The organism is Exilibacterium tricleocarpae (assembly GCF_007004655.1).
Lineage (GTDB): Bacteria > Pseudomonadota > Gammaproteobacteria > Pseudomonadales > Cellvibrionaceae > Exilibacterium > Exilibacterium tricleocarpae.
On sequence record NZ_ML660111.1, the window covers coordinates 1 to 92,442 of the forward strand.

72 protein-coding genes, 5 tRNA genes and 2 rRNA genes are annotated in these 92,442 nt (G+C 55.4%); 68 read left to right on the forward strand and 11 right to left on the reverse strand.

Features of this window, described 5'->3' with window-relative positions:
• From FKG94_RS25450 to FKG94_RS25470, 5 genes are all read left to right on the forward strand, one after another.
• Positions 1-236: ribosomal RNA gene (locus FKG94_RS25450) — 23S ribosomal RNA — on the forward strand; the annotation flags it as partial.
• A gap of 216 nt (positions 237-452) precedes the next feature.
• A 5S ribosomal RNA gene (gene rrf, locus FKG94_RS25455) occupies positions 453-568 on the forward strand.
• A gap of 310 nt (positions 569-878) precedes the next feature.
• Positions 879-2,402, forward strand: coding sequence for a cryptochrome/photolyase family protein (locus FKG94_RS25460; RefSeq protein ID WP_142929777.1), 1,524 nt, complete (start codon positions 879-881; stop codon positions 2,400-2,402).
• Between the two features lie 810 nt (positions 2,403-3,212).
• On the forward strand, positions 3,213-4,505 hold the full coding sequence (locus FKG94_RS25465; RefSeq protein WP_179957816.1) for a polysaccharide lyase family 7 protein: 1,293 nt from the start codon (positions 3,213-3,215) through the stop codon (positions 4,503-4,505).
• An 80-nt stretch (positions 4,506-4,585) separates the two neighbouring features.
• Positions 4,586-5,332: a polysaccharide lyase family 7 protein gene (locus FKG94_RS25470; RefSeq protein ID WP_142929779.1), complete on the forward strand. Its 747-nt coding sequence runs from the start codon at positions 4,586-4,588 to the stop codon at positions 5,330-5,332.
• A 5-nt stretch (positions 5,333-5,337) separates the two neighbouring features.
• Here FKG94_RS25470 and FKG94_RS25475 read toward each other — a convergent pair whose 3' ends face one another.
• From FKG94_RS25475 to FKG94_RS25505, 7 genes are all read right to left on the reverse strand, one after another.
• Positions 5,338-6,057, reverse strand: coding sequence for a FadR/GntR family transcriptional regulator (locus FKG94_RS25475; protein WP_142929780.1), 720 nt, complete (start codon positions 6,055-6,057; stop codon positions 5,338-5,340).
• 94 nt (positions 6,058-6,151) lie between these two features.
• On the reverse strand, positions 6,152-6,928 hold the full coding sequence (locus FKG94_RS25480; RefSeq protein WP_142929781.1) for an SDR family NAD(P)-dependent oxidoreductase: 777 nt from the start codon (positions 6,926-6,928) through the stop codon (positions 6,152-6,154).
• 139 nt (positions 6,929-7,067) lie between these two features.
• A complete protein-coding gene (gene kdgK, locus FKG94_RS25485; protein WP_142929782.1) occupies positions 7,068-8,039 on the reverse strand; it encodes a 2-dehydro-3-deoxygluconokinase in 972 nt (323 codons plus the stop codon).
• Between the two features lie 98 nt (positions 8,040-8,137).
• On the reverse strand, positions 8,138-9,877 hold the full coding sequence (locus FKG94_RS25490; protein WP_142929783.1) for a sodium:solute symporter family transporter: 1,740 nt from the start codon (positions 9,875-9,877) through the stop codon (positions 8,138-8,140).
• A gap of 44 nt (positions 9,878-9,921) precedes the next feature.
• A complete protein-coding gene (locus FKG94_RS25495) occupies positions 9,922-12,177 on the reverse strand; it encodes a heparinase II/III domain-containing protein (protein ID WP_179957817.1) in 2,256 nt (751 codons plus the stop codon).
• Positions 12,178-12,548: 371 nt separating this feature from the next.
• Positions 12,549-14,747, reverse strand: a complete 2,199-nt coding sequence (locus FKG94_RS25500) for a heparinase II/III domain-containing protein (RefSeq protein WP_142929785.1) — start codon at positions 14,745-14,747, stop codon at positions 12,549-12,551.
• Positions 14,748-14,778: 31 nt separating this feature from the next.
• Positions 14,779-16,923 carry a heparinase II/III domain-containing protein gene (locus FKG94_RS25505; protein WP_179957818.1) on the reverse strand — a complete coding sequence of 715 codons (2,145 nt, stop codon included), beginning with the start codon at positions 16,921-16,923 and terminating at the stop codon, positions 14,779-14,781.
• A gap of 270 nt (positions 16,924-17,193) precedes the next feature.
• Here FKG94_RS25505 and FKG94_RS25510 point away from each other — a divergent pair, with 270 nt between their 5' ends.
• From FKG94_RS25510 to FKG94_RS25520, 3 genes are all read left to right on the forward strand, one after another.
• The gene (locus FKG94_RS25510) at positions 17,194-17,526 is read left to right on the forward strand and encodes a cupin domain-containing protein (RefSeq protein WP_142929787.1); all 333 of its coding nucleotides are present in this window, start codon (positions 17,194-17,196) and stop codon (positions 17,524-17,526) included.
• Positions 17,527-17,794: 268 nt separating this feature from the next.
• Entirely contained in the window at positions 17,795-19,102 is a 1,308-nt protein-coding gene (locus tag FKG94_RS25515; RefSeq protein WP_179957819.1) for a polysaccharide lyase 6 family protein, read from the forward strand.
• Positions 19,103-19,346: 244 nt separating this feature from the next.
• Complete coding sequence (locus FKG94_RS25520; RefSeq protein ID WP_142929789.1) at positions 19,347-21,131, forward strand: sodium:solute symporter family transporter; 1,785 nt, start codon at positions 19,347-19,349, stop codon at positions 21,129-21,131.
• Positions 21,132-21,247: 116 nt separating this feature from the next.
• Here FKG94_RS25520 and FKG94_RS25525 read toward each other — a convergent pair whose 3' ends face one another.
• Genes FKG94_RS25525 through imuA form a run of 3 tightly spaced genes read right to left on the reverse strand, consistent with a single transcriptional unit; the run spans position 21,248 to position 26,484 of the window.
• Positions 21,248-24,361, reverse strand: coding sequence for an error-prone DNA polymerase (locus tag FKG94_RS25525; protein ID WP_142929790.1), 3,114 nt, complete (start codon positions 24,359-24,361; stop codon positions 21,248-21,250).
• Positions 24,345-25,751 (reverse strand): Y-family DNA polymerase, encoded by a 1,407-nt coding sequence (locus FKG94_RS25530; RefSeq protein WP_142929791.1) that lies wholly within the window; start codon positions 25,749-25,751, stop codon positions 24,345-24,347. Before FKG94_RS25530 ends, FKG94_RS25525 begins: the two co-directional genes overlap by 17 nt.
• Before the next feature lie 7 nt (positions 25,752-25,758).
• A complete protein-coding gene (gene imuA / locus FKG94_RS25535) occupies positions 25,759-26,484 on the reverse strand; it encodes a translesion DNA synthesis-associated protein ImuA (protein ID WP_142929792.1) in 726 nt (241 codons plus the stop codon).
• Positions 26,485-26,915: 431 nt separating this feature from the next.
• Between imuA and alr the strand changes: the two genes are divergently transcribed.
• The 58 genes from alr to FKG94_RS25825 all read left to right on the forward strand — a co-directional run bounded on the left by alr (position 26,916) and on the right by FKG94_RS25825 (position 83,262).
• The gene (alr, locus tag FKG94_RS25540; RefSeq protein ID WP_246125401.1) at positions 26,916-28,082 is read left to right on the forward strand and encodes an alanine racemase; all 1,167 of its coding nucleotides are present in this window, start codon (positions 26,916-26,918) and stop codon (positions 28,080-28,082) included.
• A gap of 90 nt (positions 28,083-28,172) precedes the next feature.
• Entirely contained in the window at positions 28,173-29,171 is a 999-nt protein-coding gene (gene birA / locus FKG94_RS25545) for a bifunctional biotin--[acetyl-CoA-carboxylase] ligase/biotin operon repressor BirA (RefSeq protein WP_142929793.1), read from the forward strand.
• Positions 29,168-29,908: a type III pantothenate kinase gene (locus FKG94_RS25550; protein WP_142929794.1), complete on the forward strand. Its 741-nt coding sequence runs from the start codon at positions 29,168-29,170 to the stop codon at positions 29,906-29,908. The genes birA and FKG94_RS25550 overlap by 4 nt, the downstream gene beginning before the upstream one ends.
• Before the next feature lie 41 nt (positions 29,909-29,949).
• Entirely contained in the window at positions 29,950-30,675 is a 726-nt protein-coding gene (locus tag FKG94_RS25555) for an SPOR domain-containing protein (RefSeq protein ID WP_142929795.1), read from the forward strand.
• Between the two features lie 305 nt (positions 30,676-30,980).
• Positions 30,981-31,056 (forward strand) — tRNA-Thr (locus FKG94_RS25560).
• Positions 31,057-31,148: 92 nt separating this feature from the next.
• Positions 31,149-31,232: transfer RNA gene (locus FKG94_RS25565), tRNA-Tyr, on the forward strand.
• Between the two features lie 262 nt (positions 31,233-31,494).
• Positions 31,495-31,568 (forward strand) — tRNA-Gly (locus FKG94_RS25570).
• 130 nt (positions 31,569-31,698) lie between these two features.
• Positions 31,699-31,774: transfer RNA gene (locus tag FKG94_RS25575), tRNA-Thr, on the forward strand.
• Between the two features lie 166 nt (positions 31,775-31,940).
• Positions 31,941-33,134, forward strand: coding sequence for an elongation factor Tu (tuf, locus tag FKG94_RS25580; protein WP_142929796.1), 1,194 nt, complete (start codon positions 31,941-31,943; stop codon positions 33,132-33,134).
• A gap of 46 nt (positions 33,135-33,180) precedes the next feature.
• Positions 33,181-33,256: transfer RNA gene (locus FKG94_RS25585), tRNA-Trp, on the forward strand.
• A gap of 23 nt (positions 33,257-33,279) precedes the next feature.
• On the forward strand, positions 33,280-33,648 hold the full coding sequence (secE, locus tag FKG94_RS25590) for a preprotein translocase subunit SecE (protein WP_142929797.1): 369 nt from the start codon (positions 33,280-33,282) through the stop codon (positions 33,646-33,648).
• Positions 33,649-33,657: 9 nt separating this feature from the next.
• Positions 33,658-34,191: a transcription termination/antitermination protein NusG gene (gene nusG, locus FKG94_RS25595; RefSeq protein ID WP_142929798.1), complete on the forward strand. Its 534-nt coding sequence runs from the start codon at positions 33,658-33,660 to the stop codon at positions 34,189-34,191.
• Positions 34,192-34,365: 174 nt separating this feature from the next.
• Positions 34,366-34,797 carry a 50S ribosomal protein L11 gene (rplK, locus tag FKG94_RS25600; RefSeq protein ID WP_142929799.1) on the forward strand — a complete coding sequence of 144 codons (432 nt, stop codon included), beginning with the start codon at positions 34,366-34,368 and terminating at the stop codon, positions 34,795-34,797.
• Position 34,798: 1 nt separating this feature from the next.
• Complete coding sequence (gene rplA / locus FKG94_RS25605; RefSeq protein ID WP_142929800.1) at positions 34,799-35,494, forward strand: 50S ribosomal protein L1; 696 nt, start codon at positions 34,799-34,801, stop codon at positions 35,492-35,494.
• A 294-nt stretch (positions 35,495-35,788) separates the two neighbouring features.
• The gene (rplJ, locus tag FKG94_RS25610; protein ID WP_142929801.1) at positions 35,789-36,319 is read left to right on the forward strand and encodes a 50S ribosomal protein L10; all 531 of its coding nucleotides are present in this window, start codon (positions 35,789-35,791) and stop codon (positions 36,317-36,319) included.
• A gap of 73 nt (positions 36,320-36,392) precedes the next feature.
• Complete coding sequence (gene rplL, locus FKG94_RS25615) at positions 36,393-36,770, forward strand: 50S ribosomal protein L7/L12 (protein ID WP_142929802.1); 378 nt, start codon at positions 36,393-36,395, stop codon at positions 36,768-36,770.
• A gap of 447 nt (positions 36,771-37,217) precedes the next feature.
• A complete protein-coding gene (rpoB, locus tag FKG94_RS25620; protein WP_142929803.1) occupies positions 37,218-41,303 on the forward strand; it encodes a DNA-directed RNA polymerase subunit beta in 4,086 nt (1,361 codons plus the stop codon).
• Positions 41,304-41,396: 93 nt separating this feature from the next.
• Positions 41,397-45,620, forward strand: a complete 4,224-nt coding sequence (rpoC, locus tag FKG94_RS25625) for a DNA-directed RNA polymerase subunit beta' (RefSeq protein WP_142929804.1) — start codon at positions 41,397-41,399, stop codon at positions 45,618-45,620.
• 132 nt (positions 45,621-45,752) lie between these two features.
• Positions 45,753-46,124, forward strand: coding sequence for a 30S ribosomal protein S12 (rpsL, locus tag FKG94_RS25630; RefSeq protein ID WP_142929805.1), 372 nt, complete (start codon positions 45,753-45,755; stop codon positions 46,122-46,124).
• A gap of 163 nt (positions 46,125-46,287) precedes the next feature.
• The gene (gene rpsG / locus FKG94_RS25635; RefSeq protein WP_142929806.1) at positions 46,288-46,758 is read left to right on the forward strand and encodes a 30S ribosomal protein S7; all 471 of its coding nucleotides are present in this window, start codon (positions 46,288-46,290) and stop codon (positions 46,756-46,758) included.
• Between the two features lie 220 nt (positions 46,759-46,978).
• Positions 46,979-49,090 (forward strand): elongation factor G, encoded by a 2,112-nt coding sequence (fusA, locus tag FKG94_RS25640; RefSeq protein ID WP_142929807.1) that lies wholly within the window; start codon positions 46,979-46,981, stop codon positions 49,088-49,090.
• 101 nt (positions 49,091-49,191) lie between these two features.
• The gene (gene tuf / locus FKG94_RS25645; RefSeq protein ID WP_142929796.1) at positions 49,192-50,385 is read left to right on the forward strand and encodes an elongation factor Tu; all 1,194 of its coding nucleotides are present in this window, start codon (positions 49,192-49,194) and stop codon (positions 50,383-50,385) included.
• Between the two features lie 262 nt (positions 50,386-50,647).
• Positions 50,648-50,959, forward strand: coding sequence for a 30S ribosomal protein S10 (gene rpsJ / locus FKG94_RS25650; RefSeq protein WP_142929808.1), 312 nt, complete (start codon positions 50,648-50,650; stop codon positions 50,957-50,959).
• A gap of 200 nt (positions 50,960-51,159) precedes the next feature.
• The gene (gene rplC / locus FKG94_RS25655; protein ID WP_142929809.1) at positions 51,160-51,798 is read left to right on the forward strand and encodes a 50S ribosomal protein L3; all 639 of its coding nucleotides are present in this window, start codon (positions 51,160-51,162) and stop codon (positions 51,796-51,798) included.
• Between the two features lie 58 nt (positions 51,799-51,856).
• A complete protein-coding gene (rplD, locus tag FKG94_RS25660; protein ID WP_142929810.1) occupies positions 51,857-52,471 on the forward strand; it encodes a 50S ribosomal protein L4 in 615 nt (204 codons plus the stop codon).
• A complete protein-coding gene (gene rplW / locus FKG94_RS25665) occupies positions 52,468-52,764 on the forward strand; it encodes a 50S ribosomal protein L23 (RefSeq protein ID WP_142929811.1) in 297 nt (98 codons plus the stop codon). The genes rplD and rplW overlap by 4 nt, the downstream gene beginning before the upstream one ends.
• A 36-nt stretch (positions 52,765-52,800) precedes the next feature.
• The gene (gene rplB / locus FKG94_RS25670; RefSeq protein ID WP_142929812.1) at positions 52,801-53,628 is read left to right on the forward strand and encodes a 50S ribosomal protein L2; all 828 of its coding nucleotides are present in this window, start codon (positions 52,801-52,803) and stop codon (positions 53,626-53,628) included.
• 73 nt (positions 53,629-53,701) lie between these two features.
• Positions 53,702-53,980: a 30S ribosomal protein S19 gene (gene rpsS / locus FKG94_RS25675; RefSeq protein WP_142929813.1), complete on the forward strand. Its 279-nt coding sequence runs from the start codon at positions 53,702-53,704 to the stop codon at positions 53,978-53,980.
• A 31-nt stretch (positions 53,981-54,011) separates the two neighbouring features.
• Positions 54,012-54,344, forward strand: a complete 333-nt coding sequence (rplV, locus tag FKG94_RS25680) for a 50S ribosomal protein L22 (RefSeq protein WP_142929814.1) — start codon at positions 54,012-54,014, stop codon at positions 54,342-54,344.
• Positions 54,345-54,357: 13 nt separating this feature from the next.
• The gene (rpsC, locus tag FKG94_RS25685) at positions 54,358-55,077 is read left to right on the forward strand and encodes a 30S ribosomal protein S3 (protein ID WP_142929815.1); all 720 of its coding nucleotides are present in this window, start codon (positions 54,358-54,360) and stop codon (positions 55,075-55,077) included.
• A 12-nt stretch (positions 55,078-55,089) separates the two neighbouring features.
• Positions 55,090-55,503, forward strand: coding sequence for a 50S ribosomal protein L16 (rplP, locus tag FKG94_RS25690; protein WP_142929816.1), 414 nt, complete (start codon positions 55,090-55,092; stop codon positions 55,501-55,503).
• Entirely contained in the window at positions 55,503-55,736 is a 234-nt protein-coding gene (rpmC, locus tag FKG94_RS25695) for a 50S ribosomal protein L29 (protein ID WP_142929817.1), read from the forward strand. Before rplP ends, rpmC begins: the two co-directional genes overlap by 1 nt.
• Before the next feature lie 2 nt (positions 55,737-55,738).
• Complete coding sequence (gene rpsQ / locus FKG94_RS25700; protein ID WP_142929818.1) at positions 55,739-56,005, forward strand: 30S ribosomal protein S17; 267 nt, start codon at positions 55,739-55,741, stop codon at positions 56,003-56,005.
• Positions 56,006-56,054: 49 nt separating this feature from the next.
• Positions 56,055-56,423, forward strand: coding sequence for a 50S ribosomal protein L14 (rplN, locus tag FKG94_RS25705; protein ID WP_142929819.1), 369 nt, complete (start codon positions 56,055-56,057; stop codon positions 56,421-56,423).
• A gap of 59 nt (positions 56,424-56,482) precedes the next feature.
• A complete protein-coding gene (gene rplX, locus FKG94_RS25710) occupies positions 56,483-56,800 on the forward strand; it encodes a 50S ribosomal protein L24 (RefSeq protein ID WP_142929844.1) in 318 nt (105 codons plus the stop codon).
• Between the two features lie 37 nt (positions 56,801-56,837).
• A complete protein-coding gene (gene rplE / locus FKG94_RS25715) occupies positions 56,838-57,377 on the forward strand; it encodes a 50S ribosomal protein L5 (protein ID WP_142929820.1) in 540 nt (179 codons plus the stop codon).
• Between the two features lie 29 nt (positions 57,378-57,406).
• Positions 57,407-57,712 carry a 30S ribosomal protein S14 gene (gene rpsN, locus FKG94_RS25720; protein WP_142929821.1) on the forward strand — a complete coding sequence of 102 codons (306 nt, stop codon included), beginning with the start codon at positions 57,407-57,409 and terminating at the stop codon, positions 57,710-57,712.
• A gap of 14 nt (positions 57,713-57,726) precedes the next feature.
• Positions 57,727-58,119 carry a 30S ribosomal protein S8 gene (rpsH, locus tag FKG94_RS25725; RefSeq protein ID WP_142929822.1) on the forward strand — a complete coding sequence of 131 codons (393 nt, stop codon included), beginning with the start codon at positions 57,727-57,729 and terminating at the stop codon, positions 58,117-58,119.
• Positions 58,120-58,228: 109 nt separating this feature from the next.
• Positions 58,229-58,762 carry a 50S ribosomal protein L6 gene (gene rplF, locus FKG94_RS25730; protein ID WP_142929823.1) on the forward strand — a complete coding sequence of 178 codons (534 nt, stop codon included), beginning with the start codon at positions 58,229-58,231 and terminating at the stop codon, positions 58,760-58,762.
• Positions 58,763-58,772: 10 nt separating this feature from the next.
• Entirely contained in the window at positions 58,773-59,123 is a 351-nt protein-coding gene (rplR, locus tag FKG94_RS25735) for a 50S ribosomal protein L18 (RefSeq protein ID WP_142929824.1), read from the forward strand.
• A gap of 10 nt (positions 59,124-59,133) precedes the next feature.
• Positions 59,134-59,643: a 30S ribosomal protein S5 gene (gene rpsE, locus FKG94_RS25740; RefSeq protein ID WP_142929825.1), complete on the forward strand. Its 510-nt coding sequence runs from the start codon at positions 59,134-59,136 to the stop codon at positions 59,641-59,643.
• Between the two features lie 23 nt (positions 59,644-59,666).
• A complete protein-coding gene (rpmD, locus tag FKG94_RS25745) occupies positions 59,667-59,852 on the forward strand; it encodes a 50S ribosomal protein L30 (protein WP_142929826.1) in 186 nt (61 codons plus the stop codon).
• Between the two features lie 14 nt (positions 59,853-59,866).
• Positions 59,867-60,301 (forward strand): 50S ribosomal protein L15, encoded by a 435-nt coding sequence (gene rplO, locus FKG94_RS25750; RefSeq protein ID WP_142929845.1) that lies wholly within the window; start codon positions 59,867-59,869, stop codon positions 60,299-60,301.
• 40 nt (positions 60,302-60,341) lie between these two features.
• Positions 60,342-61,685, forward strand: coding sequence for a preprotein translocase subunit SecY (gene secY / locus FKG94_RS25755; protein ID WP_142929827.1), 1,344 nt, complete (start codon positions 60,342-60,344; stop codon positions 61,683-61,685).
• 24 nt (positions 61,686-61,709) lie between these two features.
• Positions 61,710-61,826, forward strand: coding sequence for a 50S ribosomal protein L36 (gene rpmJ, locus FKG94_RS25760; RefSeq protein WP_142929828.1), 117 nt, complete (start codon positions 61,710-61,712; stop codon positions 61,824-61,826).
• A 457-nt stretch (positions 61,827-62,283) separates the two neighbouring features.
• Positions 62,284-62,640: a 30S ribosomal protein S13 gene (gene rpsM / locus FKG94_RS25765; protein WP_142929829.1), complete on the forward strand. Its 357-nt coding sequence runs from the start codon at positions 62,284-62,286 to the stop codon at positions 62,638-62,640.
• A 51-nt stretch (positions 62,641-62,691) separates the two neighbouring features.
• Positions 62,692-63,084, forward strand: coding sequence for a 30S ribosomal protein S11 (rpsK, locus tag FKG94_RS25770; RefSeq protein WP_142929830.1), 393 nt, complete (start codon positions 62,692-62,694; stop codon positions 63,082-63,084).
• 15 nt (positions 63,085-63,099) lie between these two features.
• Positions 63,100-63,720, forward strand: coding sequence for a 30S ribosomal protein S4 (gene rpsD / locus FKG94_RS25775; protein WP_142929831.1), 621 nt, complete (start codon positions 63,100-63,102; stop codon positions 63,718-63,720).
• Between the two features lie 69 nt (positions 63,721-63,789).
• On the forward strand, positions 63,790-64,791 hold the full coding sequence (locus FKG94_RS25780; protein ID WP_142929832.1) for a DNA-directed RNA polymerase subunit alpha: 1,002 nt from the start codon (positions 63,790-63,792) through the stop codon (positions 64,789-64,791).
• Between the two features lie 124 nt (positions 64,792-64,915).
• Positions 64,916-65,305: a 50S ribosomal protein L17 gene (gene rplQ / locus FKG94_RS25785; protein ID WP_142929833.1), complete on the forward strand. Its 390-nt coding sequence runs from the start codon at positions 64,916-64,918 to the stop codon at positions 65,303-65,305.
• Positions 65,306-65,545: 240 nt separating this feature from the next.
• Positions 65,546-66,520: a glycerophosphodiester phosphodiesterase family protein gene (locus tag FKG94_RS25790; RefSeq protein WP_142929834.1), complete on the forward strand. Its 975-nt coding sequence runs from the start codon at positions 65,546-65,548 to the stop codon at positions 66,518-66,520.
• Positions 66,521-66,543: 23 nt separating this feature from the next.
• Entirely contained in the window at positions 66,544-67,026 is a 483-nt protein-coding gene (locus tag FKG94_RS25795; RefSeq protein ID WP_142929835.1) for a hypothetical protein, read from the forward strand.
• Positions 67,027-68,069: 1,043 nt separating this feature from the next.
• On the forward strand, positions 68,070-70,994 hold the full coding sequence (locus FKG94_RS25800; protein WP_246125404.1) for a TonB-dependent receptor: 2,925 nt from the start codon (positions 68,070-68,072) through the stop codon (positions 70,992-70,994).
• A gap of 133 nt (positions 70,995-71,127) precedes the next feature.
• The gene (locus FKG94_RS25805) at positions 71,128-72,624 is read left to right on the forward strand and encodes a tryptophan halogenase family protein (protein ID WP_142929836.1); all 1,497 of its coding nucleotides are present in this window, start codon (positions 71,128-71,130) and stop codon (positions 72,622-72,624) included.
• 320 nt (positions 72,625-72,944) lie between these two features.
• Positions 72,945-74,981, forward strand: coding sequence for a glycoside hydrolase family 97 protein (locus FKG94_RS25810; RefSeq protein WP_142929837.1), 2,037 nt, complete (start codon positions 72,945-72,947; stop codon positions 74,979-74,981).
• 541 nt (positions 74,982-75,522) lie between these two features.
• Positions 75,523-77,955: a glycoside hydrolase family 31 protein gene (locus tag FKG94_RS25815; protein WP_246125405.1), complete on the forward strand. Its 2,433-nt coding sequence runs from the start codon at positions 75,523-75,525 to the stop codon at positions 77,953-77,955.
• Between the two features lie 444 nt (positions 77,956-78,399).
• Positions 78,400-81,276, forward strand: a complete 2,877-nt coding sequence (locus tag FKG94_RS25820) for a TonB-dependent receptor (RefSeq protein ID WP_142929838.1) — start codon at positions 78,400-78,402, stop codon at positions 81,274-81,276.
• 366 nt (positions 81,277-81,642) lie between these two features.
• Positions 81,643-83,262: a CRTAC1 family protein gene (locus tag FKG94_RS25825; RefSeq protein ID WP_142929839.1), complete on the forward strand. Its 1,620-nt coding sequence runs from the start codon at positions 81,643-81,645 to the stop codon at positions 83,260-83,262.
• A gap of 154 nt (positions 83,263-83,416) precedes the next feature.
• Here the strand turns inward: FKG94_RS25825 and uvrA are convergent, their stop codons facing one another.
• Entirely contained in the window at positions 83,417-86,296 is a 2,880-nt protein-coding gene (gene uvrA / locus FKG94_RS25830; protein WP_142929840.1) for an excinuclease ABC subunit UvrA, read from the reverse strand.
• Between the two features lie 1,862 nt (positions 86,297-88,158).
• On the opposite strand from uvrA, the gene FKG94_RS25835 reads away from it, so the two are divergent.
• Positions 88,159-89,811, forward strand: coding sequence for a hypothetical protein (locus tag FKG94_RS25835; protein ID WP_142929841.1), 1,653 nt, complete (start codon positions 88,159-88,161; stop codon positions 89,809-89,811).
• 193 nt (positions 89,812-90,004) lie between these two features.
• Entirely contained in the window at positions 90,005-90,382 is a 378-nt protein-coding gene (locus tag FKG94_RS25840) for a hypothetical protein (protein WP_142929842.1), read from the forward strand.
• The last annotated feature ends 2,060 nt before the right edge of the window (positions 90,383-92,442 follow it).

Genomic DNA, 92,442 nt, shown 5'->3' on the forward strand with positions numbered 1-92,442 from the left:
GAGTGAACGAACCGCTGGTGTTCGGGTTGTGATGCCAATCGCATTGCCCGGTAGCTATGTTCGGACGGGATAACCGCTGAAAGCATCTAAGCGGGAAGCCTCCTTCAAGATAAGATCTCCCTCACCCTTTGAGGGTGCTAAAGGGCCGTGGAAGACCACCACGTTGATAGGCTGGGTGTGGAAGCGTTGTGAGGCGTTGAGCTAACCAGTACTAATGGCCCGTGAGGCTTGACCATATAACTGGAGCGACTGGTTGTGGTGACCGTCGTGACGGGTAGACAGTCGGCACGCGATAGCGAGCAGACTGTGTCAGAGACACAGAGAAGACACTGTGCCGTAGTGAACGGCAGGAAAGCAACTTTACCGACCACCGCCCTTTTTGACGACGGCAATGCACTCCCGCTTGAGACCGCAGGAGGGAGATAAGACTCAAGCCCAGTCAAACCGATTTGCCTGACGACCATAGCGAGTTGGAACCACCTGATCCCATGCCGAACTCAGTAGTGAAATGACTCAGCGCCGATGGTAGTGTGGGGTTTCCCCATGTGAGAGTAGGTCATCGTCAGGCTCTTAAACGCCAAACCCCTGCAGGGAATCCTGCAGGGGTTTTTCGTGTGCACGACCGCCCAGACCGACGCTCACGGGAGCGTACCGGTGGTCCGACACATCGGTGCGCCGGTCGGGTCGTCGTCAGGTTCTGAATCCAAAGCCCCTGCAGGGTCACTTGCCGGGGCTTTTTCGTGGGGGGGGAGCGCCTTCGCTGCGTGCCCGGCTCTCCTGGCCACATAAGGATAACTCCAGGCATGTTTGTCGATCCACCCGGGATACCTAGGCGTATATAAGAGAGCTATTTACACCACAAGTACAAGGGAGACGGTATGGGCGCCCTACGTCTTATTCTGGGAGATCAACTCAGCCACACGATCTCCTGTCTTTCCGACTGTGATAAACAGGCCGATACCATCCTGATATGTGAAGTCTGGGAAGAGGCCACTTATGTCAAACATCACAAGAAAAAGATCGCGTTTATTTTTTCCACAATGCGGCATTTCGCCCAAGAGCTAACCGAAGCCGGCTACCAGGTCGACTATATAAAACTCGACGACCCGGGCAATACCGGATCCTTTACCGGCGAAGTTGAAAGGGCGATCCATCGACACCGACCAGAGCAGGTTGTGGCCACCTTCCCGGGCGAATATCGCGTGTTGGAGGGTATGCATTCATGGCCCGAGCTTTTTCAAATTGACCTTGTGATTCGTGAAGACGAGCGGTTCTTATGCTCGCGGGAAGATTTTGAAAGCTGGGCAGCAGGGCGCAAACAACCGCGCATGGAGTACTTTTACCGGGAAATGCGCAAGCGATACAGTATCTTGATGGATGGCGATTCACCGGCAGGCGACCGCTGGAATTTCGACGCCGAAAACCGTTTGTCTCCCAGCCGCAAACTCGCCGTGCCCACACCCTATCACTGTGAGCCCGATGCTGTTACCCGCGAGGTTATGGCGTTGGTAGAGGACCGTTTTGCCGACCACTTTGGTGATTTATCGCCCTTTGGTTTTGCCGTTACCCGGACCCAGGCTTTCGAATCTTTTGCGCTGTTTGTAAAAGAACGCCTACCGTTTTTTGGCGATTACCAGGATGCAATGCTGCAAGCTGAGCCCTGGATGTATCACGCGCATTGCAGCTTTTACCTGAACTGCGGTTTGCTCGACCCGCTGGAGTGTGTGCGAATTGTAGAGCAGGCCTATCGTGATGGCCAAGCATCCTTAAATGCCGCTGAAGGATTTATCCGGCAGATTATCGGCTGGCGCGAGTATGTGCGGGGAATCTATTGGCTGAAGATGCCGGACTACGCCGAAGAAAACTTTTTCGAAACGCGCCGATCGCTGCCGGCTTTTTTCTGGGACGGCGACACATCCATGAATTGTATGCGCCAGTGTATCGAGGAAACAAAACATAACGCTTATGCCCATCATATCCAGCGGTTGATGGTGATTGGGAATTTTTCATTGCTATGCGGCCTCGATCCCGATGCGGTCAACGAGTGGTATCTCATTGTCTATGCCGACGCCTATGAGTGGGTAGAGCTGCCAAATGTGTCGGGTATGATTTTGTATGCCGACGGTGGGTACCTTGCCAGCAAACCCTATGCCGCCAGTGGCGCTTACATTAATAAGATGTCCAACTACTGTCAAAGCTGCCACTATAACGTAAAGGAAAAAACCGGGCCCCAGGCTTGTCCATTCAACTATCTGTATTGGGACTTTCTGCATCGCAACAGAGAAAAACTTCACCGCAACCCTCGACTTGCCATGATCTATAAAACCCTCGATCGAATGCAGGAGCAAAAGGTAAAAACCCTTCAGCGCGACGCCGATGTATTTCTACGAAGCCTCGGGTGAAAAGCGCTACCGGAAATTCGGGCCGCTGAACTGTATCAACTGGTTCAGTCACGACTCTTACCTATTAAGTCATATGGCGAGTAGCGACACCCACTTGAGCTTTGAATGGAAAAAGTGTCAATTGTCCCGATTTATGACCACTGCTCACGATTTCGAAACCTTTCTCTTTTTGATATTGCTATTAACACTTAGCCTGCTGTATATAATAATAATTTAATATTGTAATACAAGATGACTTATGTAAGAATCGGGCAAATAAAAATTAAGGTCCGGTTGGCTCCTTGTTATACCGGCGTGGCGATGTCATCTGTTGAATGCTCTCCAACTCAACGATGTGATGCTTATCCAATTTGAACGCTAACTTACAGTAGCAGTAGTTCTTCTCACGATGAATTTCATTCTGTCGTGTTCTATACGAGCAGGGTGTCGGCAAAGCGAGACGGAAGATTTTGATGATTCGTTTCAAGCCGACAGGGGCAGTTATCGAGAACAGCCGAACCCGAGTTCGGCGGGTTTTGGGTGAGCACAAGCATCTTAGACTTTCGGTTTTTGCTGCGGATACCCGATGGGGAGGTCTGTTTGCGGAGTCAATAAACTACAAATATTTCTCACGCACTTCAGCTTTACGCCGGTGCAAAAGAGGGTGGCTAAGAGTGCTCGCTTTAGCTGCTCTTCAGGCGCAAGTTAAATGTTTTGCACTGTCGATCGGCACCGGATTTAGCAAATAACTAGTAAGGAGGTGACGGTAAGTTATTGAATAGGGTGTTTTACCTTGATGAAAATAAACGAATAGAAAGGTAAGGAATGGCGATGAAAAATTACAGTAGAGATACAAGCCTCGGCTTCAAACCATTATTGATGTCGATTGCACTGGCTCTGAGCAGTCTGATACTCAGCGTTGCCGCGACCGCGCTAACGGTGACAGCCAGCTCAGACGACGGACACGGTCCCGAGAATACCATTGATGGTGACTTATCACCCGAGTCGAGATGGTCGGCTCAGGGCAACGGTCAGTGGATTCAGTATGACCTCGGTTCCACCAAAGTGCTCGACGACGTAGAGATAGCTTTCTACAAAGGCAACCAGAGAGTCAGTTACTTCGATATTCAAGTCGCACAGACCAGCGGTAACTGGTCAACTGTGTTGTCCGGCGGGGCGAGCAGCGGCGCCACAACGGCATTGCAGCGGTTTGAAGTGGCTGATCAAAGTGTGCGCTATGTCCGTATCGTCGGCTACGGCAACAGTTCCAACAACTGGAACAGTCTCACAGAGGTCGTCCTAAATCTGATCGGAGGAAATCCACCGCCACCGCCTCCACCACCCCCGCCGCCCCCGGGAGGTGGCCTTGATCCGAATCAACCTCCTTCCGGCAACTTTAACCTGAACAAATGGAAACTGACTTTGCCGGTCTCAAAGAGTTACTACTTCGGCTCGGGCGGTTCTTCCGCTGCAGAAATATTGCCCGATGGTGAAGGGTCTTCTGACACCCCAATTAACGACGGTTATACCGACCAGGCGTATTTCTATACCGGTAGTGACGGTGCTATGGTATTCCGAACGCCTTTGTCCGGTGGCGCAACCACCACCAATTCCTCTTATGTGAGATCGGAACTGCGGGAGCTGTATAACTGGCAGGCCGGACAATCCACGTCCACGGCGAACTGGCAGAACGAAGGTACCCATATCCTCGAGGGAACCTGCCGTGTTGCCGAGTACTACTCGGGTGATCCGCAAACCATCGTCGGTCAGATTCACGCGAAGAACTCCAGTAAAGCGCTGGTGAAGTTGCAGTGGGACGGACCCAACAAAAGAGTGCGGGCCATTATCAATGAGGACCCCGACAGCGGCAATCCGTTTAGTCTCAATTTTGAGGAGGTGGGTACTAACCAGTTCAGCTACAAATTGATGGTCGAAGATAACAAAGTCACCATCACCGTGGGAAATACCACACGCTCAGTCACTTTTGGCCAGGGCCGTATGAGTTCGAAGTGGGACAACCATGTGTACTATTTCAAAGCGGGCAGCTACCCGCAGGCCGATAAGGACTCGGGCGGCGTATTTGAAGTGCATTTTTATGATTTAAAAGTGAGCCACTCAAACTGATCGTCAATCGAAGACTCGCCTCAGGGATGAGGCTTTAAGTAATCAATGCAATAGACTTCACTCTTGCAGCGGGTTTCATCATGAGCATTTTCAGATATGAAGACAAGAATTCATTGAGCGCCTGCGTTTTTACGGCACTGCTGGCTATTACCAGCACCGTCGGTTTTGCCGACTCCGCTCCTTATCTTTACGGCACCAAGTACCGGGCAGTACTGGATGATTCAAAGTTGCAGGCGCCTACCAGCGCCACGTTGATCAGACGGGGTGATTTTAACGATCCGGATGCCCATAACAGTTATTTTTATATTCCGGATAGCGGCAATAGGTATATGACTTTTACAGTATCCGGGGCCTCAAAGCGGTCAGAGTTGAGACAGATGGAAGAGTGGTATACGTCCGACCCATCCTGGAACAAATTGATTGGTACCTTGCTGGCTGTCGATCCGTTATCGAGCCAGGTGGACCAATTGACCTTTATGCAGATACATGACTCCGAGAGCTTAAACAAGCCGTTGGTGAGGCTGACATGGCGGCGCTCGCGCAGTGGCAAAAACGACCACAATTGGGCTGTTATCAGAGATTCAGCGGGGTCGAGCAGTGACTATACTTATGTTGATATGGGCCCGCGGTCAGACGCGCCGACAAAGTTTGAGATTAAGGTAAGAAACAACCTGTTGACGATTAAAGTGGACGGTATCACTTTTGTCGATAAACGCGATGTTTCTTATTGGCAGCACTTGAGCAGCTACTTCAAGGCCGGGGTCTATTTGCAGGACAGCGGTACCGGCACGGTACAATTCAAGTCATTGAAATACTATTACCAGTAGCACGGTCAGGCGACGTGTACTTTACCGAGCCTGTGCTTATGACTTTTCATCAGTGACAGGCTCGCCTGGTAAGCGCGCTCCGGATCACCTGCCATAATGGCTTCGTAGATGGCGCGGTGTTCATTGAGACAAACGCCGCCGTCTTTTGAGGAAAACTGGAAAAACCATTTGAAAACGGTCGCCAGTACATTGCCGAACGGTGTATAGAAACTGTTATCGGTTGCAATAAAGATCAAGCGGTGAAATTTTGTGTCGACATCCACCCAGGCATTTTGCTCGAAGTCCTCGGCGATGACACACATCTGCTGGAATATCTCGGTCAGTTCAATGCGCTGTTCCTTAGTTGCATTGGTGGCGGTCAGTGCCGAGGCGTGGGGCTCTATTGCCCGCCGCAGTTCCAGGAACTGTACGTAGATATCCTCGGTCGTTTCCGTACCCTCCATCCAACCGAGCAGTTGCGGATCGAGAAAGTTCCAGTTCGATTTGTTGCAGATACGGGTCCCGACCTTGGGTTTGGACTCCACCATACCTTTGGAACTCAACAGTTTTATGGCCTCGCGCAAAGCGGTCCTGCTGACGCCAAACTGCTCACATAACACCAGCTCCCCGGGGATGATGGACTCCTCCTGCAACTCACCGGAGAGGATTTTGATGGCGATTTCCCTGGCAACCTGAACATTTAGGCTACGGGTCGCGCCGCCAATGGTGTTAAATGTTGTGGACATGTGCAGTTCAGCCATAAATCATACAATATACGCAATTATACCGGTGACGGGTAGATAAAGGGAGGCCCACCTCCCCACCGGGCAAAAATGGGACTCAGGGGGACATCTGGCCACCATTCACGTCCAATATCTGCCCGGTGATATAGCCGCTCAGGGCATGGCAGCCAAAAAACAAAAAGGCCGGCGCCACCTCCTCTATGCGGCCAAATCGCTTCATGGCGATGGTATCGGCAATCTTGGCCTTTAATGCGTCGTCTTTGGCGGCGTGGAAGGCGGTATCTATGGTGCCGGGCGCCACGATATTGAAGCGAATACCGTCGGCGGTGAACTCCTTGACCCAGTTGCGGTGGATATCGTGGAGCCAGGCCTTTGAGGCGGCATAAATCCCCGCACCCACACCGCCGCCCTCACGTGCCGCAATGGAGCCGGTACTGATCACCGAAGTCGTCTCGCCGCTTTCCCGGGCGGCGGCGCGCAGATGGGGGATCGCGTATTTGGTGGTCATCAATACTGACCTGGCGTTCAAATCCATGACCCGATCATAAAATTCGTCATCAATATCTTCGAGGTTGGAGCGTCCGCCCAGACCGCCGGCGTTGTTGATCAGAATATCTATACCGCCGAAGGTAGCGACGAAGTCATCGACAAGCTTCTTGCATTCGCTACTTTTTGTCAGGTCTGCGGGGAAGAAGGCAATCTCTGCGCCCGTCGCTGCCAGCGCCACCAGGGTGTCATCTATCAGAGGGCCGCCACTGCGACCGTTAATGCCGACCCTGGCACCCTGTTCGGCAAATACCCTGGCCGCCGCCAGGCCTATACCGGTGGTTGAACCGGTGATCAAGACGCGTTTTCCTTTCAAGCTGTCAAACATATTCGCTTTCCGCTGGGCTGTGAAGTTAGGAGTTAGTGCTTACTTAATATGTCATACAATAATATATATAAATGGTGATAGCAACGAGAACCTATGACAGGTTGGCCATGGCCAAGCGCCCGAAATTAGCCGGTCTTTGCTAGCAATAATTTGAACCTTCGGAAGGGGCGGTCATTTCCGGCATCGCTGCCAGTGGAATAATGGCGCCGCGGTGCTGGATAACAGCGGCCGCAATCTGGTGACCCAAAACCGCACTGGCCTGCGGATTATGCCCGCCCAGGCGCCCCGCCAGATAGCCGGCGCTGAAGGAATCCCCGGCGGCGTTGGTATCGATGATCAGGTCGCGGGCAATGGGACGCGGCGTGACGCTGTAGCGCTCGCCCCGCCTCTCGATCAGGCAGGGGCCCGCCCCCTGTTTTATCACTGTCTCCTCGATCCCGAGTGCTTGACAGCGTTCGAACGTTTCGGCGCTGGCGCTGTCTCCCCAAAGTTCACGCTCGTCGTCAAATGTCAGGCAGGCGATGCTGGTCGCCGCCAGAATATCCCGGTACCACTGTTGTGCGACAGACTTTTGCTGCCACAGTTTGGGGCGGTAGTTATTGTCGAAGACAACTTTGGCCCCGTTGTTCTTCGCTGCCTGCAGTAAAGCGAGTAGTTTTTTTCTGCCTTCGGGTGGTAAGATGGCCGCCGAAATGCCCGACAGGTAGAGATAATCGAATGTGGTTAATGCGGTGAGAGAGTCGGTACCGCTAAATAACCCGCGCGCCGCTGATTGGTCTCGCCAGTAGTGGAAAGAGCGTTCTCCCGCGACATCCACGTCGACAAAATAAAGTCCGGGGAGTTTGTCCTTCACGCGGCGCACATAGTTGCAGCGGATGCCTTCCTGTTGCCACTGTTCCAGCATGGTCGTCGAAAAGCGATCTTGGCCCAGGGCGGTAACATAGTACACCTGATGGTGGTGCACTGACTTGAGGCGGGCCATATAAAGCGCTGAGTTGAGGGTGTCGCCGGCAAAGCTTCGGTGTAATTTGCCGTCGGGATGCTCTTGCAGTTCCACCATGCACTCGCCGATAAAAGCGATACGCCCACCGTTGTCGGGTTGTCGGGTCATATTGGTATATCGTTGCAGTCCAGCTGTTGTTCAATTTTGTAGTATTGTATTACAAAGAGATCGAGGTGTGAATCCGCATATCTCCGGGCGGGCCGGGGCTAATCTTCCGCCGCTACCGCTGACCAGCGCAGCAAGCCCATGCCGGCCAGTATCATCGCAATTCCCATCAGCAGAAATAACGCGTTTCCGGGGGCGCTCCAGCTAAACGCGCACAGTAAGCCGGTCGCCACGCCCAGCAATGTCAGGAGCTTGCCGAGAAACAGGCCTTGTCGGGGATCGGCCGCTCTTTGCTCGAGTGCGGACAGCGGGCGACGCAGGTTCATGGAAAACCGGGCCAGCTCACTCCCCCGCTGGTTTCGTGCGCGGGCAAACCACAGCCGGGTGAGACAAAAGTACCCGCCGGTAATCAGCGCCTGGGCCGCGATGGTGGTCGCGATTTTCAGATCGATGGATTCACGCGCAGTCAGTGGTTGTTCGCTTAATACTGTTCCCAGCCATTGCACCGAAAAACCAAACTGCATAAACAATGATACTGTCAGGCCGACGAGAACCGTGCTCCAGCCCGCCCAGTCGGGGGTTCGGCGCACGACCACCGCCAGCAATGCAGGAATTGCCAAAGGCATCTGCAGCAGGGCGCCAAACAGCATCATCAGATCGAAAAACCCGATGCCCTCCAAGGTGCTGAAAATGAGCGCCATCAGTGTTGCCAGCAGCCCATTTATCAATGTGGTTGTTTTACCTATGCGCAGCAGCCTGGCCTCGGACGGCTCAGCGTGGCCGTACAGCGGGTAAACATTGCGCACGAATATGCCGGCATTGCGATTTAACGCCGTCGTCATCGGCGCAATGGTGGCCGCTATCATGGCCGCCATAATCAGTCCTAATGTGCCGATGGGCATATAGTGCTCAACGAAATACAGGTAAGCGGCATTGCCGGCATTTGCCCCGAGGTTGGGATAGGCCTGTTGCAGCTGGATATTGTCGGCGGCTACAACCCAGGGCGGGATAAACCACAGCACCGGCCCCACCAAAAACAGGAAGCCGGCCAGGCTGGCAGCTCTTTGCGCCTCGGCTTCATTGCGGGTGACCAAAAACCGATAGCAGGTGATCGCGTTGTTGGTGGACAACGACTGTTTAACCAGCATCATCATTGACCAGAACAGAAAAATTGTGGTGATGTTCAAGTCGCTGCCGGCAATGAAGTCAACCGGAAAACGATTGATCAGCTCGGTTGGCCCGCCGGCCTGATAGAGCGCGAAACCGCCGGTCACCATAGTGACCGCCATCAGCATAACGAGCTGTACGACATTGGTTGCCGATACCGTCCACGAGCCGCCGCTGATGGCGATAAACGTCACAATCAGTCCGGTGAAGACAATGGTACCGGTAAGTGATATATCGAACACCGCGGCGGTGAACAGCGCCAGCCCATTGAGCCAGAAAGCGGCGGCTATGGTCGACAGGGGAAATTGCAGCCAGGTAAAGAGTTGCTCTGTCGGCCGGCCGAAGCGCTGGCGTATCACCTGCATGGGTGTTTCGACGCGCAGCTTTCGATAGCGGGCGGCGAAATAACGGGCGGCGATAAAAAAACCTGCGGCATTGCCCCAAAACAATACCAGCACCGCGATGCCGTCCTCAAACGCCTTGCTCGCTGCGCCGGTAAAGGTCCAGGCGGAAAACTGCGTCATAAACGCTGTGCTTCCCGCCATCCACCACACCATGGCTCCCCCGGCGTTGACAAACTGACTGCTGTCAGTGGCGAACTTTCTAAAGCCGAAAGTTGCCGCCAGAATAAAGGTGATATAAGCCGCTAACACGACTCCGTCGATGGTGGACACACGCTATACCTGTTTAAAACTTGGCGCCAATGAGCTGAGCTGCATCAGCGTATGACCAGGTTACCGCTTTCCTCCAGCGAGTAAACTATGGCGCCTTTCTCCACGGAAAAAGCAATTGCGTTGCCGTTTAGTGTAATCGATGTAATGGGCCGCTGTGGCCACTGCAGTTTAAAGCGGGTTTTGCGTTCCACTTCGACGGCGCCGGTATAGCCGGTTTCGCCGTATTCGATCGCCAGGGATACCGGTTCGGTGGTGCGCAGGTAATTCTTGCCCGCATAGTCGATATAAGTGCCTTGCTGTATGGCGAACTGCTGTGTCCCTGCGACGGTCTTGCGTTGCCAGGCGAACGTGGCATCGCTTTCCAAAGCCTCAACTTTTAATTTTTCCCGGCCCGCTTTTTTGAAGAAAATGTCATTGCCATTTGGGCTTTTCACGGTTGCTGCGAGATAGGTCGAAGTCGACAAATCTGATATTTCGGGCGGCGTTTCTCCCTCGCCGAGAGGGTATAGTATTTGAGCGAGCAACGCCTCGCTGGCCTGCTTTTCTATCTTTAGCATCGGCGTTTGCACATAGTCGCTTTTTATATAAGTAGTTTCGCCCTTTTTTATCTCAATCGTGGCATTCGAGTGGAATTGTTGTGTGAGAAGCTGTGCTTCAGGACCATATTCATCGGCGTCATATTGCCAGAAAAATTGTTTCCCTGCGCGCCTCAGCTTTGCCCGCCCGCCGTGAAAGTAGGCGGCAAACCGGCCTTTTTTGCCATCCAGTGTTTTTGCCTCATCGATAACCAGGAAATACTCGTCCTGTATGAAAGCAACGGCGCGTTTTGCATGACCGATCGGCTCGTCCAGATAAAGCCGAAAGGGCGCCGCTTTTTGTTCAAAGTCAAAAAAGGCGGTATTGAGCCTGCTGTCGGACGCCGGTGGCTGGTTTTCCACACTGTCCCCCAGCGGTATATCATTCAGCGTCAGGGTGTTGTGAGCCGGAGCCAACCGGTACCACTGGTAGCGAATATCTTCGCCATAGCTTTTTCTGCTGTAGCCGCTGTCACTGGCCATCATCTGTCCTTTGGCGTAGATGATAAAACTCAGGTGGTCGTGATGGTCGTGATTGTCCGCGTGAGGGACACCGTGAAACAGCAGGAACATTTGCTCCTTATCGTCATCCAGCCATTGATTGCGGAAAATACTCTGGCCGCCGGCCATAAAAATGGTGGGATCGATCGAGGGCGGGCTGCTGCGGACATCCGGGTTGTAAGTGATCAGTTCATACAGTTCTTTCGGGTAGTCCCAGGACGCACCGGTGTAGTTGAAGCCGGTCTTTTTTTCCACCTGATTGAAAGGTTCGAAGTCGGTATTTTCGAACCCCCACTGCAGGATCTCACCGAAAGGTACATCCGGGTTCAGGCGCGACCGGTAAGCCAGATAAGGAGTGGTTACCATTTGCGTCGGTACCGGGCGGATATAGGAATCTTCAATATTCATCATCCAGCCGCGACCGTTGCGGGCAATGAGCCCCCACTCCATCGACGGTAAAAATGTTTCGAACAGATTTACATCGGAGACGTTTTTGTAGTGGTATAGGTAGGGGACGTAGTTGATCCACGAAAATATATAGTACTGCGCGCCCTCACGGTAGATACCATCGGCGCTGAAGTGATAAGCGGTATTGCGGTTGGCTGCTCTATGGGCCTTGGTGAGCCAGTTTTTTGCGTCGGGATGATCAGAGAGCACCAACGCCAGGCTCGCCAGCCCCCAAGCCGGTTTCGAGAGATGGTTGTGGGGACGCTTTGCCCAGGTATCAAGGTCTTTATAAGTGTAGGCAGCTTCTTTGACTAAGCGCCGTCGAATCTCCCGGTCTTCATCGGCGCTGAGAAAAGGCTGAATAAAGTCATAAGCTGCCGCCAGGGTCTGACTCCATACACCGCGATATATCTCATCCACACTTTTATCGATGCCGCTTTTTCTCGGGTCCAGTTGGTAGATAGGGCCGTCGTAGGCCCGCAGTAATGCTTGTTTGGCCCTGTCGAGGTAGTACTGCTTTTGTTTTTTATTCTCTTCAAACAAGAACATAAAGGCATTATAGGCCGCCAGCTGAGTCATATCGCCATAGTACCGGTGGACGGCCTGGTTGCCTTCCTCAAGTTTAACCGGGGGCGGGATAGGTATGGTCAGGTAACGGTGCTCTTTCACCGCCTTCCAGTAGCTGCGCGCGGTTTGGTCTTTTGTAAAGCGGGTCTTTAGTGTATCTATATCGCTTTCTTTAAACCACAGCGATGGGTGTACTTCCCGCTCCGGCAAAATGGCTGTTTCATCAACCTTGAAGCCTGAGTAAGTGGTGTAGTCTGCGCCTGCATAGTCCTTTCCGGCAAAGGACGTGCCACAAGCGAGCAAGCCTGTAAGAATTATTAAACAAGCATAAAGGTTTCCGGTTATCCTGTTGGTGGTTGGGCTTATATATTTCATCTTCGGCATCTTCACCTTCGTCAATTACAAGTTTGTTGTGTGTCGGGCTGCTGCTGTCTGGAGTGAATGACACTTAAGCGAGCAAGTGCCAATTGACCGATCCGCCTCTGGATAGAACTTTCAGAAACACGTTGTAAACTCTTCCCTGGGAACTCGCCTAGGGCGCCTACTGTCGCTTAAGGCGCCTGAAGCGAGCGCCATTGTTATCAGTGGGTTTTTTCTACTGAAAACATATTTTGCCAAGTGTAAGTCTTTCCTGAAAATGTCACGGTGTGCTGCGCCGATGTGTCGGGTTGCGGCTGATTGCTAATCATGACGGTGTAGCAGTTGCTTGCTGTGGTGTGTAGGCGAACAACGGAAGCCGTCTGATCATGCCCGATAACCTCGACGCGACTGATACTGCCGCGGGCATCGGTAGAGGACTCTGTCGCCTCATCGAAGTAGCCGTGAGTTTCATAAGCGGTCGCAAATAACTGGTTCGCCCCCTTTGTTCTGACAATAACGGCAGGTTCGCTGCGTAGATTAAAATCCGGATCGTTGGCACCTGTGCGCGTCATAATAATTTCGCCGCCGCGGGGCACGGCGATTGTAACCGAGTAGTAGCTCTGTCCCATCAGCCAGGAGAGAGAGGCCGAGCCTGGCGTTGCTGCGGTATCGCTGCGGGCCACTTCCCACAGGTGCTGGTAGCCGTTTGCCTGTCCCAGCGGCGCAAGATGTTTGTGGGTCTGATAGGAAAAGTCTGTTTGAATTATTTGTCCATGATAATGAATCGGGTAGTCGTACCGGTGCTCATCGGCGCTCGTTAATCGAAACAGGTCCAGCAACACCGGGCATTCACATTCCTGCAAAGACAGCAGCAAAACGGTGCGCTGCATGTCTACACCGTCATAGTAACCCCCTGCATAGGCGCTCATGCCCTGGCCCGCAGCGTTGTCGGTAATGAAAAAGTGTGGTGTTCCCCAGTTTCTTTCCGCGGCGGCGGTGCTGCCGTCATGCTGGCTTTTTTCATCGACGACAACAGTATTGTGTGCAATCGTCTGCTTACAATAGCTGCTGTTTTCCCGGATATAACGGCCGCCGAATTTAGGCTCGATATTTACCCAGCGCCCGAAACCATAGTCATACAGCACTTCCTGTCCGCGATTAAACCAGCTGAGGTGCAGGCCGTCAAAGTGGCCGTGATCGAGGGCGCTGTGAAGCGTATGATCGCTGCCGTGCTGACCGAACCACAACAGAGCCATATGAGTGTCTCGATGGCGGTCGCTCTGGCGCAGTATGCCAATACCGCCACGGTCACCGGCCGGGCCGTCCCTGAGTAGCACGCTGTCCCAGGTTGTGGCGTGCGAAGGCTGCGCGCTTGCCGCTTTAGCCAGTTCCAGGCCCGCAGCGCTGATCCAAACCGCGTTCTGTTGATTAGCCATCTCTATCAGCTTGGGGTCCTGCGAGTAGCGGCTGTAACAGATGCTGGTCGCTATGAGAACCCCTTCATCCCTGATATTCATAGACCTCGACGCATCATTCAGCGCGGGCAGGGTGCCGTTGGGAAAAGCCGTCGCCATCAGCGCAAAGCTGGTGCGTCTGATAATTTGCTCGTTATAGTTGTAGATATTCAGCTGTGGTTGCCGCCGGGCGATAGCTTCGGCAAATAAAAGCAGTGGCCTGATGGCAAAGCGATGGTAGTAGGGGCCCTCCATATAATAGCCGTCAGCGGAAAACAATTGCGACAATTGTGCTAAGAAGCCGCCACTGGTGCTGTCGCCTTTGAGCCCGTAGATGGCTTTGTCGACAATGGACTGGTCATTGACGGCATAGCCACATAAGCCGACCGCCGCGACAAACCACAGGCCGTGGTTGTGCACGATATCGAAATCGTGTTGATAGGTTTCCGTAAACAGTGAGGCCATTTCCCGCAGCAGGCTATTTTCAATCAGTTGTTTCTGTTCCTCAGTCAATGTCTGTTGGATACAGCTGTACGCGTCCGCCGCATAGAGCAGCCACATACTTTCATTCAGGGTCTGGTGAAACAGGCGCCCGGGCGGGTTGCTGTCGCGACTGGTGTTCAGCGTCAGCGACGGGTATACCTTTGCGTACTGTGTCAGCATTTCGGCGGCATAGTCGCGGTACTGCGGCTTACCCGTAATAAGGAACAGCAGGCCGGCCGAATGCAGGAAAATATAATTCTGCTTGTGGCGATGATGTTCATAGCCGCCGGCTTCACCGTGGCCCGGCACTTCAATGGGGTTGGCCATATATTCAGTCAGCGCTTTGGTCCTTGCCGTAATTGAACGGACCAGTAGAGAGTGCTGTTGTTCGTTTTCACGCTGATCTGAAAGATAGGCCTTAACAGTCGCAGCTTCATCATGGCTCATCAACAGGGGTTGATAGCTGTCTGGATCATAGTTCATCGTCAATTCCGAGGGTTAATTAAGGCCGGTGTTATACACCGGCCACATTATTATCTGTTATGGCAAAGAAGCCTTGCCAGTGGTAAGTGTCGTTTTCCACCTCGACAATATTTTGTGTCTTCGGCGTTACGCCAGGAGCATTGCTGACCATAATGGTCATGTGGATGTCTTTGCCGGTCAATCTGACCACGGAGCCCTGGGCTGTGTGGCCCAGCACCTCAATGCGCTCCAGGGCACCGGTGGCACCCGCGCAGTACTCCGATGCTTCGTCGAAATGCCCGTGGGTTTCAAAAGCGGATGCAAACAGCGTGTCGCCGGCATTTTTTCGAAGTAGCAGGCAGTTTTCCGTGCGCAGGTTGAACTCGGGGTCGTTGGCACCGGTTTGCGCAAAAATCAACTCCGCTGCGGTGCTCGCGGACAGCCAGGTATAGAAGCTTTTGTTCTGCAGCCAGGTGAGCTTTAAGCCGTTTGTAACATCACCTTTAGCCACCTGAAATAAATGTTGGTAGCCATTGTTTGACCCCAGCAGGCTGCGCTGCTCTTTGTCGTAGCTGTAGTCTATATTGGTTTGCATGATCTGGCCGGCGTAATGCAGCACATAGTCGTAGAGATGGGCCTGCCGGCTCGACAGCCTGTAGAGATCGATCAATACGGGAAAATCGAGCTCGGGTAACGATATCAGTAACGCTGTCCTTTGCATGCCAATGTCGCGAAAGTGATGGTTGGCGAACGCGCTCATGGCCTGGGCGTTGCCCTGGCCAATAAAAAAATGGGGCTGGCCGTGCACCTGATCGGCCCGATCGGCTTCGGCATTGTTTTGGCACAGCTGGTCCACCACTACGCAATTGTGTGCAACCGTCTGCCTGGCCCAGGAATGATTCTGGGGCAGATAGCGCCCGCCGAATTTACTTTCCACATTGACCCAGCGGCCAAAGCCATACTCGCGAAGCACTTCCTGGTCGCGGTTGAACAGAGTGATACCGAGCGTATCGAAATGCCCGTGGTCCATGCCGTGCTGGCCATAGTTCATTGTGACCTGGCTGAGGTCGCCCCGCGCGTTTTGCAGGCGCAAGTAGCCTTGGGCACCCCTATTGCCGTCGGGGCCTTCATTCAGTTCGATACTGGGCCAGTGTATGGGCTGCTGCTCTTTTAGAGTGTCGACTTGTTGTGCCAGCGTCTGGGCGCAGGGATGTAACCAGATTCTCCCCTGTCGCTGCGCGACGGCAGTCAGGGTATCACTGTGGCCATAGTGCGAGTAGCCCAGCGCCACGGCGGTCACCACACCCTCGTCCTGTATGTTCATTGTTCTGGAGGCATCATTGAGTGCCGGGAAGTCGCCGTTGGGGTAGGCGGTTGCCAGCAGCGCCTGGATAGTCTTGTGAATCACTCGGTCTTTATAGTTATAAATATCCAGCTCAGGTCTGTGCAGGTGCAGGGCTTCGGCGAATAAGCACAGGGGATGGATCGCGAACCTGTGGTAGTAGGGACCCTCGACGTAGTACCCCGAGGGCGAGAAAAGCCGGCTGATCTGGGCCAGAAAACCACCGCTCTCGCGGTCGCCCGCCTGACCGTCAACGGCCAGGTCAACATACTTTTCTTCTCCCACTGTCAGCGCGCTAATGCCGACGGCTGCGACAGCCCACAAACCGTGGTTGTGTATGCGATCGAAGTCGTGGCGGTAGGTTTCGGTAAAGAGGTGCAGCATCGGGTAGAAAAGCCCCTGCTCTATGGTCTCGCGCTGCTCGCCGGGCAGTGTTTCTTTTATATAGCCATAGCCGAGAGAAGCGAACAGCAACCATATCTGCTCGTTTAAAATCTGGTGAAACAGGCGTCCCGGAGGGTTGGTATTCTTTTGCGGATGGAAGTCCATGTGCAGGTACTGCTTGGCATAGCCGAGTAGCCACTGCCCGGCGAACTCGGCATAGACGGGGTTTTGGGTCAACTGATAGAGCAGGCCGGTGCCTTCTATCAATCTGGCATTTTCTTTGTGCCTATTATGCGCGTAACTTCCCGCCTCACCCTGGCCGGGTATTTGAACGGTTTGCTGCAGATGAGGTTCTAATCGGTTGGACAGCAGCTTTATGCTTCTCGCAATCACTCCCTCACCACGCCCGGCCTGACCGAGATTGTTGAGTCGTTTGGCGGTGGTCAGCGGGAACAGGGTATCATGAGACATCGTCGACATAACCAAATTAGTCAGATTTGTAATATTATAAGGCTAATAAAAGAGCATCCTTACTAAAGTAACACTACCGAGAGATATTTAAAAAAATAAAAAAACATTATTTATCAACTAGATAGCTTTTTTCTCACGGCGCGGTTTTTTTAATATACGTTATCTAAAAATTGCTGTATATTGTATTACAAAAATACATGAAGTGAAACTGATCGACTGATATCTGTTTCGTTGACCGATAGTTTCTAAACCCTGAGCAGGGGAAATGGTATGTCGTTATTTTTCAAAACCGAAGAGCAGCCGTGGGAAGTGGTCGGTGAAGGCATCAAGCGTCAGATAGTCGGCTATACGGACGAGCTCATGGCGGTACACGTATGTTTTGCCAAGGGCGCTGTCGGAGAGTTGCATTCACACGATGAACACGATCAGGTTGCTTTCGTGGCGGCCGGCAGTTTTGAAGTCACTGTAGATGGCGTGACTAAAGTGTTGCGCAAAGGCGATGCTTATACCGCACCTAAAAACGTCTTGCACGGTGCGGTTGCGCTGGAAGATGACAGTGTTTTGATCGATGTGTTTTCTCCCAAGCGCGCTGAATTTCTTTGAACTGCGGCGCTGTTGTGTGTTGCGATAAGACCGCCTTATAAAAAAGCCGCATGCAGGAAATAAGCGCCGAGAGGCTTGGTATCAGTATTACCTTCCGTGAGACCGCTGGTATGGGGTCTCTTTTTTTGATTCGGTTTTAGTCATGAGAGCAACAGCCGCAGAACCGACAAGTTGTTTCCCGGCATCTCCAAGTCTCGGGTTGATTGCCGTTTCGGCGTTGGTTTTTACACTTGCCGGATGTAATAACAGCCGTGCCCCGGCAGATGCTATGTTATCTGGATTGTCCGCCGGCGGTCCGGGATCGGCTTCTCTGTCCGGGCATGCCTGCCCTGGCACCATCACGACTAATGCAGATGAGCTTAACCGCGCATTAAGTGAAGCCGTTGCGGGCAGCGTCATTTGCCTGGCCAACGGTATCTGGAGAGACCTGATTGTCACCGTTGCGCAAAGCGGCAGTCGCTATGATCTGATTACGCTCAGAGCGGAGACGCCCGGAAAGGTATTTATCGAAGGCGAATCGTTGCTCGAGGTCAGGGGAGACTATGTAAAAATAACAGGACTGTATTTCCGCAACGGTCGACCCGCCGACGATAGTGGTGTGATTAAACTGTACGGCGATCATAACCAGCTTACCCAGACCACCATTGACGGCTTTAACGGTAATCGGGATAAGAAATGGGTTTCTCTTTACGGGCAGTATGCAGACGTTAGCTATAATCTCTTCACCGGCAAGACAACCGCCGGTGCCTTGCTGACTGTCTGGCGTGGCGATGACAGGCCGCAGTATCATAAAATACGGCATAACCATTTCAGCAATTACGCCTACGGCGGTGGTGCCAATGGTTGGGAAACCATCAGGCTTGGGACCAGCACACATTCCCAATCTGATTCATATACGCTGATTGAGAATAACCTTTTCGCAGATTGTGACGGTGAAATTGAAATCATTTCCGTCAAGTCAGGTAAGAATACTCTGCGCGGCAATCTGTTTGTTGACAGCAGAGGGCTGCTTACTTTACGTCATGGCAAAGGCAATACCGTTGAAAATAATGTTTTCTTACAGTACGGCAAGGCCGATGGTGGCGGCATACGTTTCTACGATGAAGGCCATGTCATTCGCAACAACTATATGGCGGGCATTCAAACCAGTCTCGATGCGCGCGGGGCCATAGTCGTGCATTCAGGTGTCAACGCGCAGGGCGAAACCGCGGTCCTCAATGCCCAGTGGACGCCGCGCGATGTGCGGGTTGAAAATAATACCATCTACCTGTCTGAACAGAGTTTTGTCTACGGTGGAAAATATAAATACCCGGCCGAGCGCATCAGCTTCAGCGGCAATCTGGTCTATACCGATTTTACGGCACCGATTGTTAGAGCAGACGCTGCGCTGACAGAGGCAAGTTACAGCAGTGAAAAATACTGGGGGGCAGACCTGGGTTTTCCCCCGGTCGAAGGCATAGCCATTGAGGAGTTCTCGCTGGCGCCGGATGGCCAGGGGTTGTATTTGCATGCGACCCTGGGGGCTCAGGCATTGCAGGTATTGAAAGAAAGTGACGTTGGTCCCAGTCAATACTAGTGCTCGAACAATAAGGATTTTCACCTAAATAGGTTTTGGTGTCCTAGCCGACACGGTCTCGATCCGGGTATAGCCCTTCGGGACTCGCCGTGGATACATCCCTGTAGGCTCTACGCCAGCATCCTTGCTGGCGAAGGTCCCGAAGGGCTATACCCGGATCGAGACCTCAGTGCCACCGAAGTGAAAATGTTTGTTGATTGAAGCGCTAGATACTACGGGCCGGTGATGACATAAAGGCTTATCGATGGACTTAAACACCGTTATTATCGTTACCTACTTTTCCTTTCTTATTGGAATCGGTTGGGTATTTCGCAATTTGACCCAAAACACCAGCGATTACTTTCGCGGTGGCGGCAGCATGTTGTGGTGGATGGTCGGCGCATCGGCCTTTATGACGCAGTTCTCGGCCTGGACCTTTACCGGTGCCGCCGGTAAAGCCTATGTGGACGGGCTCTCCGTGGCTGCCATCTTTTTTGCCAACGCCGTCGGCTTTTTGCTCAACTACCTGTATTTTGCCCCGAAGTTCCGCCAGATGCGGGTGGTAACCGTGATTGAAGCGGTGCGGCTGCGGTTCGGCCGCCACAATGAACAGGTGTTTGCCTGGTTTAATATGCCGACCACCTTGATATCGGCGGGTATCTGGTTAAATGGTCTGGCGATTGTAACCTCCTCTATTTTTGACTTCGATATGAATACCACCATTATCGCCACCGGTCTGGTGGTGTTGGTGATGTCGGTCACCGGCGGCGCCTGGGCGGTTATTGCCTCTGATTTTATGCAGATGGTGGTTATCATGGCCGTAACGGTGGTCTGCGCCATTGTCGGGCTGACGAAAGCCGGCGGCATAGTGCCGATCGTGGAGCAGTTCCCCAATGACTTTGTGGCTGGCTCTGATATGAATTACCTCAGTATCCTGGCGGTATGGGCGGTGTTTATCTTTATCAAGCAGATAAGCATTAACAATAATATGCTCTATTCTTACCGTTACCTTGCCGCCAAAGACTCCAACAATGCGCGCAAGGCCGCACTGCTGGCATGCATCTTAATGACGATCGGTCCTGTTATCTGGTTTATTCCGTCCTGGTTTCTGGCCGGCACCGGGGTGGATATTGCTGCTTTACATCCGGAGTGGGGCGACAAGGCGGCCGATGCGGCTTACCTGACGTTTGTTGAATTGTATATGCCCGCCGGCATGGTCGGCCTGCTGATAGCGGCGATGTTTGCCGCGACCATGAGTTCGATGGACTCCGGGCTGAATCGAAACGCCGGTATTTTTGTCAGGAACTTTTATGAGCCGATACTCCGGCAGGGTGCCGGTGAGAAAGAGCTGATGTTTGTGTCCCGCATTGCCTCAACGTGCTTTGGTATCGGCATTATTTTTGTGGCGGTTTTTATCAACTCGCTCAAAGGCGTCAGCTTATTCGATGCGATGATGTATGTGGGTGCGCTCTTGGCTTTTCCAATGACGATACCCGGCTTTCTAGGGTTTTTCATTCGCAAAACGCCGGATTGGGCCGGTTGGTCCACCCTGCTGGTGGGCGCCGCGGTCTCTTACTTTGCCGGTTTCGTGGTGGAGCCCTACCATATTGAGGCGCTGTTCGGCTTGGAACAAGAGCTGACCAGCAGGGAGTGGTCGGAACTGCTGGTCGCTATCGGTCTCACCTGCCACCTGGTGATAACCGGCGGTTATTTCGCTCTGACATCCTTGTTTTATCGCGGTCTGTCTGAGGAGAGAGAGCTTGCGGTCAGTCGTTTCTTTAAAAATATAGACACGCCCCTTGTCAATGAAACGGATACGCAGCACAAGCTGGACAACCGCCAGCGAATACTGCTCGGCAGAATGATTGCGATTTTGGGTCTGTTTGTAACGGCCATGATGGCACTGCCCAACCCGCTGTGGGGGCGGTTAGTCTTCGGCGCTTGCGGCGCGATTATTCTGGTTATTGGTTTTCTGTTGTTTTCGGCGCGAGACCGCAACCTGGACAATCCGGCGGTGGTCCAGCCAGTGAAGCTGAAACCCAGCGCTTAGTTTATGTTTTTGTAAATACCAGGCTACTTTGTATGTCGTAATCATCCGCCAGGCTATTGCAATCCGAGCCATGCGGTTATTCATATCACAGCGGAGGGTGTGAACAATAGCACCACTTAATGATAATCCCTGGACTTGCTGCTAAAGCGTTCAAGCTGGCTGCTGATATCGAACAGCCGATAGGCGATCACATGAATTACGCCGCCGCTCTTGTCCTGTTCCAGCAGGCCATAGATTTTCAAGATTCTGGCCTTTACCAGTTCTTCCATCTGCCGCAACGCGTTTTGCAGCCAGATGATCACATTCATTGAGCCGGTCTCGTCTTCGAGTGTCAGAAATGTCACCCCGGCGGAGGTTTTTGGCCGCTGGCGGTTAATAACGACACCGGCGATATAGAGTTCCGTGCCCGATTGAACCTCACCGAGCAACTCCGCTGCAATGCAATCACTGAGAACCCCCTGGTCTCTGAGGTAAGCCATCGGGTGGTCGTGCAGGCTGAATCCGAGCATGGCATGGTCTTCAAATAAATCTTCAATCCGACTCGGCTCTCTGATTTGATAGCCCTGCGGCGCCTGCGCGGCAAACAGTCCACGGTAGAAATCAAAGCCGGAGGTGTTCCAGCGCTGTTGAAAGCGATGCCCGCCGAGGGGCGCCAGGGCGTTGGCGGAGGCCAGTGTCTCCAGAGTGTCTTTGTCAATGCCGGGAATAGCGAACAAATCCTCAACAGCGGCATATCCCCGCGCCGGCCGGTGGCGGCAGATCAACTCGGCTGCCGGCTCAGACAACCCTTTGATGCTGCGCAAACCGAGCCGCAATACCTCCCCCCGGCGCTCCAGCGTATAGTCCCACTCGCTGCGGTTGATGTCGACGGGCAAGACTGTAACGCCGTGACGCTGGGCGTCCTGGATCAACTGCCAGGGCCGGTAAAACCCCATCGGCTGGCTGTTGAGCAGGGCGCAGAGAAAGGCGGTCGGGTGGTAGTATTTCAGCCAGGCCGACGCGTAGGCCAGCAGGGCAAAACTGGCGGCGTGGGATTCCGGAAAACCGTATTCGCCAAACCCCTCAATCTGCCGGCAGATTCTCTCGACATAGTCCTGGCTGACCCCTTTGCGCAGTAAATTATCGGTCAGTTTTTGCCGCAGTCTGTGCATATGGCCTTCGCGCTTCCAACTCGCCATGGAGCGGCGCAGTTCCTCGGCTTCATCGGGGGTAAAGTCGGCGCCTTTGATCGCCAGGGCAATGACCTGTTCCTGAAAAATGGGCACGCCATAAGTTCGGTTTAAGATGGGTTCGAGTTCTTTCAGGGGCACATCTACACGTTCCTCTCCATGTTTGCGACGCAAATAAGGATGTACCATATCGCCGTGAATGGGACCGGGCCTGACGATGGCCACCTGCACCACCAGGTCATAGTACTTTTCCGGCCTGAGCCGCGGCAGCATATTCATCTGCGCCCGCGACTCAACCTGAAACAAACCGACGGTGTCGGCCTTTTGCAGCATGCCGTAAACCCTGGGGTCGTCCCGTGGGATGCTCGACATGGCAACAGGCTTGCCGCTGGCTGTACTGATATAGGTGAAACACTTGCGCAATGCTGTCAGCATGCCCAGCGCCAGCACATCGACCTTCATCAGTCCGAGCGCTTCCAGGTCTTCTTTGTCCCATTGAATAACGGTGCGATCCGCCATCGCCGCATTCTCAATCGGCACCAGGTCGATCAGCGGCGGCTCGGAAATGACAAACCCGCCGACATGCTGGGAAAGATGGCGGGGGAAGCCGACCAACTCGGTCAGTAATTGTTTGAAGCAATCGAGCATATGATTGTCCAGCGACAGCGCCGGTGTAATGACCTCGTCAACCCAATTGTGTTTATCCCGGTAGCGCCAGCCGTAATTGGCGATCACGTTTTCCAGTTGCAGCATATTGATGCCCAGCGCCTTTGCCAGATCCCGCAGCGCACTTTTGGCTCGGTAGGTAATCACGGTCGCCGCTATGGCGCAGTGATCCCTGCCATATTTCTCGTAGATATATTGAATGACTTCCTCGCGGCGCGCATTTTCAAAATCCACATCGATATCCGGCGGTTCATTGCGGCGCCTGGAAATAAATCGCTCGAACAACAGGCTGACCTCAGTGGGGTCGACCTCCGTGATATGCAGACAGTAGCAGACCACTGAGTTGGCGGCCGAGCCGCGTCCCTGGCAGAGAATGCCCATCTTCCGTGCCTGTTTTACAATGTCGTAAATAGTCAGGAAGTAGTACTCATAGTTCAGCTCGGCGATGATGCCCAGCTCTTTTTCGATTGTGGCTTTGACCTGCTCGGGCACGGTGTCGCCATAGCGTCGACGTGCGCCTTCGTAAGTTGCCTGGCGCAAATAATCCCGGGCGCACAAGCCCGCCGGTACGCAGGTTTTGGGGTACAGGTATTTGATTTCTTCCAGCCTGAAGTGGCAGCGCTCAGCAATGACCAGGCTTTCAAGAATATAAGCCTGCTTATAAATCTTTCGGACGTTCTTTAACGGACGCAGATAGTTTTCCGCGTTTGGCAATAAATGCTGTTTTATCTCGGTAACCGTTCGGTTGAGTCGAATGGCGGTGAGCGTATCCTGTAGCATCTTGCGTTTCGGATCATGCATATGCACATTGTTGCTGCAAACAATAGGCAGCTCGACGTCCCTGGCTATAGTTTCCACCTGGCGCTGGTGGGGTTCGTCGGCGTCGGTCAGTGACAGTTCCACCAGCAGCCAGAAGCGGCCGCGAAAGTGCGCGGTCAGTGCCGGCAGGTAGTCCGGTGCTGCTGTGGCGGGCCGCCACAGCAGGAGCCCGCGCCGGATATATTGCACCAGGTCCCGCGGGTGAAAGACATAATCGCCTTTCGGTGCGGCCTGGCGACAGGCGGAAATCAACCGGCACAGCTCGCTATAGGCCAGTTTGTCTGTCGCCAACACCACAAAGCACTCGTTGCGGTAACGGAATTCGCTGCCGATAATCAGGGAAAAATTCTCGACCGGTTGCTGCTGCAATTGCTGCCAGGCTTTTACCACGCCCGCCACCGAGCACTCGTCGGTAAGTGCCAGGCCCGCATAGCCCGCCGTCATTGCCTGGTGCACCAGTTCCTCGGGATGCGACGCACCCCGCAAAAAGCTGTAGTTGGAAATACAATGCAGCTCGACAAAGCCGGGCTCTGCCCGACTCTGCTTGCGGCTGCCGGCGTCAGGCGAACCAACCATGCTGGTACCAGGTGCCGTCGCTATCGCGAAACAGCCATTGTGTGGTCAGCCCGCTGTCGCCGGCCACATAGTAATCCCTGTGCGCCGCGTTACGGTCCCACCAGCCGCTGGTGAGACGCACCGGCCCCCGCTGGATTATGTAGCGATCGATGGCAACAGGCTGCGGTTGCGGCAGCAGCCACAGCGGGGCAACCAGCGCCGCTGCCGGGCGTTGCGCCTGAGCCGCGGGTTGGCTGGCGCAGATAGTCTGGAATTCCGGTCTGGGGTCGGTGCTGATCTGCAAGAAGTGCACATTGTGTATACCCAGGCGCGCGCTGAGGCGATTGAGCAGTTGGGTCTTTTTCTGATCGCACTCCTGCGATACGTTGTTGAACAAATGAAGGTCCCGGTCATCGAGCGGCTCGAACAGTGCCGCCGACAGTTGCATGGCCGTAATCGGCGCGGCCAGCTCAAGGCGATTGACGGTGCTGTTGAGCATGTACTGCCAGGATTCCGGGCGATTGTCGATATTGGCAAGTTTGATATCCACACAGCTTGGGGCCCGGTGCCGGTGCTGCAATTTCAAGCGCAGCACCTGCGCCGCCAGGCAGCGCTTTTGCAGAAAACGACAGAATTGGCCGACACCCTGTGCCAGGTAGAACCGCAGTGGCTCCAGGCTTTCGAACTCCTGTTCCAGGTCCATATACCAGTGAAAGCGCTCCGCCGCCTTGAAGGGCGGCGGCAACCAGGGTTTGCGACCGCTGATCTGGTCCAGGTAAAGGGTTAACTCGGCATCTACGCGATAACTCAAATCGCCGCTCGGCAGTTGCACCAGGTCCTGCACTGTGGCGAGGCCCAGCTTGGCCAGTCGCAGTTCGGTTTTTGCCTCGATACCGAGTGCTGTGAACGGAATATCGGCCAGTGCCTGTATGAGTTGCTCCTGGTCACAACAGCGGTGCTGCCCGGCCCGCGCCAGCAGCCGCGCCGCCTTGGGTTGCGGCGCCACTGCGATCACGGCGCTGTACCCCATTTGTTGCAATGCCAGCTGCAGTCTGTGCTGAATCTGCGCTACACCCCCCAGCAGCCTTTTCATGGAGGCAATTTCAAGATAAAGACCGTCGGCGGCATCGAGGCCGAGCCAGGCGGAATAGCGCGATGCAATGACGGCCGCCCGCTCCAGCGCCCGCTGTTGCCGGCACGGGTCCCGCGGGGTGACCTGGAGGCCGGGACACAGGCAAAACGCCGTATTCAGCGACATATCGACATCCACGCCGCAGGCTTTGGCGGCGTCGTTTGCATCCTCGATCAGGTGGTTGTGATCCCGAATCAGCGCCACGGGCTCACCGGTGTGAAATTGTGGTAACCAGGTCTCTGCATACAAGTGGGGCAGGTGCGCGTATAGCCAGTTCATGGTGCAGCTATTTATTACCTGACCCGCCCAGTCCGCCCGCTCTGCCTGCGTCACCTGTGCTGGGAGTGCTGCCGGCGGGATAGCGAAATGCGGGACAGCGCTGCAGGGTGAATGGAAAAGGTGCTGCGGGCCACCCCCGGCGCTGTTTCAGAATACGAATTTCAACCCGATCGGTGCTCAATGGTTTTAGTTGCAGCCGCAGGGCACTGGGGGTCTGCTGGTTCTGTCCGCCCGGGCGCTGGTGCCTGAATACGAAGCAGGGCACCTCGTGTTGCGCCGCGCAAATCTGCAACCGCCGTACCTGGGTGCTGCTGGCTTGTTGTGGCCAGCCCAGTACGGCGCTGGCGGCGCCACTTTTCAGTCCCTCCTCAAGGGCCCAGAGGATACCGGTATTTTGGGCCGGCGAGACCACCAGTATGCGTCTGACATCGACACCGGCGGCAGCCAGTGCCGGGGCGTTCAGACGCCAGGGCGGTCCTACCCAGATAATCCACAGTTCCCTTTGGCTGAGCTTTGCCAGGCTTGGCAGCAGCAGGCTCAACTCCCCGATACCATGCTGCGGGTAAAGAATTTCAGTGACCCCGGCGGCTGGCCAGCCGGCGCCCGGCAGGTGCTGGTTCAAGGTGGCAAAGCCGGTGTCAATGGCCGGGGGAGAGCTGTATTGGTGCCGTTGCCAGACCTGGCCGCGGTCAAAGAGTTGGTCGAGCATGGGGCAGTGGATCGGGTCAGTCAATCGGATTAATACTGTATATATAAACAGTGTTCGTGTAAAGTGCAAGTCGCCTCCGGCGCCAATGGCACTCGCTTTTGCCTAAAGCACCTACTTTTGCTGGTGGTGTTGGTGGTGTTGGCGGTGTTTCAGTAAAAAGTGCCAATTGACCGGCCTGCCTCGGGATGGCGCTTTCAGAAACACGGGCTAGGCGCCCCCCCCCTCAACCCGTCCCTGGGGGCTTCACGACAGCATCCCTGCTGTCGAGAGTTTCTGAAAGCGCCATCCCGAGGCAGACCTACCTTCAGTATTTTTAACTAGTAGCCGACCCCATCTCTCTGAGTGTGTAGTCAGGAGAAAGCCTACCGGCCACTGCCGCTCTTGCCGCTGGTACCTGTGTTTACCACTAGCCGTTCGGCGCCTGGGCTTGCCTAAGTCGGGTTTTATTTGTTTAGATGCGCCCTTCGGGCCAGATATGGCCGACACCGGACAGCAACACCGCCGCGAGCGGTGGCGAGAAGTTAATGCGCGACGGCATCCTGACCATAGATTTAGCCTCTATCCAACGCAATTGGCACGCCATGTGCCGCCAGTTAAAACCCGGTACCGAGTGTGGTGCGGTCATCAAGGCCAGCGCCTATGGCCTCGGCAGCGAGCGCGTGGCGCCGAGTCTGTACGCTGCCGGGTGCCGCAGCTTCTTTGTGGCCACCGTCGACGAGGGCGTCAGCGCGCGCGCTTACTTGCCTCGCAACGCCACACTGTACGTGCTCGCCGGTGTTGGCCGCGGCCGTGAAGCCGACTGTCTGAGCCGGGGACTGGTACCGGTTCTATTCACTGTCGAGCAATTGCAACGCTGGCGCGAGCTGGCCGGGTCAGCGCCCTGCGCGATCAAGGTCGATACCGGCATGACGCGGCTGGGTCTCGATCTCGGTGTGTTCGAGCGTCTGTGTGATGAACGGCAGCTATTGCTCGACTGCAACCCGATATTGTTTATGAGTCATCTGGCCTGTGCCGACGAGCCGGAGCACCCGCTGAATAGCCACCAGTTACAGCGGTTTCAGTGGGCACTGGAAAAGATGCGCACGCTATGCCCGGAAATCAGGCTCAGCCTGGCCAACTCCTCCGGCATCTGCCTGGGGGAGGACTGGCAGTTCGATCTGGTGAGGCCCGGTGCCGCGCTCTACGGCGTCAATCCGCAGCCCGGAGCCAGCAGTATTGTCGAGCCGGTGGTCGAGTTGCGCCTGCCGATTATCCAGGTGCGGGATGTTCCCCGTGCCGGTGTCAGCGTCGGCTACAGCGCCACCTATACCCTGGAGCGGCCGGCGCGGTTGGCGGTGGCCCTGGGGGGCTATGCCGACGGTATCCATCGCATTGTCGGCAGTGATGGTTTTGGGATACTGGCGGGTCGGCGGGTGCCGGTGGTCGGCCGTATCTCCATGGACTCGACCATTTTCGACATCACTGAGGTGCCGGTCGAACAGCTGCCCCCGGCCGGGGGCGGTCATATTCAGGTGCTCGGCCCCTCGCTGGATGTGGATGAGGTCAGCGCCAGAGTCGGTGCTCTGGGTTACGAGACCCTTACCAGTCTGGGGGATCGCTATCATCGCCGTTATGTAGAGTAATGGAGTTCACATAACGCCATAATACAACAGCGCCATTTCACGCCGACCGGCCGTAAGCTGTCAACCGCAGGCAAACATCTAAGGTCATTAATGGATATCAACTCACTACTAAAGCTGCTGGCCGACGGCAGGTTTCACTCCGGCGAAGAGCTGGGTGAGGTATTGGGTGTCAGCCGCACCGCGGTGTGGAAGCACCTGCGTAAACTGGAGCCGCTGGGTCTGGTGCTGACCTCGGTGAAGGGGCGGGGTTACTGCCTGGAAGGTGGCCTTGAACTCCTCGATGCCGATGCCATTGATGCCGCCTTGAATCCGGCGGCGCGGGCACTGGCGGTAGAGTTGGATATTCAATCGGTCATCGACTCTACCAATACCCGCGCCCTGGCCCGGGCGGCGGCGGGCAACGCCAGGGGGTATATCTGCCTGGCTGAGCAGCAGACCGCCGGCAAAGGCCGCCGCGGGCGCGCGTGGGTCAGTCCCTTCGGCAGGAATATCTATCTGTCGGTGGTCTGGGGGTTTGATGGCGGCGCGGCCGTGTTGGAGGGCTTGAGCCTGGCGGTCAGCGTTGCAGTGACCCGGGCCCTGCGCGATCTCGCCGCGACGGCCGGTGACGCCGGCACCAGGCTCGACGATATCCGGCTTAAATGGCCCAACGACGTACTGTGGCGGGGGCGCAAACTGGCCGGCATTCTGTTGGAGATGACCGGCGACGTCAGCAGTTTTTGCCAGGTGGTCAGCGGTATCGGTATCAATGTCACCATGCCCGCTGTCGCCGGCGCCGCTATTGATCAGGCCTGGGTGGATATGGAGACTATCGTGGGGCGCTGTTCCCGCAATCAATTGGTGGCGCAGCTTTTAAACCACCTGTTACCCTTGCTGGACGATTTCCAGGCGCGCGGGTTCGCCTGTCTGCGGGAGGAGTGGGAGTCCCTCGACGCCTACCGCAACTGCCAGGTGGAGCTGCGAACGGCTACGGAGTCGGTGCTGGGGGCGGCCTGCGGGGTGACGGAAACCGGGGGGCTGCGGATATTGGTCGACGGCCGCGAGCAGGTTTTCAGTGGCGGTGAGATTTCTCTGAGGCCCACCGCATGAGTGACGGGGTCTTACTGGAGATCGATATGGGTAATACCCGTCTTAAATGGCGCCTGATCGGGCAAGGGCGGCAGTTGTCCGGCGACAGTCATCTGTATCGTGACGCTTGGGTGACACGGGTGGCGCCGGGTGTCGAAGCGCCGGCGCTTATCCGCCTTGCCAGTGTGGCCGGGCCCGAGCGCACTGAGCTGCTGCTGCAGCACTGCCGGCACCGCTGGCAACTGGAGCCCGAAATAGCGGTCACGACCCGCCGCTGTGCGGGGGTAACCAACGCCTACCGGGATCCCTCTGCCATGGGGGTGGATCGCTGGCTGGCGGTGCTTGCAGCCTATCAGCAGTGGCAGCGGGCCTGCCTGATTGTGGATTGCGGCAGCGCGGTTACCCTGGATATGGTAGATAATGAAGGACTGCATTTAGGGGGGTATATTGTCCCGGGTCTGCAGTTGATGCGCCGGGCGCTGTTTCGGGACACCGATGCGGTGAAGGTCGAGGCTGCGGCGGCTGCGTCGCTCGATCCGGCCGACAATACCGCAGATGCGGTCAACCGCGGTCTGCTGTTGATGACGGTCGGCTTTGTCACCGAGGCGTACCGCCGCCTGGTGGCTGAACTGGAAACGCCGGTGACCGTGGTGGTGACCGGTGGCGACGGGGAGCGGGTGGGGGCTTTGCTATCTTCTATAGACGCCCGTATTTGCCCCGACCTGGTACTGGACGGGCTGGCCCTGGCGCTGCCTTGAAACGCTAAGAAACACGAGAGAACAGGGAAACTGGAAAGCTTATGCGTTGGATATTCCTGACATTACTGCTGGCCAACGGTGTAATACTGGCGTGGCAGTTGCTGCGCGATCCCGAGCCCCAGGCGCCCGCCGTTACCGCCAAGCCGGTGGTTGCCGAGCGCGAGGGGGTGGAGTGGCTCACCCTGCTCAGCGAGCTGGAAGGGCAGGCGCTCGCCGATATGCTCCGTGAAAAGGGGCGTTTGCAGCTAACGGAGAATACCGGGGCTGTTCAGGGTGAGCCTCTGTGTACCCTGGTGGGGCCCTTTGAGAAGCTGTTGCGCGCCGAGTATTTTATCGAGCGCATGGCGGCCCTGGAGATCGCTGCCGAAATCCAGGATGTGGAGATTCCGGGCGAGGTCGGCTATTGGGTGTATCTGCCCCCGGAAGTATCGCGCAAAGAGGCCCTGCGCCGCTTGCATGAGCTGCAGGCCAAGGGTGTCGACAGTTATGTGATTCCCAAGGGAGAGCTCGCCAACGGTATCTCGTTTGGCATGTTTAGCCAGGAGGCCCTGGCATTGCGGCGTCAGGAGGATATGGTCAATCGGGGTTATGCCGCCGAAATCAAAGAAATGGCTCGCACCTATAAAGAGACCTGGGCGCTGCTGCGCCCGGATCAGGCCGCCAAAATCAGTGAAGAACTGTGGTTTCAGGTGACTGCCGACAACCCCGGCATTGAACGCCGACAAAATTTCTGCCCAACTGTTGCTTCCACTGACAACTTTCAATAGAATCCCGCCTCCACTTAGCAGTGAGCTGTCAACTTCTGCTTGATAAGTGGAGGTGTAAGGCGGACGCAGCTCGCCGAACGCGCGGCCGGGATGGCCGGGCCGGTGGTCGCCAAAGGCAGGTGGCTGCGCCATGGATGGCGGGGAAAATGCCTGATGTAGGGCTGGCGTAGCTCAGTTGGGTGAGGTGAGACCGTTCGCCGGCAGGCGGACGCAGCTCGCCGAACGCGCGGCCGGGATGGCCGGGCCGGTGGTCGCCAAAGGCAGGTGGCTGCGCCATGGATGGCGGGGAAAATGCCTGATGTAGGGCTGGCGTAGCTCAGTTGGTAGAGCAGCTGACTTGTAATCAGCCGGTCGGGGGTTCGACTCCTCTCGCCAGCTCCATTTTTCTCGATCTTTGTGTTGTAACTGCGTGAAATTGTTAGAAAAACCGGTTGACAGCACCCTGGTCGGGGCGGAGAATGTCCGCCACTTTCGCAGGGGTTCCCGAGTGGCCAAAGGGATCAGACTGTAAATCTGACGCGCAAGCTTCGGTGGTTCGAATCCACCCCCCTGCACCATATATATGCAATAGGCCGCTGCCAGTCAGCTACTGGAGGCTGTTTGGCGCTGGAGCCGGCTCAGTGTAAAGCCGATGTGACGGCTTTGGAAATATTGGATCGGTAATTGATTTTGGCCACCAGCTTGGTGGTGATCGACCCGTTGACCGATAGCGACAGACCCCATTTGACAGGTTCGTCTTTGATCCGGGTTCAATGTTGAGGGTGCGAGCGCTGGGAGTCGGGTAAAAGCTCCGCGGGTGCAGATTCTGCGGGTATTTATGCGGGTATAGTTCAATGGTAGAACCTCAGCCTTCCAAGCTGATGATGCGGGTTCGATCCCCGCTACCCGCTCCAGATGATGTGTTAGGCGGCCAGGACGGCCGGGCCGGTGTCGATTGGGGTAGGTGGCTGCGCCAGGATGGCCGGGCCGGTGCTGATTGAGGCAGTTGGTTGCGCCAGGATGGCTGGCACTGAGTAGATTTTGGCTCATATAGCTCAGTCGGTAGAGCACTTCCTTGGTAAGGAAGAGGTCACCGGTTCAAGTCCGGTTATGAGCTCCAGTTTAACCGCGAGGTTTCTTATCCCGCAAGGGAGAGGTATTCCTTGTGGTTTTAGTTGTGTTGTACGTTTTAGGTTGGACTCATGAGATCAAAGATTACATGGGTTCGGAGATTACAGCGAATAACCATGTCTTACTACATGTCCCACTAGAGGAGGCCGCCCGCAATGGCAAAGGAAAAGTTTGAACGTAATAAGCCCCACGTCAATGTGGGCACCATCGGTCACGTCGACCACGGCAAAACCACACTGACCGCGGCGCTGACGCGGGTGTGTGCAGAAGTCTGGGGTGGCGAAGCGGTGGCTTTCGACGGTATCGACAATGCCCCGGAAGAGCGCGAGCGGGGTATCACGATTGCGACCTCCCACGTGGAATACGACTCGCCGGGCCGTCACTACGCCCACGTCGACTGCCCGGGCCACGCCGACTACGTGAAAAACATGATCACCGGTGCCGCGCAGATGGACGGTGCGATCCTGGTGTGCTCGGCGGCAGACGGCCCGATGCCGCAGACCCGCGAGCATATCCTGCTGTCACGGCAGGTGGGCGTGCCCTATATTGTGGTGTTCCTGAACAAGGCGGACATGGTCGACGACGACGAGCTGCTGGAGCTGGTGGAAATGGAAGTGCGGGAGCTGCTGGACCAGTACGAGTTCCCGGGCGACGACACCCCGATCATCACCGGTTCGGCGCTGATGGCGCTGGAAGGCAAAGACGACAACGAGATGGGTACCACGGCGGTGAAGAAGCTGGTGGAAACCCTGGACGAGTATATTCCGGAGCCGGAGCGGGCGGTGGACCAGCCGTTCCTGATGCCGATCGAGGACGTGTTTTCGATCTCCGGTCGCGGCACGGTGGTAACCGGTCGTGTCGAGCGGGGTATTGTGAAGGTGGGCGAGGAGATCGAGATCGTCGGTATCAAAGAGACCACCAAGACCACCTGTACCGGAGTGGAGATGTTCCGCAAGCTGCTGGACGAAGGCCGTGCTGGTGAGAATGTGGGGGTACTGCTGCGCGGCACCAAGCGGGAAGAAGTGGAGCGTGGGCAGGTGCTGGCGCGTCCGGGTTCGATCACGCCGCACACCAAGTTCGAGTCTGAGGTGTATGTGCTGTCGAAGGACGAAGGTGGGCGTCACACGCCGTTTTTCAAAGGCTACCGGCCGCAGTTCTATTTCCGCACCACGGACGTGACCGGTGCCTGCGAATTGCCGGAAGGCACCGAGATGGTGATGCCGGGTGACAATGTGCAGATGGTGGTGACACTGATTGCCCCGATTGCGATGGAAGAGGGTCTGCGGTTTGCGATCCGCGAGGGCGGCCGCACGGTTGGTGCGGGTGTCGTTGCCAAAATCATCGAATAAAACATAACTATCGGTGGCGGGATCGCCCGCCATCGGCTAAAAGTTTAGGCCAGTAGTTCAATTGGTAGAGCACCGGTCTCCAAAACCGGGTGTTGGGGGTTCGAGTCCCTCCTGGCCTGCCAATTTTGTGAGGTAACACCAACCGATGAATGCAAAAGTCGAAGCTCCGAGCTTTCGCTTGGACGGTCTGAAGTGGCTGCTGGTGTTGTTGCTGGTGGCCGCCGGGGTGGTCGGGAATTCCTATTTTTCCGATTTTTCCCTGCTGTACCGGGTGCTGGGGTTGGTGGGTATCGGCTTGGTTGCCGCCTTTGTGGCGGTCAATACAGCCAAAGGCGCCGCGTTGTGGGCGCTGCTTCGTGAAGCGCAGACAGAAGTGCGCAAAGTGGTTTGGCCGTCCCGCCAGGAAACCAATCAAACCACCCTCATTGTGGTAGCGGTGGTTTTATTGATGGCGATATTGCTTTGGCTGCTGGACGCCTTGCTGGGTTGGCTGGCTTCCCTGATTATCGGTTAGAGGTCATCCATGGCTAAACGTTGGTATGTGGTTCACGCTTATTCCGGCTACGAGAAGAAAGTGGCTGCGGCGCTGAAAGAGCGTGTTGAATTACACGATATGCAGGCGCTTTTCGGCGACATCCTGGTGCCTACTGAAGAGGTCATCGAGATGCGCGGCGGCCAGAAGCGCCGCTCCGAGCGCAAGTTCTTTCCGGGCTACGTGCTGGTGCAGATGGAGCTCAACGACGACTCCTGGCACCTGGTAAAGGACACGCCCCGGGTCATGGGGTTTATCGGCGGCAAGGCCGACAAGCCGGCGCCGATCACGGATAAAGAAGCAGAGGCTATACTGCAGCGTGTCGACGATTCAGTTGAGAAGCCCAAGCCCAAGACCATCTTCGAGCCGGGTGAAATGGTACGGGTGATCGACGGGCCGTTTAACGACTTCAACGGCGTTGTCGAGGAAGTGAATTACGAGAAGAGCAAGCTCCGGGTGGCGGTGCTGATCTTCGGTCGCTCCACCCCGGTAGAGCTGGAGTTCGGTCAAGTCGAGAAGGCTTGACGGTCTATATTTTCCGCCTTCTTCTGCCATGCAGCAGAGGAAGGCTTGTGTGTTTTTGAAAGCATGACCTGCCCGTGACGGGCACGGTCTTTAAAAAACGGGGAGCCGGCGACGAACCCTTCCGCCAAGAGGCGGTTCCGAGGCGCTAATACCCAAACTTGGGAGTCATAGACTATGGCAAAGAAAGTTGAAGCTTATATTAAGCTGCAGGTAGCGGCCGGTCAGGCCAACCCCAGTCCGCCGGTAGGGCCGGCCCTGGGTCAGCACGGTGTCAATATCATGGAGTTCTGTAAGGCGTTCAATGCCCAGACTCAGAGCCTGGAGCCGGGTGCGCCGGTGCCGGTGGTGATCAGCGTCTACAGCGACCGCAGCTTCACCTTCACCATGAAAACGCCGCCGGCGTCCTTCCTGCTGAAGAAGGCGGCGGGTATCAAAAGCGGCAGCGGCCGCCCCAACACCGAAAAGGTGGGCAAGGTGAACCGCGCGCAGCTCGAGGAGATCGCGACGGCGAAAATGCCCGATCTGACTGCTGCCGATATGGACGCCGCCGTGCGCACCATCGCCGGCTCCGCCCGCGCCATGGGCGTCGACGTGGAGGGGGTGTGAGATGGCTAAGTTATCCAAGCGCCAGCGCTCGATCAGAGAAAAGGTCGACAGCACCAAGCTCTATGGTATTGACGAGGCTGTAGCCCTGCTGAAAGAACTGTCCACAGTCAAGTTTCCGGAAACTGTCGATGCCTCCATAAACCTGGGTATCGATCCGCGCAAATCCGACCAGGCTGTGCGCGGCGCCACTACACTGCCCCACGGCACCGGTAAAGATGTGCGGGTAGCCGTATTTACCCAGGGCGCCAATGCCGATGCCGCCAAAGAGGCGGGCGCCGACCTGATCGGTATGGAAGACCTGGCCGAGCAGGTAAAAGCCGGCAAGATGGATTTCGATGTGGTGATTGCCGACCCTGCCGCCATGCGCGTGGTGGGGCAGTTGGGCCAGATTCTCGGCCCCCGCGGACTGATGCCGAACCCGAAAACCGGGACGGTGACGCCGGATGTGGCGACCGCTGTGAAAAATGCCAAGGCCGGTCAGGTGCGTTTTCGCGCTGACAAAGGCGGTATTATCCATGGTGGTATCGGCAAGGTATCGTTCGAGCCGAAACTGCTCAAGGAAAATCTTGAAGCGCTGATCAACGATTTGAAAAAAGCCAAGCCGGCCTCGGCCAAGGGTATTTACCTGAAAAAGGTATCCCTGAGCACCACTATGGGCCCGGGCTTGGTCATTGATCAGGCAAGCCTGGAAGTTTAACGGCTTGCCAACAGAACTTTGGGGTCTGCCGCAAAAGCGTGCTTTTGCGACCGGCTGTCAAAGACCGTAGGTGCACGGCGGGCCGGTCCGGCTTGCGCTTAATGAGACTCTCGGGTCGAACCTACGCAGACGGTGTGTCCCAATTCAGTGTTACAGAGCTGGATTTGATCACCGAAACCGCTTTCAACCGAGGCCATTGATCGGCTCCGATTGAAAGTTGAAGTAACGATTAGTTGACACCCTTGCGGCCATTGTGGCGCGCAGGTGAAGCTAATCAAATCCAGGAGAAACCTCGTGGCAATAGGACTCGAAGACAAAAAAGCGATTGTCGCTGACGTTAACGAGACCGCGAGCAACGCTTTGTCATTGGTGATCGCCGACGCGCGCGGTGTGAACGTGACAGACATGACTGCCCTGCGGAAATTGGCCCGTGAGAATAAAGTACACCTTCGTGTGGTTCGCAATACATTGGCGAAGCGCGCTTTCGAAGGGACTGAGTTCGCATGTGTCAACGACGCGCTGGTGGGGCCTTCGCTGTTCGGCTTTTCTATGGAAGACCCGGGCGCGGCGGCACGTCTTTTCAAAGATTTTGCGAAAGATAATGCAAATTTTGAAGTCAAGGCGCTGTCTGTCGGTGGCAAAAAACTTGAGGCTGCGCAAATTGATGCGCTGGCCAAGCTGCCGACGCGGGAACAAGCGTTGGGTATGCTGGCCAACGTTATGCTGGCGCCCGTCACCAAGTTGGTTCGTACTTTCAACGAAGTGCCGACCAAGGTTACTCGCGTAGTTGCGGCTGTTCGCGACCAAAAGCAAGATGCTGCTTAGTTGTTTATCTTTTTGATGAGAAGCGGTTTCGAGAGTTTATTAGTTTTCAATCTTTTATCTGGAGATTTGAGTCATGGCTCTGTCTAAAGACGATATCTTAAATGCAATTGCCGAAATGTCTGTAATGGACGTTGTTGAACTGGTTGAAGCAATGGAAGAGAAGTTTGGCGTTTCCGCCCAGGCTGCTGTCGCCGTTGCTGCTGCCCCTGCCGCCGATGCCGGCGCCGCCGCTGAAGAGAAGACCGAGTTCGATGTGGTTCTGTCCGCAGCCGGTGACAAGAAAGTCAATGTCATCAAGGCTGTTCGCGGTCTCACCGGTCTCGGCCTGAAGGAAGCCAAGGCGCTGGTGGACGAAGCACCTAAGCCGATCAAAGAAGGCGTTACCAAAGAAGAAGCTGAAGAAGCTAAGAAGCAGCTTGAAGAAGCCGGCGCATCTGTCGAAGTTAAGTAACTGACTCTGGTGTTTACCAGCAGGTTTTCACAATAGAGTGATAGTTGACTTCGGTGGCATAGCGCTACTTTTCAAGCCCTTGTTAGTTTTGGGCTAAAGGCTGGTGGGAAAATCCCACTGGCCTTTTTCCGTTTGCGGTCGACGGTAAAAGATCGAAGTGATTGCAGTAAAAATCGCGATGGTATTGTGAAGTAGTGACACGGGTTTAGTAAGAAGTCGGCAGTCGTTGCATAACGGCGGGTGTGGCAAGTTTGTTTAGCGTCGCCACAGCAGTCTGGCAGTTATGAAACAGCTTCTGATGCCCTTGGTTTAATAAGCATGACTTAATAAACCTGGGTTAATAAACTTTCGTTGCTAAATAGTTTTGTTTTACGGAAATTAGATGAAACGCCACCCGCGTTTCTGTGGCTGAGATAGGGCCTTATCCGAACAAGCTGGGGAATACAAATGGCTTACTCATACACTGAGAAAAAACGTATCCGCAAGGACTTCGGCAAACTGCCGACCGTTATGGATGTACCTTTCCTCCTGGCGATTCAGTTGGACTCCTACCGGAAATTTACCCAGGCCGGCACCGCCGCCGATGCCCGTGGCGACCACGGTTTGCACGCGGCTTTCAAGTCTGTGTTTCCGATAGTGAGCTATTCCGGCAGCGCCGCCCTTGAATACGTGAGTTACAACCTGGGTAAGCCTGCATTTGACGTCAACGAATGCCAACTGCGCGGTGTCACCTACGCCGTGCCGTTGCGTGTCAAAGTGCGCCTGATTATTTACGATAAAGAATCTGCCAACAAGTCCATCAAGGACATCAAAGAGCAGGAAGTCTACATGGGCGAGATTCCGCTCATGACCGATAACGGCACCTTCGTGATCAATGGTACCGAGCGGGTGATTGTCTCCCAGCTGCATCGCTCCCCGGGCGTGTTTTTTGATCATGATAAGGGTAAAACCCACTCTTCCGGCAAATTGTTGTATTCCGCCCGCGTCATCCCCTACCGCGGCTCGTGGCTGGACTTTGAGTTTGATCCGAAAGACCTGGTGTTTGTGCGGATCGATCGCCGTCGCAAGCTGCCGGCGACTATTCTGCTGCGCGCCCTGGGTTTCAGCTCGGAAGAAATGCTGGATATGTTCTTTGATACCAGCAGCTTCCACATCAACAGTGACGGTGAATTCACCCTTGAGCTGGTGCCGTCGCGGCTGCGCGGCGATGTGGCCACGTTTGAAATCAAGGACAACGACGGCAATGTCGTGGTCGAAGAGGGCCGCCGTGTCACCGCGCGGCATATTCGCCAACTGGAAAAAGCCGGCGTCAGCGAGCTGGCCGTACCGCGGGAATACATGCTCGGCCGTTCGCTGGCAAAAGACCTGGCCAACACCGAGACCGGCGAGCTGCTGGCGGAGTGTAATACTGAGATTACCGAAGAAATTCTGGACAAGATGGTGGCGGCCCAGATCAAAACGGTCGAGACGCTTTACACCAACGAATTGGATTGCGGTCCGTTTATCTCCGATACGCTGCGTGTCGATCCGGCCCGCACCGAGTTGGAGGCGCTGGTGGAAATTTACCGCATGATGCGCCCCGGCGAGCCGCCCACCAAAGAATCCGCCGAAGCACTGTTTCAAAACCTGTTCTTCAGCCAGGAGCGCTATGATCTTTCCGCTGTCGGCCGTATGAAGTTCAACCGCCGCCTGGGTCGCGAGAGCGAGGGCGGCGAAGGCACGCTGTCGAATGACGATATTGTGGCGGTGCTGCGCACCTTGATTGATATCCGCAACGGCAAGGGCATGGTCGACGATATCGACCACCTCGGCAACCGCCGGGTGCGCTCGGTGGGTGAAATGGCGGAAAACCAGTTCCGTGTCGGCCTGGTCCGGGTAGAGCGGGCGGTGAAAGAGCGCCTGTCCATGGCCGAGTCCGAAGGGCTGATGCCGCAGGATTTGATCAATGCCAAACCGGTGGCGGCGGCGGTCAAGGAGTTTTTCGGCTCCTCCCAGTTGTCGCAGTTTATGGACCAGAACAACCCGCTGTCCGAGGTTACTCACAAGCGCCGGGTATCGGCCCTGGGCCCCGGTGGTCTGACCCGCGAACGCGCCGGCTTTGAAGTGCGCGATGTGCACCCGACGCACTACGGTCGCGTGTGTCCGATCGAAACGCCGGAGGGGCCGAACATCGGCCTGATCAACTCGCTCGCCACCTATGCGCGCACCAACAACTACGGTTTTTTGGAAAGTCCGTACCGGCGTGTCAAAGAAGGCCAGGTCACCGACGATATCGACTATCTGTCGGCGATCAACGAGTCCGAGTATGTGATTGCCCAGGCCTCGGCCACGGTCAATGAAAAAGGCCAGTTGGTGGACGAGTTGGTCTCTGTGCGCCACCAGAACGAATTTACCCTGAAAGCGGCCGAAGACGTGCAGTATATGGACGTGTCGCCGCGCCAGGTGGTCTCTGTGGCTGCCTCGTTGATTCCGTTTCTGGAGCACGATGACGCCAACCGTGCCCTGATGGGCTCCAACATGCAGCGCCAGGCCGTGCCGACGTTGAAGGCGGACAAGCCGCTGGTCGGTACCGGTATGGAGCGCAATGTGGCGCGCGACTCCGGCGTTTGTGTCGTGGCCAAGCGCAGCGGTGCGATCGAGCGGGTCGATGCCGCGCGCATCGTGGTGCGGGTTGACGATCAGGAGGTCGACGCCGGTGATGCCGGTGTGGATATCTACAATCTCACCAAGTACACCCGCTCCAACCAAAACACCTGTATCAACCAGCGCTCCATTGTCAGTGTCGGCGACCAGGTCTCCCGCGGCGATATCCTGGCCGACGGACCCTCGGTCGACCTCGGCGAGCTGGCGCTGGGACAGAACATGCGCATCGCCTTTATGCCCTGGAACGGCTACAACTTCGAGGATTCGATTCTGGTCTCCGAGCGGGTTGTGCAGGAAGACCGTTTCACTACCATTCATATTCAGGAGCTGACCTGTATTGCCCGCGACACCAAGCTCGGCAGCGAGGAAATCAGTGCGGACATTCCCAACGTCGGCGAGGGCGCGCTGTCCAAGCTGGACGAGTCGGGTATCGTTTATATCGGTGCCGAAGTCGGCCCGGGCGATATCCTGGTGGGCAAGGTCACACCGAAAGGTGAAACCCAGTTGACGCCGGAAGAGAAGCTGCTGCGGGCGATTTTCGGTGAAAAGGCGTCCGATGTTAAAGACACCTCCCTGCGGGTGCCCACCAGCACCTTCGGCACCGTTATCGACGTGCAGGTGTTTACCCGCGACGGCTTGGAGAAAGACCAGCGCTCGCTGGAAATCGAGAAGTCCCAGTTGGATCAGGTGCGTAAAGACTTGAACGAAGAGTATCGCATTGTCGAAACTGCCACGTTTGAACGCCTGCGCGCCGCCCTGGTGGGGCAGCCCGCTGCCGGCGGCAAGGGTGTTAAGAAGGGCGATGTTATCTCTGACGAACTGCTCGACAGTCTCGAGGCCGATCAGTGGTTCAAGCTGCGCATGTCCGACGAGGCGCTGAACGAGCAGCTCGAGCGTGCCGAAGAACAGTTGAAAGAGCGCCGCAAGATTCTCGACGAGCGCTTCGAGGACAAAAAGAAAAAACTCGAAACCGGTGACGACCTGGCGCCGGGCGTGTTGAAAATCGTCAAGGTTTACCTGGCGATCAAGCGCCGCATCCAGCCCGGAGACAAAATGGCGGGCCGCCACGGTAACAAGGGGGTTATCTCGGTGATTATGCCGGTCGAGGATATGCCCTATGACGAGAACGGCGAGCCGGTCGATATCGTCCTCAATCCGCTGGGCGTGCCCTCGCGGATGAATGTGGGACAGATTCTCGAAACCCACCTGGGCCTGGCCGCCAAGGGGCTCGGCGTCAAGATCGATGCCATGTTGCGCCAGCAGCGCGAAGTGGCCGAACTGCGACAGTTTTTCGAGGAGATCTACAACAAAACCGGTGACGTCGGTGCCAAAGAGGACCTGCAGTCGTTCAGCGACACCGATGTACTGGAGCTGGCGCGCAACCTCAGCGGTGGTGTGCCCATGGCAACTCCGGTGTTCGACGGTGCCAAGGAGACGGAAATCAAACAACTGCTGGCACTGGCGGAGCTGCCGGAATCCGGTCAGATGTCTCTGTATGACGGCCGTACCGGCGACGCGTTCCAGCGTCCGGTGACCGTCGGTTACATGTACATGCTGAAGCTCAACCACCTGGTGGACGACAAGATGCACGCCCGCTCCACCGGCTCCTACAGCCTGGTCACCCAGCAGCCGCTCGGGGGTAAAGCCCAGTTTGGCGGCCAGCGCTTCGGTGAGATGGAAGTGTGGGCGCTGGAAGCCTACGGTGCCGCTTATACCTTGCAGGAAATGCTCACGGTCAAATCCGACGACGTGGCCGGGCGCACCAAAATGTATAAAAACATCGTCGACGGCGACCACCGTATGGAGCCCGGGATGCCGGAGTCCTTTAACGTACTGGTTAAGGAAATCCGCTCGCTCGGTATCAATATGGAACTGGAGAACGACGCCTGAGCCGTTAGTCGTTACCGGCCGCGCTCGCCTGAGAGCGCGGCTGTTTTGAGATTAGATTCGCTACTTGTTGGAGCCCACGAATAGGAGGCTACCTTGAAAGACTTACTCAACTTATTAAAGTCCCAGGGACAGACCGAGGAATTCGATGCGATTCGCATCGCGCTGGCGTCACCGGAAATGGTGCGTTCATGGTCTTACGGCGAAGTGAAAAAGCCGGAAACCATCAACTACCGCACCTTCAAGCCCGAGCGCGAGGGGCTGTTCTGTGCCAAGATTTTCGGCCCGGTCAAAGACTACGAATGCCTGTGCGGCAAATACAAGCGCATGAAGCACCGCGGCATCATCTGCGAAAAGTGCGGTGTGGAAGTGACTCTGGCCAAGGTGCGCCGCGATCGTATGGGGCATATCGAGCTGGCCAGCCCGGTCGCCCATATCTGGTTTCTGAAGTCGCTGCCGAGCCGTATCGGCCTGCTGTTGGATATGACGCTGCGCAATATAGAGCGGGTGCTGTATTTCGAGTCCTACGTAGTGACCGACCCGGGCATGACCACCCTGGAAAAAAGCCAGTTGCTGACCGACGAGCAGTACTTCGAGGCGATGGAAGAGTTCGGCGACGAGTTCGATGCCAAGATGGGCGCCGAGGCGATCCAGGAGTTGATGCGCGATATCGATCTCGAAGCTGAAATTCAGCACCTGCGCGAGGAAATACCGCAGACCAACTCGGAGACCAAAATCAAGAAGCTGTCCAAGCGGCTGAAGTTGCTCGAAGCTTTCTACAACTCCGGCAACAAGCCCGAGTGGATGGTAATGGAGGCGCTGCCGGTATTGCCGCCGGACCTGCGCCCGCTGGTGCCGCTCGACGGTGGCCGTTTCGCCACCTCCGATCTCAATGATCTGTACCGTCGCGTTATCAACCGCAACAACCGCCTCAAGCGTCTGCTGGACCTGAACGCGCCGGACATTATCGTGCGCAATGAAAAGCGCATGTTGCAGGAATCCGTCGACGCCCTGCTCGACAACGGTCGTCGCGGCCGCGCCATCACCGGTTCCAACAAGCGCCCCCTGAAGTCCCTGGCCGATATGATCAAGGGCAAACAGGGCCGCTTTCGCCAGAACCTGTTGGGCAAGCGGGTCGACTATTCCGGGCGTTCGGTGATCGTTGTGGGTCCGACCCTGAAGCTGCACCAGTGCGGCCTGCCGAAGAAAATGGCGCTGGAACTGTTCAAACCGTTTATCTTCAGCAAGCTGGAGCTGCGCGGGCTGGCCACCACCATCAAGGCGGCCAAGAAAATGGTCGAGCGCGAGGAAGCGGTGGTCTGGGATATTCTCGACGAGGTGATCCGCGAGCACCCGGTATTGCTCAACCGCGCGCCGACGCTGCACCGCCTGGGTATCCAGGCGTTCGAGCCGGTGCTGATCGAGGGCAAGGCGATCCAGCTGCACCCGCTGGTGTGTGCCGCCTACAACGCCGACTTCGACGGTGACCAGATGGCCGTGCACGTGCCGCTGACGCTGGAGGCCCAATTGGAAGCCCGCGCGCTGATGATGTCCACCAACAACATCCTCTCCCCCGCGTCCGGTGAGCCGATTATCGTGCCCTCCCAGGACGTGGTGCTGGGACTCTACTGGATGACCCGCGAGCGCATCAACGCCCGCGGTGAGGGCATGGCGTTTGCCGATACGGAAGAAGTGTCCCGCGCCTACTACGCCAAGCAGGTCGACCTGCAGGCGAAGATCAAGGTGCGCATCGGCGAGGCGAGTGTCGGCGAAGACGGCGAGGAGCAGGTTTCCACGTCGCTGGTCGATACCACTGTCGGGCGCGTCCTGTTATGGGAAATCGTGCCGGCCGGGCTGTCGTTCGAACTGGTCAACCGGCCCATGGTCAAGAAGGCCATTTCCCATATCATCAATGATTGCTACCGCATTGTCGGGCTCAAGGCGACGGTCATCTTTGCCGACCAGTTGATGTACATGGGTTACGACTTCTCCACCAAGTCCGGCTCGTCAATCGGTGTTAACGACTTTGCCATCCCCGACGAAAAGGCCGCCATTATCGGGCGTGCTGAGGCGGATGTGAAAGAAATCGAAAGTCAGTATGCCTCCGGCCTGGTGACCCAGGGGGAAAAATACAACAAGGTGATCGATATCTGGTCGCGCGCCAACGACCTGGTGGCCAAATCCATGATGGAAGGCATCAGCTCCGAAAGCGTCGTCAACCGCGAGGGTGAACAGGAACATCAGGATTCGTTTAACTCCGTGTATATGTATGCCGACTCCGGCGCCCGGGGTTCACCTGCCCAGATTCGCCAGCTTGCCGGTATGCGCGGCCTGATGGCGCGTCCGGACGGCTCGATTATCGAAACGCCGATTACCGCCAACTTCCGCGAAGGCCTGACGGTACTGCAGTACTTTATTTCCACCCACGGTGCCCGCAAGGGCTTGGCCGATACGGCCCTGAAAACCGCCAACTCCGGATACCTCACCCGCCGCCTGGTGGATGTGGCCCAGGACCTGGTGGTGACCGGCGTCGATTGCGGCACCGATGCCGGCCTGACCATGGCGCCGGTGATCGAGGGCGGCGACGTTATCGAATCCCTGGGCGACCGCATTCTCGGCCGCGTGGTGGCGCGCGACGTCTTGCGCCCCGGCAGCGACGAGATACTGGTGCCCGCCGGTACCATGATCGATGAGAAGTGGGTCGATCGCATCGAGGAGATGGGTATCGATGAGGTGTGCGTGCGCTCGCCGATTACCTGTGAGACGCGCCACGGTATCTGTTCTCAGTGCTACGGGCGCGACCTGGCCCGCGGTCATCGCGTCAACAAGGGCGAGGCCATCGGTGTCATTGCGGCCCAGTCCATCGGTGAACCGGGCACCCAGTTGACCATGCGGACCTTCCACATCGGTGGTGCGGCGAGCCGGTCCTCGGCCGCCGACAGTGTCCAGGTGAAGCAGGAAGGTACCGTGCGGTTGCACAATATCAAGGTCGTGACCCGCGAGGACGGCTCGCTGGTAGCGGTCTCCCGCTCCGGTGAATTGGCGGTGGCCGACAGCAGCGGCCGCGAGCGCGAGCGTTACAAGATACCCTACGGTGCGGTGATTTCCGTGCAGGACGGGGCCGAGGTCGACGGCGGCGCCGTGGTGGCCAAGTGGGACCCCCACACCCACCCGATCGTTACCGAAGTGGCCGGTAAGGTGGCCTTCTCCGGTTTTGAGGACGGTCTCTCCGTGCGCCGCCAGACCGATGAGCTCACCGGCCTGACGGCCATTGAGATTCTCGATCCGGCCGAGCGGCCCGCCGCCGGTAAGGACCTCAAGCCGGCGGTGACGCTGGTGGACGGCGACGGCAATGAACTGTGCCTGGCCAATACCAATGTGCCGGCTCACTATATGCTGCCGGCCAAAGCGGTGCTGAGCCTCAATAACGGCGACCATATCGGTATCGGCGACGTCATTGCCCGTATTCCCCAGGAAGGTTCCAAGACCCGCGATATCACCGGTGGTCTGCCGCGGGTGGCGGACCTGTTTGAAGCCCGCAAACCGAAAGAGCCGTCTATCCTGGCGGAAATTACCGGTACCGTCAGCTTCGGTAAAGAAACCAAAGGCAAGCGTCGCCTGGTGATTACTCCCACCGATGGCCAGCCATTGGAGGACGGTTCCACTCACTACGAGTGCCTGATTCCCAAGTATCGCCAGTTGACCGTGTTTGAGGGTGAACAGGTGGCCAAAGGTGAAGTGGTATCCGACGGTCCGAGCAACCCTCACGACATCCTGCGCCTGCAGGGCGTGGAGGCACTGGCCCGTTATATCACCAACGAAATCCAGGATGTGTACCGCTTGCAGGGTGTAAGGATCAACGACAAGCATATCGAGACCATCGTGCGGCAGATGTTGCGCAAGGTCGAGATTACCGCCATGGGTGACTCCACCTTCGTCAAGGGTGAGCAGGTCGAGTACACCCGGGTGCTGGAAGAGAACGAGAAGCTGCGCTCCGAGGACAAGCAGCCGGCTCAGTTCGAGCGCCTGTTGTTGGGTATTACCAAGGCCTCCCTGGCCACCGAGTCCTTTATCTCGGCGGCCTCCTTCCAGGAGACCACCCGTGTGCTTACCGAGGCGGCAGTTACCGGCAAGCAGGACAGCCTGCGCGGCCTGAAGGAGAACGTGGTGGTCGGTCGCCTGATTCCCGCCGGCACCGGCCTGACTTACCACGACGAGCGCCGCAAGGCCCGCGATACCGAGGTGAGTCCCGCCGACAGCGTCAGCGCCGAGGAGGTGGAAGCCGCCCTGACCGAAGCGTTGAAGTCCAGCGCCAGTTAGCGATTGGCCGGTGTGGTGATGCGCCGGCGCCCCCCTCCGTGGGGGTATTGACTGGGGCGGGTGGCGTCATTACAATGCGCCACCCGCTTTTTTCTAAGTGGAAGTCATTTTTATTTTTTGGAGTTATTTTTCATGGCAACGATCAACCAGTTGGTTCGTAAGCCGAGAAAACGTAAAGCAGCCAAGAGCGATGTGCCCGCTTTGCAGGGCAACCCTCAGCGCCGCGGTGTTTGCACCCGTGTCTACACCACCACACCGAAGAAGCCGAACTCGGCCCTGCGCAAGGTTTGCCGGGTGCGCCTGACCAACGGTTTCGAGGTAACGTCCTATATCGGTGGTGAGGGACACAACCTGCAGGAGCACAGTGTGGTGTTGATTCGCGGCGGCCGGGTAAAAGACCTGCCGGGTGTGCGTTATCACACCGTGCGCGGCAGCCTTGACACCTCTGGTGTGAACGATCGCAAACAAGGCCGTTCCAAGTACGGTACCAAGCGGCCCAAGTAACTGAAGTCAAGCAACGGAACAGGTTGCGTGGCCCCGCTGCCGTAGCAAAACGTTTTCGGTGAGAACCGAGTAAGGCTGAGCGCGCTGGTGATGATAGGGTGTTAGTACAGAAACCTATTGTTGGAGCGACGTCTTAGACAACCCTGAAGAGAGGCGAATTAAAATGCCAAGAAGACGCGTAGTCGCCAAACGTGAAGTATTGCCGGATCCCAAGTACGGCAATGTGACATTGGCGAAGTTTATGAACATGGTTATGGTCAGCGGCAAGAAGTCCGTCGCTGAACGCATTGTCTACGGTGCTTTGGATATTGTTAAGGAACGCCTTAACAAGGACCCGCTGGAGGTATTCGACGAAGCGCTGGAGAAGATCGCACCGGTTGTAGAGGTCAAGTCCCGCCGTGTCGGTGGTGCAACCTATCAAGTGCCGGTTGAAGTGCGCCCGGCCCGCCGCACCGCGCTGGCCATGCGCTGGCTGGTGGAGTACTCCCGCAACCGCGGTGAGAAGTCCATGCCGCAGCGACTGGCCGGTGAGCTGATCGACGCCGCCCAGGGCAAGGGGGCAGCGGTTAAAAAGCGCGAAGACGTTCACCGTATGGCTGAGGCCAACAAGGCGTTCTCTCACTATCGTTTTTAAAGGCGCTTTTAATCTCAGTGTTTCTAATGTCAACATAAGGGCAGCAGACTATTTAAAGTAACTGTAAAAACATACGGTAACGAAAGGCAGCTATCATCGCTGCCTTTTAGCGTTTTAGTCAGATCGCCTTTATTTACTCTATTTAAGTTGAATACAGTCGTTCCGGGCAGGCGCCGCCTTGCGGCGCGGCGCCCGGACCAGCAGAACGGGGAATGCAACCGTGGCACGTAAAACACCTATCGCACGCTATCGCAATATCGGTATCGTCGCACACGTAGACGCCGGTAAAACCACCACCACCGAGCGGGTACTTTTTTATACCGGCCTGTCGCATAAAATCGGCGAGGTGCACGACGGTGCCGCCACCATGGACTGGATGGAGCAGGAACAGGAGCGCGGTATCACCATTACCTCCGCGGCCACCACCTGTTTCTGGGCCGGTATGGAGAACCAGTTCGACAAACACCGCATCAATATCATCGATACCCCGGGACACGTCGATTTCACCATCGAGGTGGAGCGTTCCCTGCGGGTGCTGGACGGTGCCGTGGTGGTGCTGTGCGGCTCTTCCGGCGTGCAGCCGCAGACCGAAACCGTCTGGCGTCAGGCCAACAAATACGAAGTGCCGCGCATGGTTTTCGTCAATAAAATGGATCGCGCCGGTGCCGATTTCGATATGGTTGTCGGTCAACTGAAAGAGCGCCTCGGTGCCGTACCGGTACCCCTGCAAATGACGATTGGTGCCGAAGAGGAATTCAAAGGTGTGGTCGACCTGGTAAAAATGAAGGCCATCCTCTGGAATGAAGCCGATCAGGGTATGTCTTTCGACTATGCCGATATTCCCGCCGAGCTGCAGGACAAGTGCGAGGAGATGCGCGAGTACCTGGTCGAGTCCGCCGCTGAGGCCAACGAAGAGCTGATGGAAAAATACCTGGAAGGGGGCGAGTTGACCGAGGAAGAGGTCAAAGCCGGTATTCGCCAGCGTACCCTGGCCAATGAAATCGTGCCGGTGTTGGGCGGCTCAGCCTTTAAAAACAAGGGTGTGCAGGCGGTGTTGGACGCTGTTATCGAATACCTGCCGGCGCCGACCGAAGTGAAAGCGATCGAAGGGATACTGGATGATGGAGAAACCACCGAGGCCCGCGAGGCCGACGACAATGCGCCTTTCGCCGCCCTGGCCTTTAAAATCGCCACCGACCCTTTCGTAGGCACGCTGACGTTCTTCCGGGTTTACTCCGGTACCCTGAGTTCCGGTGACACCATTTACAATTCGGTGAAGGGCAAAAGAGAGCGTGTCGGCCGGATGGTGCAAATGCACTCCAACGACCGCCAGGAAATTAAAGAAGTGCTGGCGGGGGATATCGCCGCCGGTATCGGCCTCAAGGACGTGACCACCGGTGATACCCTTTGCGCCCAAAACAGCGTCATCACCCTGGAGCGCATGGAGTTCCCCGAGCCGGTTATTTCGGTAGCCGTAGAGCCCAAATCCAAGGCCGATCAGGAGAAAATGGGTATCGCTCTGGGTAAGTTGGCTCAGGAAGACCCGTCTTTCCGGGTCAAGACCGACGAGGAAACGGGGCAGACCATTATTTCCGGTATGGGTGAGTTGCACCTGGATATCCTGGTCGACCGCATGCGGCGCGAGTTTAGCGTCGAGGCGAATATCGGCAAGCCCCAGGTGGCATACCGCGAAGCCATTCGCAACACCTCGGAAATCGAAGGCAAGTTCGTGCGCCAGTCCGGTGGTCGTGGTCAATACGGCCATGTCTGGATCAAATTCGAGCCCGCCGAAGACGCGGGCGCTGAAGGCTTGGAGTTTGTCAACGAAATCGTCGGCGGTGTGGTGCCTCGTGAATATATCCCGGCAGTCGAAAAAGGTATCTCCGAGCAGATGCAAAACGGTGTCCTGGCCGGCTACCCGCTGCTGGGGTTGAAGGCGACGCTCTACGATGGCTCTTACCACGATGTTGACTCCAGTGAGATGGCGTTTAAAATCGCTGGCTCCATGGCGACTAAAAAGCTGTCCCAGGAGGGTGGTGCCGTATTGCTTGAACCGCTGATGAAAGTTGAAGTGGTGACGCCTGAAGAGAATATGGGCGATGTGGTGGGTGATCTCAACCGCCGCCGCGGTTTGATTCAGGGGATGGACGAGAATGCGTCCGGTAAAGTTATCAATGCGGAAGTGCCGCTGGCTGAAATGTTTGGTTACGCCACCGACCTGCGTTCCGCAACCCAGGGTCGCGCAACGTTTACCATGGAGTTTGAGCGCTACGGCGAGGCGCCGAACAACATTGCCGAAGAGGTCATTGCGAAAACCAAAACCGGCAAGTGACCGAAGCTCGTAGTTGGTAATTGATAGTTGATGGTGAGCGCCCGCAGGCGGGATTTGCATCGCAGCGGGTAGCCAGCAAGTTAAGTCTGAGGATATGAAAAGTGGCTAAAGAAAAGTTTGAACGCAACAAGCCCCACGTCAATGTGGGCACCATCGGTCACGTCGACCACGGCAAAACCACACTGACCGCGGCGCTGACGCGGGTGTGTGCAGAAGTCTGGGGTGGCGAAGCGGTGGCTTTCGACGGTATCGACAATGCCCCGGAAGAGCGCGAGCGGGGTATCACGATTGCGACCTCCCACGTGGAATACGACTCGCCGGGCCGTCACTACGCCCACGTCGACTGCCCGGGCCACGCCGACTACGTGAAAAACATGATCACCGGTGCCGCGCAGATGGACGGTGCGATCCTGGTGTGCTCGGCGGCAGACGGCCCGATGCCGCAGACCCGCGAGCATATCCTGCTGTCACGGCAGGTGGGCGTGCCCTATATTGTGGTGTTCCTGAACAAGGCGGACATGGTCGACGACGACGAGCTGCTGGAGCTGGTGGAAATGGAAGTGCGGGAGCTGCTGGACCAGTACGAGTTCCCGGGCGACGACACCCCGATCATCACCGGTTCGGCGCTGATGGCGCTGGAAGGCAAAGACGACAACGAGATGGGTACCACGGCGGTGAAGAAGCTGGTGGAAACCCTGGACGAGTATATTCCGGAGCCGGAGCGGGCGGTGGACCAGCCGTTCCTGATGCCGATCGAGGACGTGTTTTCGATCTCCGGTCGCGGCACGGTGGTAACCGGTCGTGTCGAGCGGGGTATTGTGAAGGTGGGCGAGGAGATCGAGATCGTCGGTATCAAAGAGACCACCAAGACCACCTGTACCGGAGTGGAGATGTTCCGCAAGCTGCTGGACGAAGGCCGTGCTGGTGAGAATGTGGGGGTACTGCTGCGCGGCACCAAGCGGGAAGAAGTGGAGCGTGGGCAGGTGCTGGCGCGTCCGGGTTCGATCACGCCGCACACCAAGTTCGAGTCTGAGGTGTATGTGCTGTCGAAGGACGAAGGTGGGCGTCACACGCCGTTTTTCAAAGGCTACCGGCCGCAGTTCTATTTCCGCACCACGGACGTGACCGGTGCCTGCGAATTGCCGGAAGGCACCGAGATGGTGATGCCGGGTGACAATGTGCAGATGGTGGTGACACTGATTGCCCCGATTGCGATGGAAGAGGGTCTGCGGTTTGCGATCCGCGAGGGCGGCCGCACGGTTGGTGCGGGTGTCGTTGCCAAAATCATCGAGTAAGCTCGATCTCAAGCCGTGTCTGGCTGAGGTCTCAAAAAGGGGCTCCCGCGAGGGAGCCCTTTTTTATAAGTGTTTGAAATAACGGGTTTTTTTGGTAGGTTTTCCCTCTCTGTTCCGGGTCGGCACAGAAAGTGCCAGAAGCGCCTAAATAGCCCTTGACACCCTGGGGGCACCCCTTTAGAATTCGGCTTCCGTTTTGACAGGCCCCTTATAAAAAGTGGCCTGGCGGAAGTTCTTTAAAGTATTTGGGAGTTTGGTTCACATGCAGAATCAGCGCATTCGGATTCGCCTGAAAGCCTTTGATCACAAGCTTATCGACGCCTCCACTTTGGAGATCGTCGAAACGGCAAAGCGTACAGGTGCACAAGTCCGTGGCCCGATTCCGCTGCCGACTCGTAAAGAGCGTTTTACGGTATTGATTTCTCCGCATGTGAACAAAGATGCGCGCGATCAATACGAAATTCGTACACATAAGCGTTTGTTGGATATTGTTGAGCCGACTGAAAAGACTGTTGACGCCCTGATGAAGCTGGATTTGGCTGCCGGGGTCGAGGTGCAGATCAGTCTCGGCTAGATTCAGCTGGGTTTCGACTCACTGTTAATGGGTTTCGACTGATTATAGGTTTCGACTAATTAATAGGTATTGAATAGCTAGCAGTATTCGCCGAAGTCCTGGACCCCAGCCCCCGTAAGGCATCCGTCCAGGTGTGTGTAACGCTCTGAAATGGGCGGCCATAGCGGGTAACAGCCCCGTACACTGAGAGGTTAAAGAAAATGACGATTGGCATTGTCGGTCGCAAAAGCGGCATGACCCGCATTTTTACCGACGAAGGTGTTTCCATTCCTGTCTCTGTGATTGAGGTCGAACCCAATCGCATCACCCAGGTTAAGAACGTAGAAACCGACGGCTACAGCTCTGTGCAGGTAACCGTAGGGTCACGTCGTGCCTCCCGTGTTACCAAGCCTGCTGCAGGTCATTTTGCCAAAGCTAACTCAGAAGCCGGTCGCGGCTTGTGGGAGTTGCGCAATGACGGCGGCGAAACCTTTGAAGTCGGCGGCGAGCTGACTGTCGAAGCGTTTGAGGCTGGTCAAAAAATTGATGTTACCGGCACCTCTAAGGGTAAGGGTTTTGCAGGCGGCGTTAAGCGCTGGAATTTCCGCATGCAGGACGCTACTCACGGTAACTCTATATCTCACCGCGCTCCCGGCTCGATTGGCCAGTGTCAAACGCCGGGCCGTGTTTTCAAAGGCAAAAAGATGGCCGGCCACCTCGGTGCTGAACGGGTCACCATTCAGAACCTCGAAGTGGTCAAAGTCGATGCCGAGCGCAACTTACTGTTGGTCAAAGGTGCTATTCCCGGTGCGCCCGGTGGCGATGTCATCGTGCGCCCGGCCGTGAAGGTGCGCAACTGAGCGCGTGCGTAACCGACAGCCTGTCGCAGAGATATAGGGGTTTAGTGGGGAATCGACCATGGAATTGAATATAGCAACACCCGAAGGCGCAAAAGGTACGGTCAGCGTATCGGAAGTCGCGTTCGGTAAAGAGTTCAACCAGGACCTGGTACACCAGGCGGTAGTGGCTTACCTGGCCGGTGGCCGGCAGGGTACCAAGGCCCAGAAAAATCGCGCGGCGGTATCGGGCGGCGGCAAAAAGCCCTGGCGTCAAAAGGGTACCGGTCGCGCTCGTGCCGGCACCATTCGCAGCCCGCTGTGGCGTTCCGGCGGTGTGACCTTTGCGGCGCAACCGCGGGATCACAGCCAGAAGCTGAATAAAAAGATGTATCGCGCCGCGTTGCGCTGCATCCTGTCAGAGTTGAATCGCCAGGAGCGCTTGGTCGTGGTGGAGGCGTTTGACGTCGACGCGCCGAAGACCAAGGGCCTGGTGCAAAAACTGGCGCAGTACGATTTGGCGGAAGCGCTGATTGTTACCGAAGAAGTGAACGAGAATCTCTATCTGGCGGCGCGTAACCTCCACAAGGTGGATGTGCGCGATGTACAGGGTATCGATCCGGTCAGCCTGATTCGCTTCGACAAAGTTGTCATCACTGTTTCTGCTCTTAAGAAACTCGAGGAGATGCTGGGATGAACCAAGAGCGTCTGTTGAAAGTATTGTTGGGTCCGGTGGTCTCTGAGAAATCAGCCACTGCCGGCGATCTGGGCAACCAGGTGGTCTTCAAGGTCCTGAAAGATGCGGCCAAGCCGGAGATCAAGGCAGCGGTGGAAAAGCTCTTTAGCGTCACCGTTGAAGAAGTGCGTGTTCTCAATGTCAAAGGCAAGACCAAGCGCACCCGTCACGGCTTAGGCAAGCGCAGTGACTGGAAGAAAGCTTATGTGCGCTTAGCCGAAGGCCAGGACATTGACTTTGCGGTAGCGGAATAGCAGCCCCGAGAGGGTGTTTTTGGAGAATAAGTTACGATGGCCATTGTAAAACGTAAACCAACCTCTCCCGGTCGCCGCTTTGTCGTAAGCGTCGTTGATCCGGAGTTGCACAAAGGTGCTCCCCACGCGCCGCTGTTGGAGAAGAAGTCGAAGACCGGCGGGCGTAACAGCGCCGGGCGGATCACCACTCGCCATGTCGGTGGCGGCCATAAGCAACACTACCGGGTGATCGATTTCAAACGCAATAAAGATGGTGTGCCGGCCAAAGTCGAGCGCCTCGAGTACGACCCCAACCGCAGCGCCAATATAGCGCTGGTGTGTTATGCCGATGGTGAGCGCCGCTATATCATCGCACCAAAGAAGCTTAGGGCTGGCGACCAGATACTGTCTGGCGATACGGCGCCGATTAAAGTGGGCAACGCCCTGCCGATTCGCAATATTCCGGTCGGTAGCGTGATTCACTGCATTGAGCTGAAGCCGGGCAAGGGCGCGCAGATGGCCCGCTCTGCCGGCACCTCCGCGCAGTTGGTCGCCCGTGAGGGCACCTACGCGACGCTGCGGTTGCGCAGCGGTGAAATGCGTAAGGTGCTGGTCGAGTGCCGGGCCACTCTGGGCGAGGTGTCCAACAGTGAACACAATCTGCGTTCGCTGGGTAAGGCCGGCGCCAAGCGCTGGCGCGGTGTGCGCCCGACAGTGCGCGGTGTCGCCATGAACCCGGTCGACCACCCGCACGGCGGTGGTGAAGGTCGAACCTCCGGCGGTCGTCACCCGGTCAGTCCCTGGGGCACGCCCACCAAGGGTTACAAAACGCGCAAGAACAAGCGCACTGACAAAATGATTATCCGCCGTCGTGGTAAGAAGTAAGCGCGCGGCTTAGAAAGTTTTACAAGACTTTTTTACATAGCTGAATAGCTAGTAGCTGAAAGAGGAAAGAACAGTGCCACGTTCACTGAAGAAGGGTCCGTTTATCGATCTTCACTTGATGGAGAAGGTCGAAACAGCGGCCGAGAAAAATGATCGCCGCCCGATCAAGACCTGGTCGCGTCGCTCCATGATCGTGCCGGACATGGTTGGCCTGACGCTGGCGGTGCACAACGGCCGCCAGCACGTGCCGGTGCTGGTCAATGAAGAGATGGTCGGGCATAAGCTGGGCGAGTTTGCCGCGACCCGCACTTACCGTGGTCACGCAGCAGACAAGAAAGCGAAGAAGCGCTAAGCGCGCCCAGCCAAAACGTCGAGGTTAAACGATGGAAGTAGCAGCTAAATTACGCGGTGCCCAACTGTCAGCGCAAAAAGCGCGGTTGGTGGCCAACCAGATTCGCGGCAAGCACGTGGAAGAGGCGCTGGACATTCTGGCGTTCAGCCCCAAAAAGGGTGCCGCCATCATTAAGAAAGTGCTGGAGTCGGCGATTGCCAACGCCGAGCACAACGAAGGCGCCGACGTAGACGAATTGAAAGTTTCCACGATTTTTGTGGATGAAGGTTTGACAATGAAGCGTATCAAGCCTCGCGCGAAAGGGCGTGCAGACCGCATTTTAAAGCGTTCTTGCCACATTACCGTAAAAGTAGCCGACAGCTAAGAGAACAGGCGTTATGGGTCAGAAAGTACATCCGACAGGCATTCGTCTGGGTATCGTCAAAAAGCATACCTCCACTTGGTATGCCGGTAGCGATGAGTATGCAGACAAGTTATTCACCGATCTGAAAGTGCGCGAGTATATTCAGTCCAAGCTGGCTCATGCATCGGTCAGTCGCGTTGAAATCGAGCGTCCGGCCAACACCGCGCGGGTCACCATTCACACCGCCCGTCCAGGGATTGTGATTGGTAAAAAAGGTGAAGATGTTGAAAGGCTGCGCAGCGAGATCAGCAAGCAGATGGGTGTGCCTGTCCATATCAATATCGAAGAGATTCGCAAGCCTGACCTGGATGCCACACTGGCAGCACAGAGCGTCGCCTCGCAGCTCGAACGCCGTGTCATGTTCCGCCGGGCCATGAAGCGCACCGTGCAAAATGCCATGCGTCAGGGCGCCGAAGGGGTGAAGATTCAGGTCAGTGGCAGGCTCGGCGGCGCTGAGATTGCCCGCACCGAATGGTATCGCGAAGGCCGTGTGCCGCTGCACACCCTGCGCGCTGACATCGATTATGCGACCGCCGAAGCATCGACTACCTACGGCATCATCGGTGTAAAAGTTTGGATTTTTAAAGGCGAAGTTATCGGCGATGTCGAAGAAGCTGAAACTTCATCAAAAAAGGCGCCGTCGAAGAAAGGCGGGCCAAAAAATCCTTCACCTAAAAATACGGGATCAAATTAAGGGGTACGCAACATGTTGCAGCCTAAGCGTACAAAGTTTCGCAAGCAGCAAAAAGGCCGCAATCGCGGTCTTGCTCACCGCGGCTCGAAGGTGAGCTTTGGTGAGTATGCGTTAAAAGCGGTTGGTCGCGGGCGTATTACTGCCCGCCAGATAGAGGCGGCGCGGCGCGCCATGACCCGCCATGTAAAGCGGGGCGGAAAGATCTGGATTCGGGTATTCCCGGACAAGCCGATTACCGAAAAGCCTCTGGAAGTTCGCCAGGGCAAGGGTAAGGGTAACGTGGAATACTGGGTGGCATTGATTCAGCCGGGCAAAGTCCTCTATGAAATGGAGGGGGTCAGCGAAGAGCTTGCACGCGAAGCATTTTCGTTGGCGGCGGCTAAATTGCCGATAACTACTACATTCGTTAAACGTACGGTGATGTGATGAAAGCGCAGGAACTTCGCGAGAAAACTGTTGAAGAGTTGAACACCGAACTGCTCTCTCAACTGGAAGCGCAGTTTAAGCTTCGTATGCAGGCGTCTACTGGTCAGTTGAACCAGACGCACCTGCTCAAGCAAACGCGCCGTGACATTGCCCGAATCAAGTCGGTTCTTGGTGAGAAGCAAAGCCAGGGAAACCAGGAAGAGAACCGGGAACAAGAGAACGCAGGTAACTAACGATGGCTCAGGCAGAAAAACTGATTCGGTCGCTGACTGGCAAAGTCGTTAGCGACAAGATGGATAAAACCGTTACTGTTTTGATCGAGCGTCGCGTTAAGCATCCGATTTACGGCAAGTATGTGAGTAAGTCTTCCAAGCTTAAAGCGCACGACGAACAAAATGAGTGTAAGGTGGGCGACGTGGTGACTATTTCTGAATCCCGTCCCTTGTCCAAGACCAAATCTTGGACCCTGGTGAAAATTGAGGAACGCGCAGCCGAAATATAACACGTGCTAGTGTTATAGGCGGCGCTCCAGAGAGCTTCGGAGACGGACGATGATTCAAACGCAATCCTACTTGGAGGTCGCTGATAACAGCGGTGCTCGCCGGGTAATGTGTATTAAGGTGTTGGGCGGTTCGCATCGTCGCTACGCCCGTGTAGGTGACATTATCAAGGTGACTGTGAAGGAAGCAATTCCTCGCGGTAAGGTCAAAAAAGGGCAGGTGATGAAAGCCGTCGTGGTGCGCACCAAAAAAGGTGTGCGCCGTCAGGACGGTTCCCTGATCAAGTTTGACGATAACGCCGCCGTGCTGCTGAACCAGCAGGACGCCCCGGTGGGAACACGTATATTCGGCCCGGTAACGCGGGAACTGCGTGGCGAAAAGTTTATGAAAATCATTTCTCTGGCACCGGAAGTACTGTAACACTTGTAGTTAAACAACAGTACTTTGGCAACTGGGTAGCCGGAATTGAGGACTGAATGATGCTGAAGATCAAACGTGATGACGAAGTGATTGTGATCGCAGGTCGTGACAAGGGCAAGCGCGGCAAGGTTGTGCGCGTGCTGCCGGATAAACGCCTGATCGTCTCCGGTATACAGATGATTAAGAAACACCAGAAACCCAATCCTCAGATGGGTGTTGCGGGTGGAATTGTGGAGAAAGAGGCGCCGATCCAGGCTTCCAATGTCGCGATCTACAATAGCGCGACCAAGAAGGCGGATCGCGTGGGCTTTAAAATTCTTGAAGACGGGAAGAAGATTCGCATCTTCAAATCCAACGGCGAAGCCGTAGACGCTTGAGTCGAAGTGGCGAGCATAGACAGACGGTAATTTAAGCATGGCTAGGTTGAAAGAACTCTACCGGGACGAGATTGCGCCGAAGCTGAAAGAAGAGCTGGGCCTGAAAAACGTGATGGAAACGCCTCGAATCACCAAGATCACCATAAATATGGGGGTTGGTGAGGCTATCGGCGACAAGAAAGTGCTGGAAAATGCGGTCAGCGATCTCGAGAAAATCGTCGGCCAGAAGGCGATTGTCACCAAAGCGCGCAAGTCGATTGCAGGGTTTAAGGTTCGCGAGGGCTGGCCTATAGGTTGTAAGGCGACCCTGCGCCGGGATCGGATGTACGAGTTTCTGGAGCGTCTGGTATCTATCGCCATTCCGCGTGTGCGCGATTTTCGCGGTATTAATCCCAAGCAGTTCGACGGGCGCGGTAATTTCTCCATGGGTGTGAATGAGCAGATCATTTTCCCGGAGATCGATTACGACAAAGTTGATAAGTTGCGCGGGCTGGATATCTGTATCACCACCAGTGCGCGTACCGACGAAGAGGGCCGTGCGTTGCTAAAAGCCTTCAATTTTCCTTTTAAAAGCTGAGGGCTCACTTTAAAGGCTAAGGTCAGACTATGGCAAAGAAATCCATGATTGCGCGCGAGAAAAAGCGCGCTCGCGTTGTCGCTAAGTACGCCGCCAGACGCGCCGAATTGAAAGCGACCATCGTTAATCCCAACTCTACCGAAGAGGAAGTTTGGGAGGCGCAAACACAGCTTCAGAAGCAGCCGCGCAATGCCAGCTCGTCGCGCAAGCAGCGTCGCTGCCGTTTGACCGGTCGTCCGCACGCCGTTTATCGCAAGTTCGGGCTGTGCCGCAATAAATTACGTGAAGCAGCTATGCGCGGTGATGTGCCGGGCTTGGTTAAGGCTAGCTGGTAAGAGGCTAAATAATTATGAGTATGCAAGATCCGTTAGCAGATATGCTGACTCGTATTCGCAACGCACAGCGCGTTGGCAAGGCTGAAGTGGTAATGCCCTCTTCCAAGCTGAAAGTGAGCGTTGCGCGCGTGCTGCAGGACGAAGGCTACATTTCAGGTTTTAGCGCCGGCGAAGGTGTGAAACCCGAGTTGACAGTGGCGCTGAAGTATTTTGAGGGCAAGCCGGTCATTGCCGAACTCGATCGGGTCAGTCGCCCGGGTTTGCGCAATTATGCGGGTAAAAATGAGCTGCCATCGGTTCGCGGTGGCTTGGGTATTGCCATTGTTTCTACCAGCAAAGGGGTTATGACCGACCGCGCTGCACGCACAGCCGGTATCGGCGGTGAAGTTCTCTGCACGGTCTTTTAATGATTCGCTGTTGTTGATTATAGATAGATGACAACAACAGATATTGAAAATAGACCGTCGGAAACGAACAGTAGCAGTAGTAGAAGCAAAAGGTTAACGGGAAAACGTTATGTCACGAGTTGCAAACAGTCCGGTTGAAGTGCCCGCTGGCGTGGATGTCACCCTGAAGGGGCAGGACATCACAGTCAAAGGCAGCAATGGCACATTGGCGCTGGAAGTTCACGCGCTGGTGGAAGTGAAGCAAGATGATAAAGTGCTCACTTTCGCCGCCCGTGATAGTGTCAAGCAGTCTCGCGCATTGGCGGGTACCACACGCGCACTGGTCAACAATATGGTGATCGGTGTGAGCAAAGGTTTCGAAAAGAAGCTGCAGCTCAATGGTGTTGGTTATCGCGCCAAGGCGTCGGGTAAAACTGTAAACCTGACATTGGGCTTTTCACATCCGGTGGATTACAAGCTGCCGGAGGGCGTAACCGCCGAGAGTCCGAGTCAGACTGAGATCGTACTTAAAAGCGCTGATAAGCAGTTGCTGGGTCAGGTGGCCGCGGAGATCCGCGGCTTCCGGCCGCCTGAGCCCTACAAGGGCAAGGGCGTTCGCTATGCTGACGAATATGTGCGTCGTAAAGAAGCTAAGAAGAAGTAGGGCCTAGGTTATGAGCGTTAAGAAACAAACTCGTTTACGCCGCGCGCGTCGTGCCCGGGCCAAGATCAGTGAGCTGGGCGGCACTCGGTTGAGCATTCACCGCACTCCGCGTCATATCTATGCCCAGGTTATTGCCCCGGAAGGGGACAAGGTGCTGGCCAGCGCCTCGACGCTGGACAAGTCGTTGCGTGACGGTAAAACAGGTAACTCGGAGGCGGCAAAAGCGGTCGGCACCCTGATCGCCGAGCGGGCCAAAGCCGCCGGCGTCAGCGCAGTATCGTTCGATCGCAGTGGTTTTAAATATCACGGTCGTGTAAAAGCGTTGGCAGATGCGGCTCGTGAAGCCGGCTTGGAATTCTAAAGGTTGAGATATGGCTTACAGTAAGAAAGACGAAGGTAACACCGAAGGCCTGCAGGAAAAGCTGGTGCAGGTCAACCGCGTTGCCAAAACCGTAAAGGGTGGTCGTATCTTCGGTTTTACGGCACTGACTGTAGTGGGCGACGGTAACGGCAAGGTCGGCTTCGGTCGCGGCAAGGCCCGCGAAGTGCCCCTGGCCATTCAAAAGGCGATGGAAGCTGCACGGCGTAATATGATGCAGGTGGAACTGAATGGCGACACCATTCAATATCCGACCAAGGGCCGCCACGGTGCTTCCAAGGTATATATGCAACCCGCTTCTCCGGGTACCGGTGTGATCGCCGGTGGTGCCATGCGCGCCGTGCTGGAAATTGCCGGCGTGCAGAATGTACTGGCCAAGTGTTACGGCTCCACCACGCCGGTCAACGTCGTGCGGGCCACCTTCGAAGCCTTGCGGGCAATGGCGTCTCCGGAATCTGTGGCCGCCAAGCGCGGCAAAGCGGTTGAAGAGATTCTGAACTAATTACAACTTAGCGGAAAACGACCATGGCTAAGAAAACAGTTAAAGTGACCCAGGTGAAGAGTATCGCCGGTCGCCTGAAAGCGCACAAAGCCTGTGTGGCAGGTTTGGGGCTGCGCCGTATCGGTCATACCGTCGAGGTGGAAGATACCCCCTCCGTGCGTGGCATGATCAACAAAGTCAATTATCTGGTAAGAGTGGAGGGGGAATAGTGATGGAAGATGAAATGCGTCTGAATACACTGAGCCCCGCTCCGGGCAGAACGCGCGACAGGAAACGCCTGGGCCGCGGGATCGGCAGCGGCGTGGGCAAGACCGGCGGTCGGGGTCACAAAGGTTTGAAGTCCCGCTCCGGCGGCAGTGTCAAGCCCGGCTTCGAGGGCGGCCAGATGCCGCTGCAAAAGCGCCTGCCGAAGTTTGGTTTCAGCTCGCGCATTGGCCGGATCACGGCGGAAGTGCGGTTGCAGGAGTTGAACAAGGTTGAAGGCGAGGTCGTCGATCTGGCGGCATTGAAGGCTGCCGGTGTGATTGGCGGAGCCATCAAGCGCGTCAAGATCTTCCTCTCCGGCGAACTGAAAAAGGCAGTGACTGTCAAAGGCCTGGCAGTGACCAAGGGCGCCAAGGCGGCGATCGAAGCCGCCGGCGGAAAAATCGAAGACTGAGCACGCCAACTGCGGGCGGCCGGTGACTAGAGAGTAAGCTATGGCGACTCCGGGCAATATGCCGTTAGGTAACCAAAAGGGACTGGGTGAACTCTGGGCCCGGCTGCGGTTTCTGTTTTTAGCGATCCTGGTGTACCGCATAGGTACCCATATTCCGGTACCCGGTATTGATCCGGAGCAGGTCGCGAACCTGTTTAACCAGCAACAGGGCACTATCCTGGGGCTGTTTAATATGTTTTCCGGCGGCGCCATGGAGCGCATGAGCATATTGGCCCTGGGTATTATTCCCTATATCTCGGCCTCTATTATCATGCAGTTGATGACCGCCGTGACGCCGTCGCTGGAGCAGTTGAAGAAAGAAGGCGAGAGCGGGCGGCGCAAGATTAATCAGTACACGCGCTATTTAACCGTGGCCCTGGCCTCGGTGCAGGCGGTGGGTATGACCGTCGGCCTGGCGGCCCAGGGGCTGGCTTACGGTAATGAACCCGGCTTCAGCTTCTATTTTGTGGCTGTGGTTTCCCTGGTAACCGGTACCGTCTTTATGATGTGGCTGGGCGAGCAGGTGACCGAGCGCGGCGTCGGCAACGGGATTTCCATGCTGATTTTTGCCGGCATTGTGGCGGGCTTCCCCAGCGCTATCGGGCAGTCGTTTGAGAGCGCCCGCCAGGGCGATCTGCATATCCTGGCCCTGTTGGGAATCGGCATCCTGGCGATTGTACTGACCTGGCTGGTGGTGCGTATCGAACGCGGCCAACGGCGGATTACCGTCAACTACGCCAAGCGCCAGCAGGGGCGCAAGGTGTTTGGCGCACAGAGCAGCCATCTGCCCCTGAAAGTGAATATGGCAGGCGTTATCCCCGCCATCTTCGCCAGCAGCCTGCTGTTATTTCCGGCTTCCATTGCCCAGTGGTTTGGCCAGAGCAGTGAAGGTACCGGTGGGGCGATACTGCAGGAGCTGGCCCTGGCTATAGGTCCGGGACAGCCGTTGAATTTTATTTTGTTTGCGGCGTTGATTATTTTCTTCTGCTTCTTCTATACGGCGTTGATGTTTAACCCCAACGAGGTGGCGGATAATTTGAAGAAGTCCGGTGCTTATATCCCCGGTATCCGTCCGGGCGAGCAGTCGGCCAAGTATATCGATGGCGTGTTGACGCGCCTGACGGTGGTGGGTTCCATCTATATAGCCGCCGTCTGTTTGCTGCCACAGTTTCTGGTAGTGGGGTTTAACGTGCCATTTTATCTGGGCGGCACGTCGCTATTGATCTGCGTGGTCGTGGTTATGGACTTTATGGCCCAAGTGCAGTCGCACCTGATGTCCCATCAGTATGAATCGCTGATGAAGAAGTCGAATTTGAAAGGCTATGGTAGCGGCGTGGCCCGCTAATCGAAGAATTAAGGTAGGTAGATCATGAAAGTGCGCGCTTCAGTGAAGAAAATTTGCCGTAACTGCAAGGTGGTGCGTCGCAAGGGGGTTCTGCGGGTGATCTGCAGTGCCGAGCCGCGTCACAAGCAGCGTCAAGGCTAAGCCCGGAGATTGGTCTATTTAGCGCGATCTAACGGCCCAAAATTGCGGCCAGCGCACAAAAGCCTCTTGACCAGGCGATCAGCCTGGCGCGGCGAGTCTTTTGTGCACTGGCCACAATTTTGGACTCGTTATCTTCGCGCTAAATAGACCAATCTCCGGGCTCTCCGGCCTTTACAAGGAGGCTGGTCCGAAGAGAGTATTAGGGTCGAGTGTTCAACATTTGACCTGCCGGAACCTGAAAAGGGCCGGCGAACAGGGGGCGTTGACTGTCGTCCGGGGGGAAACCTCCGGGCTATTGATTTCTTGTGGCTTTATTGCTACCCTTGCGCGCTTTTGCGTCGGAGGGTGGTGTTTTGCCGCCGTCAACGCTGCAACCTAGCGCTGTAACGACCGATTCCTAACAGGAAACCCACAAGAGGGGTCGGTGTTGCAGCCGGAAATACGTGGAGTAAGTTGAATGGCCCGTATCGCTGGTGTCAATATACCAGACAACAAACACGCCGTTATCTCCCTGACCTATGTTTATGGGATTGGCCGTACCACTGCGAAGCAGATTTGTGCCGCTGTCGGCATAGCGGAGAGCACCAAGATCGGTGAACTTTCCGAGGCGCAGATGGATGCGGTTCGCGCACAAATCACCAAGGTAACTGTTGAAGGTGATTTGCGCCGTGAAGTTTCCATGAATATCAAACGCTTAATGGATTTGGGTTGCAACCGGGGCATCCGTCACCGTCGCAACCTGCCGGTGCGCGGTCAGCGCACCAAAACCAATGCCCGTACCCGCAAGGGTCCGCGCAAGCCCATTAAGAAGTAACCCGGCCTGTATACCAGGTCCCGGTTTAACCCAGGTTAGGAAGAGATTGCTATGGCCAAGCCAAGTAATAAACCCAGTCGCAAGAAGATAAAGAAGACCGTTGTGGATGGCGTTGCCCATGTCCATGCGTCTTTTAACAACACGATCGTCACCATTACAGACCGCCAGGGCAATACCCTGAGTTGGGCCACTGCAGGTGGTTCCGGTTTCCGTGGCTCGCGTAAAAGCACGCCCTTCGCCGCCCAGGTGGCGGCCGAACGCGCCGGCGAGGCGGCCAAGGATTACGGTCTGAAGAACCTGGACGTTGAAGTGAAAGGCCCCGGACCCGGCCGCGAATCCGCCGTGCGGGCGCTGAATAATGCTGGTTATAAAATCACCAATATTACAGACGTCACACCGATTCCCCACAACGGCTGTCGTCCGCCGAAAAAACGTCGCGTATAAGGGAGGCTTTGAACAATGGCACGTTATATTGGACCAACTTGTAAGCTTTCCCGCCGCGAGGGGACGGACCTGTTCCTGAAGAGCGGTGCGCGTCCGCTGGACTCGAAGTGTAAGGCGGAAACCGCGCCCGGTCAGCACGGCCAGCGTCGCGGCCGTCTGTCAGACTACGGTGTGCAACTGCGCGAAAAGCAAAAGGTGCGTCGCACCTACGGTGTACTGGAAAAACAGTTCCGCAGCTACTATAAACAAGCTGCGCGTCGTAAAGGCGCCACCGGTGAAAATCTGCTGCAATTGCTGGAAACCCGCCTCGATAACGTGGTGTACCGCATGGGCTTTGGCGCGACTCGCTCTGAATCCCGTCAATTGGTATCCCACAAGGCGATTCTGGTCAACGGGCAGGCAGTGAATGTGCCCTCGTACCAGGTGCAGCCGGAGGATGTAATTGCCGTTCGCGAGAAGGCCAAAAACCAGCTGCGTATCCAAAATGCGCTGGCGTTGGCGTCCCAACGTGGTGAGGTAGAGTGGGTGGAAGTTAACGCGGACAAAAAAGAAGGTACTTTTAAGCGGGTACCGGATCGCAGTGACTTACCTGCTGACATCAACGAAAACCTCATCGTAGAACTTTACTCGAAGTAATTGAGTGGCTTGAAGTAACTGGCTGGAACTTACGAACAGTAAAGGGATTAACCGCTAACAGGTGTGGCTATGCAGAGTGCTGTAAACGAATTTTTAACCCCGCGTCATATTGACGTTACTGAGATCGGCCTGTCCCATGCGAAAGTGGTGCTGGAGCCGCTGGAGCGAGGCTTTGGCCATACCCTTGGCAATGCGTTGCGCCGTATTTTGCTGTCCTCAATGCCGGGTTGTGCAATTGTGGAAGCCGAGATCGACGGCGTGCTGCACGAGTACAGTGCCATTGAGGGTGTGCAGGAAGATGTGATCGAAATCCTGCTGAATCTGAAAGGTGTGGCGGTGGTTATGCACGGCAAAGACCAGGTCGTGTTAAACCTCAGCAAACGCGGACCGGGCGTGGTGACTGCGGGCGATATTCAGGTTGACCACGATGTGGAAATCAAGAATCCCCAGCATGTTATCGCCAATATCACCGGTGATGTGGATTTGAACATGAAGCTGAGCGTAGCGCGCGGCCGCGGCTATCAGCCGGCGGATGCCCGCCGTAACGATGAGGAAGAAACCCGCGCCATCGGTCGGCTGCAGTTAGATGCCTCGTTCAGTCCGGTCAAGCGTCTCGCGTACAACGTAGAGAGTGCCCGTGTTGAACAGCGCACTGACCTCGACAAACTGGTGTTGGATCTGGAAACCAACGGCACCATCGACCCGGAGGAGGCGATTCGTCGCGCCGCCACTATTCTGCAACAGCAATTGGCGGTATTTGTCGACCTCGAAGGTGAGAAAGAGTCAGAGCCGGAGCAGAAAGAAGAAGAGATCGATCCGGTGCTGCTGCGTCCGGTTGATGATTTGGAGCTGACGGTGCGCTCGGCCAACTGTTTGAAGGCCGAAAATATCTACTATATCGGTGATTTGATTCAACGCACCGAGGTGGAGTTGCTGAAGACGCCGAATCTGGGTAAGAAGTCATTGACCGAGATTAAAGACATCCTCGCCTCACGGGGTCTGTCGTTGGGTATGCGTCTCGAAAACTGGCCGCCGGCGAGTTTGCGAAGCGACGATAAAGTTAGTGCTTAATAAATAGCTGTCAGTTCACAGCCTGCAGCGCCCGGCAGACCGCCGTTAAAAAAAAGGTCTGCCAGAGACTGGCGACTGGAAACTGATAGTCGATTTTCATCAGTATTTTGAAGGATTTAGAGTCATGCGTCATCGTCATAGTGGCCGTCAACTGAATCGAAACAGCTCCCATCGCAAAGCCATGTTTCGCAACATGACCGCGTCTTTGGTGGAGCACGAATTGATCAAGACAACGCTGCCCAAAGCCAAGGAGCTGCGCCGCTATGCGGAGCCGCTGATTACTCTGGCCAAGAGCGACAGTGTCGCCAACCGGCGCCTGGCTTTTGCCCGCCTGCGCAGCAAAGAAGCGGTGGGAAAGCTCTTTAGCGAGATCGGGCCGCGTTACGAAAGTCGTCCCGGCGGTTATCTGCGTATTATGAAGTGCGGCTTTCGCAGTGGCGACAAAGCGCCAATGGCCTATGTGGAGCTGGTTGATCGGCCGCAGGTCGAGGTAGAGGAAGTCGACGAGGATTAATCGTTTGCTTCACTTCCGCCGAAGTATCGAAAGTGTAAAAAACGCCGGGGTTTACCCGGCGTTTTTTATGGGAGGTTGCAAATGACCCCGCTTCTGGTATGCAGAAGAAATATCAGCACCTGTTTTGTCACTGCCGGCCGCAGTGAGGCCTGCGATCTATGGCCGCCGTGGTAGCTTGGCCGTTGCGGCAATGTGTCTGGCCACCAACAAAATCGACGGAGTCATAAGCCATTGTCCGGTATGAAAAAAGCCCTTGTCGGTATCCTGTTAGCTGTGGTTGTGGCGGTATATTTTTTAAATGCCTCTTGGCTCGCGCCGCAACAAACCGGAGGGCCGACACTTTACTCCCACCGCGGGGTTTACCAGACCTACAGCAAGAAAGATCTGGGTAAGCTGGACTGCACTGCAACGCGCATTTTTCCGCCGACGCACGGCTATCTGGAAAACACCATTGCGTCTGTTGAGCAGAGCTTGGCGCTCGGTGCCGATGTGATCGAAGTCGATATCAAGCCTACGGTCGACGGTGAAATTGTTGTTTTCCATGATCACACCCTGGACTGTCGCACCGACGGTACGGGAGTTACCCATAAGCAAACGCTTGCTTACCTCAAAAGCCTGGATATTGGTTTTGGCTATACCCACGACGGTGGCAAAACCTTTCCCTTTCGGGGGCAGGGTGTCGGTATGATGCCGACTTTGGCAGAGTTGTATACAGCCTTTCCGGATGCGCAGTTCCTGTTGAATATAAAGAACAGCAATCCCAAGTTCCCAGCTTACCTGGTTCGCTATCTGGGGGAGAAAAGTATACTTCCGGATGCTAAGATTATGGCCTACGGTCGCAAACAAGCGCAGTTGCAAGAAATAAAAGATCTACTGCCTGAGTCAATCGTATTCAGTAAAGAATCGGTGAAGGATTGCATCTATCGCTATATGGCTTTGGGCTGGTCCGGCTATATACCGCAAAGTTGCGATAACACCCTATTGCTTATTCCGACAAACTATACTGCCTTTATCTGGGGCTGGCCGAATCGCTTTATCGACAGAATGACCGCCGTCAATACGACGGTTGTACTGATGAACAAGGATAGCGATGCAGGCACGTTTACGGGTTTTCACACACCGGACCAACTGGCGGTTTTGCCGGCCGGTTACGGTGGTGGAATATGGGTGGAAGGTATTGAGAACATCGGCCCTGCGATCAAAAAAAAGCGATAAAGCAGTCAAGGTGGAGTATAACCATGGATGTATATTCTGAAATCATAGTGGCTGTAGTGGCGGCGATAGCGGGCGTTGGCGGTACTCTTTTGACAGCTAGATACAGGGAGAATATCTCGACGAAAAAAGAGCAGCTACAGTATTTTTACGCGCCCATGGAAATACTGGTGCGTATGAACGCGAAGAGCTATGAGAGATACGGCAAACAAAATGTCTCTGAGCATGACAGGCACTATATCGAAAAATATATCTGGTATCCCAATCATATAAAAACAAAAGAGTTGATTATGAGCCAGAGCCACCACCTGACTGAAATGCCGGAGGAGATATTGGATTTACTCGAGCATATCAATGTCTGGTTGTCGGAATACGAACTGATTCATGTCAAGGGCGAGAAAAAAGGCGCGGTTTTCGCCGGCCCTAAAGGTTTTCCATATCCGACCGGGTCAGATGCGTTTATTTATAATACTGCTGCCAGGCTCAGGAAAGAGTTGAATAGGGGTTAGTTGTCGATCTTAGATTTGGGGCTGACCGGGTCAGAAATAGGTTTCGAGAAACTTTAAAGGGAGGTTTACATCGGAAGCGGGCAGTAGCCGTTATTGTGCCACAGCGCCGGCCCGGCAGCGACCCGGTAGCCATCTGCGCCCGGCCGTAAGCTTGTCAAGGTTGCCGGCGGCTGCGGAACTCGACCATTTTTTTGCTTCGCAAAAAAATCGGGACTCAGACAGTTCTCGCCTAAAAACGCCGGCAACCTTGACAAGCTTAAACACGGCCTGATCGGGCGCAGATGGCTACCGGGTCGCTGCCGGGCCTAACCCCGCACTTCGACAAAAATCTAATTGCATGTTACTTGTCGCTAGCTTATGAGATTATAGAATTAAAGAAAAAATTTTCATAGCAGCGAAATTTTTTCTGACTACCTGTCAGAGATTTCTCGATACATGAAAAGTGCACTGTAGGTAAGGCCCGACGGGGATGCGCGCTCCCGATCAGTCAGGGCGCGTTTAAGCTTGCCTGTCGCCCCGGCGTTTTTAGGCGAGGACTGTTTGAATCCCAATTTTTGCGCAGCAAAAATGGTTGAGTTCCGCAGCCGCCGGGGCGACAGGCAAGCTTGCGACCGATCGGGAGCGCGCATCCCCGTCGGGCCGTGGTGTGGCAGGCAAGAAGTTTAGAACGCCAAGCTATCTACAGCGTCAGCTCCCGGCATATGTTTGCGGTCAATCTCCATTGAAATATCGCCATCATGATATTTATCAGATGCCAATGCACACGAAGTTAGTCACTACTTTCACTCCATGCCTTCCACTGTGGCACAAAGATATCGCCATCTCACAAGCATCAAGCCAAAAACTGTCAGGTCAAATAGCATCACCCCTCCCGCCAGGCCAGTTTCCGCCAGAAAAGCATATCTATTATGCATACGTATGTATAGCCGCTGCGACTATGCATACGTATGTAGTCTATTGTCACTGTTCAATCCCTGGCCGTATTATCGATCCTGAATTAAAACAACTAATTCAATACATAAAAATAGCGGAGAGATTGAGACATGAAGATGAATGCAAACAGGCTGTTTCGTCGCACCAGGCTTGCGACCAGCGTCTCCCTGGTGGTGGCGGCTCTGGGTGTGAATGCCCAGGAATCGGCCTCAGAGGCCGATGACGCCATGTCGGCCGACCTGATCGAGGAAGTCACGGTTTACGGCCTGCGCAGCAGTATCCTCGACTCCGTGCAGGCCAAGCGCAGGGCGGATACTATCGCCGATCTGGTCGATGCCGGTGCTCTGGCATCGTTGCCCGACCAGTCCATCGCCGATGCCCTGGGACGTATACCCGGTGTTACCACCGTGCGCGATTCCGGGCAGTCCTCCCAGTTGAATATCCGCGGCATGAACGGTGACTTTATCCAGACCACCCTCAATGGTCGCGAGCAGGCTTCCACCAGCGGCTATACCGAGAGCACCCGCTGGATGGCCTTTGACCAGTACCCGGCCGAGCTGATCACCCAGGCGGCGGTCTATAAATCGCCCAAGGCTTCCCATCTCGAAGGCGGTGTTGCCGCTACTGTCGAGTTGAAAACGGCCAACCCGCTGGAAGCCGAGAAAGACCATAACTTTGCCGCCAATGCCCGCTACTCCTACAACGATGCGGCCGATGATGTGGGCGCAGACGACACCGGTGAGCGCCTGAGCTTCTCCTACCAGGGTAAATTCCTGGACGGTATGCTGGGTGTCGGTGTGGGCTACTCCCGCCTGGTGCAGCCCAACAACTTCGAGGGCGCGCGGGCCGGTGCCGACTCGAAAAACGGCTACACCAATGCCGACATCAACGGTGACGGTGTTGCGGAAGACCGCGCTCAGTCGTTCCAGTTTCAGGCCGGTACCGGCAACGATACGCGCGACGGCTATCTGGCCACCGTGGTTTTCCAGCCCAACGATACCATCAAGGCCCAGTTCGACTACTTCAAATCGGAATTTGAGTCGGAAGACTTCCGCCACGGCATTACTGTCAGCGGCATGCAGGACGCTGTGGACCCGGCGTTCTATGAGATCCTCAATCCGACGATCAGCGGCGGCGCGGTAACCGGCGCGACCATTGCCATCAACGACCCCAAGAGTCGCAACGATTCATTCCCCTGGTTTGAAACACGCTCTGAAGACCAGTCTACTCAAGCCGACTCAGACAGCTACGGCCTCAATGTGCAATGGCAGCTCAGCGACCGGGCTTCACTGACGTTCGATATTGCCCGCAGTGAAGGCACTAAAACCCGCAAGGATCGCCTCGCCTCCATGCATGCCTATGAATTTGGCGGCACCGCTACGGCGCTGGATGAGGACGGCAACCCTGACGAGCGCGAAATCTATCAGGAGCTGAGCGGTCAGACTTTTACCTACCGCATGAACGGCGACGAGATTCCCACGGCCACTTTTAACACCGATTTCACCGACCTGAACCGGATGCGGTTATCTCGTTACGAGGAATACCCCCATACTTACACCGACGAAATAGACAGCTACCAGGTTGATTTTGCGCTGGATGTAGAGTGGAACTTTGTCTCCTCTATCGAGATGGGGGTACGTTATTCAGAGCGTACTTTTGACTCGCGCCGCGGCACCTTCCTTTACGGTGCCCGCGACGGTCAGTTTAACGTCGTCGGCGCCGACGGCCGCTGGGATCAGTACTGTGCCGACAATCTGTCTCAAATCGACTGTGTGCCGCAAGCACTAAACGGCTTTGTCAGCGTCGGGTCCGTGCAGGGTGCACCGGACCATCTGGTTGCCGACCTGGATGCTCTGGCCAATGCTGTTTTCGGCCCCGGCAACTTTGAGGGGCAGCAGGTATTCAGCCGTGACTGGACATTTGTTGAGTCCGGTGCCCTCGATGAGGACGTGTTTGCCTACTACCTGATGGCTAATATCGACACCGAAATCGCCGGTATCCCGGTGACGGGCAACTTCGGCGTGCGGGTGGTGGAAACCGACGTCAAGGCAAGCGGCGTACAGAACGTTGGTTTTGACGAGGACGGCAATGGTCTCGGCGTGCCGATTACCGATGATGCCGGCGTTACCCGCACCAACTACGACTATGTAAGCTACGGCCCCGAGTACACCGATACCCTGCCGTCGATCAACCTCAACTTCGAACTTAGCGAGCAGGATCAAATCCGCTTTGCCGCCGCCAAGGTGCTGGGCCGCCCGCCGGTCGGTCAGCTTAAGGGCGGCGCCGGCTCCTGGGTGTCAGGCAACGACGGTGATATTTACAATGTGTGGTCCAAAGGTTCCCCTTTCCTCGATCCTTTCCGCGCCACCCAGGCTGAAGTGTCTTACGAGCACTACTTCGACGACGGCGGTGCGGCCACGGTGGCGGTGTTCTGGAAAGATATCGAGACACTGGTGGAAGACGCCAACTTCGGACCCGACGACGAATGGCCCGGTATTAACGTTCCAGACGGCTTTAGCCAGGGTGAGTACCAGACCAAGGTCAACAGTGAAGACGGCGGTTATATCCGCGGTATCGAACTGGCGACCACCAAAACGTTCAGCAACCTGCCCGGTATCTTCGCCGGTCTCGGTTTGACCGCCAGTTATTCTTATACCGAAAGTGAAACGGAAGTATCCGGCGGTGGCCTGTTCTCCGGCGAAACGCTGCCCTTGCCCGGCTTGTCGGAAAATGTCTGGAGCACCACGCTGTTTTGGGATATCGGCAACTTCAGTACCCATTTCAACGTGCGTTACCGCGATGAATATGTATTGAATATGGCGGTACCCGGCAGTTCGACCCCGATCTTCGCCAAGGAGTACACTACGATGGATGCCCAGGCGTCCTACTCCTTCGACAACGGCTTTGATATGGTCTTCCAGGTCAACAACCTGACCGACGAACCGAATATCTCCTCCTTCGGTAACGGCTCGGTGTTGGGCGAGTACCGGGAGTTTGGCCGCCAGTTCTATGTGGGGTTAAACTACAAGTACTAGCCGTCGGTTGAAGTTCGCCCCGGGCGCTGCTGCCCGGGGGGTTAGTGGTAAACGTTACCGGTATAAACCGCTCGCAACACTTCGCTTGCGGGCGGTTTTCTTTTAAGCCACAGGCAATCAGCGGAGACACACCATGCATCCCAAGCAGCGGATAGTCATTTTAGGCGGCGGCACCGCCGGTTGGATGGCGGCCAATCTTATGGCCACCAAGTGGGCGCACCTGGATTTCGACATCACCCTGATAGAGGCGCCCGATATCGGCATTATCGGCGTGGGGGAGGGTTCCACTCCACCACTCAAGGGATTTATGGACACGATCGGCGCGCAGGAATCCGAGTGGATGGCCGATTGTAACGCCACCTACAAAGTGGGTATCAGCTTCAAAAACTGGTCCACTAAACCCGGCTTTAGCCGCTATTTTCATCCCTTCCTTGCCCAGCCCGATGAATTTACCGCGCCGGCGTTTTTTCACAACAGCTTTCTGCGTCGTAAAGGCATCGATCTGGAAGGACACCCCGATCACTTTTTCCTGGCCTCCCACTTGGCCGAGCACAAACTGGCGCCGGTGGTGCCGGAGCACTTTCCGTTCGAAATCAATTACGGCTATCATTTTGATTCGGCGTTGCTGGGCAAATTCCTGGGCCGCAAGGCCGCCACCAAAGGTGTCAAATACCGGCAGGCCAAAGTGGTGGACGTAGCGCTGGATGAGCAGGGCAATATCGCCGGCCTGCACACCGAGCAGGGCGAGACTATCCGGGCCGATCTCTATGTCGACTGTACGGGTTTTCGCGCTCAACTTATCCAGCAGGCGCTGAAGGTGCCGTTCAGAAGTTACGCAGAGAACCTGTTCAACGATGCGGCGGTAGTGCTGCAAACCGAACAGCGTCCCGAGATCGCCTGCCAGACTGTTTCCACGGCGTTGAAATACGGCTGGGCCTGGGCGATCCCGTTGACCAGTCGTATCGGCAACGGCTATGTCTACAGCTCGTCGTTCTGCGATGCGGACCATGCGGAAACGGAATTGCGCGCACACTTGGGGCTGCTCGAAGCGGATGTACAGGCGCGCCATTTGAAAATGAAAGTGGGGCGGGTGGAACAACACTGGGCAAAAAACTGCCTGGCGGTCGGTTTATCCCAGGGCTTTGTCGAGCCGCTGGAAGCCACCGCATTGGATATGGTGCAGGAGACAGTGGCACGCTTTATCGAAGCCTTTGAAAAAGGCGGCTTTACCGATACCCATCGCGATGACTACAACCGGCGTATTAGCAGCCGTTTTGAGGCGGTGCGCGACTACATTGTCTGCCACTACCGGGTGAATTCCCGTACCGATACCGACTACTGGCTTGAAAACGCGCGCAACGAGAAGGTCTCCGCTTCGCTGCGTTCGATATTGCACGCCTGGGTTTCCGGTCAAAATATCACTGATGAACTGCAGCGACAAAAGCTCGATATTTACTTCCCCAATGTCTCGTGGAACTGCCTGCTGGCCGGCTACGGCATTTATCCCACGCAGGCGCAGTTGAAACCCGGCAACGCCCTGGCCAACAAATACAAAACCGCTGATATTCATGAGTTTATTCGCCGCTGCGCCCTGAATTTCAAACCTCACCGGGAGCAGCTTTCCGCATAACTTAGCTATGGACCGCAGGCGTGAAAAGATTGCAGTAAAACAAGGGTGCATGGGAACGATGTGCCAAGGGAAGAGTGAAACAGAGAAACAAGCAAATAATAAAAAAATGAAACAAAAAGACACGCGAACAGTGAAATAGTGAAACAAAGGAACAAGAAGACACGTGAACAATGAAATCATGAAACAAAGGAACAACTGGACAAGAAAGAACAAATGAATCAGGGTGAACCGCACCCATCGGTGCGGCGGCGTCAGCCACCGGACTTCTCACTCGATAGAATTTTAATGATAATGAGGGTTCATCCTTAGGAGTGATCCGTATGAAAACCATAAGTCTACTGTTGTGCCTGACGTTTTTTGCCGCCGGCACCACGCTGGCTGATGCACTAAAGGTCGCCTCGCCCAACGGGGAAATCGTCGTTTCGATCCTGATGCAAGATGGCGCGCCGGCCTACGCTGTAGAGTTTCGCGGCAAGCGGGTGCTGTCACCCTCTAAACTGGGCCTGCGTTTTAAAAAGGCTCCAACCTTTGGCGAGGGGTTTAGCGTCAGCGGCAGTAGCCGCGCCAGTCGTGATGAAACCTGGTCCCAGCCCTGGGGCGAGCGCAAATATGTGCGCGACCACCACAATGAATTGCGGGTGGACTTCAGTCGCGACGGCAAATCCAAACACACCTTTAGCGTCCGCTTTCGCGTGTTCGATGACGGCCTGGGTTTTCGCTATGAAGTGGCGAAACAGCGGGGTATGAAGCAGGTCGATATTGTCGATGAGATCACCGAATTTTCGTTTTCGGATGCGGAGCAAACCACCGCCTGGTGGATTCCCGCCCGCGGCTGGAACCGTTACGAATATATCTACAACACCACCGCGTTGAATGCGGTGGAGCGGGCCCACACGCCGTTTACCCTCAAGCTTCCCGGCGGCACCCATATCAGTATTCACGAAGCCGCCCTGGTCGATTATGCGGCAATGACTCTCGACCAGCGCCGCCCTGGTTGGTTGAAAGCGGACCTGGTACCCTGGTCCGATGGTGTGCGGGTCAAAACCCGCACACCGTTCAAATCCCCCTGGCGTACCCTGCAGATTTCCGCCGATGCGGTTGGGCTGCTCAATTCCGATCTGATTTTGAACTTGAATGAGCCCAACAAACTCGGTGACGTGTCCTGGGTCAAACCCGGCAAGTATGTGGGCATTTGGTGGGGCATGCACGTCGGTGCCAATACCTGGGAGTCGGGAGACAAGCACGGCGCCACCACTGCCGAAACAAAACGGTTTATGGACTTTGCCGCCGCCTATGGTTTTGACGGCGTATTGGTGGAAGGTTGGAATATCGGCTGGGACGGCAGTTGGTTTCACAACGGCGATGTCTTCAGCTTTACCGAATCCTATCCGGACTTCGACCTGCCCGCCGTGGCGGCCTACGGCAAAGCTAAAGGGGTACGGTTGATCGGTCACCACGAAACCTCCGGCAGCGTCACCAACTATCGCCGGCAGATGGACGCGGCCTACGATCTGTACGAAAAGCACGGTGTCACCCAGATCAAAACCGGCTATGTCGCCGACGGCGGCGGTATCAAGCGTATCGACAAGCAAGGCTATCCCCGCTACGAGTGGCACGACGGCCAGTTTATGGTGGGCGAATACCTGCATTCGGTTATCGAGGCGGCCAAACGCCGTATCAGCATCAACACCCACGAGCCGGTCAAGGATACCGGCCTGCGCCGCACCTATCCCAACTGGATTACCCGCGAGGGCGCGCGGGGTCAGGAATTCAATGCCTGGGGTTCGCCGCCCAATCCGCCTGAACATACCGCTATCCTGCCCTACACGCGTATGCTGTCGGGTCCGATGGATTTTACTCCCGGTATTTTCGATCTGGCCTGGGATGGACTGGATGCCGAGAATCGTGTCAAAACCACCTTGGCCAAACAATTAGCGCTCTACGTGGTGCTCTACAGCCCGATTCAAATGGCGGCGGATTTTCCGAAAAATTATAGCGCCCGGCCCGATGCCTTTCAGTTTATTCGGGACGTGCCCGCTGACTGGGAACAGAGCAAAGCCCTGGCCGGCGAGGTGGGAGACTATGTGGCCTTTGCCCGGCAGGAACGCGGCGGCCCCGACTGGTATCTGGGCGCGCTTACCGATGAGCAGGCGCGCCGCCTGACCCTGCGCCTCGATTTTCTGGCGCCCGGGCAGGCCTACACCGCGCAGATATACCGCGACGGTGATAAAGCCGATTGGCTCACCAACCCCTACGATATGGTGATCGAGGAAAAATCGGTGCAGCACGGTGACACCCTGGTGCTGCCGTTGGCCACCAGCGGTGGCGCGGCGGTGCGTTTTAAAGCGTTGCCGTAGCTGAAATTTGCAAAAATTGGTTGCCCGTAAAGAGTGTTTATTGGATTGCAGTTTTGTTAAAGATCGTGGCGAACCAACAGAGGAAGAAGCCTGCTGAGACACGCCGTAAACCCCTCCCTGGGGGCTCGAGCGCGGCATCCCTGCCGCGCACGGTCTCAGCAGGCTTCTTCCTCAGTTGGTTCTTCATCATTACCTTTCGTTTTTTTAATCACTTTTTAAAAAGCTAGACAAGCAGTACAACGGTAAATATGAAGCTCGAGGTTGGGTAGCGCTTTCCCGGACCGTGCGCGGCAGGGATGCCGCGCTCGAGCCCCCAGGGATGGAGCAGGAAACAGCGAAGCACTGCTTCGCCCCGCGGAACGCCAGAAATCTATGATTTCAGGCTGGAACCGCTTGCGGGGGCTAAGGGGGGGCACCTAGTCCGAGTCTGGGAAAGCGCTACCCAACCTCGAGCGCCCCGGTCTTATTAGTGGAACGGTGCTTTAAAAAACTATTTATGGGTAACTAGACGATCTTACAACCCGCGAATTAGGAGGACACCTTGCCCCTGTTCCATCGACAGTCTATTTTAGTCTACTGCAGTCTGCTGTTATTACTGGCGTTTGAAGTTTACGGCCAGGACAGCACCTACACCGGCCACCGCCTGCACGATCGCTCCCTGGTTATCAGCACCACTGATGGCCGGGTGACCCTGACGGCCTATGGCGCCGAGGCCATGGCGGTTTTTTACGAGCGGGATCATCTCAGGCAGTTGCCGTCCTATGCAATCGCGGATACGGCGGTAAAAACGGCCGGCGCCGTGCGCGACCGCGGCGCTGTGCTCGAGTACGCCACCCCCGAACTGCGGGCGGTGATTCGCAAGCGACCGTTTACTATCAGTTTCTACAAAGATCGCGAGCGGCTGCTAGCGGAAGAAACGGGCTTTTTTGCCAAGGATACCATCCGCGGTTTTCGCTTCAGTTTAGGCGCTAATGAAAAGCTGCTCGGCGGCGGCCAGCGGGTATTGGGTATGGATCGCCGGGGTCACCGGTTGCCTTTGTATAACCAGGGCGCCTACGGCTATACCACTGAAGCCAAGCAGATGTATTTCGGGCTGCCGGCGGTGATGTCGAGTAAAAAATACATTCTCCTGTTCGACAACGCCGCCCGCGGTTTTATGGACCTTGGAAAATCCGAAGCCGATGTTTTACAGTTTGAGGCGGTTGGCGGCAGAACCTCCTATATTGTTGTCGCCGGTGATACCTATCCCGAACTGATCGAAAACTACGTCTCGGTTACCGGCAAGCAGCCGCTGCCGCCGCGCTGGGCGTTCGGCAACTATGCCTCCAGGTTTGGCTATCGCAGTGAAGCGCAGGCGCGGGCCACGGTGCAAAAGTTTGCCGACGAAGACTTTCCGCTGGACGCCATTATTTTCGATCTCTATTGGTTTGGTCCCGATATCAAGGGACATATGGGAAACCTGGCCTGGGATAAGAAAGCCTTCCCCACGCCGCAAAAAATGATCGCGGATTTTAAGCGGCGCGGTGTCAATACCATCCTGATCACCGAGCCGTTTGTACTGACCACCTCAAAGCGTTGGGAGGAGGCGGTGGCGGCAAATGCGCTGGCGCTCAATCCCGGCGGCAAGCCGAAGCGGTTCGACTTCTACTTCGGCAATACCGGCCTGATTGACGTCTTCGATCCAAAGGCCGGCGACTGGTTCTGGAGTATCTATCGCGGTTTGATGGAACAGGGGGTTGAGGGCTGGTGGGGCGACCTGGGCGAGCCCGAAGTGCATCCGCCGGATACCTTGCACGCCGCCGGCACCGCCGAGGAAATACACAACGCTTACGGCCACCGCTGGGCCGAGCTGTTGTTTACCCGACACCGGCAGGCCTATCCCGACAAGCGTCCGTTTATTATGATGCGCTCGGGCTTTGCCGGTTCGCAGCGCTACGGCATGGTTCCCTGGACCGGCGATGTGAGCCGCTCCTGGGACGGACTCAAGCCCCAGGTGGAACTTGCGTTGCAGATGGGACTGCTGGGGCTCGGCTATATACACTCCGACCTGGGCGGCTTTGCCGGCGGGGAGACCTTCGATAAGGAGATGTATATTCGCTGGCTACAGTACGGTGTGTTTCAACCGATCTACCGCCCCCATGCCCAGGACAATATCGCACCCGAACCGGTCTTTCACGACCGGGAAACCCGCGACATTCTGCGCGAGTACGTCAAGCTGCGCTATCGGTTGCTACCCTACAACTACACGCTCGCCTACCACAACGCCACCACCGGGCTGCCGCTGATGCGGCCGCTGTTTTTCGAGGACGAGTCCGATCCCGAACTGATGGATTACAAAGACGCGTTTTTATGGGGCGACGCTTTCCTGGTGGCGCCGGTGGTGGACCCGAATCTCGACAGCGTTGCCGTGCGCCTGCCCGCCGGCGTCTGGTTTGATTACTGGACCGGCGCATCCTACCAGGGTGGTGGCGAGGTAGATGTACCGGTTAGTCTGCAAACCATTCCGGTGCTGGTGCGCGCCGGCGCTTTTGTGCCCATGATTGACGCTATCGCCACCACCCGGGACTACTCGAGCCAGCGCCTGGCGCTGCATTACTATGCCCACAGCTCGGTACCGGAAGCGCAGGCAATGATGTACGAAGATGATGGCAAAACCCATGGCGCTATTGAGAAAGGCCTGTTTGAAATTATCGACTTCGCGGCTCGCCAGCGACGCGACAGTATTGAATTCACGCTCGGCAGAACCAGCGGCGGCTACCCCGGTATGCCTGAAGTGCGCGCAATGATGTTGACGGTCCACAACTGGCATGCGCCGGTGCAGCGCGCCTTTCTCGGCGATAAAACGCTGCCCTTTGCCGCTTCCGCCGCGGCGCTTGAATCCACCCCAACCGCCGCCTACCACGATACTGAAGCCGGCCGGCTGTTGTTGAAGTTCGCCTGGGACGGCAAACCCCTCAAGCTGGGGGTGAACTAGTGCTTTGACCAATAAATGTCTTCACCTAAAACGGGTTTTGGTTTCCTTAGCTAACCCGGTCTCGATCAGGGGGGGCGCCTAGCCCACAGCCCTTCGGGACACGGACTAGGCGTCCCCCCGATACATACATCCCTGTAGGCTCTACGCCAGCATCCCTGCTGGCGAAGGTCCCGAAGGGCTGTGGGCTAGGCGCCCCCCCTGATCGAAACCTAAGTGCCACCGAAGTGAAAATATATTCTTGTTGAAGCGCCAACGGGTGAACGCCTTGGCGCTGTGCATACGTATTCATAGTGTTCACACGCGCCAATCGTCATGCATACGATTGTAGCCGTATTGATCTCCCCGGCCCCCAATGCGTAGGATCAGTCGTAAGACCAAGACCGATAAAAGTATCTAATCCCCGATAGCGAACACCTCAAGACTTACACAGATGGAGAGATCGTCATGAGCGCGAACCACCACCAGTGCCCCGTGGCCGCCCGCGGGTACCAGTCGCCGTTTACACCCCGCCTGCTTTCCCTCGCCGTTACGGCAGTGGCTTTAAGTGCCAGTGTGACGGCCCAGGAGCCCTCCATCGAGATGCTGGAGGAAATTATCGTCACCACCGAACGCCGGGAAATGCGTATTCAGGACGTCTCTGCCACAGTGGAGCAATTCAGCGCCAACGATCTCAGGAACCTCGGCGTCAACAATGACTTCAAGAACCTGCAAAATGCGGTTTCGGGTTTGAACATTGCGAAGCAGGAAGGCAAGGTGGAAGTTTACCTGCGCGGTATCGGTTCCTCCGATAGTGACTTTTCTTCCGATCCTTCTGTCGCCACTCACTATAACGGTGTTTATTTGCCGCGTCCGCGTAGCATTGGCCCGATGTTTTTCGATGTCAGTCGGGTGGAAGTGCACAAGGGGCCCCAGGGCACCGTGCGCGGGCGCAATGCCACCGGCGGCTCCATCAATATTATCTCCAACCGGCCCGAACTCGATGAATTTTCCGGCAAGCTGGCAGTGGGCACCGGCGACTTCGACAGCAATACCGCCGAGGTGGTGTTCAATGTGCCCGTGACCGATAACTTTGCCGTGCGCGGCGCGTTTTTCAGTGAACAGCACGACTCTTACCTGACCAATGAATACGGCTCGGGTATTGAGGCGCCGGGCTCCGTTGACGATCAGGCCTGGCGTATTTCGGCGTTGTGGGAAGCCACCGATGCCCTGACGGTGAATCTGATTATCGATGCCTCCGAAAGTGACGGCACCGGCCAGCCCGGCGCGTTTTCGGGGCGGGCGCTGGCGGCCGGCTTCGATATGGACGACCTGGATGATCCCTGGAACCAGTACTTTCTGGCCGAAGGTGAACAGGAAAGTGACCAAACCGGCGTATCCCTGACAGTCCAGTATCAGTTTGAAACCTTTGCCGTCGAGTACAGCGGATCGGTGCGGGACTACGAATTCGACAACCGCAACGGCGGCCGTATCTTCCAGATGGGGCATGTGTTTCCCGGTACCGACAGAGAGGCAAATTTTGTAGAGTTCTTTGCCAATCCGCCCTCCTACCCTGATAACCGCACCAATCTGTTCCCCGACCTGCTCAATGCCCGCGACGCGTTTCGCCAGAACGAAGAGTCCACCAGTCAGGTGCACGAACTGCGCTTTTTCGGGGGTGAGGATTCCTTCCTGCGCTGGTCCACCGGCGTGTTTTATATGCAGGAGGAGTTCGACAATGTCTCCTGGAATGTCAACGACGGTCTGGGTTTTGCCGTGCCCTGTGGCGGCAATGATGTCAGTTGGATCGATCCGCCGCTCCCCGATGACACTATCTGTGCGTTCCAGGATGGCCTCGGCGGTGAAAATCGCAATGATGGTTCTGAAGTGGAATCGATGGCGGTTTATTTCGACGGCACTTTGAATATCTCCGACGCCACCCGCGTCAACTTCGGCGTGCGCTGGACCGACGACACCAAGACGCAGGTGCGCACTAATTTAAAATATCTCCTGATTGCGCCCGGCGAGGCGATCGAGGCATTTACGGGCCGGCCCATTAATCGCGCCACCGATCCGGCCACCACCGGTTTGATTATGGGCGGCAACGGTTTCGCACTGGCGCCGCCCGGGGGGCGCAGCCAGCCGCTGCCGACCGATGTCTGTCCCAACGGCGACTGGTTTGCACCCGGCTGTGGCGGCGATCCCTACAACCTCGAATTTTTCCTCGGCGGTATCGACCGCTTCGGCAACGGCGACAATGTGGATGAGTTTCTGGCACAGTTCGGCGACCAGGTCGATGTGCATATCACCTCAGATTTCTACACCGATACCAACCGCAGTGTGCGGGAGTCCAATGAGTACAGCGCCAGCTTCGTCGACTGGCGTCTCGGCGTCGAGTACGACTTGTCCGACACCCAGCTTTTGTACGCGCAGGTCTCCACCGGTACCCGCTCCGGCGGTGTCAATGATCCGATCATTACGCCCGACGGCGAGCAGGTCAATCGCGAGTGGGGCGAAGAGGAGCTGACCGCTTATGAGGTCGGTTCGAAAAACGAGTTCGATCTCGGTACTACGGCGCTGCGATTGAATGCCGCCTTGTTTTACTATGACTTTAAAGATAAAACCTTGCAGAGCCTGATCAACGTCGGCCTCAATCGCGATTCCGACGGCGACGGTGAAGAGGACACCACCAGTAAGGTATTTGTTGACAACGTCGGCGATGCCGAAGTGCTGGGGCTTGAAGTCGAAAGTTTATGGGCGCTTCCCTATGGGGTCGATTTAAAAGGTAACCTGCTGCTGGCCGACGGCACTTACGAGGATGCCGTGACCGGCGACTCGCGCTTCAGCAACCCGGTGCTGGTGCCGCTCGACGGCAACCAGTTGCCTTACCTGTCGGAAGTCACGTTAAATCTGGCGGTCTCACAAACCATCGAGCTGAACTGGGGCAGTCTACAGTCGTTCGACTGGACGCTCAGTATGAACTACCGCAGTGAATATTTCCTGAGTCCCTATAACGGCAAAGGTTATGCCGATGCCGACGGTGATGGGATCGGCGAGCGTGTGCCCTTAGTGGAAATGGTACCTAATAACAGCTCGCCCACCGCCAGCGGTGGCAACGGCGATGCCAACGGTAACTTTTTCCTCGACGAGGTGGATGCGTTTGCCCAGTTTAACCTCGCTGCCGGGCTGGACTTCGGCACCGACGGCCAGTTCCGTCTCGACGGCTATGTCAATAACATTACTGAAGAGGCTTACTCCGGCAAAGCGTTTATCAACCGGGACGTCAATATTCGCTTTTTAAATAACCCGCGTACCTACGGCTTGCGTTTCTCTGCGGTCTTTTAAATCGCCGCGGCCGCGGGGAAGTTGATTGTGAAAATCAGGCCGGCCGCAAATGGCACTTACCTAAGCGAACATGTGCCAATTGACCGGCCTGCCTCTGGTCGGGGCTTTCAGAAACACGTCGTGAACCCGTCCCTGGGGACTTCCCGACAGCATCCCTGCTGTCGAGAGTTTCTGAAAGCCCCGACCAGAGGCAGACCTACCCCCGGTATTCCTAATCAAAATCAGCAGGAATGGGGAGAGTGTTTTTAAATTGGTGCAAATTCTCTTAAGTACCAGAAGTAGGCTGAGTGCTATTGTTGGCGGTGGTCGCGGGGAGAGTCGATTGTAAAGATTAGGGTAATCTTGGCTGTGAAGGGGAGATCGATTGTGAAGAATTTAGCTTACCTGTGCCTAGGCGCGACTTTGGTGTCCGCTTGTGGCGATGGTTCCGGCGGTGGCGATAACCCTGATATTTCAAGTCCCGGCGCCAGCGCCGGTATCGGTTTCAGGTTTAACGATGCCACCACCAGCGCGGGACTGGATGCCAGCCACGGCTTTGCCGGGCCCGGCGCCTCCATGCCGATGCTTTTCTCCAGCGGTATTGCCGTCAGCGACTACGATAATGACGGCGATCTCGATATCTATTTCGTCAGCGGCAGTGCCGGTGCCAACCGCTTGTTTCAAAACCAGGGCGATACCACCTTTGTCGATATAGGGGACGCTGCCGGTGTTGCCATTGCCGGTGAAAAAGGTTCCGGTCCGGCGTTTGCTGATATCGATGGCGACGGCTTTGTGGATTTATTTGTCGGTGCGATCGATGGCGATCCGGCACATTTGTTTCAAAACAATCGTGACGGCACCTTTACCGAAGTCACTGCCGCCTCCGGGCTCGGCTTTAGCGCCAGTAACCAGGTATCGGCGGCGTTTGGCGATATCGACAACGACGGCCTGCTCGATTTGTTTGTGACTCACTGGGGCAACGACGTGGGCGATGCGGACAGCTCGACGCATTTATGGCGCAATCTTTCCGCCACCCAGCCCTTTCAGTTTACGGACCTGAGCGACAGCAGCGGTTTGTCGGCCATCTACCGTGCTGAACTGGTTGACTATTCCTTTACGCCAAACTTTACCGATATGGACAGCGACGGCGACCAGGATATATTGCTGGCGTCGGACTTCGGCACCAGTAAAGTGTTGCGCAATGACGGCGGCACTACTTTTGTCGACATAACCACCGCGCAGATAAGCGACAAAAACGGTATGGGTGCGGCCGTGGGCGACTATGACAATGACGGCGATCTGGATTGGTTTGTCAGTGCCATCTCTTATATCGAGCCCCCTGCAGGCGCTTTCGGTGTTGCACGGAGTTCGGGTAACCGCCTGTACAACAACGACGGTGCAGGTAATTTTACCGATGTTACCGGCACTGCCGGCGTCTTGCGTGGCGACTGGGGGTGGGGCAGTTGCTTTGCCGATTTTAACAACGATGGTCATCTGGATATCTTTCACGTCAACGGCTGGGTGCAGACCAGTTGGCCGCAGTACGAGCGCACCCGCTCGAAGCTGTTTTTAGCGCGCGGTGACGGCACTTTCGCCAGTGTCGGCGGCGAGGCGGGGATCAGTGATATGGACCAGGGCCGCGGCCTGGTCTGCGCCGATATGGATGCCGATGGTGATATCGATATCCTGGTGGCCAACAACCGACAGCGGTTGCGTTTCTACGATAATCAACTCAACCTCGATAACCACTTTATCAATATCCGGCTTGACGGTACTGCGCCGAACACTGAGGGCGTCGGGGCCAGGATCAGCGTCGAGGCGGCCGGCAGAGTCCAGACCAGGGAAATGCGCCGCAGCAATAATTACACCTCGCAAAACCCGGCCCGGGTCCACTTTGGTTTGGGGGCGGCCACTCAGGTTGACACTGTTACCGTACAGTGGCCAGATGGCGGCAGTACCCGACTCGACAATATAGAGGCTGACCAGCATCTGGTTATTGCCCGGTAGTTTTGATTTTTGCCCTGTCAGCCTGGTTGCTGCAATATGCTGAATTTTGCCATGGGCCCTGTTACGTTAACGACTCTGTACCTGTGCCCGTGGTGAGCCGCCGCAGAGATTAGGAGACGGAAGTGGCTGCCGTCCCCCGCGCCGTTCGATATGATCAAGCATTGACGGCCTTGGCCGTTTTAGCTTTACGCCGCCGCCTGGGCTTGGCCGGCGGCGCCAGCAGGGGTTTGAGAAACTCTCCTGTATGGGACGCGGGATTGTCCGCCACTTCCTCCGGTGTGCCGGTGGCGATAATCTGCCCGCCGCCGCTGCCGCCTTCCGGCCCCAGGTCCACCACCCAGTCGGCGGTCTTGATCACATCGAGATTGTGTTCGATCACCACAATGGTATTGCCGTGGTCGCGCAACCGGTGCAGCACATTCAGCAACTGCTGGATATCGTGAAAGTGCAAACCGGTGGTGGGTTCGTCGAGAATATAGAGCGTCTGGCCGGTGTCGCGCTTGGACAGCTCCCGCGACAGCTTCACCCGCTGCGCCTCACCGCCGGACAGCGTGGTGGCCGCCTGGCCCAGGCGAATATACGACAGGCCCACATCCATTAACGTCTGCAGTTTTTTCGAGACTGCCGGAATGGCATCGAAGAAGGCTCGCGCATCTTCCACCGTCATGTCCAGCACCTCGTGAATATTGCGACCCTTGAATTTCACCTCTAGGGTTTCGCGATTGTAGCGCTTGCCCTTGCACACATCGCAGGGCACATACACATCCGGCAGAAAGTGCATCTCCACCTTCACCACGCCGTCACCCTGGCAGGCCTCGCAGCGGCCGCCCTTGACGTTGAAACTGAAACGGCCCGGTTTATAGCCGCGGGAGCGGGCCTCCTGGGTGCCGGCGAACAGTTCGCGAATGGGCGTAAAAATACCTGTGTAAGTAGCCGGGTTGGAGCGCGGTGTGCGGCCGATAGGGCTCTGGTCGATATCCACGCATTTGTCGAAATGATCCATGCCCTCGATGGCCGTATAGGGCGCCGGTTTCAAAGTGGTGGCACCGTTCAACTCGGTGGCGGCGATGGGGTATAGGGTAGCGTTGATCAGCGTCGACTTGCCGGAGCCGGATACGCCGGTAACACAGGTCATCAGGCCCACGGGAATTTCGAGGTCCACCGACTGTAAATTATTGCCGGTGGCTCCCTCCAGCAGCATCACCCGCTCGTCGTCGAAGGGGACGCGCTGTTCGGGTACCTCGATTTTGATCTTACCGCTCAGGTACTTGCCGGTCAGTGAGGCGGGGTTTTTCATCACCTGCCGCAGCGCGCCCTGAGCCACCACCTCGCCGCCGTGCACACCGGCGCCGGGACCGATATCGATCACGTGGTCGGCGCTGCGGATGGCGTCTTCATCGTGTTCCACCACAATCACCGTATTGCCCAGGTCGCGCAGGTGGGTCAGGGTCTTCAGCAGCCGGTCGTTGTCCCGCTGGTGCAGGCCGATGGAGGGCTCATCGAGAATATACATAACGCCCACCAGGCCGGCGCCTATCTGGCTGGCCAGGCGAATCCGCTGGGCCTCGCCGCCCGAAAGGGTCTCGGCGCTGCGGTTCAAGCTCAAGTAGTTGAGACCTACATCGACCAGGAAGCGGAAGCGATCGCGCAGTTCCTTGAGGATTTTATCGGCGATTTCCGCGCGGGCGCCATCGAAGCCCAGTTGCAGGAAATAGTTATGGGCCTCACCCACCGGCAGGGCGGCGATATCGGGCAGGGTGCGATCGTCCACAAACACATGGCGGGCGTCGCTGCGCAGGCGGGTGCCCTCGCAGTCGGGGCAGGGCTGTGATGACAGGAACTTGGCCAGCTCTTCGCGCACAGTCTGGGATTCAGTGTCGCGATAGCGGCGCTCCATATTCGGCACCACCCCCTCGAAGGTGTGGGTGCGCTGGTACAGGTCGCCGCGGTCATTGACGTAGCTGAAATCGATCTCGTCGCGGCCGGAGCCGTAGAGAATGGCCTGCTTGAATTTCTTGCGCAGTTTCTTCCAGGGCGTATCGACATCGAAGCCGTAGTGGTCCGCCAGCGATGTCAGCATATGGAAGTAGTACACATTGCGCTTGTCCCAGCCGCGGATGGCGCCCTCGGACAGGGAGGCATCGGCGAACTGTACCACCTTCCCCTCGTCAAAATACTGCTTGACCCCCAGGCCGTCGCAGCCGGGACAGGCGCCGGCGGGATTGTTGAAGGAAAACAGCCGCGGCTCCAGTTCAGTAAGTGAGTGGTCACATAGCGGACAGGCATGCTTGGCCGAGAACAGCCGGTCCTCAGCTTTGCCTTCCATAAAGCTGATGGCGGCGATGCCGTCGGTCAGGTGTAGCGCCGTCTCAAACGATTCCGCCAGGCGCAGTTGCAGGTCGTCGCGGACTTTAAAGCGGTCCACCACCACCTCGATGGTGTGCTTTTTCTTCTTGTCCAGTTTTGGTGCATCGTCCAGGTCGACGACTATGCCGTTGATACGGGCGCGGATAAAACCGTCGCGGCGCAGTTGCTCAAAGGTATGTAAGTGTTCACCTTTGCGATCGCGCACCACTGGCGCCAGCAGCATAAGTTTGGTGCCGGCGCGCAGGGCCATAACCTGGTCCACCATTTCGCTCACGGTCTGCGCCTTGAGCGGCTCGCCGTGTACCGGGCAGCGGGGTTCACCGACCCGGGCGAACAGCAGGCGCAGGTAGTCGTAGATTTCGGTAATCGTGCCCACGGTGGAGCGGGGGTTGTGGGAGGTGGACTTCTGTTCGATGGAGATGGCCGGGCTCAGGCCCTCCACATGGTCGACATCGGGCTTCTCCATCATCGACAGGAATTGGCGGGCATAGGTGGACAGGGACTCCACATAGCGGCGCTGGCCCTCGGCGTAGAGGGTGTCGAAGGCGAGGGAGGACTTGCCCGAGCCGGACAGGCCGGTGATGACGATCAGCTTGTCGCGGGGGATATCCAGGTCGATGTTTTTCAGGTTGTGGGTGCGGGCGCCCCTTACGAAAATCGTGTCCACTGCTTACTACCTACGGCCAGAATGAGAAACGGAAGCAAACCGCTAAGTATACGGGGTTTGGGGGGAAAAGGGGCACGGGTAGGGTAAAGAAAGACTAATGAGGTGTGAGTGTTGTGCGGCGAAGGCGGGTTGTCTGGAGAGGGGTCGGGAGGGTGTGCCGCCCTGCTGTTCGGTTTGGGCTAGGCAGTCCGATTGCTGTTGAAATGGGTGCCAGCTAGAGCACGAGAGATGGAGCGCCTCTTCGGTTCATTTTGTTGTAAATCATATAGGTGCCTATATGGCCGTGGCGTGTTGTTGAACTGGTGAAGCTGGGTGACTAGGATGGGAACGTCTGAGGGTTGACGGATGCGATAGAGTGAGTAGCTCAAGCTTTGGAGTGGTTTAACTTTAAGGGTGTGAAAATGAAACCTTACCGACTAATCATATTAGTGTGTGTTCTGTTGGCTATCGCAACTTTCCCCGCGCATTCTGCCACAGATGGAATTGCTTGTACTGGTACTATAAAAACCTTAGGTGTACATGGTACAGATCGGGTAATTCTGCGGCTTACGAGTATGAATATGCCTGTGGAGATATGCAACTTAGGTCAGACAATGGGATCAACTTACCCCATTACGACTGAGCAATGTAAGGTGGTGTATAGCACGCTGTTGGCGGCTTATGCGATGGGCAAGGAATTGAGCGTTCACTTTGATAACGTACAAAATGGTACGTCATGCACAACTTTCGTCCAATGGGAGTTGGCTACTGCTAGATGGGTGCGTTTAGACAATTAAAGTACATATGACTTTATATTCACACTAAGTGAACACTGTTTTCAACAATAACGTAGCTGGCGATGCGAAATAGTAGATATCTGGCCCGGATTTTCGAAAAGGATAGAAAAACAGAGACAAATTCCTGAAAACTAAGGTGGTTACACTCAACAACCAAGGAAACTCTGCCATGACAAAGTGTTACCGGAGTCCCCTTGAGTTTTCACCCCTCAAACATCGCCGAGTTGAAGCGGTTTTTTCCGGCAGCGATATCAACAGCAATGGAGGGATTTCGCTCTTGAGATAGATCGCTTTTTGTCTATTGGTTTAGCTACCAATTTTTTCGGAGAAAAATATGAAGCTTGTGGCTGTAGTGTTGGTTTTTTTATCAGCAACCGTATATGCGGAGTGGTCCAACACATCCGGCAATGTAACCGATGTGTTCTCACACAATGGTTCAGTTCTTATTAAAACCAGTATCGCGGAAGGTCCGTGTTCTGCGGGTGACTTTTGGTGGCCTATTACAGACGATGATTCCCAAATAATGTTCTCGCTAACGCTAACTGCCTTCACAGTGGGAAAGAAGATATCTGTCGTATATGATTCAAATAATCCTGATTGTACATTCGGCCATGCCAAAATTACTCACATTAGATTACAAAATAACTGATGATCAAGGAGAAAGTGGGGGTGCTGTAGGCATCTCAGTAGTAGTAAATTAGTTCAGCATAGACACATTTTTTTGCCGGAGTCTACATGGAGGATCAAACATGCGAGTTCTTTTAGTCAAGCTAAGCTTACTGTTTAGTATATTGGTAGTGTTCATTTGCTCTGATGCTGTTGCCCGCTCTATTGTAAGTCCTAGCAGTTTTTCCAAGCAGGACCGTGTTTTTATAGATCAATTAAGGCTTTGCGTTAAGGTTGCCATTCGACAAGGCTTGACAACAAGTGAAGAGGTAAGTAATCACTGTCGCAAAGAGGTAGATGTTCTAGAAAATGCGGTAACAGAGCTGCCCGGCATAATCATCAGCAATGCACTAAATATAGTCGTGCCTGATTAGGCTTTTGTATAAGTCGATATACAAGCTTTCAGCAGGGGATGAATCTATGAGAATAAAATTATTAGCTTTCCTGTTCTTTATACTAATACCTTTACTGACACACGCTAAGGGTTTTAATGATGAATACGAGGTCTACTCTGGAGACCTTAATGGTGACGGCCTACATGATCTTTATGTCAGGCAAAAGCCGAAAATCATATTGTTACACGGTGATATAATCACCCCCATTCTTATACCGCCGCCTATAGATGATTTCACGTTATTGCAGACACCTGAGAAAACTTTTACTGTCAGCACAAACACTTCAGGTATTGATGTCGCAGACTTGTTGGCAACATCGGTAGAGCTCGTATTGTCCGATTACAACGTTGATGATCATCAAGATATGATCATTAAAAATATCAACTCAGCGCCTAACATAAGCGGTGTCGATGATCAGATTGTTTTTGCTCCAGGCGACTCATCTGTTCTGTCTGTAAAAGCCGTTGATGAAAGCTTCAGAAAGTTTTTCGAAGAAGTCTATCAATGGATTCAAAATCCAAACTACTTTCATGAAAATGCCGATCCGGTTATTGAAAATCAAACTTTTACAAAATTACTGTTTGTCCCGGAGTACTGTGGATTTGCCACTGAAGCCGAGATGGCCGCTTTAGGCCCCCTTGATCCTGTCGAATGGGATTCAGAACCCACTGTCGCCGAAGTTACCCCGCTCCTGCTTGCCGTTTGTACAGCCATTTACGGTACAAATTATAACGTTCATTATGATTTTGTAACCTTCAGGTGGGAGGAATTGGTTCAGGTCGGGTTAGACTACAGCAAGTTTAACCAGGATGCCATCGCGCTAACCGACAATCTCGCGATCGTACAGGCGAACAATGCTATCGACGCACAAACTCAACCAGCAATTGGCATCGCACAAATATTGCAGGGCGTTTTTGGTGTTGAGATTATGGGGGGAGTCTTGGAAAATGGCGAAATACTAGATATCGAAGCAAATATTCCCTCTGGCCTTTTAGGCGAGTTTAGGCTTTATCGGGTGTTGGACTCAATAGGGTCTGTATTGAAAGACATCAGAGAGGATATTAGCCAAGAGGTAGATTTGGTTTTGCTGGAAGCAAGATATCGAACCATCCAGTACTACGGGACGGCAATGGGATATGATGTTGCACCTAGGCTATTGAAAAATTTTCTGGACGGAGATTCTAATGGTGCCCCGATCGACCCCTTCATAATAGATAGTGAGTGGCTGTTGAATCAGCCGTCAGTTCAGAACGCTTTATCTGTGAATCGCGGTGAAAGGCCTAATGAATATGGGGAGTATGATGGTGTTTTCGAAGATGTAACTATCATAGCCGACATGTTGAACCCAGGAGAAAGTATTGCCTACTCGGGAGAGTGGATTATACAGCAGAGAGGGACAGGTGAGTTATGGGTTGCCGCTGGTACTTACACTATACGCACTAGTGGAGAGTTTACAATTTCGAAATCGGAAACTGGAGCAGCCACTGTTAATGGGATGCTAACCCATGAATTTATTGATAGATACGATTGGAATCCCGGGCAAAGTGTAGAGCTGGACGTTTTTGGGTTGCCCGTAGAAATTAGAGATGACGATGCCATCAAATTAAGAGACGCAGGGCGAGCGGCAGACTTTGACATGACCTCAACATGGCAAGAGAGTTATATGACTAGCTTTTGACAATTTATCGTCTAATGATCTTCTGATTAAGTTCGGTTTCAAATGTAGCTCTTTTTATACACAAAAGGACATAGAGAGATTCGTGGAAAAAAGAATTTGTTCAGGGGCTGTCCAAGAAAAATCTTGGTTGACGTTAGTTGATTTTTCCGTGTCTAATCAGAGTGATCTTTCCTTGTGAACAGGTTCCTACTATATGGCTATAAAGAAGACTCTAATAGCAATTACTATTATTTCATTGTTGCTGTGTCTGGGGTATGTGTACATACGTTTCTCAGATAAGACAGTCGGTGCGGGTTTTTCTGAACAGTCTCCCAATGGTAAATATGTCGCTCAAGTGTTTGAAAAAAGGATAATTAGTAAATTCTCAAATAGTCGTCATTGGTCCGAGCTGCGAATTAAAGACAATGAAGGAAACCTGATTTGGCGCGCGACTATAGAGAATGATGACCGGTACTTTCAGTGGCGGGGGGGCGGTGAGATTGTTTGGCAAGAAGATTCGAACAGAGCGATATTTATTTACAAGCAAGGAGAGAACACGATACTGAGATACATGTCTAAAGCAATAGAGTGAACAGGGGACACTAAGTGAACAGGGGACACTAGTGAACAGGTGACACTGATAACTTAACAATTTAGCCAAAGAATAAAAGGGGCTCTCGGCAGTTAAAGGATATGCCAAGGTTGGGAAAGCTCTATATAGCAGGTGGGTTTTACCCTGTGATCGGACGCAGCTTAGGGCGTCGTCACATCTTGCACAAGGATGTCGATAAAGGATGAGTTGTAGGAAATAGGGGAAATAGGGGACACTGACAACTTAACAACTTAACAACTTAACAACTTAACAACTTAACCAAGGAATAAAGAGGCTCTCAGCAGGTAAAGGATATACCGGGGTCAGGAAAGCTCCATATAGCAGGTGGATATTACCATATATTCGGACGCGGCTTAGAGCGTCGTCACATCTTCCAGCAGGATGTCGATAAAGGACGAGTTGGGTTAAGTTGTTAAGTTATCAGTGTCTCCCAGCCGCTAGCCCGGAGGTAATTCCAGATACAGTTCACTCAATAGAGTAATTTTCAGATTGAGGGCCCCTAGCAACTTGTGCATTGGGAAACGCCTGGAGAGGGGAAATAGGGGACACTGATAACTTAACAACTTAACAACTTAACAACTTAACAACTTAACCAAGGAATAAAGAGGCTCTCAGCAGGTAAAGGATATACCGGGGTCAGGAAAGCTCCATATAGCAGGTGGATATTACCATATATTCGGACGCGGCTTAGAGCGTCGTCACATCTTCCAGCAGGATGTCGATAAAGGACGAGTTGGGTTAAGTTGTTAAGTTATCAGTGTCTCCCAGCCGCTAGCCCGGAGGTAATTCCAGATACAGTTCACTCAATAGAGTAATTTTCAGATTGAGGGCCCCTAGCAACTTGTGCATTGGGAAATGCCTGGAGTGCTGAGTAATACTGCGCAACTTAAGCTTGTACCGCTGAACTTGAACGACGCAGGAAATCTTTATCAATTTTAAAATGCAGGCCTCCCAAAGGGTGCTCGGATGGCCGAAACGGTGATAGAGCGATAGTCGAGTTGGAAGTTTGCGGGGCCAACTCCTAGGCGAGGCGCCGCTTACTATCGGCAAATTATAAACAGAGGGTTATTACATGCGAAAAATTATTTTGATGCTGCTTGCAATATCTGTTGCGCAACATGTGTCCGCGGCCACTGTGGGCCCCGGGCATGTTAACGGAGAGATCACCAATCTGACTTCTGTTAAAGCAGGTCTGCTAATTTCGATTGAAAACAGTGTCCCCGAGAACTGCACGAGTGGCAGTTCCTTTATGCTTATAAAGCAGGAGCATTCCGCTATGGTTTCAATGGCGCTCACCGCTTGGACATTGGGGCGTGGTGCTTCTGTCTACACTGATCAGACAGCAACTGGGTATTGCATAGTTAACCAGGTAGATCCAGCAGAATAGTGTGCGGCTTCTTTAAAACACGATGCGAAAGATAATAGAGGGTACCATGAATAGTGCATAATCTGCACTTTGGACTCATTGCCTAAGTGGTCAGTTCCGACCCTTGAGGCGAACGACGGGTATCGATCTGAGGTGACTGAACCCTCCAAAATCTAATAGGTATGTCAAACCAGCGACAGTGTCGCTTCGGGAACACTCCCATGGCTGGGAAGAGAAAGTCATAAGGGTAGCGGATTGCAGACCGTTTTTCCAAATAGAAACGAGGTCTGTCTTCTCTCATTTGCTGATTGTAAATTTTTCTGGAGGAAAGTATGAAGCTGATAGCTGTAGTCGTAGTTCTTTTACCATCGATCGTATACGCGGATTGGTCTAACACATCCGGCGCTGTAACCGATATATTCTCACACAATGGCACAGTTCTTGTTAAAACCGGTATTCCGGAAGGCCCATGCTCCACGGGTGACTTTTGGTGGCCTATTACAGATGATAGCTCTAAAATAATTGTAAACCTCCCGAATATTAGGGGCGATGGATTCAATCGGTCAACGCAACATACCCTATAATCCAACAATCATAGAGGTATGAGTATATGAAACACCCTAATCCGATGACTGAGCCTAAAAAAGCTGTCATATGGGAAATGTGGCGAAGA

Bases quoted from the DNA above. Each gene is read 5' to 3' on its own strand.
- FKG94_RS25460 (WP_142929777.1), top strand. From the start codon at position 879: ATGGGCGCCCTACGTCTTATTCTGGGAGATCAACTCAGCCACACGATC.
- FKG94_RS25465 (WP_179957816.1), top strand. From the start codon at position 3,213: ATGAAAAATTACAGTAGAGATACAAGCCTCGGCTTCAAACCATTATTG.
- FKG94_RS25470 (WP_142929779.1), top strand. From the start codon at position 4,586: ATGAGCATTTTCAGATATGAAGACAAGAATTCATTGAGCGCCTGCGTT.
- FKG94_RS25475 (WP_142929780.1), bottom strand. From the start codon at position 6,057: ATGTCCACAACATTTAACACCATTGGCGGCGCGACCCGTAGCCTAAAT.
- FKG94_RS25480 (WP_142929781.1), bottom strand. From the start codon at position 6,928: ATGTTTGACAGCTTGAAAGGAAAACGCGTCTTGATCACCGGTTCAACC.
- kdgK (WP_142929782.1), bottom strand. From the start codon at position 8,039: ATGACCCGACAACCCGACAACGGTGGGCGTATCGCTTTTATCGGCGAG.
- FKG94_RS25500 (WP_142929785.1), bottom strand. From the start codon at position 14,747: ATGAACTATGATCCAGACAGCTATCAACCCCTGTTGATGAGCCATGAT.
- FKG94_RS25505 (WP_179957818.1), bottom strand. From the start codon at position 16,923: ATGTCTCATGATACCCTGTTCCCGCTGACCACCGCCAAACGACTCAAC.
- FKG94_RS25510 (WP_142929787.1), top strand. From the start codon at position 17,194: ATGTCGTTATTTTTCAAAACCGAAGAGCAGCCGTGGGAAGTGGTCGGT.
- FKG94_RS25515 (WP_179957819.1), top strand. From the start codon at position 17,795: ATGTTATCTGGATTGTCCGCCGGCGGTCCGGGATCGGCTTCTCTGTCC.
- FKG94_RS25520 (WP_142929789.1), top strand. From the start codon at position 19,347: ATGGACTTAAACACCGTTATTATCGTTACCTACTTTTCCTTTCTTATT.
- FKG94_RS25525 (WP_142929790.1), bottom strand. From the start codon at position 24,361: ATGGTTGGTTCGCCTGACGCCGGCAGCCGCAAGCAGAGTCGGGCAGAG.
- FKG94_RS25530 (WP_142929791.1), bottom strand. From the start codon at position 25,751: ATGAACTGGCTATACGCGCACCTGCCCCACTTGTATGCAGAGACCTGG.
- alr (WP_246125401.1), top strand. From the start codon at position 26,916: ATGCGCCCTTCGGGCCAGATATGGCCGACACCGGACAGCAACACCGCC.
- birA (WP_142929793.1), top strand. From the start codon at position 28,173: ATGGATATCAACTCACTACTAAAGCTGCTGGCCGACGGCAGGTTTCAC.
- FKG94_RS25550 (WP_142929794.1), top strand. From the start codon at position 29,168: ATGAGTGACGGGGTCTTACTGGAGATCGATATGGGTAATACCCGTCTT.
- FKG94_RS25555 (WP_142929795.1), top strand. From the start codon at position 29,950: ATGCGTTGGATATTCCTGACATTACTGCTGGCCAACGGTGTAATACTG.
- tuf (WP_142929796.1), top strand. From the start codon at position 31,941: ATGGCAAAGGAAAAGTTTGAACGTAATAAGCCCCACGTCAATGTGGGC.
- secE (WP_142929797.1), top strand. From the start codon at position 33,280: ATGAATGCAAAAGTCGAAGCTCCGAGCTTTCGCTTGGACGGTCTGAAG.
- nusG (WP_142929798.1), top strand. From the start codon at position 33,658: ATGGCTAAACGTTGGTATGTGGTTCACGCTTATTCCGGCTACGAGAAG.
- rplK (WP_142929799.1), top strand. From the start codon at position 34,366: ATGGCAAAGAAAGTTGAAGCTTATATTAAGCTGCAGGTAGCGGCCGGT.
- rplA (WP_142929800.1), top strand. From the start codon at position 34,799: ATGGCTAAGTTATCCAAGCGCCAGCGCTCGATCAGAGAAAAGGTCGAC.
- rplL (WP_142929802.1), top strand. From the start codon at position 36,393: ATGGCTCTGTCTAAAGACGATATCTTAAATGCAATTGCCGAAATGTCT.
- rpoB (WP_142929803.1), top strand. From the start codon at position 37,218: ATGGCTTACTCATACACTGAGAAAAAACGTATCCGCAAGGACTTCGGC.
- rpsL (WP_142929805.1), top strand. From the start codon at position 45,753: ATGGCAACGATCAACCAGTTGGTTCGTAAGCCGAGAAAACGTAAAGCA.
- rpsG (WP_142929806.1), top strand. From the start codon at position 46,288: ATGCCAAGAAGACGCGTAGTCGCCAAACGTGAAGTATTGCCGGATCCC.
- rpsJ (WP_142929808.1), top strand. From the start codon at position 50,648: ATGCAGAATCAGCGCATTCGGATTCGCCTGAAAGCCTTTGATCACAAG.
- rplC (WP_142929809.1), top strand. From the start codon at position 51,160: ATGACGATTGGCATTGTCGGTCGCAAAAGCGGCATGACCCGCATTTTT.
- rplD (WP_142929810.1), top strand. From the start codon at position 51,857: ATGGAATTGAATATAGCAACACCCGAAGGCGCAAAAGGTACGGTCAGC.
- rplW (WP_142929811.1), top strand. From the start codon at position 52,468: ATGAACCAAGAGCGTCTGTTGAAAGTATTGTTGGGTCCGGTGGTCTCT.
- rplB (WP_142929812.1), top strand. From the start codon at position 52,801: ATGGCCATTGTAAAACGTAAACCAACCTCTCCCGGTCGCCGCTTTGTC.
- rplV (WP_142929814.1), top strand. From the start codon at position 54,012: ATGGAAGTAGCAGCTAAATTACGCGGTGCCCAACTGTCAGCGCAAAAA.
- rpsC (WP_142929815.1), top strand. From the start codon at position 54,358: ATGGGTCAGAAAGTACATCCGACAGGCATTCGTCTGGGTATCGTCAAA.
- rplP (WP_142929816.1), top strand. From the start codon at position 55,090: ATGTTGCAGCCTAAGCGTACAAAGTTTCGCAAGCAGCAAAAAGGCCGC.
- rpmC (WP_142929817.1), top strand. From the start codon at position 55,503: ATGAAAGCGCAGGAACTTCGCGAGAAAACTGTTGAAGAGTTGAACACC.
- rpsQ (WP_142929818.1), top strand. From the start codon at position 55,739: ATGGCTCAGGCAGAAAAACTGATTCGGTCGCTGACTGGCAAAGTCGTT.
- rplN (WP_142929819.1), top strand. From the start codon at position 56,055: ATGATTCAAACGCAATCCTACTTGGAGGTCGCTGATAACAGCGGTGCT.
- rplX (WP_142929844.1), top strand. From the start codon at position 56,483: ATGCTGAAGATCAAACGTGATGACGAAGTGATTGTGATCGCAGGTCGT.
- rplE (WP_142929820.1), top strand. From the start codon at position 56,838: ATGGCTAGGTTGAAAGAACTCTACCGGGACGAGATTGCGCCGAAGCTG.
- rpsN (WP_142929821.1), top strand. From the start codon at position 57,407: ATGGCAAAGAAATCCATGATTGCGCGCGAGAAAAAGCGCGCTCGCGTT.
- rpsH (WP_142929822.1), top strand. From the start codon at position 57,727: ATGAGTATGCAAGATCCGTTAGCAGATATGCTGACTCGTATTCGCAAC.
- rplF (WP_142929823.1), top strand. From the start codon at position 58,229: ATGTCACGAGTTGCAAACAGTCCGGTTGAAGTGCCCGCTGGCGTGGAT.
- rplR (WP_142929824.1), top strand. From the start codon at position 58,773: ATGAGCGTTAAGAAACAAACTCGTTTACGCCGCGCGCGTCGTGCCCGG.
- rpsE (WP_142929825.1), top strand. From the start codon at position 59,134: ATGGCTTACAGTAAGAAAGACGAAGGTAACACCGAAGGCCTGCAGGAA.
- rpmD (WP_142929826.1), top strand. From the start codon at position 59,667: ATGGCTAAGAAAACAGTTAAAGTGACCCAGGTGAAGAGTATCGCCGGT.
- rplO (WP_142929845.1), top strand. From the start codon at position 59,867: ATGCGTCTGAATACACTGAGCCCCGCTCCGGGCAGAACGCGCGACAGG.
- secY (WP_142929827.1), top strand. From the start codon at position 60,342: ATGGCGACTCCGGGCAATATGCCGTTAGGTAACCAAAAGGGACTGGGT.
- rpmJ (WP_142929828.1), top strand. From the start codon at position 61,710: ATGAAAGTGCGCGCTTCAGTGAAGAAAATTTGCCGTAACTGCAAGGTG.
- rpsM (WP_142929829.1), top strand. From the start codon at position 62,284: ATGGCCCGTATCGCTGGTGTCAATATACCAGACAACAAACACGCCGTT.
- rpsK (WP_142929830.1), top strand. From the start codon at position 62,692: ATGGCCAAGCCAAGTAATAAACCCAGTCGCAAGAAGATAAAGAAGACC.
- rpsD (WP_142929831.1), top strand. From the start codon at position 63,100: ATGGCACGTTATATTGGACCAACTTGTAAGCTTTCCCGCCGCGAGGGG.
- FKG94_RS25780 (WP_142929832.1), top strand. From the start codon at position 63,790: ATGCAGAGTGCTGTAAACGAATTTTTAACCCCGCGTCATATTGACGTT.
- rplQ (WP_142929833.1), top strand. From the start codon at position 64,916: ATGCGTCATCGTCATAGTGGCCGTCAACTGAATCGAAACAGCTCCCAT.
- FKG94_RS25790 (WP_142929834.1), top strand. From the start codon at position 65,546: ATGAAAAAAGCCCTTGTCGGTATCCTGTTAGCTGTGGTTGTGGCGGTA.
- FKG94_RS25795 (WP_142929835.1), top strand. From the start codon at position 66,544: ATGGATGTATATTCTGAAATCATAGTGGCTGTAGTGGCGGCGATAGCG.
- FKG94_RS25800 (WP_246125404.1), top strand. From the start codon at position 68,070: ATGAAGATGAATGCAAACAGGCTGTTTCGTCGCACCAGGCTTGCGACC.
- FKG94_RS25805 (WP_142929836.1), top strand. From the start codon at position 71,128: ATGCATCCCAAGCAGCGGATAGTCATTTTAGGCGGCGGCACCGCCGGT.
- FKG94_RS25810 (WP_142929837.1), top strand. From the start codon at position 72,945: ATGAAAACCATAAGTCTACTGTTGTGCCTGACGTTTTTTGCCGCCGGC.
- FKG94_RS25820 (WP_142929838.1), top strand. From the start codon at position 78,400: ATGAGCGCGAACCACCACCAGTGCCCCGTGGCCGCCCGCGGGTACCAG.
- FKG94_RS25835 (WP_142929841.1), top strand. From the start codon at position 88,159: ATGAGAATAAAATTATTAGCTTTCCTGTTCTTTATACTAATACCTTTA.
- FKG94_RS25840 (WP_142929842.1), top strand. From the start codon at position 90,005: ATGGCTATAAAGAAGACTCTAATAGCAATTACTATTATTTCATTGTTG.